Origin of the sequence: Mycolicibacterium thermoresistibile (assembly GCF_900187065.1) — a bacterium.
Lineage (GTDB): Bacteria > Actinomycetota > Actinomycetes > Mycobacteriales > Mycobacteriaceae > Mycobacterium > Mycobacterium thermoresistibile.
On the sequence record NZ_LT906483.1, the window covers coordinates 1 to 115,343 of the forward strand.

Genomic DNA, 115,343 nt, shown 5'->3' on the forward strand with positions numbered 1-115,343 from the left:
TTGACAGCTGACCCCGACGCACCATTCGTGGCCGTCTGGAACAGCGTCGTCGCCGAACTCAACGGTGAACTCGACAGCCCCGACTCCGGTGGTGATCCGAACCGGCAGCCGCTGACGCCGCAGCAGCGCGCCTGGCTGAAGCTCGTCGAACCCCTCGTGATCACCGAGGGGTTCGCGTTACTGTCGGTCCCCACCCCGTTCGTCCAGAACGAGATCGAACGCCATCTGCGTGAACCGATCATCAACGCGCTCAGCCGCCGACTCGGCCAGCGCGTAGAACTCGGGGTGCGCATCGCCACCCCGCCGCCCCAGCCGGCCGACGACCCGCTGGTCGACACCGCGCACCCACAGGTCACCGTCGAACCCCGGGGCGGCTCCCGGGTCGACCCGGACGACGTCGACGAGGACCGCGAAGCCCGGGCCAGCGCGGAGGCCGGGTGGCCCGGCCGCTACTTCGGCGACCGTCCGTCCAGCAGCACCGACGGTGACGCCAACGGCGCCACCCTGAACCGGCGCTACACCTTCGAGACGTTCGTCATCGGCGCGTCGAACCGGTTCGCTCACGCGGCGACGCTGGCGATTGCCGAGGCGCCCGCGCGGGCCTACAACCCGTTGTTCATCTGGGGTGAGTCCGGCCTCGGGAAGACGCATCTGCTGCACGCCGCCGGCAACTACGCGCAGCGGCTGTTCCCGGGGATGCGGGTGAAGTACGTCTCCACCGAGGAGTTCACCAACGACTTCATCAACTCGCTGCGCGACGACCGCAAGGCGTCGTTCAAACGGAGTTACCGCGACATCGACATCCTGCTCATCGACGACATCCAGTTCATCGAGGGCAAGGAAGGCATCCAGGAAGAGTTCTTCCACACCTTCAACACGCTGCACAACGCGAACAAGCAGATCGTCATCTCCTCGGACCGCCCGCCCAAACAGCTGGCCACGCTGGAGGACCGGCTGCGCACCCGGTTCGAGTGGGGGCTGATCACCGATGTGCAGCCGCCGGAGCTGGAGACCCGGATCGCGATCCTGCGCAAGAAGGCGCAGATGGACCGGCTCGACGTGCCAGACGATGTGCTCGAGCTGATCGCCAGCGCGATCGAGCGCAACATCCGCGAGCTGGAGGGCGCGCTGATCCGGGTGACGGCGTTCGCGTCGCTCAACAAGACACCGATCGACCGGTCGCTGGCGGAGATCGTGCTGCGCGATCTCATCTCCGATGCCAGCACGATGCAGATCAGTGCCGCGGCCATCATGGCGGCCACCGCCGAGTACTTCGGCACCACCGTGGAGGAGTTGCGCGGCCCGGGCAAGACCCGCGCGTTGGCGCAGTCCCGCCAGATCGCCATGTATCTGTGCCGCGAGCTCACCGATCTGTCCCTGCCCCGGATCGGGCAGGCCTTCGACCGGGACCACACCACCGTGATGTACGCGGAGAAGAAGATCCGCGCCGAAATGGCCGAACGCCGTGAGGTCTTCGACCACGTGAAGGAACTCACCACCCGCATCCGCCAGCGCGCCAAGCGCTGACATCCGGTCACCGACCACGCCGGACGCGGTCCCCGCCGGCCCTGGCGGCCCGCCGGCTGCCAGCCCTGCCCTTGGGCCGGTGTGCGCCTGTCCGCCCGCCCGCACATCGGGCCCGGTGCGCTGCCGCAACTGGTTCTCCCGGCTCTCCGGTGCCTGCCGGCCGTGCCGTCACCGGGTCGCGGCGGCGCCCGGGCGGCCGGAACGGCCGGAAAACTTTCGTCACACCGGTGCCTTCTGTCACATCCCAAGCTGTGGATAGGCCTGTGTACAACTTGGGATCAACCGCGGGAGAAATGCCCAGCCGATCCACATCGGCGCCGCCGTCCACAACCCCCCACCGGCATGCCCATAGCCCTTCCCCAACTCACACACAAGCCGACACGCCGAACATGCAGCGGAGATTGCGGTTCATCCACAGAATTCACAGCCCCTAATACTGTGGCTCATATATCTACCTGGATTCTCCTCAGAACACAGGCGCTGGGGATGAGTGCTTCCACAGGCCTCCGTGCAGGCCCGATATCCTGCGAAAGCACCGGTTGTCGGCCCGTTCGATTAGCTTTCAGATTCGGACGGAAAGCTCTACGGTGGTTCTGCGATTGCCGTCACCGCCCGGCCCCGCGCGCCGCGCGCAGCCCGGCCGGCTGTGGCCCGGAAGTCGCATTTGAGCGTGTTTGTGATGTTGATCGAAGGGACACGAGAACGTGGCGACGACGACGGTTGGTCTCACCGATCTGAAGGTGCGCCTGGTGCGGGACGACTTCGCCGACGCAGTCGCGTGGGTGGCGCGCAGCCTGCCCAGCCGACCGACCGTACCGGTACTCGCCGGTGTGTTGCTGACCGGTTCCGATGACGGCCTGACCATCTCCAGCTTCGACTACGAGGTGTCCGCCGAGGTTCAGATTCCCGCCGAGATCGCCGCGCCCGGCACCGTTTTGGTCTCCGGGCGGTTGTTGTCCGAGATCACCAGGGCGCTGCCGAACAAACCTGTCGACCTCAGCGTCGAGGGCACCCGGGTGTCCCTCACCTGCGGCAGTGCCCGGTTCTCGCTGCCGACCATGGCCGTCGAGGACTACCCCGCCCTGCCGGAGTTGCCGGCCGAGACCGGTTCGGTGCCCGCCGACCTGTTCGCCGAGGCGATCGGGCAGGTCGCGGTCGCGGCCGGACGGGACGACACGCTGCCCATGCTCACCGGCATTCGGGTCGAAATCTCCGGTGACCGAATGGTTTTGGCGGCCACTGACCGGTTCCGGCTGGCGGTGCGGGAGCTGACCTGGACCACGAAGACACCCGATGTGGAGGCCGCGGTGCTGGTGCCCGCCAAGACCCTCGCCGAGGCCGCCAAGACCGGATTGGACGGCAGCGAGGTCCAGCTCGCATTGGGCGCCGGACCGTCGGTCGGCCAGGACGGCCTGCTCGGGATCCGCAGCGAGGGCAAGCGCAGCACCACCCGGCTGCTGGACGCCGAGTTCCCGAAGTTCCGCCAGCTGCTGCCCACCGAACACACCGCGATGGCCACCATCGGCGTCGGTGAGCTCACCGAGGCGATCAAGCGGGTGGCGTTGGTGGCCGACCGTGGCGCGCAGGTGCGGATGGAGTTCGCCGACGATGTGCTGCACCTGTCGGCCGGCGCCGACGACGTCGGCCGTGCCGAGGAGGATCTCCCGGTGTCGTTCTCGGGTGAGCCGTTGACGATCGCGTTCAACCCGGGTTACCTCACCGACGGGTTGGGAGCGTTGCATTCCGAGCGGGTGACGTTCGGCTTCACCACCCCCAGCAAGCCCGCCGTCCTGCGGCCGGCGACCGAGGCCGACGCGGCCCTCAACGGGAACGGACCCTTCCCGGCGGCGGAGACCGACTACGTCTATCTGCTGATGCCGGTGCGCTTGCCCGGCTGACCGGCCAGACGGCCAGGAATGAGGCGCATATGCAACTCGGGTTGGTCGGCCTGGGCAAGATGGGCTTCAACATGCGCGAACGGCTGCGTGCCGGTGGTCACGAGGTCATCGGTTACGACCCCCGTCCGGAGGTCACCGACGTCCCGTCGCCGGCCGCGCTGACCGACGCCTTGACCGCCCCCCGGGTGGTGTGGGTGATGGTGCCGTCCGGGTCGGTCACCCACGACACCATCGTCGCCCTGGCCGATGTGCTCAGCCCCGGCGATCTGCTGATCGACGGTGGCAACTCCCGCTACACCGAGGATGCGAAACATCAGAAACTGTTGGGCGAGAACGGGATTTCGTTCATCGACGCCGGAGTATCCGGCGGGGTGTGGGGTCTCACCGACGGCTACGGCCTGATGGTCGGGGGCAGCGCCGACGATGTGGCGCGGGCGATGCCGATCTTCGACGCGCTGCGCCCACCGGGTCCCCGGGCCGACGGGTTCGTCCACGCCGGTCCCACCGGCGCCGGGCATTTCGCCAAGATGGTCCACAACGGTGTCGAGTACGCTCTGATGACCGCGTACGCCGAGGGTTACGAACTGCTCAGTGCCGCAGACCTGATCACAGATCCGCAAGCGGTCTACCAGGCCTGGACCAACGGCACCGTGGTGCGGTCCTGGCTGCAGCAGCTGCTGGCCAAGGCGCTCGAGGAGGATCCGGGATTCTCCCGGATCACCGGTTACACCGAGGACTCCGGGGAAGGACGGTGGACCGTCGAGGAGGCGATTCGATTGCGGGTACCGGTACCGAGCATCGCGGCGTCGCTGTTCGCCCGGTTCTTGTCCCGCCAGGATGAGTCACCGACCATGAAAGCCGTCGCGGCCCTGCGTCAGCAGTTCGGCGGCCATGCGGTGAAACGAGTCAGCGAGTCGGGCTAGTGTACGTCCGCCACCTGTCGCTGACCGATTTCCGATCCTGGGCCCGGCTGGATCTGGATCTCTCCCCGGGCCGCACCGTCTTCGTCGGGCCCAACGGGTACGGCAAAACGAACATCGTTGAGGCGCTCTGGTATTCGTCGACCCTCAACTCACACCGGGTGGCCACCGACGCACCGCTGATCCGGTCCGGCGCGGACCGGGCGGTGGTGTCGACCATCGTCGTGAACGACGGGCGCGAGCTGGCCGTCGACCTGGACATCACCACCGGCCGGGCCAACAAGGCCCGGTTGAACCGCTCCCCGGTACGCAGCGCGCGGGAGATCCTCGGCGTTCTGCGCGCGGTGCTGTTCGCGCCGGAGGATCTCGCACTGGTGCGCGGCGAACCCGGGGAAAGGCGGCGCTATCTCGACGAATTGGCGACCACCCGGCGACCGTCGCTGGCGGCGGTCCGCGGCGACTACGACCGGGTGCTGCGGCAGCGAGCCGCGCTGCTGAAGACCGCGGGCACGGCCCGGCACCGCGGTGACCGCAGCGTGCTCGACACCCTGGACGTGTGGGACGGGCACCTGGCCGGCTTCGGCGCCCAGCTCGTCGCGGCCCGTATCGATCTGATCAACCACCTGGCCCCGGAGGTGGAGAAGGCGTATCAGATGCTCGCTCCGTCGTCGCGGCCCGCGGCCATCCGGTACCGCAGTGGTGTGCAGGCCGTCGAGGAAGAGGCCGCGGCCGGCACCGTGAGTGCGGAATTCTTGGAAGCCGCCCTGCTCGACGCCCTGGCCCGGCGCCGCGACGCCGAACTGGATCGCGGGGTCTGCCTGGTCGGGCCCCATCGCGACGACCTCGAACTGCGGCTCGGCGACCAGGTCGCCAAAGGCTTTGCCAGCCATGGTGAATCGTGGTCGATGGCACTGTCGTTGCGGTTGGCGGCCTATGAGTTGTTGCGCAACGAAGGGCCCGGTGGTGACCCGGTGCTGCTGCTCGACGACGTGTTCGCCGAATTGGACACCGCCCGCCGGCAGGCCCTGGCCAATGTCGCGGCATCGGCCGAACAGGTGCTGGTCACCGCGGCGGTCCACGACGACGTGCCGGCGGACTGGGATGCCACCCGCATCGAGATCGACATGCGCGACGCGGACATCGGGCGGATCTCGGAGGTGAGGGAGGTGAGGACGTGACCGCCGAAGCCCCCGGCCCCGGCCCGGCGGATCCCCCTCCCGCCGACACCGACTCCGGGGAGCCCGACTTCGACAGCGCCGGTCCGCCGGCGCATCTGGCCGGACTGCGTGGGATGGACCTGGTGCGGCGCACCCTCGAGGAGGCCCGGGGTGCGGCCCGCCGGCAGGGCAAGGAGGTCGGCCGCGGATTGTCGTCGCCGGCCCGCCCGGCCCGCCGCTCGGGCGCCGGCCGGCGACGGACGTGGTCCGGGCCCGGACCGGACAGCCGCGACCCGCAACCGCTCGCCGCGGCCGCCCGCGACCTGGCCCGCACCCGGGGCTGGACCGGCCGGGTGGCCGAGGCCTCGGTGTTCGGCTGCTGGCCGGAGGTGGTCGGTGAGCAGATCGCCGCACACGCCGCGCCGACCTCACTGCGCGACGGGGTGTTGACCATCTCGGCCGAGTCGACCGCCTGGGCCACCCAACTGCGGATGGTGCAGTCGCAGGTGCTGGCCAAGATCGCCGCCGCGGTCGGCGACGGTGTCGTCACCTCGCTGAAGATCGTGGGCCCGGTCGCACCGTCGTGGCGCAAGGGCCGCTACCACATCCCCGGCCGCGGACCCCGCGACACCTACGGCTGACCGCACGCGCCGACGGGGCGTGTGGACCGGCTCGCGCTCCGTGTCCCGGGTGATGTCCCGGGTGCTCCCGCGGGTGATCGCCTCAAACGCGCGCCAACACCGTGAGCACCCGTTCCGAGGGTGAAGACGCACCCGATGCCGAGAAATTCCCTACACGGCGCAGATAGATGGGTCAAAACGCCGTCACAGAATGGGCCCAGATGCTGCGGAGCGGTAGACTGGTGCCGAGAGACTCGCGGGCGGCGACCAGGCCGTCGGCGTTCACCCCGTCAAGAGAGTAGGGATTCCTCGGCTCGTGGCTGCCCAGAAGAAGAAGAAACAAGAGGATTACGGTGCCCAGTCCATCACCATCCTGGAAGGACTGGAGGCGGTTCGCAAACGCCCCGGCATGTACATCGGCTCCACCGGTGAACGGGGCCTGCATCACCTGATCTGGGAAGTCGTCGACAACGCGGTGGACGAGGCGATGGCCGGCCACGCCACCAAGGTCAGGGTCCGGCTGCTCGCGGACGGCGGTGTCGAGGTCAGCGACGACGGCCGCGGCATCCCGGTGGAGATGCACGAATCCGGTGTCCCCACCGTCGACGTGGTGATGACGCAGCTGCACGCGGGCGGCAAGTTCGACTCCGATGCCTACGCGGTGTCCGGCGGCCTGCACGGGGTGGGCGTGTCGGTGGTGAACGCGTTGTCCACCCGCATGGAGGTGGAGATCTGCCGGGACGGATACCAGTGGTTCCAGACCTATGACAAATCGGTCCCCGGCACCCTCAAACAGGGTGAGAAGACCCGCAAGACCGGCACCGTCGTGCGGTTCTGGCCGGACCCGGACGTGTTCGAGACCACCACCTTCGACTTCGAGACGGTGGCCCGACGGCTGCAGGAACAGGCCTTCTTGAACAAGGGCCTGACCATCGAGCTGATCGACGAACGGGTCACCGCCGAAGAGGTGGTCGACGAGGTCGTCAGCGATGTCGCCGAGGCACCGAAGTCCGCGGAGGAGGAGGCCGCCGCCGCGAACACCCAGAAGGTCAAACACCGCACCTTCTACTACCCCGGCGGCCTGGTCGACTTCGTCAAGCACATCAACCGGACCAAGTCGCCCATCCACCCCAGCATCATCGACTTCTCCGGGAAGGGAACGGGCCACGAGCTCGAAGTAGCGATGCAGTGGAACGCCGGCTACTCCGAGTCGGTGCACACCTTCGCCAACACCATCAACACCCACGAGGGCGGCACCCACGAGGAAGGCTTCCGGGCCGCGTTGACCAGCGTGGTCAACCGGTATGCCAAGGACAAGAAGCTGCTCAAGGACAAGGATCCGAACCTCACCGGCGACGACATCCGCGAGGGTCTGGCCGCGGTCATCTCGGTCAAGGTCAGCGAACCGCAGTTCGAGGGCCAGACCAAGACCAAACTCGGCAACACCGAGGTCAAGTCGTTCGTGCAGAAGACCTGCAACGAACAGCTGAGCCACTGGTTCGAGGCCAACCCGGCCGAAGCCAAGATCATCGTCAACAAGGCGATCTCGTCGGCACAGGCCCGTATCGCGGCCCGTAAGGCGCGGGAGTTGGTGCGGCGCAAGAGCGCGACCGACATCGGCGGCCTGCCGGGCAAGCTGGCGGACTGCCGCTCCACCGACCCCACCGTGTCCGAGCTCTACATCGTGGAGGGCGACTCGGCGGGCGGTTCGGCCAAGAGCGGGCGCGACTCGATGTTCCAGGCGATCCTTCCGTTGCGCGGCAAGATCATCAACGTCGAGAAGGCCCGCATCGACCGGGTGCTGAAGAACACCGAGGTGCAGGCCATCATCACCGCGCTCGGCACCGGCATCCACGACGAGTTCGACATCTCGAAGCTGCGGTACCACAAGATCATCCTGATGGCCGACGCCGACGTCGACGGGCAGCACATCGCCACCCTGCTGTTGACACTGCTGTTCCGGTTCATGAAGCCGCTCATCGAGAACGGCCACGTGTATCTCGCGCAGCCGCCGCTGTACAAGCTGAAATGGCAACGCAGCGAACCGGAGTTCGCCTACTCGGACCGGGAGCGCGACGCGCTGCTGGAGGCCGGGCTGAAGGCCGGCAAGAAGATCAACAAGGACGACGGCATCCAGCGGTACAAGGGTCTGGGTGAGATGGACGCCAAGGAACTGTGGGAGACGACGATGGATCCGTCCACCCGCATTCTGCGGCAGGTCACCCTCGACGACGCGGCCGCCGCCGACGAGTTGTTCTCGATCCTGATGGGCGAGGACGTCGAGGCCCGCCGGAGCTTCATCACCCGAAACGCCAAAGACGTTCGGTTCCTGGACGTTTAGCGGGCCACGTCTCGCCACTGAGTTACGAACGAGGATTTCATGACTGACACCACGCTGCCGCCCGGAGGCGAAGCCGGCGACCGGATCGAACCGGTCGACATCCAGCAGGAGATGCAGCGCAGCTACATCGACTACGCGATGAGCGTGATCGTGGGCCGCGCGCTGCCGGAGGTCCGCGACGGGCTCAAACCGGTGCACCGCCGGGTGCTGTACGCGATGTACGACTCGGGCTTCCGCCCGGATCGCAGCCACGCGAAATCGGCACGCTCCGTTGCCGAGACGATGGGCAACTACCATCCGCACGGCGACGCGTCGATCTACGACACCCTGGTCCGGATGGCCCAGCCGTGGTCGATGCGGTACCCGCTGGTCGACGGTCAGGGCAACTTCGGCTCACCGGGTAACGACCCGCCGGCCGCCATGCGCTACACCGAGGCGCGGCTCACCCCGCTGGCGATGGAGATGCTGCGCGAAATCGACGAGGAGACAGTCGATTTCGTTCCGAACTACGACGGCCGGGTGCAGGAACCGACGGTGTTGCCGAGCCGGTTCCCGAACCTGCTCGCCAACGGGTCCGGGGGCATCGCGGTCGGCATGGCGACCAACATCCCACCGCACAACCTGCGTGAGCTGGCCGAGGCGGTGTACTGGTGCCTGGAGAACTATGAGGCCGACGAGGAGACCACGCTCGCCGCGGTGATGGAGCGGGTCAAGGGACCCGACTTCCCGACGGCCGGGCTGATCGTCGGCAGCCAGGGCATCCACGACGCGTACACGACCGGACGCGGTTCGATCAAGATGCGCGGCGTCGTCGATATCGAGGAGGATTCGCGCGGCCGCACGTCGCTGGTCATCACCGAGCTGCCGTACCAGGTCAACCACGACAATTTCATCGCCTCGATCGCCGAGCAGGTGCGCGACGGCAAGATCGCCGGGATCGCCAACGTCGAGGACCAGTCCAGTGACCGGGTCGGCCTGCGCATGGTCATCGAACTCAAGCGCGACGCGGTCGCCAAGGTGGTGCTGAACAACCTCTACAAGCACACCCAGCTGCAGACCAGCTTCGGGGTGAACATGCTGGCCATCGTCGACGGGGTGCCGCGCACCCTGCGGCTGGACCAGATGATCCGGCTGTACACCGACCACCAGATCGACGTCATCGTCCGGCGGACCCGGTACCGGCTGCGCAAGGCCAATGAACGGGCCCACATCCTGCGCGGCCTGGTCAAGGCGTTGGATGCGCTCGACGAGGTGATCGCGCTGATCCGGGCCTCGGAGACGGTCGACATCGCCCGGGACGGGCTGATGGAGCTCCTCGAGATCGACGAGATCCAGGCGCAGGCCATCCTCGACATGCAGTTGCGCCGGCTGGCCGCCCTGGAACGCCAGCGCATCGTCGACGACCTGGCCAAGATCGAGGCCGAGATCGCCGACCTCGAGGACATCCTGGCCAAACCGGAGCGGCAGCGCGGCATCGTGCGTGACGAGCTCAAGGAGATCGTCGACAAGCACGGCGACGACCGTCGTAGCCGGCTCATCGCCGCCGACGGCGAGGTGTCCGACGAGGATCTGATCGCCCGCGAGGACGTGGTGGTCACGATCACCGAGACCGGGTACGCCAAGCGGACCAAGACCGACCTGTACCGCACCCAGAAGCGCGGCGGCAAGGGTGTGCAGGGCGCGGGCCTCAAACAGGACGACATCGTCAACCACTTCTTCGTGTGCTCGACGCACGACTGGATCCTGTTCTTCACCACGCAGGGGCGGGTGTACCGGGCCAAGGCCTACGACCTTCCGGAGATGTCGCGCACCGCACGCGGTCAGCACGTCGCCAACCTACTGGCCTTCCAGCCCAACGAGCGCATCGCGCAGGTCATCCAGATCCGCAGTTACGAGGACGCGCCGTACCTGGTGCTGGCCACCAGGAACGGACTGGTGAAGAAGTCCCGGCTCAGCGACTTCGACTCCAACCGCTCCGGCGGCATCGTGGCGATCAACCTGCGCGAGGGTGACGAGGTCGTCGGTGCGGTGCTGTGCTCGGCCGAGGACGACCTGCTGCTGGTGTCCGCCAACGGGCAGTCGATCCGCTTCTCGGCGACCGACGAGGCGTTGCGACCGATGGGCCGCGCCACCTCGGGCGTGCAGGGCATGCGGTTCAACGAGGACGACCGGCTGCTCTCGCTCAACGTGGTGCGCCCGGACACCTACCTGCTGGTCGCGACGTCGGGCGGGTACGCCAAGCGCACCCCGATCGAGGAGTACCCGGTGCAGAACCGCGGCGGTAAGGGCGTGCTGACCATCCAGTACGACAGGCGTCGTGGCAATCTGGTCGGGGCGTTGGTGGTCGATGACGAAACCGAGCTGTACGCCATCACCTCCAGCGGCGGGGTCATCCGCACCACCGCACGTCAGATCCGCAAAGCCGGTCGCCAGACGAAGGGCGTTCGCTTGATGAACCTCGCCGAGGGCGACACACTGGTGGCCATCGCCCGCAACGCCGAGGCGGGAGACAGCACCGATGAGGTCAACACCGACCCCGACTCGGTCTGATGAGTGAGGAGCCGTTAGGTGAGTTCTCCGAAGGAACCGGGATATCCGCCTGCGGGTGAACGGACGCCGGGTGTCAACGGCTCCGGGCCGGCCGGTGACCGGACTCCGGGCACCGAGACCCGGGTGACCGAAGTCCCTCAGGGCGCGCATGCGGGCCAGTCCCGCGGCGCCGAACCCGCGGGCGCGGACTCCCGGGCCGGCCATGAGGCCGGCGAGCCGCGGACCTGGCAGCGGGGTCCCGACCGGGGTCCGAGTGGTCCCCGGAGCCCGGAGGGCGCCCCGACGGCGGAGCATCCGCGCGGCGACGGCCCGCGGCCCACGGGCGCGGGAGCCGGTGCGGGCACCGGTGCCGGCGGCGGCGCGGTCGGGGAGGCCCGCGCCAACCGGTTCCCGTCGGCCCCCACCTCCGCCCCGGCATCGCCGGACGCCCGTCCCGACACCCGTCCCGACACCGGGGAGGCCCCGGGCCGTAGCGAGCCCGCGTACACCAGCGAGCTGCCCGATCTGTCCGGTCCGGTGCCGCGTCCACCGCACCGCAAGACCGGTCCGGACCGGCCGGCCGGCGATCCGTCCCTCCGCAACGCGCCGACCACCCGCCTGCAGGTCGGGCACCGGCCGCGCGGGCCGGTGCGGGCCAGCATGCAGATCCGCCGGGTCGACCCGTGGAGCGTGCTGAAGGTGTCGTTGGTGCTCTCGGTGGTGTTGTTCTTCGTGTGGATGATCGCCGTGGCGTTCCTCTACCTGGTGCTCGGCGGCATGGGCGTGTGGAGCAAGCTCAACAGCAATGTGGGCGATCTGCTCACCAGCGCCAGCGGCACGACCGGCGGCGAGCTGGTGTCCAGCGGAACGATCTTCGGGGGTGCCGCGCTGATCGGTCTGGTCAACATCGTGCTGCTCAGCGCGATGGCGACGATCGGGGCGTTCGTCTACAACCTGACCACCGATCTGGTCGGTGGGGTCGAGGTCACCCTCGCCGATCGGGACTGACGGAGCGGTGAGCGATCCGGTTTTGGGTCGGCGCGGCGAGTGCGGTAATCTCGTCGCTCGGCCGCAACTTTTACCGGGCCTATAGCTCAGGCGGTTAGAGCGCTTCGCTGATAACGAAGAGGTCGGAGGTTCGAGTCCTCCTAGGCCCACGGATGCCGGTCCACCCGGCAGACCCGTCGGAAGGTTTCACCGTGAGACTGGTGTTGCTGATCACGGCAGCGGCCGTCGCGGTGCTGTTGTGGCGGTCGCGGCGCGGAGCCGAGGTCTGGCATGTCGCCCCCGATCAGCCGTCCTGACATCGAGGGGCCTTAGCTCAGTTGGTAGAGCGCTGCCTTTGCAAGGCAGAAGTCAGGGGTTCGAATCCCCTAGGCTCCACAACCTCTCCCCCATCCTCTCCGTGAGATCCCTCCGTGCGCGTCCGAGACCGGCCGCGTCCTCCGGATGACGGCCGTTCAGGGTTTCGGCTGCACGTCCACGCTCGGCGGCAGCGGCGACGGCTCCGGCCGCATCGACCGCCGCACGATCGTCACCGTGATCGCCCCGCCGACCAGCGTCACCGCGGCGATCGCGGCGACGATCAGGGGTTTGCGTCGCCGGCGGGCCTTCCGCGCGTCCTGCAGCGCCTGCGGCAGCCCTGAGACCACTTCCTGGGCGGCGGCCAACTCCAGCGCCAGCGCCTGTTGCGCGGCCGCCAGATCCCTGCCCAGCCGATCCGACACCCGGGCCCGCCGATACCGTCGTACGAGCCATGCCGACGACGACCGCGCCGACTGCACACCGATCCCGGCCAGACCGCGGCCCAGTTCCACCGGGCCGACCGCGGTGTACTTCAGTCCCCGCTCGAGCCGCTCCCGCGGCGTCACCCCGATATCCGACTTCGCAGCCCTCACGGCCATCGCATCCCCTCCTCCGCCGGTGTGTGCCCACCCAGCCTGCCATGTCGGTCGGCCGTCCGAGGACCGGTTGACGGGGGTGCCCGTGTGCGGACGCGAACCGGGAATGGCAGACTAGCTCCCCGTGACGAGCCCTATTCAGACAGCCACCGCCACGCTGCACACCAATCGCGGCGACATCAAGATCGCGCTCTTCGGCAACCACGCGCCCAAGACCGTCGCCAACTTCGTCGGCCTGGCGCAGGGCACCCGCGACTACAGCACCCAGAACGCGTCCGGCAGCACCTCCGGCCCGTTCTACGACGGTGCGATCTTCCACCGGGTGATCCAGGGCTTCATGATCCAGGGCGGCGACCCGACCGGCACCGGCCGCGGCGGGCCGGGCTACCAGTTCGAGGACGAGTTCCACCCCGAGCTGCAGTTCGACCGGCCGTACCTGCTGGCGATGGCCAACGCCGGCCCGGGCACCAACGGTTCGCAGTTCTTCATCACCGTCGACCAGACCCCGCACCTGAACCGGCGCCACACCATCTTCGGTGAAGTGGTGGACCCGGAGTCGCAGAAGGTCGTCGACGCGATCGCCGCGACCCCGACCGATCGCAACGACCGGCCGACCGATCCGGTCGTCATCGAGTCGGTCACCATCTCCTGACCACCGGCCCCAGCTGACCGCGCGGCCGTCGCCGGCCCGCGCGGTCGGCCGCGGCTGCTTCAGGTCCGGGCGTATCCGGCCGCGGTGAGCGCGTCCAGCACGGTGAGCGGATCGGTCCCCAGATCCCAGCGGGTGAAGACCAGCAGGCGGTCGTCGTGGGTGTCGATCTCGAGGAGCTTCACCGTGCGGGCCAGCCGGCGGAACTCGGTGATCCGGATCAGCTTGATCGCGCTGCGCGGCACGACCTGCGTCCGCCACCACCCGCGGATGACCAGGCCGGCGTCGGAGATTGCCAGCTTCGGGCGGGCCCGCCAGGAGAGGATTGCAAACGCAATCAATCCGACGGAGGCAAGCCCGATGAGAAGCCGTCCGGGCAGATCTGTGACAGCTGTCACAGCAGTGGTAGCCAAAAATAGCCCGAGTAGGCCAATCACAGCGATGCTGCCGGTCGTTGGCCCCCACTGAGTTTGCTGCATGAGTTATCTACAGCCCTCTACCCGGGCCGATGTGGTTATCCACAGGCGCTATCCCCAATGGGGATGAATCACATCGGTGTGATTGTTCGGTGGCTCGTTGCTGAGAACAGCGACCCTCGACACCCAACATGAATTCATTCCCCGCCGCGACCGGGTCAGCGCCACCGCATGGTGAGCAACAGACCGGTGATCATGAAGGCAAACGCGATCGCGTAGTTCCACGGACCCAGGTCGGCCATCCACATCAGCACCGACGGGGTCTCCCGCCCCGACGCGGCCAACTGGAACACCAACAGCCACAACAGGCCGAACAACATCAGGCTCACGAAAAAGACGACGAACCAGACGCTGGACGGCCCGGCCTTCACCTTCACCGGGGTCCTGCTCACCGGGCCGGCGGTGAAATCGTTCTTCTTACGGACCTTCGACTTGGGCATGAGGTACCTTCACGGACGGTCGGTGCCGCACTGTTGCCGGTGTTGCCGGGCAACCGTTCGATGCGACGATGATGACGTTGATGAATGCATCACGAGCCTAACGTAGGTGCCGCGGCCGGAGGGGAGACGATGGACCAGCAACCCGCCGAGCGGTCCTCCGGGGACGAGGCGGGCCGCACCGACCGGACGGACGGCGCGCAGCGGCGCCGCTCGCCGTGGCGGTACGGGGTGCCGCTGGTCTGCCTCGCCGCCGGTCTGCTGCTGTCCGCCACCCACGCCGTCGCCGGCGGCGACGAGATCCGCCGCAGCGACGCGCCCCGGCTCGTCGACCTGGTCCGGGAGACCCAGGAGTCGGTGGACCGGCTGACCGCCGAACGTGACGCCCTGGCGAACCAGCGGGACAACCGCCACGGGGCGTCTCCCGGCGCGGGTTCGGCGTTGACCGCGATCACCGAACGTTCCGCGCGGCTGGCCGACCCGGCCGGGCTCGACCCGCTGCGCGGCCCCGGCCTGGTGGTCACACTCACCGACGCGCAGCGTGACGCCGAGGGCCGCTTCCCGCGCGACGCCACCCCCGACGATCTGGTCGTGCACCAGCAGGACATCGAAGCCGTCCTCAACGCACTGTGGGCCGGCGGCGCCGAGGGCATCCAGATGCAGGATCAACGGTTGATCGCCACCTCGGCACCTCGCTGCGTCGGCAACACGCTGCTGCTCAACGGCCGCACCTACAGCCCGCCGTATGTCATCACCGCGGTCGGCGACGTGCCGCGGATGCAGGCCGCGCTGGCCGACGCGCCGCTGGTGCGGCTGTACAAGCAGTACGTGGTCCGGTTCGGCCTGGGCTACACCGAGGAACCGCGCGCCGAGGTGGAGATCGTCGGCTATCGGGAGCCGGTGCGGATGCGGTTCGCCACCCCGGCCGGTCCCATCGGTTACTGATTTCGGCGTGCCCGCGGTCGCTGAGCGAGCGTCAGCACGCCGAAATCGCCAGGCGGTAGCCTGATCGGGTGCAGATTCTCGTCGTCGACAACTACGACAGCTTCGTGTTCAACCTCGTGCAGTATCTTGGGCAGCTCGGGGTGGACGCACAGGTGTGGCGTAACGACGACGCGCGGCTGGGCACCGAGGCGGCCATCGCCGACGCGGTGGCGGCCGTCGACGGCGTGCTGCTGAGCCCCGGACCGGGCACCCCGGAACGAGCCGGCGCCTCCATCCCGGTGGTGCGGGCCTGCGCGGCCGCCGGCACCCCCCTGCTCGGCGTGTGCCTGGGACACCAGGCGATCGGGGTGGCGTTCGGGGCGACCGTCGACCGGGCGCCCGAACTGCTGCACGGCAAGACCAGCACCGTGCACCACACCGATGTCGGTGTGCTGCAAGGCCTCCCGGACCCGTTCACCGCGACCCGGTATCACTCGCTGACGATCCTGCCGCAGACCCTGCCGGCCGAACTGGAGGTCACCGCCCGCACCGCCGGCGGGGTGATCATGGGGGTGCGGCACCGCGAACTCCCGATCCACGGCGTGCAGTTCCACCCGGAGTCGATCCTCACCGAGGGCGGTCACCGGATGCTGGCCAACTGGCTGGGCTTCTGCGGGGCCGCGCCGGACGACGCCCTGGTCCGCCGCCTCGAGGACGAGGTGGCCGAGACGGTGCGCGCGGCTACGACGCGAAGTTCAGCGTGATCCGGGCGTCGTAGTTCACCCCGGCACCCGGCGACGGGTTCTGCCGGACCACCGCGTTGGCGCGTTGCCCGCTGTTGGGGATGTCGGCGCCCTTGTCGAGCACACCGGTCCACCCCAGCGCCCGCAGCCGCGGCTCGGCGTCGGTCCAGAACATGCCGATCAGATCGGGCATGACGAACTGATTGCCCTTCGACACCTCGAGTTCGATCACCGAATCCAGCGACACCGTGGTCCCGGCCGGTGGATTGGTGCCGACGACCTGGCCGGCCGGGGCGGTGCTGTCCACCGCCGACTGGGTGAACTTGGTGAAGCCGTACACCGAGAGATTCCGTTCGGCCAGCTCGACGGTCTGCCCGGTGATGTCGGGGACCTCCCGGGTCGCCGGACCGGTGCCCACCACCACGGTGATCTCGTTGGTGATCGCCGCGGTCTGGTTCGCCGGCGGGTTGGTCGCCACCACCTTGCCGCGGAGCTCCGGCGTGGACGGCGACTCCGACTGCCGGAACTTCTCGAACCCGGCCGCCGACAGCCGGCGCACCGCCTCGGCGTAGGTCAGCGACGACACATCGGGGATCTCCCGCTGCTGCGGCCCGGTGGACACGTTCACGGTGATCTCGTCACCGGCCGACACCGAAGTGTCGGCGGGCGGATCGGTGCTGATCACCCGGTCCGGCGGCACCGAGTTGTCCGGCTGCTGCTGGGTGCGGGTCTTGAAACCGCGGTTCTGCAGCGCGGCGATCGCGTCGGCGGACGCCTGACCGCTCACATCGGGCACCTGCACGTTGCGCGGGTTGCCGCCGATCATGTTGATCGCCACCGTGACCACCACGGTCAGCACCGCCAGCACCGCCACCGCGGCCACCCAGCGGCCCACCGACCCGCCCCGGTCGGATCCCGTGTAGCGCGGGATCACCGGGTCGATCACCGCATCGGTCGGCTGGGTGCGGTCGTGAGCCGGCCCCGACGCCAGCAGCGAGGTGCGTTCGGCGTCGGTGAGCACCTTGGGCGCCTCGGGCTGTTCACCGCTGTGCACCCGCACCAGGTCGGCCCGCATCTCCGCGGCGGTCTGGTAGCGGTTGTCTGGGTTCTTGGCCAGCGCCTTGAGCACCACCGCGTCCAGTTCCGGCGACACCGCCGGATTGCGCCGCGACGGCGGCACCGGATCCTCCCGGACGTGCTGGTAGGCCACCGCCACCGGGGAGTCCCCGACGAATGGCGGCTCACCGGTGAGGATCTCGTAGAGCACGCAGCCCAGCGAGTACACATCCGAGCGGGCGTCGACGGTCTCCCCGCGGGCCTGCTCCGGCGACAGGTACTGCGCGGTGCCGATCACCGCCGCGGTCTGGGTGACGCTGTTGCTGTCCGCGATGGCCCGGGCGATGCCGAAGTCCATCACCTTCACCGCGCCGGTCTTGCTGATCATGATGTTCGCCGGTTTGACGTCGCGGTGGATGATGCCGTGCTGGTGGCTGAAGTTCAGCGCCTGACAGGCGTCGGCGATCACCTCGATGGCCCGTTTCGGCTCCATCGGACCGTCGGTGTGCACGATGTCGCGCAGCGTCACCCCGTCGACGTACTCCATGACGATGTAGGGCAACGGCCCGGTGGGGGTCTCGGCCTCCCCGGTGTCGTACACCGCGACGATCGCCGGATGGTTCAGCGCAGCCGCGTTCTGCGCCTCACGGCGGAATCGCAGGTAGAAACTCGGGTCGCGGGCCAGGTCGGCGCGCAGCACCTTGACCGCGACGTCGCGGTGCAGCCGCAGGTCACGGGCGAGGTGGACTTCGGACATGCCGCCGAAGCCGAGTATTTCGCCGAGCTCGTAGCGGTCGGACAGATGCTGGGGCGTCGTCATGGCAGTGTCTGTTCGAGATCTGGTGGTCGGGGCGCGGCGGGATCCGCAGCCCACTCAATTGTGTCCGGTCCGGGCCCGGTTTCCGGTACCGGAGTCTCGTCGGGACCGAACCCGGTGGGCTCGAACCGCGGCAGCGCCCCCGGCGCCGGTTCGGTGACGGTGGTGGTGACCGTCGGCGGCGGCGACTGCTGTTCGCGCCGTTCCTGGGCGTTGAGCACGATGAGGATCGCGATGATGATCGCCAGCGCGCCGAGCACCCCGGCGGCCCACAGCAGCGCGCGCTGACCCGGAGAGAAGGTGCGCCGCGGCGGCGGGCGGTGCTGGGCGGGACGCGGCCGGACACCGGTGGCGGCGGCGCGGACCTGCGCCCCGGACGGGATGGCGGCCGGGGCGGCCCGGTTGATCGACGGCGCCTGGTTGGGGCGCGGCGGGCGGCGGCCGGACCGCACCGCGGCGACGGCGTCGGCGAACTGACCACCGTTGCGGTACCGCATGCCCGGGTTCTTCACCAACGTGATCTCGATCAGCTCCCGCACGTTGGGTGGCAGATCGGCGGGCAGCGGTGGCGGTGTCTCCTTGATGTGCTTCATCGCGACGGTCAACGCGCCGTCCCCGGTGAACGGCCGGCGGCCCGACACCGCCTCGTAGCCGACCACACCGAGCGAGTAGACATCGCTGGCCGCGGTGGCGTCGTGGCCCAGCGCCTGTTCCGGGGCGATGTACTGGGCGGTGCCCATCACCATGCCGGTCTGGGTGACCGGGGCGGCGTCGACCGCCTTGGCGATGCCGAAGTCGGTGAGCTTCACCTGCCCGGTCGGGGTGATCAGGATGTTGCCGGGTTTGACGTCGCGGTGCACCAGCCCGGCGGTGTGCGCGACCTGCAGGGCCCGGCCGGTCTGCTCGAGCATGTCCAGCGCGTGCCGCAGCGACAGCCGCCCGGTGCGTTTGAGCACCGAGTTCAGCGGCTCGCCGTTGACCAGTTCCATCACCAGGTAGGCGGTGCGGCCCGACCCGTCGATGTCGGTCTCGCCGTAGTCGTACACGCTGGCGATGCCGGGATGGTTGAGCATCGCGACGGTGCGGGCTTCGGCACGGAACCGTTCGACGAACTCCGGGTCGTCGGAGAACTCGGCCTTGAGCACCTTGATCGCGACGCGGCGGCCCAGCCGGGAGTCCACACCCTCCCAGACCTGGCCCATGCCGCCGGTGGCGATGAGCCGCTGCAGCCGGTACCGCCCGGACAGCGTCACTCCGACGCGGGCCGTCACGGGACGACCCCGCTTCGATCGGGCCGAGACTGGGACAGCGACCGGGACGTCATGCGTCCTCCCGCAGCGCCGCCGCTATGGTGGCCCGCCCGATCGGGGCGGCGAGGGCGCCACCGGTGGCCGACAATCTGTCACCGCCGTCCTCCACCAGCACTGCCACGGCGACGCGGGGTGCCTGCGCGGGTGCGAACGCGATGTACCACGCATGCGGCGGGGTGTTGCGCGGATCCGGTCCGTGCTCCGCCGTGCCTGTCTTCGAAGCGATCTGCACGCCGGCAATGGCCCCCTTCTGCTGTGTCATTTGCTCGGCGCCGACCATCAAGTCCGTTAGTGTAGCCGCGACCTGGGGTGACACCGCCCGGCGCTCTTCGACCGGGGCCGTGCTGCTGATGTGGGACAGATCAGGTCCGCGAAGACTGTCGACCAGATAGGGCCGCATCATCACGCCGTCATTGGCGATGGTGGCCGCCACCATCGCATTCTGCAAGGGGGTCATCTTCACGTCCCGCTGCCCGATGCTGGACATACCCACCGCGGCGGCGTCCTCGAGCGGGCCCACGCCGGATTCGGCGACCTGCAACGGGATCGGCGGCAGCGGGGTGTCCAGGCCGAAGTTCTCCGCGGCGGCCCGCAGCGCGTCGGCGCCCAGGTCGATGCCCAGTTCGACGAATGCGGTGTTGCAGGACCTCGCGAACGCCTCGCGCAGCGACGCCGTCGGCCCGCCGCCGCAGGGCTGGCCGCCGTAGTTCTGCAGGGTGGCGGTGCTGTCGGGCAGCGGCACCCGCGCCGCGGCGGTTAGCTGGGTCTCCGGGGTCGCGCCGGCCTCCAGCGCCGCGGCCGTGGTGATCACCTTGAACGTCGAGCCCGGCGGGTAGGTCTGGGCGATGGACCGGTTGAGCATCGGCTCGTCCGGATCGTCGCGCAACCGCTGCCAGGCCGCGGTCTGGTCGTCGATGTTGTGGGTGGCCAGCTCGTTGGGGTCGTAGGACGGTGTGGACACCATCGCCAGGATCTTGCCGGTGGACGGTTCGACGGCGACCACCGAACCGGTGCACGGGCCCTCACAGCCCTCCTGCATGGCCTGCCAGGCGGCCTGCTGCACCCGGGTGTTGATGGTGGTGGCGACATTGCCGCCGCGCGGATCGCGGCCGGTGAAGAAGTCGGCCAGCCGGCGGCCGAACAGCCGCTGATCCGAACCGTTGAGCAGCGCGTCCTCGGCCCGCTCCAGGCCGCTGCTGGAGAACCGCAGCGAGTAGAACCCGGTGACCGGCGCGTACATCAGCGGTTCCGGGTAGACCCGCAGGAACCGGAACCGCCCGGGGGTGGACACCGAATAGGCCAGCAGCTCCCCGCCCGCGGTGATCTGACCGCGTTGCCGGGAGTACTCGTCGAGCAGCATGCGCTGGTTCCGCGGATCCGACCGCAGGCTGTCGGCGGTGAACACCTGGGTGAAGGTGGCGTTGGCCAACAGCAGCACGATCAGCGCCATGAACGCGATCGACAGGCGGCGCAGTGAGGTGTTCATACCTTCTCGATCACCTCGGTCTTGGCCGTCGCGATCGGTGTCGGGTTGGTCTTGCGGGTGTCCAGCGGCGACCGCGCGGCGTGTGAGATGCGCAGCAGGATGGCCAGCAGCAGGTAGTTGGCCAGCAGCGACGACCCACCGTAGGACATCCACGGGGTGGTCAGCCCGGTCAGCGGGATCAGCTTGGTCACCCCGCCGACGACGATGAACAGCTGCAGCGCCAGCGTGGACGCCAGCCCGGCGGCCAACAGCTTGCCGAAGCTGTCCCGCACCGCGATCGCGGTGCGCAGGCCGCGGATGATGACGATGGTGTAGAGCATCAGCACCGCGGCCAGCCCGACCAGGCCGAGCTCCTCACCGACGGCGGCGATGATGAAGTCGGTGGACGCCGCCGGCACCGTGCCCGGCTGACCGTTGCCGAGACCGGTGCCGAAGATGCCGCCGGTGGCGAAGCTGAACAGCGACTGCGCCATCTGGTAGCCGCCGCCGTCGAAGTCGGCGAACGGGTCCAGCCAGGTCTGCACCCGCAGCCGCACGTGGTCGAAGATGTGGTAGGCGACGAAGCTGCCGGCGGCGAACAACGCGAGGCCGATGACCACCCAGCTGAGCCGTTCGGTCGCGATGTAGACCAGCACCAGAAACGACGTGTACAGCAGCAGCGAGGTGCCCAGGTCCTTCTCGAACACCATCACCCCGACCGACAGGATCCACGCCGCCAGCAGCGGGGCCAGATCGCGGGGCCGCGGCAGATCCATGCCCAGGAAGTGTTTCCCGGCGCTGGTGAACAGGCTGCGTTTCTCCACCAGCACCGCGGCGAAGAACACCAGCAGCAGGATCTTGGAGAACTCGGCGGGCTGGATGGAGAAGCCCGGGAACTGGATCCAGATCTTGGCGCCGCCCTGCTCGGAGAATCGGCGCGGCAACACCGCCGGTATGGCCAGCAGGATCAGCCCGGTCGCCCCGCACAGGTAGCCGTAGCGGGACAGCAGCCGGTGATCCTTGAGGAACACCACGACCAGCGAGAAACCGATCACCGCGGCGAGCGTCCACAGGGTCTGCTGGGTGGCGCTGGGGCTCTCGACGGCCTGACCGGACAGTTCCCCGGCGGCCAGGTCCAGCCGGTGGATCATCACCAGTCCCAGCCCGTTGAGCAGGGCCACCACCGGCAGCAGCAGCGGATCGGCATAGGGCGCGAAGCGGCGTACCGCCAGATGCGCACCGCCGAACAGCGCCAGATAGGCGGCCCCGTACTGGATCAGATGCCAGCTGACGCCGCGTTCCTGGTTGGCCTCCACCAGCAGCAGGGCCACCATCGTGATCACCGCCGCGAACGCCAGCAGGAGAAGTTCGGCGTTGCGCCGCGTCGGTAACGGAGGGACCACCGTCACCGCTGCCTGGGGCTGCGTGGTCACGGCAGTTCCCGGCAGGTTGTGCCCGGCTCAGGAGGCGGCGGCGGAAGCGCGGTCACGGTCGGGGCCGGTGGCCGCGGCGGCCCCGGGGTCTCGGCGCCGGGTGTCTGGCCTTGAGGTGTCTGGCCGGCGGGCGTCCGGGCCTCCGGCGCCGGGCTGGGCGGCGCGGGCGAGATGGTGCGCGGTGTCTCGGGCGCCGGGTTGCCGCCGGTCTGCGGCGCCCGGGTCGGATCGTTGTGCTGGGTGGGCAGATGCGGTCGGGGTGCCGGGCTGGTTGTCGGCTGCGGCGCGGGGCACGGGGGCAGCACCGAGGTGCGGGCCAGCTCCTCGATCTGACCGATGGCGTCGTCCAGCGAGCCGCCGGGCAGCCCGGCCGACACCTGGGCCCGTTCGGACGGACGCATGTCATCGAGGTGCAGCAGCTTGCAGTTCAGGGTGTCGTCGGTCTGGTCGGGGCTGATGAGCGACAGCTGGTTGCGGGAGCTGATGCAGCCGACCAGATACGGCTCCTGCAGCGAGTAGCCCAGCACCGAACCCTGCACGCCCCGCATGATCGACACCGTGCCGTTGTCGGCGACGACGTAGAAGTTGTTGCGCACGATCTCGCGGGCCACCGCCAGGCTGGCCAGCACCGCCAGCACGATCAGTGTCGCGCCGATGACGATGCGGCGCCGCGACCGGGGTTTGGCGGGGGGTTCCTCGGCCGGCGGCAGGGCGCGTTTGACCTCGTTGCGTTTCGGGTTGAACGCCGAGGCGCGGCCGGCCGAGGTGTCGGGCGGCGCGTTCTGGTCGTCCTCACCGGAGACGGCGCCGGCCAGGATCGGTTGGGTCTGGCCGTATTCGTAGTCGACGACGTCGGCGACCACCACGGTGACGTTGTCCGGCCCGCCGCCGCGCAGCGCCAGCTCGATGAGCCGGTCGGCGGCGTCACCGGGATCGGGCAGCTTGAGCGCCTCCAGGATGGTGTCCTGGCTGACCGGGTCGGACAGCCCGTCCGAGCACAGCAGATAGCGGTCGCCGGCGCGGGCCTCGCGCATGATGAGCGTGGGCTCGACCTCGTGGCCGGTCAGCGCCCGCATGATCAGTGAGCGCTGCGGATGGCTGTGCGCCTCCTCGGCGGTGATGCGGCCCTCGTCCACGAGGGTCTGCACGAAGGTGTCGTCCTTGGTGATCTGGGTCAGCTCACCGTCGCGCAGCAGATAGCCACGGGAGTCGCCGATGTGCACCAGACCGAGCCGGTTCCCGGCGAACAGGATCGCGGTCAGGGTGGTGCCCATGCCCTCGAGTTCCGGGTCGGCCTGGATGTGCTCAGCGATCGCCGCGTTGCCCTCCTTGACGGCGGCCTCGAGTTTGCTGAGCAGGTCGCCGCCGGGTTCGTCGTCATCGAGGGGTGCGAGCGCGGCGATCACCAGCTGGGACGCCACCTCACCGGCGGCGTGGCCACCCATCCCGTCCGCGAGCGCGAGCAGGCGCGCTCCGGCGTAGACGGAGTCTTCGTTGTTCGCGCGCACCAGACCCCGGTCACTGCGCGCCGCATAGCGCAGGACGAGTGTCACGGGCGTAGCTCGATCACCGTCTTGCCGATGCGAACCGGCGTGCCAATCGGGACGCGTACCGCGGTAGTCACCTTCACCCTGTCCAGGTATGTGCCGTTGGTCGATCCTAGGTCTTCCACGTACCACTCTGACCCGCGTGGCGACAGTCGCGCATGGCGAGTCGAGGCGTAGTCGTCGGTGAGCACCAAGGTGGAGTCATCGGCGCGGCCGATCAGCACCGGTTGGCTGCCCAGCGGGATGCGGGTGCCGGCCAGCGCGCCCTCGACCACCACCAGTTGGCGCGCGACGTTGCGGCGTTGCCGGCTGGGCAGCAGCGAACCGCGCAGCGGCAGGCCGCGGCGCATCATCACAGCCCCGGTCGGCGCGTAGATGTCGGTGCGCAGGATCCGCAACACCGACCAGATGAACAGCCACAGCAGCAGCAGGAAGCCGACGCGGGTCAGCTGCAGAACTAACCCCTGCATCTGACGTCCTCTCCGTGCCCGGCCGGTTCTCGGTGCGCCGAAGTCATCGGCTCAGAGATCATCGGCAACGTCACGATACTTGGACAACGATCATCATGAGGGCCAAGCGTGCGGCTTCGCCCCCAATGTCGTGATCGGTGGGTCCTCAGTGCATGCGCACGATGATCTCGGAGTGACCAAGCCGGATCACATCGCCGTCGGCCAATTGCCATTCCTGCACCGGAGCGTTGTTCACGGTGGTGCCGTTGGTCGAATTCAGGTCCGACAGCAACGCGACCTGACCGTCCCAGCGGATCTCCAGATGCCGGCGCGACACCCCGGTGTCGGGCAGCCGGAACTGGGCGTCCTGACCGCGCCCGATCACATTGGCGCCCTCCCGCAGCTGATATGTGCGGCCGCTGCCGTCGTCGAGCTGCAGGGTGACGGTGGTGGGACGTCCGGTGGCCGGCGGCTGCTGGTAGTCCTGCCGACCGTAGCCGGCGTCCTGGCCGTAGCCCGCCCCGGCGTAGTCGTAGTCGCCGCGGCCGGGGTCGCCGTAGCCGGCGCCGTAACCACCGGCATCGCCGTAACCGCCGGCACCGTAGTCACCCTGACCGGGCTGCTGGCCGTAGTCCGGGCGGCCGTAGGGCTGGCCCCCGTAACCCTGGTCGCCGTAACCCTGATCCGGGTAGCCGCCGCCCTGGTCGCCGTAACCCTGATCCGGGTAGCCGCCGCCCTGGTCGGGGTAGCCGCCCTGATCCGGGTGGCCGGGCCGGCCGTAGTCGTCCGGACGGCCGCCGGGCGGGCGACCGTAGTCGTACTCCCCGGCGGGCGGCGCGCCGTAGCCGGGCTGACCACCGGGCGGTCCGTATCCCGGCGGGGGCTGGCGGTAGCCCTGGTCGTACCCGCCGCCGGGCGGCGGTCCGTATCCGGCCGGCGGGCGCTGCTCATACGACGGCGGATAACCGCCCTGGTCCGGGTAGCCACCCTGCTCGGGGTAGCCCCCCTGGTCCGGATAGCCGCCGCGCGGCGGGTAGCCGCCCTGGTCCGGGTAGCCGCCCTGCTGTTCGGGATAGCCGCCCTGCTGTTCGGGATAGCCGCCGCCGGGCTGTTCGGGGTAGCCGCCCCGGGGTGGGTAGCCACCCTGATCGGCCGGCGGGTACTGGCCGCGCGGATCGTCTGGGCGGCCGTAACGGTCGTCGTACTCGTCGTCGGCTGGCCGCCCCGGTCCCTGGCCGCCGCGGTAGCTCGGATTGTCGCTCATCGGTGGTACTCCTGGTTCTGCGGTGTACGCGCGGTCTTGTTGCGCTTGGGCGGGTTCGCCGGTAGTGGTGTCGGGGTTGACCAATCCGCGCGCGCGGAACTGTCCAGTGTGCAGATTGGAAGACTGTTCGAATCTAACGACCACATCACCATATGTTTGCCATCCCTGATCGTGGATGTATCCCTCCAGATGCTTGGCAAAAGTGGTCGACGTACGGTCCGGATCGGCACTGACCTTCCTGTAGTCGGACTCACTGAGGGTAATGACGTAGTCGTTCGGCGCCAAAATCCGGCCGCCGCCGACGTCCCGAGCGCCGGCCTGCGCTTCGCGGCGCAACCGGGCTTCCACCTCCTGGGGGACGATCGAGCCGCCGAAGACCCGCGCAAAGGCGTCGCCGACCGTCGCCTCGAGCTTGCGCTCGATCCGGTCCGCCAAACCCATACCCGATCCGCTCCCGCTCGACATGTAGGGATCCGGTTCTCCAGGATCCGATGATTCTGGTCAGCTTGCTATGCCGCCGCGTGTCGCCTGGCGGCGGTGGTTAACTGCATGGTATCGGGATCACCCGCCACAGTGGCACCAACAGAACTCTGAGAATCGCGTCCGGCCTGGTCAGAGGCATGTATCGGGGAAGACATGGGGGCCTGTTGAAGGCCGGCACGGCGACTCGGTAAGGTTTGAGGTACCGGATGAAGCGGTGATAAGCTCCTCCGGTTGTTGGGGCGAGTGGCGGAATGGCAGACGCGCTGGCTTCAGGTGCCAGTGTCCTTCGGGACGTGGGGGTTCAAGTCCCCCTTCGCCCACACCTGAGCGGTTCTTCGGACCGCACGAGGCCACGGTCTTCTCGGAGGGTCTTCTCGGAGCGAGACCTTCGACGGAGACCGTGGCTTTTTCTGTCGGATTCTGTCGGGTTCTGTCGGGTTCTGTCGCGCGCGTGCGTCGGGGCTTTCGAGTACTTCGACACTCAGCCGGTCAGTTCGTCGACGATGACCTCGGAGTCGTGGGTGTGGTCGCCGGTGTTGCGGCATTCGCCGAGGATCTGGATGTAGCCGCGGTCGGGGTAGTCGGGATTGGCGGCGACGATGGCCATCACCCCGCCCATGTGCAGGACGCGGCCGTGGGGCCGTTTACCCGGCGGCGGACCGTCGATCCAGCCGTCGTCGACCATCGCCGCCACGATCTGCTCCAGGTAGGCCTGCTTGTCCACGTCGGCGGGAAAGGTGAACCCCATCCCGACCCGCCCGCGGAACGGGGGCGCGATCTGATCGGTGCAGGAGGCGAACCGGAACGCCGCCCCGATGAGGTTCAGGCCCGCGGACCGGACGATCCGTTTCGCCGGTTCCACCACCTGGGCGCGGGTCTGTTCGTCGGTCATCTCCGGCCCCTCCAGGCCGGCGGCCGATCCGCCGGAGAACATTGCGCATCCTCCTAGTAGTAGCGCGGCGATCAGGACGGTGCTCAGCAGCCCGGTGCGGTGCCGGCGGTCAGTACTGGTGATTCTGGGTGACATGGTCGCGATCGCCTTCTGGGTCGTTGACGGCAGGGGTTCCGGGGATCCGGGTGTCCCAATCGGGTAGGTCGACTTCGCCGATGAACGGCAGATTCACCGTGTCCGGCAGTCCGATGTGCACCTGGCGCCGGCCCTCGGCGGTGTATCCGTTCTCCGCCAGGGTGGCGCCGTTGCCGTTGGCGATGTCGGTCATCGCGCGGAGCGACTCGCTGCCGACGCCGTAGTAGGCGGAGTGGTGGCCGAAACTCGGCCCGCTGCGCCCCGGCACCTCCGCGTCGAACCGCACCGAGCCGTAACCGTCGCCGGCCGGATCGGTGCCCAGCCCGGCCCGGGAGCCCAGCGGGTGGTCGAGAACGTGGTTGAGGATGTCGGGCACCGCGCCGCCCTGGCCCAGCCAGGTGACCGGGTCGCTCGACGCCGCCCCGACATAGACCTGGCCACCCTCGGGCAGGTTGAAATCCGCGGCGCTTCTCGCCAGATCCGTTCCGGGACTGCCGATCAGCACCGCGTTGTCGGCCTGCATACCGCTGCCCGCGAACGCGTCGGCCACCGTGGTCGAGCCGTAGGAGTGCCCGATCACGGTGACAGTCCGGTCTCCGCCCTCGTGGGTGACGCCGAGCCCGTTGACATCCGCGGCCAGCAGCTCGCCGCCGTCGCGTGCCAGCCACGGAGTCGCGATGCGCGGATCGAGCGGGCTGTCCGGCGCGTCGTAGCCCATCCAGGCGATCACCGACGCCGGCTTGCCGGGCTCACCCAACCGCATCTGGTCGTAGAGGTTGGTGGCGTTGTCGCCCTCCAGCCAGCCCTGGGCGACGCTGCTGCCGGTGCCGGGTACAACCACCGCGGTGTTCTCGGCCTCGTCCGGGTTGCCGATCGCCACCGCCGCCCTGCCCTGGCCGTTGAAGGCCAACGGATCGTAGGCCCACAACATGACGGGCCGGGTCTCCCCGGTGTCTGTCCCACCCATGGCGTCCAGGCCCTTTTGGGTCTGGACCGCGTTGCGGTAGCGGGTGGCGTCGGCGGCCGTCAGACCGTACGCGCCGGGATCGGCCAGCACCTCGTCGGGGGTCACCCCGTGGTGTTCGGTCGCATCCCGGACCCGGTCCAGATCATCCCGCAGGACCGCCTCATTGACCTGATGGCGCACCTCGGCCGGAATCCCGTTGAGATTCCCCAGCTCCGGCGGATGGTCGGCGATGAGCCGGCGCCGCTCCTCCTCGCTGAGCGAATCCCACCACTGTTTGACGTCCTCGGCGGGGGCGTCGGGCGGCGGGGGCCGGCGGGGGTCGCCGAGGGTGCCCGGCGGGCTCTCCGGTACCGGACCCTCCATCACGGCGGTCACGGCCGCCGCGGTCTCGGCGTCGATCTCGGCGAACAGCGCGAGCAGTTTCCTGAGGATCGCGGTCCACGCCGGCGCGAGGACCGCGAGAACCGCCGGAACCGGGGGCGCGGTGACGGTTCCGTCATCGGCGACCCGCCATCCGGCGGCGTCGGCGGCCTGCCCCCGCCAGAACTCCCGCAGGTGCGCGACGGCCCGGCGTTGGGTGGCCAGCACGACGTCCAGCGCCGAGATCTTGCCGCCCAATTCGGCTGCGGCGTCGACCAACTGATCGGGTCGGGAAGATTCCACGACCGATACCGTCATCGACACCCGCGACCTCCTCGGCTCCTTCGATCCTCGCACGGCCAAGGGGTCGGACCGGAACCGAATTTCGTCGCGGGCCGCCGTATCCGAGGGCGCTGGTCGATAGCCGCGGCGCCCGCTGGATCAGCGTGGGTCAGTAGCCGGGGGTGCTGACTTCCTCGAGCGTCTCGGCGGGACCGGACATCGGCGGCGGCGCGGGCATGGTCGGTTGGGCGACCCCGCCGATCGGGCCGGCCGGGTTGTCGACGGTGCCCCCGCACACCGAGCCGTGCACCCCGGGTGGGCAGCCGGGCGAGTTGGGCACCAGGCCCGGCAGGCAGTGTCCGGTGAACACGTCGAGGTCCTCACCGCCCGGGCAGACCGCGAGGGGCATGCCGGGTGCGCCGGTGAGCGCACCGGCCAGTGGCACCGCACCCGCGATCGCGAACGCACTCACTGCAACGATCCGGACTACCGTAGTTCGTAAAGTCGCCACCCGGTCAATCTAGCGCGGAACGCCCCGCTCAGCAGGACATGGGAGCGGCGCCGGTCGTCTCATCCGCGCAGGAACTGCCGCAGCCAGTCGAACCAGGCGTCCATCCCCTCCCCGGTGCGGGCGCTGACCGGCAGGATCCGCGCCGTCGGGTTCACCTCCCGGATGTGGGCGATGTAGCGGTCCACGTCGACGTCCAGGTACGGCACCAGGTCGATCTTGTTGAGCAGGACCACATCCACCGCCCGGAACATCACCGGGTACTTCAGCGGCTTGTCCTCGCCCTCGGCCACCGAGTACACCATCGCCTTGGCGTGCTCGCCGACGTCGAACTCCGCCGGGCAGACCAGATTGCCGACGTTCTCGATCACCACCAGCTCCAGGTGATCGAGGTCGAGGTCCTGCAGGGCGCGGTTGACCATCGGCGCGTCGAGGTGGCACTCGCCGCCGAACCCGTTGTTGGTGTTCAGCAGCGAGATCTGCGCCCCCCGCCCGCCGAGCTTGGCGGCGTCGAGGTCGGTGGCGATGTCTCCCTCGATGATGCCGATCGCGATCTGATTGGCGAGTTCGTCCAGGGTGGCCGCCAGCACGGTCGTCTTGCCGGACCCGGGTGAGCTCATCAGATTCAGCGCGCGGATCCCGTTCTCTTCGAATATCTTCCGGTTGATCGCGGCCCGGCTGTCATTCTCGGCGAAGATCGACTCGAGCACCTCGATCCGCTGGCCGCCGGTCTGATAGCCGCTGTGGTCACCATGGTCGTGCGGGTGCTCGTGTGCATGGTCGCCGTGTTCGTGGCTGTGTACGGTGCCGTCGTCGTGACGGTGGAAACGGCCCACGGTTCTTCACCTTTCCAATCAGACGTCAGGCCACCTCGAGGGAGGTCACCAGGAACTCATTGCCCCGGATCACCTCGACGTCGGGGCTCGAGCAGCGCGGGCAGCATATCGACCAGCGCGACTCTATCTGTGAATCCTCCTCGCACGAGCGGCATTTCACCGCTGCCGGGATGAACTCCAGCTCCAGCTCGGCGTCGGCCAGCTGTTCGTACTCGCGCACCAGCGTCCAGCAGAACTCCAGCGACTCCGGCACCACCTGCCGAAGTGCGCCGATCTGCACCCGGACCACGTTGACGCGCCGCCCCTCGGCGTGGGGTTTGACCACCCCGGCGATCGCCTGACAGAGAGACAACTCGTGCACACCCCCATGCTGCCCGCTCGGCGGGGTTTCCGGGCCGGATTGCGGGCCTACCGGCGCAGCGTCTCCGACGGTGTCTCGCCCCACCGTTTGCGGTACTCCACCGCGAAACTGCCCAGATGCTGGAAGCCCCAGCGCTGTGCCACCGCGGTCACGGTGACCCCGTCGGACGGGATCGCGTCGGTCAGCTCCTCGTGCACCCGCTGCAGCCGCCGTTCCCGCACGAACTCCATCGGCGTCAGCCCCAGCTCGTCGCGGAAATTCTGCTGAATCGACCGCACGCTGACGTGCACGGCCTTGGCCACCGACTCCACCGTGATGCGTTCGGCCAGATGCTCCTCGATGTAGTTCATCGCCGCGCGCACCACCGCCCGGCGCTGACCGGGCTGCGGCGGGGGCCGCAACAGCTCGTCGTAGTAGGTCGACGGCTGCAGCTGCAGCAGACTGCTCATCACCAGCTCCTCCACCGGGCCGATGCCCTGGCCGCGCTGCACCAGCGACCCGGGGTGGAACACCTCGGTGTGGATCAGCTGCACGGCGGTGTGCCAGCGCATCGCCGCCTCGGTGGTCATGTCGAACTCCGGATCGAACTCCAGGGGCCGCCGCAGCCGGCGCCCGAGCAGCCGGGTCAGGTGGGCGGCCATCGCCGCCTCCTCGATGCGGATCACCAGTTGCGGTGAGTCGTGCTCGAACGCGATCCGCAGCGGCCCGCGCGGGCTGGTCACCAGGGACCGCACCGGGGTGATCTGAAACTGCCGGCCGCGGTGGTGCACCTCGGCGGAACCGTTGAGCGGCATGTGCACCGCGAAGTAGGCGCCGAGCCGCGGGATGTCCAGCGCGCACGGGACATGCAGGTCGAGGTAGAGCATGCTGACGTTGCGCAGCCGCACCCCGTGGGCCGTCGCAGCGAACCCCGCCGAGTCGGGTGCGCCGACGGTCAGCGTCAACGGGGCCAGCACCTGCCCGGTCAGCCGGGCCGCCTCGGCCACGTCCTCGGTGTAGAAGATCTCGTTGTCGACGAGCGACGGCGGCACCCCGCGGGACCGGACCTTGCGCCGGACGGGATTGCTGGTGCGGCGCACATCGATGAAGCCGAGCCGGGTCAGTCGCGACATCCCTGCAGCAGAACCCCAGGATTGACGGATGCGTCAGCCAACGGAAAGGGTCTCCTAAGTTAGTTGCTTTGGCGGCGCAAGACCTACTGTCGGCGGCTGCGCGCCAACGAGTGGAAGTCTGCGCAATTCTGACAGCTCGTGCGCGAAAGCGATAGGCAGACACCTCACAGTGCGTTACATATGTGAATTACACCACTATCCGTCGCGGCCTTCTGACGATCGGAGGATGGATGTCAGCAAACGGGCAGGTGGCCACCGTCACGCCGGCCGACGACCTGCGGGCCCGGCTCGACGATCCGGCGGTCGCGGCCGCGCTGAACAACGTGCTCGACCACGCCGAACTGCTCGCCTTCCTGCTCGGCGGGTTGGACGGGATGCTCCGGCGCGGGGACGAGATCACCGAGTCGCTCGCCGGCGCGATCCACGAGATCCGCGACAGCGCGGCGGTCGACACCGTCCCGGGCATCGAGTCGCTCAAGAACGTCGACCTGCAGGCCCTGGCCGACAGCCTCACCACGCTGTCCGGCGCGCTGGTGAAGGCCACCCCGGCCATCAACACGCTGCTGTCCTCCCGCCTGACCGATCCGCAGGCCGTGGACGTGTTGGCGAATCTCGGTGAGGCACTGGTCGACAGCCGGGCGGCCGCCCGCTCCGACCCCGCCCCGACGACACTGCGCGGGTTGTGGCGGATGCGCAAGGACAAGGACGTGCTCCGCGGCCTGGGCTTCATGATGCAGGTCGCCCGCGAGTTCGGAAGGCGCATCGGCTCGGGCTGATCCACCCGCGCGACACCAGCCCCAGCCCAACTCAGCCCACGATTTTTCGCCGGCCACCCACGGCGGCGGCGCCGATCTCTTTGGAGAGGAGTTCAGATGGCTTCGGTTCTCTGGCTGCAGGGAGGTGCCTGTAGTGGCAACACGATGTCCTTCCTCAATGCCGACGAGCCCAACGTCGTCGACCTGATCGTCGACTTCGGGCTCGACATCCTCTGGCACCCCTCGCTGGGCATGGAACTCGGCGACAACGCCCAGAAAGTGTTCTGGGACTGCGTCAACGGGGAACGCCCACTGGACATCTTCGTCTTCGAAGGCACCGTCATCCGGGCCCCGAACGGCTCCGGCCGGATGGACATGTTCGCCGGCCGGCCGATGATGGACTGGGTCACCGACCTCGCCGGCGCCGCGCAGATCGTCGTCGGCATCGGCGACTGCGCGTCGTTCGGCGGAATCCCCGCCATGGCGCCGAACCCGTCGGACTCCACCGGCCTGCAATTCCACAAGCGGGAGAAGGGCGGCTTCCTGGGCGCCGACTTCCGCTCCAAGATGGGCCTGCCCGTCATCAACATCCCCGGCTGTCCGGCACATCCGGACTGGATCACCCAGATCCTGGTGGCGCTGGCCTCCGGCCGGGCCGGCGACATCACGCTCGATGAACTGCACCGGCCGGAGACCTTCTTCAAGACCTTCACCCAGACCGGGTGCACCCGGGTGCAGTTCTTCGAGTACAAGCAGTCGACCATGTCGTTCGGCGAGGGCACCCGAACCGGTTGCCTGTTCTACGAATTCGGCTGCCGCGGGCCGATGACCCATTCGCCGTGCAACCGGATCCTGTGGAACCGGCAGTCCTCCAAGACCCGCGCCGGGATGCCGTGCCTGGGCTGCACCGAACCGGAGTTCCCGCACTTCGACCTCGCCCCGGGCACATTGTTCAAGACCCAGAAGGTCAGCGGCACGATCCCCAAGGAGGTCCCGGAGGGCACCGACCACCTCACCTACATGGCGCACGCCGCCGCCGCGCGGATCGCCGCGCCGCAGTGGTCCAAGGAGGACATGTTCGTGGTCTGACCGCGTTCATCACCGTCAGCCCAATCACCGCACCGGTTCGTCGGAAGGACCAGAAGACAATGACCTCGCTCGATCTGTTCGTCAGCCCCCTGGGCCGGGTGGAGGGTGACCTCGACGTCAGGGTGACCATCGAGGACGGAGTCGTGACCTCGGCCTGGACCGAGGCGGCCATGTTCCGCGGCTTCGAGATCATCCTGCGCGGCAAGGACCCGCAGGCCGGCCTGGTGGTCTGCCCCCGCATCTGCGGCATCTGCGGCGGCAGCCACCTGTACAAGTCCGCCTACGCCCTCGACACCGCGTGGCGGACCCACATGCCGCCCAACGCGACCCTGATCCGCAACATCTGCCAGGCCTGCGAGACCCTGCAGTCCATCCCGCGCTACTTCTACGCGCTGTTCGCGATCGACCTGACCAACAAGAACTACGCGAAGTCCCCGCTGTACGACGAAGCGGTGCGCCGGTTCGCCCCGTACGTGGGCACCAGCTACCAGACCGGGGTGGTGCTGTCGGCCAAACCGGTCGAGGTGTACGCCATCTTCGGCGGTCAGTGGCCGCACTCGAGCTTCATGGTTCCCGGCGGGGTGATGTCCGCGCCCACCCTCGCCGACGTCACCCGGTCGATCGCGATCCTCGAGCACTGGAAGGACAACTGGCTCGAGAAGCAGTGGCTGGGCTGTTCGGTGGAACGCTGGCTGGAGAACAAGACCTGGGACGACGTGCTGGCGTGGGTGGACGAGAACGAGGCCCAGTACAACAGCGACTGCGGCTTCTTCATCCGCTACTGCCTCGACATCGGCCTGGACAAATACGGTCAGGGAGTCGGCAACTACCTGGCCACCGGCACCTACTTCGAACCGTCCCGGTACGAGAACCCGACGATCGAGGGCCGCAACGACGCGCTCATCGGCCGGTCGGGCATCTTCGCCGACGGCAAGTGGTACGAGTTCGACCAGTCCCGGGTCACCGAGGACGTCACCCACTCGTTCTTCCAGGGCGACCGGCCGCTGCACCCGTTCGAGGGGGAGACCATCCCGATCGACCCGGAAGTCGGCCGGGCGCAGGGCAAGTACAGCTGGGCGAAGTCGCCGCGCTACGACATCCCCGAGGTGGGCCGCATCCCGCTGGAAGCCGGCCCGCTGGCCCGCCGGATGGCCGCCGGCGGTCCGAACGCGCTCGAACACCAGGACAATGATCCGCTGTTCGTCGACATCTACAACAAGATCGGGCCGAGTGTGATGGTGCGGCAGTTGGCCCGCATGCACGAGGCGCCCAAGTACTACCAGTGGACCCGGGCGTGGCTCGATCAGCTCGACCTCAAGGAGAGCTTCTACACCAAGCCCGTCGAGCACGCCGAGGGCAGGGGTTTCGGCGCCACCGAGGCGGCCCGCGGCGCGCTGGCCGACTGGATCGTCATCGAGGACAGCAAGATCGCCAACTATCAGGTGATCACCCCGACGGCGTGGAACATCGGCCCGCGCGACGCCTCGGAAACCCTCGGACCGATCGAGAAGGCCCTGGTCGGGGCGCCCGTGGTGGACGCCGAGGACCCGGTCGAACTCGGCCATGTGGCCCGCAGCTTCGATTCCTGCCTGGTCTGCACGGTGCACGCCTACGATGGCAGGTCCGGACGGGAGCTTTCCAAGTTCGTCATCAACGGAATGGTGTGATCCCCACGTCTGCCGAAGCCGACATCGACATCGAACCGCCCGGCTGTGCGGTGCTGGTGGTGGGCTGCGGCAACCTGCTCCGCGGTGACGACGGGGTCGGGCCGATCCTGATCCGCCACCTGTGGGAACGGGGGGTCCCGGACGGCGCCCGCCTCGTCGACGGCGGCACCGCGGGCATGGACGTCGCCTTCCAGATGAAGGGTGCGCAGCGCGTCGTCATCGTCGACGCCGCGCTGACCGGTGCGGCGCCGGGCACGGTGTACCGGGTGCCCGGCGCCGAACTCGCCGAGCTGCCGCCGCTGCAGGGTCTGCACACCCACTCGTTCCGGTGGGACCACTCGATCGCCTTCGCCCGGTGGGCGCTCGGCGACGCCTGCCCGGACGACATCACCGTGTTCCTGATCGAAGCCGGCGGGGTGGAGCTGGGCGCGGAGCTCAGCGCACCGGTCGCCGCGGCGATGGAGGAGGTGATCGAGCTGATCGAGGCGGAGTTCCTGGCCGGGCTGCGTCCACGGCCCGACGGCCGGGCGAAGGTCGAATTCACCGCGGACGGGTATCTACGGCTGGACGCCACCCTGGCGGCCAGCCGGTTCCCGTCCGATGCGGTCGCCGCGGTCCGGCGCGACACCGAACTGTGGGTGCTGCCGCTGCGCGGCCCCCGCAGCGGCGGGTTGCTGCTCAAACAGCGCACCCCGGCCGGGGACCGGGCGGTGCTGGTACGGGAGGTGCTCAACGATGACATCCCGGTGGGGGTGCGCGAGGCGTTCTGGGACGACGGCCGCTCGGCGCTGCGCATCCCGTTGGGGTCACATGTGTGACCGGCATGAGCGACGAGCCGCCCGAGCGCCCGAAAACCGCTCCCCGAGCCCACAGTTCCCGCGACAATGCGCTCGATGTGCACACCGTCGTCAGCGCCGAACGTGGTCAGTGGGTGGTGGAGATCGTGGTGATCTTCGCCGACGGCGTGGTGCGCAAACGGATCAGCACCTACCACACCCGGGCGCAGGCGGAGCTGGCGGCCCGGCTGATCAAACGCGGTGCGGAACGGGAGATATGAGCCATGTCTGAGGTCTTGACCACCCCGTCGGCCCGGCAGACCCGGGTGCGGGCCGTGCGGCCGCAGCCGCTGGGGGCGTTTCCGCTGCCGCTCGGCTACCTGTTGATCCCGGCCGGGCCGGATTGCGAACAGGCGCGTGTCGATCTGCTCGCCGGACGGCTCCCGGCGTGCTGGCCGGCCCGGCTGCGGGCCCATGAACTCGCCCTGGCCGGCGACCGCGACGGGGCGCTGACCGCGCTCACCGAACTGCTCGACGCCGACCCGGGTGACGTGGTCGCCCGCTACAACCGGTTCGTGCTCGACCCGGACAGCGCCGAACCGGCCGAGTTGCGCGCCGCGCTGGGCGAGTTCGGGGTGCTCGTCGATCTGGTGTCGTTCGTCGTCGGCCGCACCGACACCGCACCCGACGCCGCCGGCGCCGATGCCGAACTGGCGGCGGTGGTGCTGGCCGCGCAGGCCAGTGCCGCGCTGGACGGTGGGGATCCCGCTGCCGCGATCGGGTTGCTGGACCGTGCGGCCGAGGCGGCCGCACCGGTGTCGGCCCCGCTGCAGGGGGTGCTGTTGTCCGCGGCCGGTGCCATCTGCCGCGACACGGGCGGCCCGGGCGGGCAGCAGCGGCTGGAACAGGCGGTGCGCTGTCTGACCGACGCCGACGGGCTGCGGGTGGCCCGGGCGGAGGTGCATCTGACGCTGGCCGGGCTGCTGCACGAGCAGGCCGCCGGACGGCCGGAACTGCTGGCGCGGGCCGTCCCCCACTACCACTCGGTGCTGCAGCTGGTGCGGCGCGAGGACGCGCCGGTGCTGTGGGCGACCGCGCACGCCGACCTGGCCGCCGCCTACCTGACGATGCCGATGGTGGAGGCGTCGGGTCAGCTGCGGTTCGGTGTCGCCGCCCAGTCGCTGCGTTCGGCGCTGACCGTGTTCACCCGCGAGGATCACCCGCAACGGTGGGCCGGCACCCAGCTGAACCTGGCCAACTCGCTGATCTACACCCCGTCGAAGCATCACGCCGACAACCTCGTCGAGGCGGTGGAGCTGTACGAGGGGGTGCTGGAGATGCGCGACCGGAACACCGATCCGGTGGGCCGGGCCCGGGTGCTGGCCAACCAGGGCAATGCGCTGGCGCATCTGGGTGTGTTCGACCGGGCCCGGGCCAAGCTCTACGAGGCGCGGTTCCTGTTCGAGGAGGCCGGTGACGAGGAGTCGGTGCGCGCGGTCCGCGGCGTCCTCGACGAGATCTCCCGGCAGCTGGCCGTCAGACGCACCGACACCGAATCCGACTCGAGCCCGTCGTCCGACTGAGAGGAGCGGAGATGTCGACCACCACGGCGGCCGCCTCGCCGGCCGGCGCCGCACCCGACGCCGCCGCGGATGCGGGTGCGCGGGAGTTCGAGGCGCTGGCCGAACGGGTGGACAAGGCGATCGCCGCACTGGCGGAACTGGACGAGCGGTCGCGGAAGGTGGCCGACGAGGTCCGGGCCGCGATCGAGGAGGTGCACCGGGTCGGGCTGACCACGATCGTGCGGCGGATGCGCGCCGACGAGGGCGCCAAACAGGTGCTGTTCGAGCTCGTCGACGACCCGGTGGTGCGCATGCTGCTCAGCCTGCACGGCATCATCCGGCCCGATCCGGTGACCCAGGCGCACCGGGCGCTGGAGGCGGTCCGGCCGCAACTGCACAGCCACGGCGGCGACGTCACCCTGGTCCGGGTCGAGGACGGCGTGGCCCAGGTGCGGCTGGAGGGCGCCTGCAACGGCTGCTCGATGTCGGCGGTGACGTTGCGCGATCTGGTGACGGGCACGCTGACCGAGCAGGTGCCGGCGATCACCCGGGTGGAGGTGCTGCCCAACGAACCCTCCCCCACCCTGATCCCGGTGGAGGCGTTGCGGATCGGCCTCGATCTGCGCGACGACGGATGGGTCGGCGCCGGACCGGCCGCCGACATCGCCGAGGGGACCCTGGCGGTGCGGCAGCTGAGGACGGGCTCCGGTGACCGGGTCGGGGTGATCATCGTCAACGTCGATCAACGGTTCGCGGTGTACCGCAACGAATGCGCGCATGAGGGCCTGCCGTTGGACAACGCGGTGCTGGACACCGCCGACGGCACGCTCACCTGCCCCTGGCACGGGTTCTGCTACGACGCCGCATCCGGTGAATGCCTCAGCGCGCCGGGAGCGCAACTCGAACAGCTGCCGTTGCGGATCGATCGCGGTGAACTCTGGGTGCGGGTCGGGCCATGACCGGCTACACCGTCGTCCGCACCTCCCTTCGGCCCCCGGCCGGCCACCCCGCGCCGCCGACCGCGGATCTCACCGGGGGCTGGACGCCCGAGGTGTGGCTGGGCGCGCCCGCGCCGGGCGGTCTGGCGTTGCCGCCGGCGCACCCGTCGATGGCGTGGATGTACTCGCCGCGGGGGGTGTACCTGGGCGACCGGCACCTGGTGGTGGCCGATTCGGGCAATCACCGGGTGCTGATCTGGCACGGCCTACCCGACCGCGATGAGCAGCCGGCCCACGTCGTGCTCGGTCAGCCCGACGGCGTCAGCGAGGGCCGGGCCGCCGGCGGGCGCGGACCCCAACGCGGCATGCACCTGCCCACCGGGGTGCTGGTGCACGACGGCCGGCTGATCGTCGCCGACGCCTGGCACCACCGGATCCTGGTCTGGGACACGGTGCCGCAGCGCGACGACGTCGCCCCGGATGTGGTTCTGGGACAACCGGATTCCAGCTCGGTCGCGCCGAATCAGGGCGGTGGGTGCACAGCGTCGACGTTCTACTGGCCGTACGGGATCGCGGTCACCGGCTCGACGTTCTGGGTGGCCGACACCGGCAACCGCCGGGTCCTGGGCTGGACCGGCGGCATTCCCGACCCGGGCCGGCCGGCCGACATCGTGCTGGGCCAACCGGACGCCACCCAGCGTGCCGAGAACCGCGGCGGCACCGCGGGTCCGGCGAGTTTCCGCTGGCCGCACGCCCTGACCGGACGCGCCGATCTGCTGCTGGTGGCCGACGCCGGCAACCACCGGGTGCTCGGGTGGTCGCCGCAACCGGCCGGCGACCGGCCGGCCGGCCTGCTGCTCGGTCAGCCGGATTTCGGCACCTGTCAGGAGTGGCCGTACGGGCCGCAGTCGGCGGACCGGTTCCGGTTCCCCTACGCGATCGCCCTCGACGGCACGGACGGGACGGAGCGGCTCGCGGTCGCCGACACCGCCAACAACCGGGTGCTGCTGTGGGATGGGCTGCCCGCCGACGGCCGGGGCGCCGACCATGTGCTGGGCCAACCGGATTTCACCGCCAACGGGGAGAACCGGTGGTCGTCGGTGCAGCGGGACACCATGTGCTGGCCGTACGGCATCTCGTTGCGAGAAGACCGGTTGGCGGTCGCGGATTCCGGCAACAACAGGGTCATCGTCTGGCGGCGGTCGTGATGGAGTCCCCGGTTCCCATGGAGTCGCCGGCGCCGGTGACGGCGGCGGCCCACCCCCGCCCGGCCGGTGAGCGGCGCCGGCGCCTGACCGTCACCGGTGTGGTGCAGGGTGTCGGATTCCGCCCGTTCGTGCACCGGCTGGCCACCGAACTGAACCTGACCGGGTTCGTCGGCAACGACTCCGGATCGGTGTTCATCGAGGTGCAGGGCCCCGCCGGGGCGCTGGATCGGTTCGCCGCGCGGCTGCGCAGCGACGCCCCGCCGCTGGCCACCGTGCGCGAGGTCGTCGCCACCGAGATCCCCACCGTCCCGGCGGACCCGGCCGGCGGGGAGCCGACGGCGCCGGCGGCGTTCCATATCGTCGACAGCCACACCGCCGACGCCGCCGCCACCCCGGTCCCACCCGACGTCGCGATCTGCGACAACTGCGTGGCCGAACTGTTCGACCCCGCCGACCGGCGGTACCGGCACCCGTTCATCACCTGCACCGACTGCGGGCCCCGGTTCACCATCATCAAGGCGCTGCCCTACGACCGGCCGGCCACCACCATGGCCGATTTCCCCATGTGCGACCGGTGCGCCGAGGAGTACCACGACCCCACCGACCGGCGGTTCCACGCCCAGCCGATCTCCTGCCCGGACTGCGGGCCGCGGCTGGGGTTCCGCCGCGGCGACCAGCCGGTGCCCGACACCCACCACACCGACGCGGCGATCAGCGCCGCCCAGGGGGCGCTGGCCGAGGGCGCGGTGGTGGCGGTCAAGGGTATCGGCGGCTACCACCTGGCCTGCCGCGCCGACGACGAGGACGTGGTCAGGGCGCTGCGCAGCCGCAAACACCGCGGCGGCAAACCGTTCGCGGTCATGGTGCGGGATCTCGACACCGCCCGCCGCTACGCCGAGATCGATGACGACGAAGCGGCGGTGCTGACCAGCCGGGCCCGGCCGATCGTGCTGGTCCGGCGGCGGGCCGGGGCGCCGGTCGCCGCGGCGGTGGCGCCGGGCAGCCCGTGGCTGGGGTTGCTGCTGCCCTATTCACCGATCCACCACCTGCTGTTCGCGCCGGTGCCCGGCTCCGACCGGCCCGCACCGGAGGCGTTGGTGATGACCAGCGCCAACCTGTCCGACGAACCGATCTGCTACACCGAGCGGGACGCCGCCGAACGGCTCGGCGCGCTGGCCGACGCGGTGCTCGACCATGACCGGCCCATCCACATCCCGTGTGACGACTCGGTGGTGCGGGTGGTCGACGGGCGGGAGCTGCCGATCCGCCGGTCGCGCGGGTACGCGCCGCTGCCCGTCGACATCGCGGCGGCCACCGACGGGACCGCCGCTCCCCCGGTGCTGGCGGTCGGCGGTGAACTGAAGAACACGTTCTGCCTGACCGACGGCGGGCTGGCGTACTGTTCGGCGCACGTCGGCGACATGGGGAGCTGGGAGACGTTGCGCGCGTTCGAGCGGGCGGTGGGCCAGATGACCCGGCTGCGGCAGCAGCCCGTCCGGCTGGCCGCCGATATGCACCCGGGCTATCTGACCCGGGAGTGGGCCGAACGCCAGGCCGGCGGCCGGCCGCTGGATCTGGTCCAGCACCACCACGCCCACCTGGTCTCGCTGCTCGCCGAACACGGCCGCCTCGGTGAACCCGCGGTCGGCGTCGTGTTCGACGGCACGGGCTACGGCACCGACGGCACCGTGTGGGGCGGTGAGATCCTGGCGGTGGGCGCCCGCAGCCACCGGTTCACCCGGGTCGGCCGGCTGGCGACGGTGCCGCTGCCCGGCGGGGACGCCGCGGTGCGCAATCCGTGCCGGATGGCGCTGGCGCACCTGTGGGCGGCCGGCATCGACTGGGAGCCGGATCTGGCGCCGGTGGCGGCGTCGAGCGAGGCCGAGTTGCGGCTGCTGCGCTCCCAGCTCGACAGCGACGTCGGATGTGTGCCGTGCAGCAGCATGGGCCGGCTGTTCGACGCGGTCGCCTCGCTGCTCGACGTCCGGCACCGCATCGATTACGAAGGGCAGGCCGCCATCGAGTTGGAGGTGCTGGCCACCGACGCCGCCGACGCCGCCGAGCATGACCCCGACACCGGGCTGAGGTTGCCGGTCACCGGCGACGGCGTGCTCGACCCGGCGCCGCTGATGCGGGCGCTGGTGGCCGCGCTGCGGTCCGGAACCGGGCGCCGCGTGACGGTGCCCGCCCTGGCGGCCGCCTTCCACCGGGCGGTGGCCGACGCGGTCGCCGAGGTGGTCGAGCGTGTCGCCGGCCCGGTCCGACTGGTCGGGCTGACCGGCGGGGTCTTCCAGAACGTGCTGCTGCTGCGGGCCTGCCGGGAACGGCTGCGGCAGCGGGGTTTCAGGGTCCTGACGCACCGCACCGTCCCGCCCAACGACGGTGGTCTGGCGTTGGGGCAGGCGGTGGTGTCGGTGCTGACGGCGGCCGACCCACGAACGGACACGGTGGAGGAGGGCTGAGGCATGTGTTTGGGCATCCCGGGGCGGATCGTCGAGATCTGGGATGAGGACAGCGGCGCCCGGATGGCGCGGGTGGCGTTCCCCGGGGAGGAGCGCACCGCGTGTCTGGCGTATCTGCCCGACCTGCAGGTCGGCGACTACACGATCCTGCACGCCGGGTTCGCGTTGACCCGCCTCGACGAGGACCAGGCCGAACTCACCCTGGCGACCATGGCCGAATACGGGGTGTTCGGCGACGGATCGGCGGTGACGGCGTGATCACCACCGCAGTCGACCGGGGCCTCGACGCGGATCTGGCCGCCGATCTGGCCGCGGCCGCCCTGACCCTGGCGCGCCGGTTCTCCGCGGAGGCCACCATGTGGTGCCTGGCACCCGGCTGGGAGCCGCACGCGCAGCACGTCGCGGTGGAGTTCGTGCACCCGGTGATCGTGGGTAAACGGGCGCTGCCCGCGGTCGCGGTGACCGGTGCCGATCCGGTCGGCGCGCTGCGGATGTCGGTGCGGCCCGGCGACATCGTGCTGGCCGTCTGCGGCGCCGACCATCCCGATGTGCGGTCGGCCATGCTGCGTGCCCCGGCCTGGGGCGCCACCACGGTGTGGATCGGCCACGGGGCCCGGCCGCCGGCCGGCGCCGCGGACCACGTGCTGTGGCTGGACGACCCGGACCCGCGCATCCCCGCCACCGGCGGGTTCGTGCTGCTGTACCACCTGCTGTGGGAACTCACCCACGTCTGCTTCGAACATCCGGGGCTGCTGCGGGAACCGGAGTGCACCGACGAGGTGTGCATCACCTGCAGTGACGACGGCTGTCTGGCCGAGGTGATCGACTCCCCCGGCTCCCCCGGCTGCCCGGGCGGCGTCGGCGGGGTCGTGGCCCGCACCGCCGAGGGCACCGTGACGGTCGACACCTCGCTGGTCGGGCCGGTGGACGCCGGTGACCTGTTGCTGGTGCACGCCGGCCTGGCGATCAGCAAGGTCACCGACGACACCCGCGATGCCGTCACCGGTGACGGGGAGGTGGGCCGATGACCGCGTGGGATGTCCCCTCCCCCAGCGCATCCGGCACATCCGGGGACGGGACCGACTTCCTGTACCCGTTCATCGAGTCCCAGGAGTCCGACCCGCAGACCCTGCTGGCCGACCTGGCCGCGTCCGCGCAGGCGAAGGCCGCCGAGAGCGCCGCCCTGCGGCGCACCACGCTGGCCGCCAACGCCGACCTGCTCAACACCGCCGCCGCCGAGATGGCACGCCGGTTCACCGCCGGCGGCCGGCTGTTCACCTTCGGCAACGGCGGCAGTTCGACCGACGCCGCGACGCTGGCGACGTTGTTCGCCGGCCCGCCGACCGGACGGCCGCTGCCGGCCTGGTGCCTGACCGCCGATCAGGCGGTGCTCACCGCACTGGGCAACGACGTCGGGTTCGAGTTGATCTTCGCCCGCCAGCTGATCGCCCGCGCCCGCCACCAGGACATCGCGATCGCGTTGTCCACCAGCGGCAGCTCCGCGGACCTCACCGCGGCGATGCGGGAGGCCCGGCGGCGCGGCCTGTACACCATCGGCCTCGCCGGCTACGACGGCGGCCAATTCGCCGAAAGTCCGGACGTCGACGCGTGTTTCGTGGTCAGGTCACAGAGCGTGCACCGGATCCAGGAAGCCCAGGCGCTGCTCGGATATCAGCTCTGGGCCCTGGTTCAACAGAACGTCCAGGCGCAGCCGGTGCGGCAGAAGGGAGCCCGAGATGGCTGAGGCAGAGGCCCGGGTCATCGAACGGATCGAGTCGTTCCGCCGGCGGCGGCCGCGGCTGCGGGACGAGATCGTCACCCTGGCGCACGGCGCCGGCGGCAAGGCCTCGGCCGCGCTGGTCGACGCGGTGTTCGTGGAGGCGTTCCGCAATCCGCTGCTGGAGTCGCTCGGCGACGGTGCGGTGCTGCCCCTGCCCGACGGGCGGCGGATGGCGATGTCCACCGATTCGTTCGTGGTGCAGCCGCTGCGGTTCCCCGGCGGTTCGATCGGGCACCTCGCGGTGCACGGCACGGTCAACGACCTGGCCATGGCGGGGGCGGTGCCGTCCTGGATCAGCGCGGCGTTCGTGCTCGAGGAGGGTTTCCCGGTCTCCGAGCTGAAGGAGATCGTCGCCGACATGGCGGACGCGGCCGCGGCGGCCGGCGTCCAGATCGTCACCGGCGACACCAAGGTGGTGGCCAGGGGCGCGGCCGACGGGCTGTTCGTCACCACCGCCGGTGTCGGGTTGATCCCGGCCGGCCGTGAACTGTCCGCCGCCGCGGTCCGGCCCGGCGACCGGGTGCTGATCTCCGGGTCGATGGGGGAGCACGGCATGGCGGTGATGCTGGCCCGCGGCGATCTGGCGATCGACGCCGACATCTGCTCGGACACCGCGGCGGTCAGCGGGCTGGTGGAGACGCTGCTGGCCGCCGCGCCGTCGACCCGCTGGCTGCGTGACCCGACCCGCGGCGGGGTCGGAACGGTGTGCAACGAACTGGCCCGCGCCGCCAACGTCGGGGTGGTACTCGACGAGGAGCGGCTGGTGGTGCGGCCCGAGGTCGCCGCGGCCTGCGAGATGCTCGGCATCGACCTGCTCTACGTCGCCAACGAGGGCAAGTTCCTGGCCGTCGTCGCCGCCGAGGAGGTGGACGCCGCGCTGGCCGCGCTGCGCGCGCACCCGTTGGGCGCCGACGCCGCCGAGATCGGCGAGATCACCACCGAACCCGCCGGCACCGTGGTGCTGCGCACCGCCTTCGGCGGCAGCCGCATCGTCGACATGTTGGTGGGGGATCCGCTGCCACGGATCTGCTGAAACGAAACGGAGAGGATGCCCATGTGCCTCGGGATCCCCGGGCGGATCGTCGAGATCACCGACGCCGAGAACGGTTTGGCGAAGGTGGATGTCAGCGGTGTGCAACGCGTGATCAGCGTGCGGCTGTTGGAGCAGCCACCGGAGCCGGACGACTGGGTGCTGGTGCACGTCGGATTCGCGATGGCCAAGATCGACGAGACCGAAGCCCTGCTGACGTTGGCGGCGGTACAGAAGCTCGGCGAGGCCTACGACTCCGAACTCGAAGGTCTCGACTCATCCTCGATCATCTGAAAGCGAGCGGGCAACATGCGATTCGTCGACGAGTTCCGTGATCCGGCCGCGGCCCGGAAGTTGTTGGCCGCCATCGAGGTCCTCGCCGCCGGCGGCGAGGACGGGGCGCCGTTCAAGTTCATGGAGGTGTGCGGCGGGCACACCCACACCATCTACCGGCACGGCATCGAACATCTGCTGCCGCCGACGGTGGAGCTGGTGCACGGCCCGGGCTGCCCGGTGTGCGTCATCCCGATGGGACGCATCGACGACGCGATGTGGCTGGCCGCGCAACCGGACGTGATCTTCACCAGCTTCGGCGACATGATGCGGGTCCCGGGCTCGAACGGGTCACTGCTGGACGCCAAGGCCCGCGGCGCCGACGTGCGGTTCGTCTACTCACCGCTGGACGCGCTGAAGATCGCCGTCGACAATCCGGACAAACGGGTCGTCTACTTCGCGATCGGATTCGAGACCACCGCCCCGTCCACCGCGGTGACCCTGCTACGGGCCACCGAACTGGGGCTGCGCAACTTCAGTGTGTTCTGCAACCACGTCACGATCGTGCCGCCGATCAAGGCCATTCTGGAGTCCCCGGATCTGCGGCTGTCCGGGTTCCTCGGGCCCGGGCACGTGTCCACGGTGGTCGGCATCCGGCCCTACCGGTTCGTCCCCGAGGTGTACCGGAAGCCGTTGGTGGTGGCCGGATTCGAACCGCTCGACATCCTGGCGGCGGTCGCGATGCTGCTGCGCCAGATCCGCGAGGGCCGGTGCGAGGTGGAGAACCAGTACTCCCGCATCGTGGCGCCGCAGGGCAACCCGGCCGCGCTGGGCATGCTGGCCAGGGTGTTCGAGCTGCGACCGCATTTCGAGTGGCGCGGGCTGGGCTTCATCTCGCAGAGCGCGCTGAAGCTGCGCGACGAATTCGCCGACTACGACGCCGAGCGGTTGTTCGACATGCCCGGCGTGCGGGTGGCCGACCCGAAGGCCTGCCAGTGCGGTGAGGTGCTCAAGGGTGTGCTGCGCCCGTGGGAGTGCAAGGTGTTCGGCACCGCGTGCACACCGGAGACCCCGATCGGCACCTGCATGGTGTCCTCGGAGGGCGCCTGCGCGGCGTACTACAACTTCGGCCGGCTGCACCGCGACGCGGCCACGCTCGTGGGGCAGGCCGGGCGGGGGTGACGGCCGTGGGTCCCCCGACCGCCGCGGTCCCGACCGGCGCCGAATCGGACGGTGTGCTGATGTTCGCCCGGTACGCCTACGCGCCGAATCAGCTCGGCTACTGCGGCCCGGTGGAGAGCGCGGCGCTGCGCAGCGGCTCGGAGCAGCGCATCCGGGCGGCGGCCCGCCGGTTCTCCGGCGCCTGGCCGTATCTGCAGGTGCTGGCCCGGCTGACCGGTATCGCCGACCCGCTGGATTCCCGGCTGGTGCGGGCGTACTGGCTGGGTGGCGGGGTGTGCGACCAGCTGGATCCGGCCGAGTTCTACGCCGAACTGCTGGCGGTGATCGGACCGCAGGCCGGCCACTACTGGACGCATCTGACCCCGGAGCTGGCCGCGGAGGCCACCGGCAACCACTGCTTCCACGTGTTCGGGGTCTATCCGTGGTCGCGGCTGCTGGGTCGGGGCATGGACGAACATCCGGTGCATGTGCTGGACAGCTGCCGGATCACCCCGGCCGAGGTGCTGGACCGCGACGGGGATCAGATCGTGGTCCGCAGCCGGCCGCTGCTGTTCGAGGACCGGCGGTTGCGGCTCGGCGAGCCCACCACCCGGACGGTGGCCGTGTCGGTCGACGGGCACAGTGCGCTGCCCGATGTGGCGGCCGGTGACCGGATCGCCCTGCACTGGGACTGGATCTGCGGTCGGCTCGAGCCGGAGCAGATCGCGAGCCTGGACACGTCGACCGAGCGGCAGCTGGAGCTGACCAACCGCCGGCTGGGGGTGGAGCTGTCATGAGGCCACGCATCGTCCAGACCGACGACCAGATCGGCTTCCACTGGGTCACCCCGGCCGGCGCAGCGACCACGCTGCGCGAGCTGGTGGTCGACGATGACGAACCGGATCGGTTGGTGGCCACGCACATCGAGGCGCTCGACGATGCGTTGATCATCGCCGCCGAACGGTTCGGCGAACTCCTCGGTGGCGGCAGGCCGCCGCGGGATCAGCAGGAGCGCGACGGGCTGTCGGAACTGCACCGGGTGTTGGACCTGCTGTGTTTCGACTACGCGGCGGCGCTGGACGCGGCGGGACTGACGGCCGATGTGCGGGCCGGTCAGATCATCGGGACGGCGACGCTGTTCTCGATCTGCGCCCGCCGGCCGTTGGGGCTGCTCGGGCCGGCACCGTTCGACGGGGAGCTCGACGATCCGGCGCTCGGGGTGGTCGCGGGTTTCGGGGAGATGCACCAGGTCGATCCGCGGCGACCGTGGCTCGGCGGCCGCTGGCTGGTGCGCACCGAGTCGGGCCGGCGGTTCCCGTTGACGCTGTCGATGCTGTTGTTCGACAGCTCCGGGGTCAACAAGGACGCGGCCCGCGTCGAGCATCTGGACGCCATCGAGCGGGTATTGACCGCCGCCGACCGTCCGGAGGCCGATCCGCTCGCGGTGGCGTGCGCGTTGGACTGGTTGTTGTACGACTGGCTGATGGCGCACCGGGCCGACCAGGACAGCGCCGAGATCGTCATGCCCAAACGCCACGAATCCGATGCCGGTCTGCTGGTGCGGGCCGCCGCCGCGTCGGTCGCCGCCCGCGCGACCGTCGATCCGGGCCTCGGAGTGCCGGCCCGTCAGTTCGGATAGAACACCGGATAGAGCACCGTGGGGTCCGTCCCGGACCCGGCGGCCGCCGGTGGTGCCGGGGGAACCGACGCCGGCGCGACCTCCGCGGGCGGGGCCGGCTGGAGTGGGTGCGCCTCCCCCGGTGCGCCGGGACCGGACGGGCCGCAGCCGGCCAGGATGCGGGCGATCGCATCGTGTTCGGCCTGCGTCATCCACAGGCCGTACGCGGATTTGATGTCGACGATGCGGCTGACGTAGGTGCAGCGGTAGGACCGGTTGGGTGGCAGCCAGGTCGCCGCATCCCCGTCACCCTTCTGCTGGTTGGCCCACCCGGCGGTGGCCTGCAGGTTCATCGGATCGTTGGCGAAATTGCGCCGTTTCACCTCGTCCCACTGCTGGGCGCCCTTCTGCCAGGCGTCCGATAACGCGACGACGTGGTCGATCTGCACCTCGGCGGAGGTGTCCCGGCCGCGCCGGAACTCGATCGTGGTCCCGGTGTAGGGGTCGTGCAGGGTGCCGGACAGTACCGCGCACCCGTTGGAGCCCGGCCGCAGTTCGATGTCGACCAGGTCGCGGCGCAGGATGTCGTTTCGGGTGTCACAGCCGTTGCGGCCGCCGGGCACGGACACGTCGTCGGTCCACCGCTCGCCGAACTGCCGGCGGTCGTAGCCGGTCTTCGGTGCCCGGCCCTTGATCGGAATGGTCGCCAGCTTCTCCAGCGCCTCGTTGGATTGCTGCTCGATCCGGTGCGGTTCGCCGGTGTCGGCCGGGGCGGGGGCAGGGGGACCGGCAGCCGAGCCGGTGGGTGGCTCCGCGACCGTGGGGAACGACGCACCGGGACCGTCGGCCGCACAACCGACCGCCAACGCGGCCGCGACCACGGCGGCGGCCACCGCGTACCAGCGGCTGCTGGTTTGCTGCATGTTCGCCAGTCTCCTGTTGTCCGTCGACTGTTCAGCCGACCTTCACGTCGAACGAGCCCCAGCGTAGGCGTCAGGTCCGACATGCGCGGGTGCGGTCGCGTCGCACCGTCGCACCGTGTAGGCACATGGATATGGGTGATTACTGGTCGTCAGTGCTGCTGATCGCGGCCCTGTTGTTGCTCAACGCGGTGTTCGCGGGCAGCGAGATCGCGCTGATCTCCCTGCGCGAGGGGCAGCTCCGGCAGCTCGAACGCCGCGGCGGTCGCACCGCCCGGACCCTGGTGCGGTTGGCCCGCGACCCGAACCGTTTCCTGGCGACCATTCAGATCGGCATCACCCTGTCGGGATATCTGGCGTCGGCGGCCGCCGCGGTCACCCTGGCGCAGCCGCTGATCGGGATGCTCGGATTCCTTGGCACCGCCGCGCCCGCGGTGGGCATCGGCCTGGTCACCCTGATCCTGACGTTCATCACGCTGGTGGTCGGTGAGCTGGCTCCCAAGCGGCTGGCCATGCAGCACGCCCAGCGCTGGGCGCTGCTGGTGGCGCGGCCGCTGAACGTGATCGCCGGGTTCTCCCGCCCGGTGGTGTGGCTGCTGAGCAAGGCGACCAACCTGGTGGTGCGGCTGCTCGGCGGCGACCCCGACATCCGCCAACAACCCCTCACCCCGGAGGAGTTGCGGGATCTGGTCGCCGGTCACCGCGGGCTGACCAGCGAACAGCGGATGATCATCAGCGGCGCGTTGGAGATCAACGAACGCACGCTGCGGGAGGTCGTGGTGCCGCGGCTGGCGGTGGTCACCCTGGGGGCCGACATGCCGGTCGTGGAAGCCCGCAGGGTGCTGGCCGAGGCCGGGCATCAACGCGCCCCGGTGGTGCGCAACGCGAGCCTCGACGAGGTGGTCGGGGTGGTTCACCTGCGGGATCTGCTCGGCGACGAGGGCATCACCGCCGACGTCGCGCGTCCGGTGGTGCGGTTTCCGGACTCGCTGCGGGTGTCGGAGGCGTTGCGCCGGTTCAAGGCGGAGCGGGAGCAGTTCGCCGTCGTCCTCGACGAACACGGCGGCGCCGAGGGCATCATCACGCTCGAGGATCTGCTGGAGGAGATCGTCGGCGAGATCTACGACGAGGCCGACAGCGATGTGCAGCAGGTGCAGAACCTCCCCGACGGCAGCGTGGTGTTGCCGGGCACCTTCCCGATCCACGATCTGACCGACATCGGCGTCGATCTCGGTCCGGCCGCCGAGGGTGACTTCACCACGATCGCGGGCCTGGTGCTGGATGCGTTGGGCCGCATCCCGACCGAACCGGGCGACTGCGTCGAACTGCCGGACTGGGCGGTCGAGGTGACCGCGGTGGCCCAGCACACGATCACCGAGGTGCGTCTCATTCCTCGGCGCACCGCGGGCCCGAAAACCGACCAATAGCCACCCGAAAGCGGACCAACAGCCTTCACAGTCTCCGCGAACGTGCATTCCGCGCGGAAAATGGGCGGATGGACCGCAGCAGTTGCACGTTCGGCGCGGCGAGTCGGCAGCACGGGGCCGGCCCCGATCGGCGCGGCGCTGGAACCGGTGCGGCGAGCCGGCCCGATCGCGTGAGCGGCGAGACCGCTTCGTGACCTGACCGGGTCCGAACCGAGGCCGGTTTCCCCTGCGCGGCAGATCGGGACCGTGACCTTGGCTTCCGACACTGAACCCATGCCTGTCGAAGAAACCATGTGGAACCTCCCCGTCACCCGGGATCAGGAACGGCGCGGGCTGGAACCGCTGCGCGCGGTGCTGGCCGAGATGATCGCCAGACGGCTGCCGCCGGGTAAGCGGTTGCGCCGGGTGGTCACCTGGTGCGCCGACGGCGGCGGCCTGTTCCGCCCGCGCGCCTACACCCGGATGTACGCCGTGGCCTACGAAGTGGAATTCGCGCTCTGACGACTGCCCCCACCGCGGCCGGCCGGCAGCCGAACCTGCCAAGATGACCGCGTGGGCAAGAACGAACGGGCGAAGATCGTCATGACCGACGACGAGATCGCCGAATTCATCGAACGCAGTCGCACCGCCACGTTGGCAACGCTGTTGCCGGACGGTCGGCCGCATCTGGTGGCGATGTGGTACGGCGTGATCGACGGCGACATCTGGTTCGAGACCAAGGCCAAGTCGCAGAAGGCGGTCAACCTGCGCCGCAACCCGACCCTCACCGTGTTGATCGAGGACGGGCACACCTACAACACGTTGCGCGGTGTCTCCATCGACGGCACCGCGGAGATCGTCGACGACGATCCCGACATGCTGCTCCGCGTCGGGATCAGCGTGTGGGAGCGCTACACCGGGCCGTACACCGAGGACATGAAGCCCTACGTCGAACAGATGATGAACAAGCGGATCGCGGTGCGGGTCAAGGCCTCCCGGTACCGCAGCTGGGACCACCGCAAACTCGGTCTGCCCGACATGCCGGTGGCCGGCAGCACCGCGAAGTATCTGACCGATGGTGCCTGAACGACCCAAGCAGCTGGACTCGCCGCTGCTGCCGGTGATCTTCCGCTACGCCACCCGCGCGCAGGTGTGGGTGTACCGCAGGACCGGCGGACGGATCGGCGGTAAGTGGCGCATCGGCGCGGGTTTCCGCAAGCCGGTGCCGACGCTGCTGCTCGAACACCGCGGCCGCAGATCCGGCAAGACCTTCGTCGTCCCGTTGCTGTACATGCGCGACGGCGACGACGTCATCGTGGTCGCCTCCCAGGGCGGGCGGCGGGAGAACCCGCAGTGGTACCGCAACCTGGTGGTCGACCCCGATGTGCACATCGAGATCGGCGGGCAGCGGTTGCCGGTGCGGGCGCGCACCGCGACGCCCGAGGAGCGGGCCCGGCTGTGGCCGCGGCTGGTCGAGCTGTACGCCGACTTCGACACGTATCAGAGCTGGACCGACCGCGAGATCCCGGTGGTCATCCTGCAGCCCCGTTAGGCCGAATTCCGCCGAGCTTCTCCACCTCGTCGAGGGTGGGCGCCCGGAAGCCGCCGTGCGCCAGCCCGGTGGCCATCGCGCTGCCGATCGGGCCGCGCCGGTCGAACAGCGTGGCCACCCCGGTGGCGATGCCGGCGTGGCTGTAGTGGGTGACCGCGGACAGGCCGATGTCCGGGCCGTCCGGCAGCCGGCTCAGTGTCAGCGTGTAGTCCGGGTTGATGTAGTACAGCCCGGCGTCGCCGAACTGGGTCAGTGAGCTGGTGATGTCGCCGGCCAGTGCCGCCCGGGTGAACGGGGTCAGGTCCACACCGTCGATCAGCGGGTTCAGCTCTCGCACCCAGCCGTGCTTCGGCCCGACGTACTGCCACGGTGTGAAATCCGGACCGGCGGTGGGGTTGTCGAGGTCCGCCCCGTACAGCCAGAACGCCATTCCTCCGGCGAAGCCGGTGTCGGGGAACCGCGACGGCCGCGGCGGCACGTCGACCGGGGTGCTCCACACCTTGCCGGGTGGATGGTCGCCGGGCCGCAGGAGCAGCGTGCTGGCGCGGGACACCACGGTGTCGTCCTGAACGATTTCGCTGTCCACCAGCCGCAGCCGGCTGCTCGAGCGCACCACGGTGGTGCGCAGCCGCATCGGGGCCAGGGCCACCGGCCGTAACAGGTCGACGGTGAACCGGGTGGGGTGGAAGTCGGCGTCCCAGGCGTCGCGTTCCACGGCGTGGGCCAGCAGTCCGCCGATGAAGGTGCCGCTGAGCTGGTCGCCCCACGGACCCTTGGTGAGCGGTGACGGAATGTACCGGTCACCGTCGATACCGAAGTAGGCGGCTCTCGTTGCTGAGGTGCTCATCGGGGCCGACCCTACCGAGGGCCGGTCCGCCGCCGGATAGCTGGGCTAAGAATCGGCGAGGCGGCGATGCTCCTCGGTCGCGGCGTCGGTGACGTCGGTGTATTCGGGGTGCTTGCCGACGTAGTTCTGCACCATCTGACACACCGGCACGATCCGCAGTCCGGCGTCGCGGGTCTGCCGCAGCGCCTCGCCGATGAGGATGGTGGCCAGACCGCGGCCCTCGAAGGCGCTGTCGACGGTGGTGTGGGTGAAGACGCGTTGGTCGCCGTGGTCGATGAAGTCGGCGCTGCCCACCGACTTGTTCTTGACCGCGATGGTGAACCGGCCGTCACCCGGTGCGACGGTGGTGGGGGCGCCGGTCTTGTCGGTGGTCATGGCGGTTTCTCCTCATGTCTGCTTCGTCATGTCTGCTTCGTCGACGACACACCGCGGCGGTTTGGTGTCAGCAGGTGGCACCGATCCGCCGCAGTGTCACGTTCCAGTGGGGTTTTCGCGGGGCCGCAGCCTGGCGTGCGGCAGCGGCGGGGCCGGCAGCCGGGGGCGCGGTCCGCGGTAGCCGTCGACGGCGCCGAACCGCTCGCTGCGCTCCTCCCACTCCCGGCGGTAGCGGACGATCTCGTCGTGGCTGCGGCCGACGAAGTTCCACCACATCAGGATCTGCTCGGGAAACGGCGGACCCCCGAACAGCATCAGCCGCGCCGGCCGCCCGCCCCGGTTGACGATCGCCAACCGGTGATGGCCGGGCGGCTGGTAGAGCAGCTCGGCGGGCCGAAGCGCGGCGCCGGCGACCGTGACCTCGCCGGTGTCGAGCAGCACCCCGTGTTCGAAGCCGGGGTCGATGTCGAGGGTGAGCCGCCCGTTCGGGTACAGGTCGATCTGGGCGCCGAGCAGCGGGGTGAAGGTGGGAACGGGGGAGCGGGCGCCGGCCAGGTCGCCCAGAAACACCAGCAGCCTCGCGTCGTCGAGTTCGTGCGGCCGCGGGACGAAGTGGATGAAGTCGCGGGCGGTGTCGCGGTCGGAGTCGGGGAGCGCCACCCACAGCTGCACCCCGTGCAGGACCTCGGTCGCGGCGGTGGACACCTCGGAGTGGCAGATCCCGCGTCCGGCGGTCATCAGGTTCAGTTCGCCGGGCCGCACCATGGCGTGCACGCCGCCGCTGTCGCGGTGTTCGATCTCCCCAGCGAACAGCCAGCTGACGGTCTGCAAACCGGTGTGCGGGTGCGGTGCGACGTCCATTCCGGGACCGGTGCGCACATCCTGGGGCCCGTAGTGATCGATGAAGCACCACGCCCCGATCAGGGACCGTTTCCGTTGCGGCAGGGTGCGACGGACCGGCATGGCCCGCGGACCGCCCAGCGGAACCTCCCGCGGCCGTAGCACCGCACCGGTGAACGGCTCGACGCCGCAGGTGACCTCGACGGGGGCGGTCTCGGTGTTGCTCATCCATGCAGGTATACCCCGGAAATGGCGGGCCGATCGGATTAGCATCGACGCCCATGGGTGAAGTGACCGCCGGGCTCACGGCAGCGGACGTGCGGAACACGCGTTTCGAGAAGCCCGGCTGGGGGCGGCGCGGATACCACCCGAAAGCGGTGGATGACTTGTTGATGCTGGTGGCCAGGCGCCTCGACGGGCGTGGTTATCTGTGCGCCGACGATCTGCGCGGCCTGCGATTTCCCAAGGCGCCGTTGTTGCGGCGCGGTTATGACCGCGCTGCGGTCGATGAGTTCCTGGAGCGGATGACGGCCGCCGTCGCGGCTCTGGAGACCAACGGCTGACGACGGAAAAGACGACCACGGTGCCGGCTGACTCCCGGCGAGTGGTCGCTCGCAGCGACGATTCTTACTGTGAGCCCGGGTCAGGTCCGGCACCGTCACCTGCTGCAACGGGGTGCCGGCGCGCGGTATTCCACGGCTGGGCGGGATCGGACGGTGGCAGAACTGGCGGAATCGTGTGGGCCTGGGTATCACTGAACTGACGCCGCCGCAAATGAAGACGGCGTCTCCAGCAAGTCCACGCACCTGATAACTTTCCCTAGCGAGTGACGACTGTGCTAGCCAACCGATTCAGGAGCGAAACTGTGAAGATCACGACCTCTTTCTTCGCCGCGGCGGGTCTGGCCGTCGCCGGTGCCATCGCCGGGGTGGCGACCGCCTCGGCGGAGAGCGCGCCCGATGTGACCACCGCCGAGATCGGTGAGCAGGCGAAGCTGCAGAACGGCGATGTCGTTCAGGGCTGGACCATCACGGATCTCAAGCCCAGCTCCGACGAGATCCCCTACGAGGTGCAGGGCACCCTCTGGGAGGCCACCGCCACCGATGAGGCGATCCAGGGCACTGTCATTCCGATCGTTTCGAATCTGAACGCACGGTCCGCGGACGGCGAGAACTACCGGGTGTTGTTCCAGGTGCCCACGCCGCAGGGGGTCAACCCCGAGGCGCTGGCCGAGGGGGAGAAGACCACCGGCAAGGTGTACTTCGACGTGACCGGCCAGCCGCCGGAGAGCGTGGTGTACAACGACGGCGAGAAGGACCTGGTGGTCTGGGTGAAGCCGGAGGAGTCGACCGGAACCGGCCAGTCGTCGGCGGCGCAGACCAGCACCCGCCCGGCTCCGGCGAGCTCCGGGTCGTCCAGCACGGACGCCGAGTCCGACACCGAATCCGACACCGAATCCGATGCCGCCGATGAGGCGCCCGAGGGCGCCGAGGCGGATGCCGCTGCGGTTCCCGCGGGCAGCTCGGGCACTCCGCTGCCGGCCGGCAGCTCGGGTACCCCGCTGAACGCCGACACCCAGGCGGCGGAGGGCGCACAGGCCACTGCCGAGGACGCCGAGTCCGCCACCACCGAGGGGACCGAGGCCGCCGAGTCCAGCGCCGAGGGCGCCGAGGGTGCCGAGGGTGCCGAGGGTGAGGCCACCCCGTCGACTGGTGGCGTCGCGGCCGCTCCGGTGCCGGCCGGTAGCTCGGGCACCCCGCTGCCGGACGCCGCTGCCCGGCCGGCCGGCCAGGGCACCCCGCTGCCCGACGCCCCGCACGGCCCGGGCGCGCACAACGCGGAGGCGGCCGAGGCTCCGGCCCCGGGTGAGTCGACCGGCGAGGCGGCTCCGACCACCACGCCGGTGCCTGCCCCGGCGTCCTGATCTCACTCAGGAGTGGGTGGTCCACCAGGCATAGAGCTCATCGAGCGTGGGCCCTTGTGGACCGGAATGGACGGCGCTGACCACCAGGTTGGCGTCGTCCGTCCACGCCACCAGCGGCTCGTTCTGCTGAATCCCGCAGAACAGCGTGCCGCTGATCCGGTCCGGGGTGGCGTTGCGGCGCCACGGCCCCGGTGACTGGATGAAATTGGGGCAGTTCACGGTGGCCGACGCGGCGATGATCTCGTCGAACGCCCGTTGCATGGCGGCCTCGTCCCGCGCCAGCGTGTAGGTGGCGGTCGGCGGGCCGCCCGGGTCGGTGTTCTCCCGGCACACCACCTGGGCCAGGGCCCCTTCCGGGGCGGGCACCGGGCCGCAGGCGCCGGCCGAATAACCGGGCGGCAACATCGTCAGCAACCGGTTCTCCGCGGCGGTGTCCCGGGGCGGCGACGTCGTTTCGGCGGTGTCGTCGGCCCGGGCGCCGTCGGCCTGGTCGGTGCCCGACGGGCTCAGCAGCCAGAACGCCAGGCCACCGAGGACGGCGACGGCGGCCACCCCCGCCACCCCGGCGATCAGCCGGCGCCGATTCGGTTGTGCGCCGCCCGCGGACGGGGTGGTGATCCGGGGCGACACCGGGGGCGGCGGGCCGGCCGGCGGATAGCCGCCGTGCGGCTGTGGCGCCCCGGTCCACTGCAGGTTCTGGCCGGGGCTGACCCCGACGGGCGGCACGACGGAGGGTGACACGCCGAACTGGGGTTGCGGGCGGGGCGGCGGCATCGGGGGCGGCGCTTCCCGCACGGCGTCGGGTGGGGGTGCGGCCTCCCGCACCGCCTCCGCTGCGGCGCGGGCGAACTCCCGGGCGGTCTGGAACCGCTGGGCGGGGTCTTTGGCCAACGCCTTGGCGACCACCCAGTCCAGCTGCGGCGACGACCACGGCACGAACTCGGAGAGCTTCGGCGGCTCCTGGTGCAGGTGTGCCAGCATGATCGCGGCCGGGCCTTCGGCGTCGTGAAAGGGTTTGCGCCCGCTGAGCATCCGGAACAGCGTGCAGCCCAGCGAGTACAGATCGGCCCGGCCGTCGATGGCCCCGCCGGCGATCACCTCCGGCGCCGCGTACGCCAGGGTCGCGATCAGCGAGTTGTCCATCGCGGCGTTGCCGTCGTCGAGGGCGCGGGCCACCCCGAAGTCGCTGAGCAGCACCTTCTCGTCGTCGCCGGGATCGTCGGACAGCAGGAAGTTGGCGGGTTTCACGTCGTGGTGCACGACGTTGCGCTGGTGGGCGTAGTCCAGCGCCTTGGCGACCTCGCTGACGATGTGGGTGGCGCGCCACGGGGTCATGGTCTCGGCCCGCAACGCGGCCTCGGCGTCGGTTCCGGGCACGTACTGCATGGCGATCCACAGCTGGCCCTCTTCGGTTTCCCCGCGGGCGTAGATCGACACGATGTTGGGGTGGTCGAGCACCGACGCCACATCGGCTTCCTTGATGAAGCGTTCCCGGAAGCCGGGATCCTGGGACAGCTCGGTGCTGAGCACCTTGAGGGCATCGTGCCGCGGCAGCGTGGGATTCTTGGCCAGGTAGACGGTCCCCATTCCACCGGTGCCCAGAATGCCCTCGATGCGGTAGCCCGCCACCATGGATCCGACCGGAAGCATGGTTAAAGCATCGCGCACGCCGTCATCGTGGGCAGCGCGGGTCTGGAAATCGATGCACAGGGTGTCGGTCCGCACCGCACACCGTCCGCTGACCGCTGCCGCCGGGTGAGGTTTCAGCAAAACGTTCAGCAAAACGTTCAGCAAAACGTTCAGCAAAACGTTCAGCAAAACGAGGTGTTGCCCCGCCGCAGCCGACCCCTCGTGAACAGCTACGGAAGGGCAACGGCGTCAGGCGGATTCCTGGTAGACGCGGCGGGTCCGGCGCACCGGGTAACCGTTGCGTTCGGCCAGTGTCCGCAGCTGCCGCAGGGCGAAGGTGCGGCCCCGGCCGGACTCCGGGATGACGATTCCGGCCCACAGGCCCTCGGCCCGCGGTGATTCGCAGGCCTCCCGCGCGCACAGCCAGCGGCGCGGGCAGGCCCGGCAGATCGCCTTGGCCTCGTCGTCCGGCATGGTCGTCCACCGCTCGGGATCGCTGGTGCACGCGCCCAGTGGCGTTTCGTCGAACATGAACACGCTCATTGAGTCGGCTCCCCTCGGTCCGTGCGCTGCCACTGCAACGCGTTGCGGGCAATGTATAGCACCAAACCGTAGCAGTGCAACAGTTAGGGGGAAGGTTCTTCCCTAGCGAAGGGCTCGACTGCCACTGAACTGTAGCGCTGAAGCGGAATAACTCCCCTGAGCCATAGCGTTAATCCGGTGCAGTAACAACCAACGCGACGGCGCCGACTTCCATGCTGCGGTTTCACCCGTCCACAAGCTGTAGCGGTGAAACACCTCGAAGCTAGAATCGCCGTAGCAGAAGAACACTTCCCGCAGTACAAGCATCGACCAGAAAGCGCAGTCCATGACCGATGTCGATCTGACCGCATCCCCGGTCAGCGAGGTCGATCCGGGACTGGCGCGGGCCGGCGCCGCCGCAGCCGCGCGCCGCCGCGAACTCAACATCAGTCAACGCCGGCTCGCCGCCGAGGGGATCATCAACGCCGGAGCGCTCATCGCGTTCGAGAAGGGCCGCAGCTGGCCCCGCGAACGCACTCGCGCCAAGCTCGAACAGGTGCTGCGCTGGCCTCCCGGCACGATCGCCCGGCTCCGCGCGGGCGAGGACGTCGGCCCTGCCGGCGGGCCGGCGACCGGTGCCCAGGAGCCGTCGGCGACCCGCACCGATCAGGCCGACTACCGGCCGAACGCCCCGGGGTCCGATCACGGCGGGTCCGATGACGAGGTGCCGTTGGTCGCGCAGGCCGTGCTGGCGGCGGTCAACACCCTCGACGACGCGTCGGAGGCGCTGCCGGACGTCGACCATCCGGAGTTCACCCCCCGGCTGACGAAGATCCTGGCCGATCTGCGCCAACTCGAGGCGGTGGCCGCCCGGGCGGCCCGCATCAGCCGGGTGTCGCCGCGGGTGATCAAGGCGCTCAGCGCGGTGCGCCGCAGCATCGACGAACTCACACTGCGGGGCGCCCGCGCCCCGCAGGCCACGCTCGGCCAGCGGCTCTACGCGGCGCGGCGCGGCGCCAACCTCACCATCGAGGAGACCGCGCAGGCCGCCGGGGTCCCCGCCGAGGTGATCATCGCCGCCGAGGCGGACGAGCCGGTGGCGGCGACGGCCGCCGGGGCGATCGAGACGCTGATCGCCGAACTCGACCAGCCCTGACGGGTCAGAGCACCGCGCGTTCGCGGACGCGGTCGTCCTGGGTCGGATAGAACTCGGCCAGCGCGGCGGCGATCTCGATGAACCGCCGTCGGGTCTGCCGCGACATCTCGCTGGTCCCGTTGATCACCCCGCCGGGCCGCAGGTGCCCGTCGAACGGCACCTCGATCACCCGCTGGCCCTGGCTGGCGAACTGCTGCGCCAGGATCGAACGGGTCCGCTTGTCGGCGTGCCCGTCGGAGTCGTTGAGCACGATCACGGTGTGGCGGAGCAGATCGGTCAGCCCGCGGGCGTTGAGCCAGTCCAGCGTCTGTCCGGCCGCGGCGGCTCCGTCCACCCACGGTGAGGACACCACGATCAGCGCGTCGAGGTCCTTGAGCACCTCCTGGGTGACCGGCGAGTCCATGGTGGAACTGCAGTCCACGATCGAGACGGTGAAGTGGCGGTCCAACCGCGAGGTGGCCTCCCGGTAGATCGCCGCGTCGAGGACCCGCCGCCGCGCCGGCGAGGTCTCCCCGGCCAGCACGAACAGGCCGGCCGCATTGTTGCCGACCCGGTTGCGCACATCGGCGAAGGTCTCGAGCTGTTGATCGGAGGCGAGTTCCCAGTACGAACTCTGCGCCTTCGGGTCCACCCGGCTGCCGAGCTTGCCGAACGCGGTGTCGGCGTCGATGGCCACCACCCGGTCGTCCTGCCGCAGTTCGGCGAACACCGAGCCGACGCTGGCCGACACCGTGGTCTTCCCGACGCCGCCCTTGCCCATCACCCCGACCTTGAAGTGACCCCGCAGCGGGCCTTTGATCTTGGCTTCGAGTTCGGCCTCGCGGATCTCGTCCGACGACCGGCCGGGATTGATCCACCCGAACGAGGCCCGGTACAGCAGCCGGCGCCAACCGCGGCTCGGCGGGATCCGCCGGGGCGGCATCAGATCCGCGGGCCGGATCCGGTCGGCGTACGACGTCGGGCCCGCCTGCGGACCGGGTGGGTAACCGCCCGACCATCCCGGACCGGTCGGTGGCTGGCCGGGCGCCGGACCGCCGGGTGGGGGACCGGGCTGGTTCGGCCATCCGGGCTGCGGCGGCCACGGAGCGTGTTCCGCGGGCGGCGCCGAGCGGGGGTCGCGGCCGGGTGCCTGGCCCTGCGGCTGGCCGGGGCGGGGAGCTCCGGGACCGTAGGGGGATTGACGATCGCGGAAGAGCCCGGGTATCGGGTCGACCGGCCGGGTCACGTCGGTCGCCGACGGGTCCGGGATCCGGTTCGGTCCGGTGGGTGCGGACTGGGGGTCGGTGGAGTTGTCGGCGCCGCCCGGCGGCGGATAGTCCACCGGCGGGCGGGACGGCACCGGGGCTTTCGGGGGCGGTGCCGGCTCGGCACTGGCCTGCGGCTCGTAGTTGCGCTCCTCCGGGCCGGTCCAGCCCAGTTCGCGCCGCAGGGAGTCGTCGCGATCGGTCACTGCATCTCCCTTTCGCATCTCGCCCGGCATCGCCCAGAACGGGTGACGCCGGTGCCTCCAGTATCAACCACACGTGAAACGCGGACTGCTGACGGCGCTGGGCAGCCGATCAGCAAACCGGAATCGGGCGACATCCCCCGTCGCCACCGGCACCGGCACCGCATTTGCGGCGCACCTGTGCCGTCAGTGGCAGGGACGTCCCACTGAAGAAGTTCCAGGCCGCGGTCCGACGGGGGAGTGCGCCGTGCCACATCCCCCGACCGAGGTGTATCTTCGCTGTGAGCGTGCGACGAGGTGTTCCACATGCGATATATCGCCTCACTGTGAATAGCTGAAATGTGACGACCACCGCGGATGGTCTTGGCGAATTCATGTATTCCGGTGGTCGGAATCCTTGGTACGCTCCTTTGCGGTGACGGGGCCTCCGGGACGGAACGGGTCGACGGTTGCGACGCGCGCCGCGAAGCAACCGCAAAGTCCTCGCAAGCGGTCGGCCGGTTCGGGGGAACGCTCGCCGCGTCCGCGCGCCGCGACAAGGGAACAACTGGAGGGGAACGTTCATGGTCGGCGAACACCGCGCCACGTCGGCACCGTTCGGCTCGCGCAACGCGATCGGGTGAGACGATGTCGGTCCCGCAGTCGCTCAATCCGAACGCCTCGCACATCGATGATGTGGTCGGGGTGGAGGTCACCATCGACGGCATCCTGGTCATCGCCGACCGCCTGCATCTCACCGACTTCCCGCCGGCCCTCGGAATCCGGCCCAACATCCCGCAGGAGGACATCCGGGAACGGGTGTGGGCGCAGGTCGCACGCGATCTCGCCGCCCAGGAGGTGCTGGACGCCCACGGCAGACCGCACCCGGAGGTCGCGGCCATGGTCGACGCGCTGAGCCGGCCGGACCGCACCCTCGACGGCCGGTGGTGGCGCCGCGACGTCGGGGAGAAGATGATCCGCTTCGTGGTGTGCCGGAAAGGCGACCGCCACGTCATCGCCGCCCGCGACGGCGATCTGCTGGTGCTGCAGCGGATCGCCCCACAGGTCGGGCTGGCGGGCATGGTGACGGCGATGCTCGGTCCCGCCGCCCCGGCCGACGTGGAACCGTTGACCGGGCTGGCCAGCAAACTGTCGGAGTGCCGCACCGCAAGCGAATTGGCGCAATACGGCATCGACCAGGCCTCGGCCCGCACCTACTCGGAGATCATTGCCGACCCGGCCGGCTGGGTGGAGATCACCGCGGCCGAACGCCACCCCGGCGGAACCACCACCTACACCGACGTCGCCGCCGGTGTGCTCGATTCCCGGCAGGGCCGGATCGTGTCGCTGCCCCGTCGGGTGAACGGCGAACTCTACGGCAGCTTCCTGCCCGGCACCCAGGAGAACCTGCAACGTTCGCTGGAGGCGCTGGTCGGGTTCCTGCCCGCCGGCAACTGGTTCGAGCACACCGATGCTGACACAGCGTATTCCGATGGGACGCAATGGAACTGAGGCATCAAACTGGGGCGCTGTCCAGATCGAGCGATGACAAGGTGACCACGATGACACGAAATGATCTCCGGGCGGAGATCGTCGCGACGATGTCGTTCTCCGACCAGGCCGGCCCGCGCCGCGACCGGATCGGCCGGCGCGCATGAGTGATCACCTGGCCAGTCTGTTCGGCAGCGCGGTGGGCATGCTGCCCAGCGCCCCGGAGCGGTCGCTGGAGCTGTTCACCGAGATCACCAACTACGACGAGTCGGCGTGCGACGCCTGGGTGGGCCGCATCCGGTGCGGGGACACCGACCGGGTGACGTTGTTCCGGGCCTGGTATTCGCGCACCAACTTCGGTCAGCTGGCCGGCGCCGCCGAGATCTCGATGAACAGCGTCAACGCCCGCATCCCGATCGGCGGGCTGTTCGGTGACATCACCTATCCGATCAACTCGCCGTTGGCGATCACCATGGGTTTCGCGGTCAACGAGGCCGCGGAGGGCAATTACGCCGACGCGATGGAGGCGCTGGAGGAGGTGCAGGCCAACGGGGCCGAGCACCTGGTGGCCTGGGTCAAGGCGGTGATCTACGCGGCCGCCGAACGGTGGACCGACGTGATCGACGAGGTCCGCGGCGCCTCCGGCTGGCCGGACAAGGTGCTGGCCGCCGCCGGCGGGGTCGCCCACGGGGTCGCGGCCGCCAACCTCGGTCTGTTCACCGAGGCCGAACGCCGGCTCACCGAGTCGAATGCGTCGCCGGCCGGTCAGGCGTGCGCCCCGGCGATCGCCTGGTATCTGGCGATGACGCGGCGCAGCCAGGGCAACGAGGACGCCGCCGTGGCCCTGCTGGAGTGGCTGCAGGCCACCCATCCGGAGCCCAAAGTCGCTGCGGCGCTGAGGGATCCGAACTACCGGTTGGAGACCACCACCCCGGAGAAGATCGCGTCGCGCACCGATCCGTGGGATCCGTCCAGCGTGGTCGCCGACACCTCCGGGCGGGAGAAGCTGCTCGCCGAGGCACAGGCCGAACTGGACCGTCAGATCGGATTGGGCCGGGTCAAGCAGCAGATCGAGGCGTATCGGGCCGCCACCCAGATGGCCAAGCTGCGGGCCGCCCGCGGGATGAAGGTCGCCCAGACCTCCAAGCACATGATCTTCGCCGGGCCGCCGGGCACCGGCAAGACCACCATCGCCCGGGTGGTGGCGAACATCCTGGCCGGGCTCGGCGTCATCAGCGAGCCGAAGCTGGTCGAGACGTCGCGGAAGGATTTCGTCGCCGAGTACGAGGGTCAGTCGGCGGTCAAGACGGCCCGCACCATCGACCGCGCGCTCGGTGGGGTGCTGTTCATCGACGAGGCGTACACCCTGGTGCAGGAGCGCGACGGCCGCGCCGACCCGTTCGGCACCGAGGCGCTGGACACGCTGCTGGCCCGGATGGAGAACGACCGGGACCGGCTGGTGGTGATCATCGCCGGCTACAGCGCCGACATCGACCGGCTGCTGGAGGCCAACGACGGTCTGCGGTCCCGGTTCGCCACCCGCATCGAGTTCGACTCGTACAGCCCGGATGAGATCGTCGAGATCGCGACGGTGCTCGCCGCCGGCAATGACTCGTCCCTCAGCGACGAGGCGGCAAAGCGGGTGCTGGATGCGGCGACGCTGCTCAGCCAGCGCACCCTGAACGGTAAGCCGGCGCTGGACATCGCCGGGAACGGCCGCTACGCGCGGCAACTGGTGGAGGCCGGGGAGCAGAACCGCGACATGCGGTTGTCCCGGTTGCCGGACATCGAGAGCCTGGGCGTCGAGCAGCTCAGCGAGATCAGCGGCGACGACATGGCCGCGGCCATCGCCGATGTACACGCGCGGCTGAACATCAGCGAGTAGGCGATGGCGGGATTCCGACTCACGACCAAGGTCCAGGTCAGCGGCTGGCGGTTTCTGCTGCGCCGTGTCGAGCACGCGATCGTGCGTCGGGACACCCGGATGTTCGACGACCCGCTGCAGTTCTACAGCCGGGCGGTGCAGGCCGGCATCGTCATCTCGGTGTTGATCTGCCTGGGCGCGGTGCTGCTGGCCTACTTCAAGCCGCTCGGGAAACGCGGCGGTGACACCCTGCTGGTGGACCGCACCACCAATCAGCTCTATGTGACGCTGCCCGGCAGTGATCAGCTGCGGCCGGTGTACAACCTGACCTCGGCCCGGCTGGTGCTGGCCAACAACGCCACCCCGTCGGCGGTGAAATCCGAAGAGCTGGACCGGATGCCCAAGGGCCAGCCGATCGGCATCCCGGGCGCGCCGTACGCCACCCCGCTGGCCGCGCCGCAGTCGACGTGGACGTTGTGCGACACCGTCACCAGACCGGAGAGTGTGAGCCCGACGTTGCGGACGTCGGTGCTGGTGCTGCCGTTGGCCACCGACACCGCGGTCGGACCGATGAACCCGAACCAGGGCATGCTGGTGACCTATCAGGGCAAGCCGTGGCTGGTCACCGATCGGGGCCGGCATTCGATCGATCTGGCCGACCGGGCGGTCACCTCGGCCGTCGGCATCCCGGTGACGGCGCGGGCCACCCCGATCTCCACGGGCCTGTTCAACGCGCTGCCCAACGCCGGGCCCTGGCAGGTGCCCGATGTGCCGGCCGCGGGCGCGCCGAATACCGTTGGGCTGCCGGAGCATCTGGTTATCGGCTCGGTGTTCAAGACCGTCACCGACTCCGAACAGCACTATGTGGTGTTGCCGGACGGGGTGGCCCGGGTCAACAACACCACCGCGGCCGCATTGCGGGCCCGCAACTCCTACGGGCTGGTGATGCCGCCGACCATCGAGTCCAGCGTGGTGGCGCGCATCCCGGAGCACGTGTTCGTCTCACCGCTGCCGGACCGTCCGCTGGACATGCTGTTGCGCGAGGAGACCCCGACACTGTGCTGGTCCTGGCAGCGCGAACCCGGTGACCAGGCGCCCGAGACGACGGTGATTGCCGGCCGGCGGTTGCCGATCGCCCCGTCGGCGATGAACCGCGGTATCGACCAGATCGGTGGTGACGCCACGGTGTATCTGGCCGGCGGCCAGTACATCCGGTTGCAGTCGCCGGATCCGCGGTACGGCGAGAGCCTGTACTACATCGACCCGCAGGGCGTGCGGTACGGCCTACCCGACGAGGACACCGCCGGCTACCTCGGCCTGCACGGTCCGGCGACCGCGCCCTGGCAGGTGGTCAGCCTGCTGGTGGACGGACCGGTGCTGTCCAAGGCGGCGGCGCTGGTGGAACACGATGTGCTGCCCGGAAATCCCCATCCCCGCAAGATCGCCGACGGCGCCGCGGCGGCGCCGGGTCCCGGAGGCGGCTGATGACGACCCGTAAGTTCACCCCGACCATCAAACGCGGGCCGCGGCTGACGCCCGGCGAGATCAACGTCACCCCACCGGAAGACCTCGGCGTCGAGATCCCGCCGTCGGGTGTGCAGAAGGCTCTGCCGTGGGTGATGGGCGGCTGCATGCTCGGCATGATCGCGATCATGGTGTTCACCGGCATCCGGAACCTGTCGCCGTACATGCTGATGATGCCGCTGATGATGGTGATGGCCACGGTCGGTTTCATGGCCGGCGGCGGGCCGGGCGGCAAGCGGGTGCCGGAGATCAACGCCGACCGCAAGGAGTATCTGCGGTATCTGGCCGGGCTGCGCAACCGGGTCACCTCGTCGGCGGCCGCCCAGGTGACGTTCTTCGCCTACCACGCACCGCATCCCGACGATCTGCTGTCGATCGTCGGCACCCACCGGCAGTGGTCACGGCAGACCAACGCCGACTTCTACGCCGCGGTGCGGATCGGGATCGGCTCCGAACCGGCGGTGGACCGGTTGCTCAAACCGTCGGTGGGGGCGGAGCTGGTCGGCCCGCAGGGCGCACCGCAACCGCACCTGGAACCGGTAAGCCACATGTGGGTGACGAAGTTCCTGCGCACCCACGGTCTGATCCACGACTGCCCGAAACTCGTTCAGCTGCGGACCTTTCCGACCATCGCGATCGGTGGCGACCCGGAGGGCGCGGCGCGGCTGCTGACCGCGATGATCTGCCATCTGGCGGTGTTCCATCCGCCGGACCTGCTGCAGATCCGGGTGTTGACCGACAACCCGGAGGATCCGGAGTGGTCCTGGATCAAGTGGCTGCCGCACGTGCAGCACCCGACCGACACCGACGCGGCCGGTCCCACCCGGATGGTGTTCACCCGCCCGGACGGGCTCAGCGATCTGGCCGCCCGCGGCCCGCACACCGCCGACTCCGCGCCGTCCGGCCCGTACGTGGTGGTGGTCGATCTGACCGGTGGGAAGGCCGGATTCCCGGTGGACGGCCGCGCCGGGGTCACCGTGCTCACCCTGGGTAACCACCGCGGCTCCAACTACCGCATCCGGGTGGCGGCCGACGGCACCGCCGACGACCGGCTGCCCGGGCAGTCGTTCCGGCTGGTCACCTCGGTGGCCGACCGGATGACCCCGGAGCAGGCCGGCCATGTCGCCCGTAAGCTCGCGGGCTGGTCGATCACCGGCACGATCATCGACAAGAACGTGCGGGTGCAGAAGAAGGTGGCCACCGAGTGGCATCAGCTGGTCGGCGCGCAGTCGGTCGAGGAGGTCACCCCGGCGCGCTGGCGGATGTTCGCCGACACCGACCGGGACCGGTTGAGGATCCCGTTCGGTCATGAACTCAAGACCGGCGAGATCATGTACCTCGACATCAAGGAGGGCGCCGAGTTCGGCGCCGGTCCGCACGGCATGCTGATCGGCACCACCGGTTCGGGCAAGTCGGAGTTCCTGCGCACCCTGATCCTGTCGCTGGCGGCGACGCATCACCCGGATCAGGTGAACCTGCTGCTGACCGACTTCAAGGGCGGTTCGACCTTCCTGGGCATGGAGAAGCTGCCGCACACCGCGGCGGTGGTCACCAACATGGAGGAAGAGGCCGAACTGGTCAGCCGGATGGGCGAGGTGCTCACCGGCGAGCTGGACCGGCGGCAGTCGATTCTGCGTCAGGCCGGTATGCAGGTCGGCGCCGCCGGTGCGCTGTCCGGTGTCGCCGAGTACGAGAAGTACCGCGAACGGGGGGCCGATCTCCCGCCGCTGCCGACGCTTTTCGTCGTGGTCGACGAGTTCGCCGAGCTGCTGCAGAACCATCCGGACTTCATCAATCTGTTCGACCGGATCTGCCGGGTGGGCCGCTCGCTGCGGGTGCATCTGCTGCTGGCCACCCAGTCGTTGAACACCGGCGGGGTGCGCATCGACAAGCTGGAACCGAACCTCACCTACCGCATCGCGTTGCGCACCACCAGCTCCACCGAGTCCAAGGCCGTGATCGGGACGCCGGAGGCGCAGTACATCACCAACAAGGAGAGCGGCGTGGGCTTCCTGCGGGTCGGGATGGAGGATCCGGTGAAGTTCCGCACCGTCTACACCGGCAATCCGTACGTCCCCCACTCGTCGGCCTCCGAGAACGGTGAGGCCAGACCCCGGGTGCCGGAGCGGCAGCGGGTCCGGATCCGCGAGTTCACGTGCGCACCGATTCCCGAGGCGATGGTGAACTGATGAGCGTCACGTCCAATCAGCGGGTGCTGCGCGAGGTCGTTCTCGACCAGTTGTCGACGGGCGAGAACCGGGCCTACCGGATGTGGTTGCCGCCGTTGGCCGAACCGACCCCGGTCGACGAGCTGATCGCCCGCGACCCGAACCGCCGCCCGCTGTGGTTCGGTCTGGGCGTCATGGACGAGCCCCGCCGGCACCGCCAGGAGGTGTGGGGTATCGACGTGTCCGGGGCGGGTGGCAACATCGCGATCGGAGGCGCCCCGCAGACCGGCAAGTCGACGTTCCTGCAGACCATGATCCTGTCGGCGTCGGCCACCCACACGCCGCGGCAGGTGCAGTTCTACTGCGTCGACCTCGGCGGCGGCGGGCTGATGTACCTCGAGGATCTGCCGCATGTCGGAGGCGTCGCCACCCGTTCGGAGCCGGACCGGGTGAACAGGGTCATCGCCGAGGTGAAAGCGGTTCTGCGGCAACGCGAAGCGATCTTCAAGCAGCTGCGCGTAGGCTCGATGGAGCAGTACCGGCAGATGCGGGAGGACCCGAACAACCCGGCGTCCAAGGATCCGTTCGGCGACCTGTTCCTGGTCATCGACGGCTGGCCCGCGTTCGTGTCGGAGTTCCCGGATCTGGAGCCGGTGGTCCAGGATCTGGCCGGTCAGGGTCTGGCGTTCGGGGTGCACACCGTCATCTCCACCCCGCGGTGGACCGAGTTGAAGTCACGGGTGCGCGACTATCTGGGCACCAAGGTCGAGTTCCGGCTGGGTGACGTCAACGAAACCCAGATCGACCGGATCACCCGGGAGATCCCGGCGGACCGGCCCGGCCGCGCGATCTCGATGGAGAAGCACCATCTGATGATGGGGGTGCCCCGGCTCGACGGGGTGCACAGCGCCGACGACCTGGTCACCGCGATCACCGCCGCGGTGGAGCGGATCGCCTCGCGGCACACCGAGGTGGCACCACGGGTGCGGGTGCTGCCCGAGCGTATCCACCTCAACCAGCTGGATCCGAATCCGCCTGGGCCGGAATCGGATTACCGCACACGCTGGACCATCCCGCTGGGGGTTCGCGAGGCGGACCTGTCGGTGGCCTACAACCAGATGTACATCACCCCGCACCAGATCATCTTCGGGGCGCCGAAATCGGGCAAGACCCGTATCGCGCATGCGTTGGCGCAGGCGATCTGCGCGCGCAACAGCCCCGATCAGGTGCGATTCATGCTGGCCGACTTCCGGTCCGGGTTGCTCGATGCGGTGCCGGAGAGCCATCTGCTCGCCGCCGGGGCGGTGAACCGCAACAACACCGTGCTCGAGGAGTCGATCAAGGCGTTGGCGGCCAATCTCAAGAAGCGGCTGCCGCCACCGGATCTGACGACCGCGCAATTACGGTCGCGGTCCTGGTGGAGCGGCCCGGATGTGGTGCTGCTGGTCGATGACTGGCACATGATCGTCGCGGCCAGCGGAATGATGTCGCCGATGACGCCGCTGGCCCCGTTGTTGCCGGCGTCGGCCGACATCGGCCTGCACATCATCGTGACCTGTCAGATGAGTCAGGCCCACAAGGCGACCATGGACAAGTTCGTCGGCGCCGCGTTCGGCGCGGGATCCCCGACGATGTTCCTGTCCGGCGAGAAGAACGATTTCCCGTCCCGCGACATCATCGTCAAGAAAAGGCCGCCTGGCCAGGCATTCCTGGTCACGCCGGATGCGAAGGAGGTCATCCAGGCCGCGTATGTGGAGGCCCCGGAAGAAGAAGTGTGACGACCACCCCGCAATGGCGGTTAGTATCTACCCAGACTCTTTCAGCAACGGTCGCTGAGAGGCGTCAGCAAACAATTCGGGGGAGCCGGTATTGACGCCCAGGCAAGCGTCATTTCGTACCGGTACATATCGATGTCCAGTCAATTCGACCCATCAAGGAGCCAGGCGCAAATGCAACCTATGACTCATGATTCGGGCGCTGTGGGAATCGGCTCCCAGGTCATCGCAAACGGAACCCGCGGCCTGGCCGTCGGCACCGCCGCCTCCGCCGAGGTGACCGCGTTGGTGCCGGCCGGCGCCGATGAGGTGTCCGCGCAGGCGGCGGCCGCGTTCGCGAAAGAGGGGATGGAAGCGCTCGCGCTGAACACCTTCGCGCAGGAGGAGTTGGCCCGGGCCGGTGCCGCGGTGGTTCAGATCGCCGGCATCTACGACGCCGTCGACGCCGCGAACGCCGGCACCCTGGCCTGACCCGCACGGTAGAGAACCGCCCACGACGTTCCAGGAGCTCCGTCGATGTTCTGGCATGCGATGCCCCCCGAGGTGAACACCTCGCGGTTGATGGCAGGTGCCGGCACAGCGCCGATGCTGCAGGCCGCCGCCGGGTGGGAGGCGTTCGCGATCTCCCTGGAGACGCAGGCGGACGAACTGGCCGGCAGCCTCGCCGCACTGGCGGGGGCCTGGACCGGTGGCGCCAGTGAACGCGCGATCGCGGCGATCACCCCGATGATCGTGTGGCTGCGGACGGTGTCGGCGCAGGCGCACAAGCGCAGCGCGCAGGCGCTGGCGCAGGCCGCGGCCTACTCCACCGCGATGGCGACCACGCCGCCGCTGGCGGAGATCGAGCAGAACCACATCACCCGTGCGGTGTTGCATGCCACCAATTTCCTCGGCATCAACACGGTTCCCATCGGCATCAACGAGATGGACTACTTCGTGCGGATGTGGAATCAGGCGGCCGGCGCGATGGACGTCTATCAGGCGGAGACGGCGATGAACATCCTGTTCGAGCCGATCATGCCGATGAAGCCGATCGTGATCCCGGGCGTCGGGGAGGCCGCGGTCGCGGGGGCGCTGGGCAAGGCGGCGGCGATGGCGCCGGCTGCGGCGGCACGTGACCTGGTGTTCGCGAAGGTCAGTGCGCAGGCGACGGTGGAGTCGGCTGCCCTGCAGGCGGGCCGGGCGGTGGCGCAGGGCAACATGGCCGCCCAGCGGGCCGAGGGAACGGTGCAGAAGACCGAGAACCTGGCCCACCAGAGCGCCACCCGGTCCGAGCCGCAGCAGTTGCAGCAGGGTGTCCAGATGGGCATGCAGATGGGCAGCCAGCTCGGGTCGACGCTGGCACAGCTGCCGCAGCAGGCCGGCCAGATGATCAGCCAGCCCATGCAGCAGTTGACCGCACCGCTGCAGCAGGTGTCGTCGGTGTTCGGGCAGATGGGCGGGATGGGCAGTGGCGACAGCGCGCAGATCGGGTTGATCGGCGCCAGCCCGTTCTCCAACCATCCGCTGGCCGGTGGATCGGGCCCGGCCACCGGCGCGGGTCTGGTGCGGGCGGCGTCGTTGCCGGGCCTCGGCGGAACGTCGCCCACCACCTCGCTGATCTCGAACCTGCTCGGGCACCAGAACCCGACGGCGGCGCCCGCTCCGACCGGGGCGGTGGCCGGTGGCGCGGGGACCGGGCCGGCGCCGATCGGCGGTGGGGGTATGGGCGCGCCGATGGCGGCGATGGGCCAGAACCAGAAGAGCGGCGGCTCCAAGTCCGGGCTGAAGGCGCCCGCCCCGCTCGTCCAGGACCTGAGCGAAGACGAGGGTGACGACTGGTAGTCGTCCCGACCAGACTTTCCGGCCACCCGGCCGGTGAGACTCGCCCCCGTGGTGAGGACAAAGGAAGAAGAGAAAGAGAATCCAGCATGGCACAGATGAATACCGATGCCGCTGTCCTCGCCAAGGAGGCAGCGAACTTCGAACGGATCTCCGGTGAGCTCAAGGGCGTGATGGGGCAGGTCGACGCCACCGCGAGCGCGCTGGCCGCGCAGATGGTCGGTGCGGCGGGCACTGCCGCCCAGCAGGCGCTGCTCCGTTTCCAGGAGGCCGCACAGCGTCAGGTGCAGGAGCTGAACGACATTTCGGCCAACATCCACACCTCGGGTGTGCAGTACAGCGCCACCGACGACGATCAGGCCGCCGCGCTGGCGCAGGCGATGAACCTCTGACCATCACGACTCAACCGAACGGAGTAATCAATGTCGCAACAGGTTTGGAATTTCGCCGGTATCGAGGGCGGCGCGGGTGAGATCCACGCCGCCGTGGGCACCACCGCCGGGCTGCTCGATGAGGGCAAGGCGTCGCTCGCAGCGCTGGCCTCGGCGTGGGGCGGCTCGGGTTCGGAGGCCTACCAGGCCGTGCAGATGCGCTGGGACAGCGTGTCGGCCGAGTTGAACGCGGCCCTGCAGAATCTGGCCCAGACCATCAGCGAGGCCGGTGCCAACATGGCGCAGACCGAAGCCGGCGTCACCGGGATGTTCGCCTAACACGACGAAGCACGCAGGTGGGCGGAGCGGCCGCGCCCCCGGGAGGCGGCCGATTCGCCCACCATCGTGCGTGCGTCATGTCACCACTATCGAGAGGTACTCATGTCGGCCGACTATGACCGGCTCTTCCAGTCGGCGGAATCGGATCAGCCAGAGGATCGCACGGTTCACGTGGATCGGGACGCCATTCTGTCCAAGGCTGTGGGAGCGACTCCGACCGCGGGGGGAGCCGGGCGCGACGACGCCAAGGCGCCGCCGATGCCCGTCGCACCGCCCCAGACCCAGTCCGTGCCGGCACCCGCACCGGGGCAGAGCGAGATCACCACGCAGATCCCGGTCACCGACCCCGGCGCCGCACCGCCGCCGCCGGCGAATCCGTTGTTGCGCACTCCCCAGGCGGCGGCGAACACCGCCGGCGCCCAGCAGGAGCAGCAGCGCCCGGCCGTCGTCCAGCGGCAGCGCCCGGCCGCCGCACCGGCCCCCGCGCCGTCGCACCACTTCGCCGACGCCCAGCCGGAGATGAACCCCACCTGGCAACCGGGGCAGCCGATGGGCACCCAGCCGATGGCCAGTCAGCCGACGGCACCGAACGCCGCGGCGATCGGGGACCACCGTGCGATCGACGCGCTGTCGCATGTGGGTGTCAAATCCGCGGTCAAGATGCCGTCGCAGCGGGGCTGGCGCCATGTGCTCTATCTGCTCACCCGGATCAATCTGGGGTTGTCGCCGGACGAGCTGTACGAGCTGGATCTGCACAACCGGATCCGGCGTAACGCCCGGGACTCGTATCAGATCGGGATCTTCGGTCTGAAGGGCGGCGTCGGTAAGACGGCGATCACCATCGCGTTGGGTTCGGCGCTCAGTTCGATTCGCGGCGACCGGATCCTGGCGATCGACGCCGATCCGGACGGCGGCAATCTGGCCGATCGTTCCGGCCGGCAGTCCGCGGCGACGATCTCGGATCTGCTCGCCGACAAGGAGTTGTCGCGCTACAACGACATCCGCGCGTACACCAGCATGAACGCCGCCAACCTGGAGGTGTTGTCGTCCGAGGAGTACAGCTCGGCGCGCCGCGACTTCAACGATGAGGACTGGAAGAACGCCACCGACATCGTGTCGCGGTACTACAACCTGGTGCTCGCCGACTGCGGGACGGGCCTGTTCCACCCGGCCACCCGCGGGGTGTTGTCCACCGTGTCGGGCATGGTGATCGTGGCCAGCGCGTCGATCGACGGTGCCCGGCAGGCCGCGGTCACCATGGACTGGTTGCGGCAGAACGGCTATCAGGATCTGCTGAGCCGGGCGTGTGTCGTGATCAACCACGTGGTGCCGGGTAAGCCGAACATCGACGTGGAGGATCTGGTGCAGCAGTTCGAGCGCCACGTCTCGCCCGGACGTGTCATCGTGCTGCCATGGGACAAGCACGTCGCCGCGGGCACCGAGATCAAATTCGAGCTGTTGGGCAAGAAGTTCCAGCGGCGGATCGTCGAGCTCGCCGCGGCCTTGTCTGACGACTTCGACCGCCTCGAACGACGTTGACCGCCACCGCATCAGCCTCCGCACCCGGGGCCGCGGCAACCGCCTCCGGCACCGGCGCCACTCCGGCGCGTCCGGCGACCACGCGGGTCACCATCCTGACCGGTCGGCGGATGACCGACTTGGTGTTGCCGGCGGCGGCGCCGATCGAGAGCTACATCGACGAGACGGTGTCGGTGCTGGCCGAGTTGCTCGAGGACACCCCGTCCGATGTGTTGGCCGGCTTCGACTTCAAGGCGCAGGGGGTGTGGGCGTTCGCCCGGCCCGGCGCGCCGCCGCTGAAGTCCGACGAGTCGCTGGACGACGCCGGGGTGGTCGACGGCTCGTTGCTGACGTTGGTGTCGGTGAGCCGCACCGAACGGTACCGGCCGCTGGTCGAGGACGTGATCGACGCGATCGCGGTGCTCGACGAGTCACCGGAGTTCGACCGTTCGGCGCTGAACCGCTACATCGCGGTGGCGATCCCGATCGTGTCGCTGATCGTCACCATCGTCGGTCTGCTGTCGTGGGCCAACAGCGGACAGAGTTGGTGGTGGGCGCTGGGTCTGGGGCTACTGGGCCTGGGTGTTCTCGGCGGCAGCATGCTGGCCAAGAGCCGCTACGACAACATCGACATGACCGAGAGCCTCTTGGTCGGTTCGATGCCGTTGTTGGCCGGTGCGGCGGCGTTGGCGGTGCCGTTGCCGCGCGGGGTGACCTCGCTGGGGGCTCCGCAGCTGGCCGCCGTGGGTGCGGTGATCCTGTTGATCACGCTGGCCAGCCGGGGCGGTCCGCGCAGGCGTGCGGAGCTGGCGTCGTTCATCGCCGTCACCGCGCTGGCGGTCACTGCCGCGGCGGTGGCCTACGGGTACGGCTGGGAGTACTGGGTCCCGGTCGGCGCCATCGCATTCGGTCTGATCGTGGTGACCAACGCGGCGAAGCTGACTGTGGCGGTGGCGCGGATCGCGTTGCCGCCGATTCCCGCGCCCGGTGAGACCGTCACCAACGACGACCTGCTCGACCCGGTGATCACCCCAGACGGATCCGATGAGGAAACGTCGACGTGGCAGGCGATCATCGCGTCGGTGCCCGAGTCGGCGCAGCGGCTGCAGGAGCGTTCCACGCTGGCCAAGCAGTTGCTGATCGGGTTCCTCACCGCGGGTGCGGTGGTGCTGTCCGCCGGGGCGATCGCGGTGGTGGTGCAGGGCCACTTCTTCGTCCACAGCCTGATCGTGGCCGGGTTGGTCACGATGATCTGTGCGTTCCGGTCGCGGCTGTATGCCGAACGGTGGTGCGCCTGGGCGTTGTTGGCCGCATGCACCGCGATTCCCACCGGGGTGATGGTCAAGCTGTGCATGTGGTACCCGGAGCGGGCGGCGGTGGTGTTGGGCATCTACGTGGCGGCGGTGCTGGTGGCCGTGATCGCCGTCGGTGCAACGCACGGGGTGCGCCGCATGTCGCCGGTCACCAAGCGGATATTGGAATTGGTCGACGGCGCCGCCATCGCTGCGACGATCCCGATGCTGCTGTGGATCGGCAGCGTGTTCGACATTTTGCGCAACATCCGATTCTGAGGAGGGCACCGGTGGCTGGTGAGGTCTTGAAGGTCAGTCCCAGTGACCTCGAAAGCGCGGCAACCGCATTCGATCAGTCGGCCGGCGCCTTGGGGGCGTTGGAGGCCGATGCGCCGCTGGGTGACGGCGCTGCGGCGGTAGCGCAGCTGGCGACCGGTGCGGCCTGCCGCACCGCGCAGAGTGAGGTGGCGGCCGCCGTCACCGCCCTGGCCGACGACCTCGCACGGTACGGCTCGAATCTGCGGACCGCCGTCGCGCGCTATTCGGGCACCGATCAGGCCGCCGCCGGCGCGATCGCGAAGGCCGGGGTCTGACGACCCTCAGTTCGCCGCGCGTAGCTCCTCGGTGATCGACTGCGGCACCGTGCCCTCCGCTTTGAGTTGGTCGGTGAGATTGCGGCAGTCGCCCCGCACCTCGATGAGCCCATGGCCGGGCATGTCAGGGTGCGGGTCGACGAACGCCATCATCTGTCCCCGGTGCACCACGTTGCCGTAGGGCTGCAGTCCGGGCGGCGGACCGGGGCTCCAGCCGTCCGCGATCATCAATCGGGTCAACTCTTCGATGTAGGCGTCCGGATCGACGTCGGGTGGAAACGCGAAGCGCACACCGGCGACCCCGCGGAAGGGCGGTTCGGTCTGGTCGTTGCAGCTGTCGAACCGAAACGAGCCCGTCACGTCCTGCAGGCCCGCCGTCCGCACGATCCGTTTGACGGGCTCGACGACCTGGGCGCGGGTCTCCTCGTCGGATAGTTCGGGGCCGTCGAGCTGATCCGAGGTATTCGAGAACATCCAGCACCCTCCTAGGAAAAGCGGTGCGACGACCAGCGCGACCAGGGTCGGCAGTCGCCGGCGGTCAGTAGTTGTGGTCTGAGGTGATGGACTCTTGCGCACGGTCACCTTCCGGATCGTTGTAAGCGGGAGTGCCGGGAATGCGGATTTCCCAGTCTGGCAGGTCGATCCGCCCGAAGGGCGTGTTCAGCCCGTCGGGCAGCCCGATATGGGCCTGCTTGCGGCCCTCGGCGATCATGCCGTTGTCGGCGAGCTTGGCGGCGTCACCGGTGGCGATGTCGGTGATCGCCCGCAGCGACTCGCTACCGGGGGTGTAGTAACTCGAATGGTCGCCGAAGCTGGGGCCGGTGCGTCCCGGCACCTCGGCGGTGAAGCGCATCCCGCCGTAGCTGTCTCCGGCCGGATCGGTGCCCAGCCCGGCCGCCGGGCCGAGGGGGAAGCCGAGCTGGCTGTTGATCAGATCAGGCGCGATACCGCCTTGTCCCAGCCAGGTGACCGGATCGCTGGACGCGGCACCGACGTAGACATTGCCGCCCTCGGGCAGGTTGAAATCGGCGGCGCTGCGGGCCAGATCGGTTCCGGGGCTGCCGATCAGCACCGCGTTGTCGGCCTGCATACCGCTGCCGGCGAACGCGTTGGCCACCGTCGTGGACCCGTAGGAATGGCCGATGACCGTGACGTTGGACGGACCCCCCTCGTGGGTGGCGGCCAACCCGTTGACGTCGGCGGCCAGCAGATCGCCCCCGTGGCGGGCCAGCCATGGGGTGGCGATACGCCGATCGATCGGGCTGTCGGGGGCGTCGTACCCCATCCAGGCGATCACCGAGGTCGTCTCGTCCGGGTCGGCCTTGCGCATCTGGTCGTACAGGTCGACGGCGTTGGAACTCTCCAACCAGCCCTGCTCGACGCTGCTTCCGGTACCGGGCACCACCACCGCGGTGTTCTGCGCCTTGTCGGGGTCGCCGATCGCCAGCGCTGCCTTGCCCTGACCGTCGAAGGCGAGCGGCTCGTAGGCCCAGAGCAGCACCGGCCGGTTCCGGATGTCCTCATCGCGCGCCTGCGCCAGACCTTTGCGGGTTTGTTCGGCGTTGTGGTAGCGCGCCGCGTCGGTGGCGGACAACCCGTAGGCCGCGGGGTTTTCGAGCACCTGATCCACCGATACGCCGTGTTCTTCGGCGGCGTCGCGCACCCGGTCGAGGTCGTCGTTCATCACCTTCTCGTTGACCTCGCCGCGGACCTCGGCCGGAATGCCGTTGAGGTTGCCCAGCTCCGGCGGATGCGCCGCGATGAGGCCGTCACGTTCGGCCTGGCTCAGCGAGTCCCACCATTCCTTGACGTCGTCGGGATCGGTGTCGCCGGCCGGCAGTTGGCGCGCATCCCCGAGGGTGCCCGGAGGGGTGGCCGGAACCGGTCCACTGGCGGCTTCTCGCACCGCCGCAGCGGTTTGGGTGTCGATCTCGGTGAACACCGCGAGCAGCTTCTTGATGACCGCGGTCCACGCCGGCGCGAACAGTTTGAGGATGGGCGGCACGGGTGGCGCGGTGGCGGTCCCGTCGTCGGCGATGCGCCATCCGGTGCTGCGCAGCATGCCGACGAGGCGCAGTAGCCGATCACGGGTCGATGTGAGTTGGGCGCCGCCCGAAGCCAGCGCCTGCTGCATGGCCGACAGCCGGGCGCGCAGCGCCTCCTGGTTGTCGAGGTTGCGTTCGGCCCGCGCGAGCGCCGCGCTCGCCGCCTGACCTTCCCACGCTTCCCGCAGGTGGGCCACCGCGCGGCGCTGCTCGGCCAGGGTGGTGTCCAGCTGCGTGATCTTGTCGTTCAGCGTGCCGGCGGCCTGGAGCAGCCCCGCTGGGTTGGCAGCCTCGACCGTGGACACGCTGACCGACACCCGACCTCCTGCAGTTTGCTGCTCTGAGTATCACACGCCGGCGGGAGGGGTCCGTGCACCAAATCTGATCTTGTGAATCTCGTGTATCTAGCGTTGCTACGCTCCGGTAGCATTTGCAGGACAATTTACGAAAGGGGCGGTTCGTGTACGCCAGGTCTGCTGAGTTGGGCTCTGATGCGCGGGCGTCAGGCGGATAGCTCGCAGCTCGGCCGTCCTGCGTTGGTTTGGTTGGGGGATACACGATGACTTCGCCGTACGATCCGGATGCGGAGTGGGACGGAGAGTCCGGAGGTGTCGGCGATTCGGGCGATGACCTTGCTGCGGCACTGGACTTCTCCGCACCGGGTGAGGACGACGCCGATGTCGACGACTTGTACGTCGCCGAACCCGAACCGGAGGAGCCGGCAGAGGGATACGTCGATCCCTACGAGCAGGCGGAGGAGCCCGAGGATCTCGGGCCGCTGTTCTCGGTGACCAATCCGCCCGGGACGCTGACGGTCACCGCTTTTCTCGATGGCGGCATCCAGAGTGTCGAGATCTCACCGAGCGTGACCGGCATGACCGAATCCGAACTGGCACAGGAGCTTTTGGCGATCGCCAAGGTCGCCGCGATGAAGGCCCGCGCCGGTCAGTACGAATTCCTGTTGGAGGCCACCCCTCAGGAAGCGGGGGAGCGGGAGTTCCTCGGAGAGTTCCTTCAGCATGGGGTGGGCCTGCCGACTCCGGAGCAGGCGGCCCAGGTCGAGGCCGAGTTCGTCCAGCGGTATCTGCGCGATGATGTCTGAGCTGCTAACAGCGAGGTAAATAATGGAGAGCCGTGGGCCGCACCCCGCAGTTTCTTTGCGCGCAGCCTCCGAGTTTCGTGCTCAAGTTCGTGCAGAAACCGTTGCTACTGCTCGGGTAACATTCCCAGATGATGTTGTAGGGCGTGCCACTCTCAGCGTGAGACTCGGTTGCCCGGAGCGCACGGATTACTCGTATAGGAGATGAGGGATGGCTGTACCTAATGGGTGCGGATCAGTAATCCCATCGCCGGTAAAGGCCAGGTGGGGAAAGCTGGTCACCGAGCCGCCGGCCGGTGAGCACTGCTTGAACCTGGAGTGGTTGTCGATTCCTAGGGTTAGATCGTGCCCCGGCTGGTTGGTGAGGTCGCCTGTAGCGCTGATGGGGTGTCGTGCCGCCGAGCACTGATCCATTAGGTCGCCGCCGGGTGCCCTTCGGCTCGAACGGGTTCGACCCGACATCGAGCAGGGAGAGGCGAGATGACGCTATTCGTTGGAGACGACTGGGCTGAAGACCACCACGACATTCATCTGATGGATGCCGAGGGGGCCAAGCTGGCCTCGCGGCGGCTCCCCGAGGGACTTGCCGGGATCGGCGGGTTCCACGACCTGGTGGCGGCCCACGCCGAGGAACCCGCCCAAGTGGTGATCGGCATCGAAACCGACCGCGGCCTGTGGGTAGAAGCGCTGGCCGCCGCGGGCTACCAGGTGTTCGCGATCAACCCCCTGGCGGTGGCCCGCTACCGCGACCGCCACCAGGTTTCAGGAGCCAAGTCCGACGCCGGTGACGCCAAGGTACTGGCTGACCTGGTGCGCACCGACCGGCACAACCACCGCCCGATCGCCGGAGATACCCCGCAAGTGGAGGCCATCAAGGTGTTGGCCCGCGCGCACCAGAGTCTGATCTGGGCTCGTACCCGGCACACCAACACGCTGCGCAGCGCCTTGCGGGAGTACTACCCCGCGGCGTTGGAAGCTTTCGACGATCTGGCCGACCGTGACGCCCTGGCCATCCTCGGCCGCGCTCCCACCCCGACCGATGCTACTGGGCTGAGCCTGCCCAAGATTCGGTCCGCTCTCAAGACCGCTGGGCGACAACGTAACCTCGACGCACGGGCACTGCAGATCCAGACCGCGCTGCGCACCGAGCAGCTCACCGCCCCGGCCTCAGTGACCGCCGCATTCGGGGCGACCACCCGCGCCACCGTCGGCATCATCACCGAGCTGAACCGTCAGATCGACAACCTCGACGCCGAACTGACCTCCCATTTTGAGATGCACCCGGACGCCGACATCTACCGCTCCCTGCCAGGACTTGGTGTCATCCTCGGCGCCCGGGTGCTCGGTGAGTTCGGGGACGACCCGAACCGCTACACCAGCGCCAAGTCTCGCAAAAATTACGCCGGAACATCACCACTGACCATCGCATCCGGCAAGAAACGCGCCGTGCTGGCCCGCCACGTCCGCAACCGCCGCCTCTACGACGCGATCGACCAGTGGGCTTTCTGCGCGCTGACCAACAGCCCAGGCGCCCGCGCGTTCTACGACCAACGCCGCGCCGCCGACGACCTTCATCACCAAGCCCTCCGCGCCCTGGGCAACCGGCTGGTCGGCATCCTCCACGGCTGCCTGCGCCACCACACCCGCTACGACGAACACACCGCCTGGGCACACCGCCAAACCACCGCCGACACCCAAGCAGCTTGACAACTTACGGCCCTGGGATGTCTAACCTCCGGATCCATGATGAGGGAGCGCTGCGCTGGGACCCGGCGGAAGTGGACGTACCGGGAGTACCTGCCATTGCCCCGAGCGACGACCCGATGAGTGTCATGGTCGCAGCTGTGATGCCCGAAATCCCGACCGAAGTAGCCGAGAAGGTGGCGGCGACACGAGCACGGGAAGAGAAGTTTGCCGCAGACTTGGCGTCAGCCAGACGGGCTTATCGGACAACAGACGATGCCGGTCAGCAGGACATCGAAGCAGCCGGCGAATCGATAGCGCCCAACGGTGCCGGTGTAGGTGCGTCGAACGCACTACCGGCCAGCGCCACTGGCCAATTCGGACAACTCGGACAACTGCTCGGATTGCCGATGGAGATGGTTGGCGGGGCACTCGCCGCACCGCAAGCTGCGATTCAAGGGGTGCAGGGGGCGGCTGACCAGGTTTCACAGCTAGCAGCGTCGATGGCCGAAAGCCTCGGCGGTGCCGACATGAGTTCCAGTTCCACGCCTTCTGAGCTGGGCAATCCGCCTGAGTTAGAGGCCGAGCCTGCTGAGGAGGCAAGACCGGAACAGGCGACCGGGGTGGACCACGAGCGATATCCGGAAGCGACGGCCGAAGCAGGAAACGGAGACGGTAAGGAATCTCTTCAAAGCGCAGACTCAATGCCGCATGACCTGACCGTGGACTCCGCACCGAGGATTAACCTGTGACCGAATTTCGCACCGTGCGTACGGGAGTGTGCCAATGACACAACCGCCGCCACCTGGGGGCCCGTATCAACCCCAGCCGCCGTGGACACCGCCGCCAGGTCAGCCATGGCCGCCGCCCGGCCCGCCGCCGAAGCGAGGAAATGGCTGGAAATGGGCGCTGGGCGTCGTAGCGCTGCTAGCGGTAGTGGGTGTGACAGTCGCGGCGACTGTGTTCGTGGTCGGCAGGGACGGCGAGGTAGAGCCGACATCCCGTACACCGGATGATGGCAGCGCCGTGTCCGATGTCGCGAGCGCAAACGATACTGGCCCGGTAACTATCATTACCGATGAGCCCACTTGTGCGCCACTGCGCCCCATTCTGAATTCTTTATCCGACGCCCAGAAGAACGGTTGGGACAAGCGAGATTCCGCGATCCCATCCACGGCGTGGACTCCAGAGATGCGCGAGCAGTATGAAGCGGTTGGAGCGGTGATGCGCGAAGCTGCCGACCAATTCGTAGCTTTAGCTCGAATTACGCCACATCGGGTAGTGCGCGAACTGTACGAGCAAGTCATTGCTTACCTGCGAGCATATGCCGATGCAATTCCCGACTACACCGCGCCTGACGACAACCTCATTAGAGTGGCGACATCTGCAGCTGGTGCCGTATCGAGCATCTGTTCATCGATCGATTATGGCGCTGCAGCTGCGCGTGCCCATTTCATAGAGCCTTTATCAGCGCCAAGTCGGCTCGCTCTTGTCGACGACTTGGAGAATCCGGAGCGGTTCCTCACCGAGCCGAATAGGGTATGCGGCGATTGGGCAGACGCGGTCTCTGGGTTTCAACGCGATGCCGCAGCGTGGGGCGCTACCTCGCCCGATATACCGGTTGGAGAATGGTCGACGGAGCAGAAAGCTCTTAATGACGAGGTAATACCGGTAATGAAGAGGTTCGCTAATCAATTGTTGACCCTAGGTGAGCGCAGCGGCAACCCAATTGTGCAAGATTTCGCGGATTTATCGGCGCAGTACCGGTTCGCTTATGTGGAGGCGATACCGACATATATGCCTGCCGATAAGTATCTCGCGAACACGTCCATGCTCTTGAGCGGCGTCGTTAACGCAGCTTGTAAGGCTTTCGGTAACTAAGCGATGGAATTCTCGGATCTGCCCATAAAGTCTTCGCAGGTGGTGCGCGATGGCTATTGAGCGCGACGACAGCGAGTACGGTGGTCAGACGGTTGCCGGGCCGGCGTGGGTTAATGTAGACGAAGACCTTTTAGCAGAGGCGAAGGATCAGTTCAGGGCTTTGGAGCGCGATCTGCGCAATAGTGTCGTGCCGTCTACCGGACGACAGATGATGAGACTTTCAGATTCCTGGGATGGTGCAGGTTCTGAGGCTGCAGTTGGTGAAGCAAGTGCAATAGGTGATGAGCATGAAGCAAATGTGGATGTGGCAAAGGAGACCGCGCGCAAGCTTGAACAGATGGAAGGTGCGGTCGCTCGAACTAAGAATCGAGTGAACTTCGTCGCCAAGTTTGTTCAGGTGTTGTGTGAAGAGATCAAAAAAGAGTCCGTCCCGGAGAATGCGGAAGACACACGTGAACGGCGCATCGCAGACCTCATAGAAAAAGGTTACAAAGAAAACCTCGATATTGTATCGAGTAATACGCGGAAGTTAGCAGGAACTCTGGGCATACCTTCTGAGACTCCTGGAGCAAACGGGGAAATGCCAACCCTGCCGAGCGAAGACACCGGATCCGACAGCTCAGAACAGAGGCTGGGTGACACACTAAGCGGATTCGATGCCCTGATGAACCCGACCATAACACCTCCGACCGATAGCAATGGCCCCCGAGAATCGAAACAAAGCGTACGTGACACGCTGAGCGAATTCGGCGCGGTTGAGCCGTCTCCCGCGCTACCGCCGCAGGGGGACGCCGAGGTACCCGGGCTGGGGGGCCAGCCGCTGGCTGATACGACGGACCGTTTCCACGGATCGCCACCCGCGGTCACTCCCCCCAAACCGGGGCCGGCCGGTCACATCCCACCCGTCCGTGCACCTGCTCCATCACCGACAGGGGTCGTCCCAGAGGTTCCGTCATCCGTAAGCGGTGGCGGCTCCGGTCCGGTCGGCTCTCCTGGGAGCTCGTTGACCGCCGCGTCGTCCAGCGCTGCTACGTCAGGCACGTCGATATCGCCCCGGACTAGCTCTTCCACGTTCGACCCGTCGACTGCGCAGGCCGCTGAGGCCGCGCAGGCCGGCGCAGGTAATCCTGCCGCCACTCCGCCGCCACCGACGCCGTTGGACGCAGCTGTTCGAGCGGCCAGTGCTGCGCAAGTGCCGATGGCCGCGCCGATTCAGCCGCTGGAGGCACCCGCGGCGGCTCAACCACCGCCGGCGAGTCCAGCCGCAGCGGCAGCACCCGCACCCCCGAACACACCGCCGACTGGCGGTGCGGCTGGACCGGTCGGCTCGGGTGGCGCTGCGCCCGCTGCACCGATGCCGGGCGCCGGCGGTGGAACCGGCGGCGGGCCAATGCCGTTGGGGCCGGCGCCAACTCCGCCGCCGGCCGCACCCGTCCCTCCCGCAGCACCCGCTCCAGGACCGGTGGCTCCGCCTGCGGCGGCCACCGGTGCGTCGGGTGTCGCGGCCGCCCCGGTGCCGGTGACCGCCACGCGGGCGCAGCGTGACGCGGTCGCCGGTGCGGCGACTGCGGGTGCGCTGCGGCGTCTGCAGGGTGGAAATGATCCGTTGCGGTTGGCCCGCCAGATCGCGGCAGCGTTGAACGCACCGCCGTCCATCCCGGAAGTGCAATGGGGCTTTTTGTGGGCCACCGGGGTGACTGTCGACGGCACGATCGTGGTGGCCAACAGCTACGGTCTGGCCTACATCCCCGACGGGGTCAACCTGCCCGAACAGGTGAAGATGGCGACCGCCGACGAGTCGATTCTCGCGGCAGAGCGCGCGAAGTGGGTGTCGTACCCATTCTTGGCCCTGCAGGGCTGGGCCCAACACAGCGGCACCCGGTTGCAGGCGGTCATCGGCACTGACGAGCAACTGCAGGGGCTCGACCCGGGTGCACGCAAGGTTGTTGTCGACGAGGCCGACATTCCGCAGAACGGCACCATGCAGGGTCGCAGCCGGCTGGAAGTCATTGCGCCCGAACCGGCGGCGCGACTGGCGGCCATGAGTGAGGCCAATTTGCCCGATCTCCTGCCGCCGCCGGTAGACGCCACTGTGCCCGAAGACAGGTCGAGCACGTTGTGGTTCGACATGATCAAACCGCTCATGCGGTCTGGAAAGGGCCGAGAAGCCGACCACCTCACGGCATTGGTCGCCTACGCCGATCACCGCCAGGAGCTGGCTCTGCACCGCGCCCACACCGCCGCAGAACCACACATTCTCCGCGATGCGATCGCAGACTGGGTGTACTGGCAACACCTGAGCGTGCTCACCACCGATGCTTTAACGGAATTCGCCACCACCTGACGATGGGGCGATGTGCCGGCGTGGGGCGGCGGAGGGGTTTTGCGACCACGACGGCCGCTACCACATGGGGAATTTGAATGGCACGACATGTTGAATCGGGAGGCAGCAGCCCGACGATCGAACATCTGCCGGGCGACATCGTCCGGATGCACACGGTGGCAGATCGCCAGCTGGTTCACCGGATGGCCTTCGCCGCGTTCGCGAGCACACGCTGGCTGTGGTGGAGCCTGGGCATCGTATTGATTGCTGGCCCAGCGGTTATCGCCTGGATCGGCGGCGCAGATGCAGAACAGCTGTCTGTCGGCGACCTGCTTTTCTACCTGATCTTCGGTGTCGTGTTCTTCATCGTGTTCGCTGCCGGGGTGTTGTATCGGAGCGGTCCCGACTACTGGCGGCTCTATAAATTGCCCATCGGCAACACGATCTACGTCGACGTCGCGCCGGAATGGATCGGCGTGGGCTGGAGTGACAGGTACACCGCGCTGGCTCGGCGGCACATTGAGCGAGTCAGTGTGCACAAATCGGTCTTGGTCATCGTCGGATGTGGATACAAAATCTTGGCTCCATGCGAATTGATACCGATCGACACTGCGAACTTGCTGCAATCAGAAACCAAGAGACGAGATTCAACCGATAGCACTGCGCCCCCACGCGCCGCACCGCCACAGAGACCACCGTTTTCCACCGACCCGCCGGAAGCGACAGAGAACCAGGCGATTCGAACGCATGCGACCGCCGACCATACTTTGGCGAATCGGCTAGCAGTATCGGTGCGGCAGTCATCGGCAATACGAAAAGTTGCCCTTCTCCTGTTGATTCTGGGAGTAGTCGGAGGGATTGGGTTATTCCTTGATGATGAGCGGCCTTTGGACTCGATGTTCCTGGCGTTGCTCGCCACCTGCGCTGCCGGCTACGGCATCATCGGTTACCACATGCTTCTTGGCGCGGCAGCGCATCTGCGCAGGGTGGTTCCGGAGGGCACGGCGCTCACCGCGGAGTTTGGACCGGACTGGATCGGCATACGCTTGGGCGGATACTACGAGGCGTTCGGTGCCGCTCGAATCATCAAGATGGAGCGGGTCGACTCAGCGCTTATCGCGACAATCCAAGGTCCGGCCGACGGGGTCGCCCCGCGAAGGTCAGCAGAAGGCCTGGTGATACCGACCGAACTGACCCCGACAGATGTCGTCGAGGGTTTGTTGCAGCGGTACGGCTGACCGAGCATCGCCGGTGAGGGACACAAAAGGCGCGGGGACTACCACATGACGGTCGAAACTCGTGCAGATCGAGGCCCACCTGACGATCGTCTTCGCGGCCATGGCGGTCTCGCACTGGATCGAGCACCGAACAGGTTGGAGCATCAAGAAGTTCGTGCGCACCGCACGCCGCTACCGCACCGTGCAGATCCGCGCCGGCCAACAAATCCTGACCGCCGCCGACCCATTACCCGACGACCTCAGCGACGCGCTCACCAACATCCACAGCCGCGATGCGCACTAAATTGGCCCAACTCGGGTCATAGGGCGTGTCGTTGCATGGGGAGGCCCTCGGTCTTCCGAAGTCTGAAAGTTGCGAAGCATTCAGGCTGAGGAAGGGGACCGAGGGCCGTGTTTGACGGTACGACATTGTTGTTTGGGCTGTCAGGAGTACGGGTGAAGCGTGTCGAGCGACTCCCCGATGGGGCGCGAGTGGTGCACGTGGTCACCGTCGACGAAGCCGCCGCGGCATGCCCGCAATGCGGGGTGGTGTCGCGCTCGGTCAAGGAGTTTGTGACGACCTCACCGAAGGACATTCCCTATGGTGATGGCGACATCGTGGTGCGCTGGCACAAGACCCGCTGGCGTTGCCGCGAGGACTACTGCCCCAGATCCTCATTCACTGAGGCCATCGCCCAGATCCCGTCACGGGCACGCACTACCGCGCGGCTGCGCACTGCGATCGGGCAGGCAATCGGCGATGCCGGCCGGGCGGTGTCCGAGGTCGCCGACGCCCATGATGTGTCGTGGCCGACCGCGCACCGCGCGTTCGTCGCCCACGCCGAGACACTGCTGCGCGAGCCCGAACCGGTCAAGGTGCTCGGCATCGACAAACCCGCCGCGGCAAGCCGTCGTGGGTCCAAGGCGTCGATGGCCGATGGGTGCGTATCGACCCGTGGGACACCGGATTCGTCGACTTGTCCGGGAATCAAGGCCTATTGGGACAACGCGAGGGCCGCACCAGCGCCGCGGTCATCGACTGGCTCAACGAACGCACCCCGCAATTCCGGGAGGCGGTGCAGTTCGTGGCGATCGACCCGGCCGCGGTGTACGCCGCGGCGATCCGCACACCCGGGTTGTTGCCCAACGCCACGATCGTGGTCGACCACTTTCATCTGGTCAAGCTTGGCAACGAGGCGCTGACCAAGGTGCGCCGCCGGGTGACCTGGGACCTGCGTGATCGCCGCGGCCGCAAAGCCGACCCGGAATGGGCCAACCGCCGCCGGCTACTACGAGGACGAGAACGACTGTCAGACAAAGCTTTCGCGAAGATGTGGAACGCCATCGTCGACGCCGACGACAGCGGCCAGATCTTGTCAGCGTGGATCGCCAAGGAAGAACTGCGCACCTTGCTGTCCACTGTGCGCCTCGGCGGTGACCCGCATCTGACGCGGCATCGGCTGCACCGCTTCCTGTCTTGGTGTATCGACTCGAAAATCCCCGAGTTACTGGCTCTGGCCAGCACCGTCGACACCTGGTGGCCCGAAATCAACGCCTTCCTCGTCACCGGCATCACCAACGCCCGCACCGAGGGCTACAACCGGCTCGTCAAGCAGGTCAAACGCGCCGCCTGCGGCTTCCGCAACCCCACCAACTCCGCCCGCCGGATACGATTCCACTGCACCCGCAAACAGCGGGCCGCAACCCGGACTTGCAGCTGATTGCCCGCTCAAAGTCGAAGAGCCAGATAAATACCTCGCGAGCGTCTCAAGCGCAATTGCCGGTGTCGTTCACGCGGCCTGCCGCGTGGTGCGGAGTTAAACAACATGACAGATCCGCTGCGCTAACAACGCCGACTGCGAGTTGGTCGGACTTAGCGGGCTCTTCCCGAATGAGGGTCTGCGACCGGTTGGCTGCAGGCCGGGGAAGGTGTCATGCCGGCGAGCTGAGGTCGGGAGTTAATGGGAGACGGTGCGGGTTTCTGGCGAGCTTTATCGGCACTACCGAGTGCCCGGTGAAGGAGGTCCCTTTGGCAGCGCGTGGCGGGCGTGAATGAACATGAAACTGGCGGAGGACGACCCTATGATCTGCCCTTTGAAGGGGTAGACAGGAGCAGGCAGATGAGCGGTCCGACACCACCTCCGCCCAATGGACCCTTCTCTCCGATTCCGCCAGGAGGCTATCCGGTCCAAGGACAACCGTGGCCGCAACATCCAGTACCCCAGCAATATGGCGAACCATGGCAAACGGGTCCGCCGCCGAAGCGGAGTAACGGTTGGAAATGGGGACTTGGCGCCGTCGCGCTGTTGGCCGTCGTCGGAATTACAGCTGCGGTGACGTTGTCGGTGGCCGGAAGCGGATCGGATGGCAATGCGCTTACCTCTGAATCAACGTCGCCCGACCCCGCGACGGCTGACATCGCCAGCGCTGACGACGACGGACCAGTCACGGTGATTACTGAAGACCCCACGTGTGCGGCTCAAGGGCCTATTCATCAGACGCTTGCTGGGCATGAGGGGAAGGGGTGGGCCGACAGAGACCCTGCTGTTCCGGCGACAGAGTGGACACCTGATATTCGCGCCCAGCACGAATCCGTTGCGCAAGCGATGCGAGATGCGGCCGATCAGATGGTGCCGCTGGCGAAACTCACGCCGCACAGGGTCATGCGTGAACTCTATGAACAGTTCATCGCGTATTCGCGCGCCTACGCGGATAGTGTCCCCACCTATACGCCGAAAGACAATAATCTTGCAAGGGTTTCCGTGGCTGCGGGGGACGCGATTACGAATATCTGTGGCGCTGTAACTGCCGGTTCGGCATCGGCGCGGGCTCCGCTGGTCTCGCCACTTCCTGCTCCGACGAGCTTGGACAGCGGACCTGCTCAAGAGAATCCGAAGCGGTTCTTACCGGAAGTGAACGCAGTATGCGATGAGTGGGTCACCGTCCTCGATCGGTTTCGGCGTGACACGAGGGCATGGGCTGAAATACCTGCAAACATCCCGGCAAGCGAATGGACGCTAGCCCGGATTTTTCGTGGAATGTTGCCCTTGATGGCGTGTAGATAAGCGAAAGTGCCTGTCCTGTAAGGAATAATCGGACTTGTCTAAGGTTCGGATCGTTCCCACGGAAAGGCACCTCGCAGGTGAAGAATATCGCGGTCGCACCACGGGTGAAAGTCTCAGCCGACGGCCACGGCGTCGTGTCGCACGCCGGGATGGGCATGGTGCGTGAACTCGCCGACCGCACGGGCCTATCAACGCAGGTCACCGTAGCTTTGGCCGACACCTACCGGGGCCCGTGGGTTTACGCCCCCGGTGATGTCTTCGCTGATCTGGCCGCCGCGGTCGCCGACGGGGCGGACTGCATCGACGGGGTCGGCCAGCTGTGCGGCGATCGTGAGCATGTGTTCGGTGCCGCGGCGTCGACGACGACGATGTGGCGGCTGGTCGATGAGCGCATCGACGCCGCCCACCTGCCCGCGGTGCGGGCCGCGCGGGCCGCCGCGCGAGCGGCGGCCTGGGACGCCGCAGCGGCCCCCGCTGATCAGGACTGGTTGCACATCGACCTCGATGCGACCCTGGTCATCGATCACTCCGACAACAAAGCCGGCGCCACGCCGACCTGGAAGAAGACGTTCGGCCACCATCCGCTGCTGGCGTTTTTGGACCGCCCGGAGATCGCCGGTGGGGAAGCTCTGGGCGGGCTGTTGCGCACCAGCAACGCCGGTGCCAACACCGCCAGCGATCACATCATTGTCCTGGAGCAGGCCCTGGCCGCGCTGCCCCCAGCGTGGCAGCCCGACCCCGATCAACCCGGCGACCCCGATAAGCCGAAGGTGTTGGTGCGCTGCGACACCGCCGGGGCCACCCATAAGTTCGCCGAGGCCTGCCGCACTGCCGGGGTGGGGTTCTCGTTCGGCTACCCCGTCGACGTTCGCGTCCAGGACGCCGTGGACACCCTCAACCTCGGTTCATGCTGGTATCCGGCCATCGACACCCGCGGCGGAATCCGCGACGGGGCCTGGGTCGCCGAGGCCACCGACCTGGTCAACCTCGAGAGCTGGCCGCCCGGCACCCGACTGATCCTGCGCAAGGAGCGCCCCCATCCGGGTGCACAGTTACGGTTCACCGACGCCGACGGGATGCGCGTCACCGCGTTCATCACCGACACACCCCACGGCGTGGTGCCCGGGCAAGTCGCCGGCCTGGAGCTACGTCATCGCCAGCACGCCCGCGTCGAAGACCGCATCCGCGAACTCAAAGCCACCGGCCTGCGCAACCTGCCGTGTCACTCGTTTTGGGCCAACGCCGCCTGGCTGGAAATCGTGCTGGCCGCCGCCGACCTGGTCACCTGGACCAGACTCATCGGCTTCCGCAACCAGCCCGGGCTGGCCCGCGCCGAGATCAACACTTTCCGCTACCGCGTCCTGCACGTCGCCGCCCGCATCACCCGCGGCGCCCGCCAACTACGGCTACGCATCGACACCACCTGGCGATGGGCCGCAGCGATCGTCACCGCCTGGCAACACCTGCGCACCGCCTTCGGATAACCGCCAGCCCCCTTGACCACCGATCACGAAAGAACCACAGGCCCTGGGAAAGCCCGCCCCACCCGGCGACACGGGACGACCGATCATGCCCTCATACCAAAAAAACCGCCCCAGCAACACAACCAGCGTTCAAAGCAACTCCGCGTCAACTCGATGCAAAATCGAGGCTAGCAGCCGGTATATCGATGGCTCACCATTGTTCCGCATCCGTTCGGCGAGGCGACTGGTCGTCGTCGAGCCCGCGCGGCCGCCGCCGGTGAGACCCAACATCGAGGAGCGGTCGATCGAAGGTGCCCCGGTGCACGCGTTGGTCCGCCTCGCCGAGGAAGTGCGAGCTGATCGGCAACATGGGACTGCACGCCCGACGGGCCACTCTGGCACGGTTGAACTCGGTTTCCGGCCAGGTCTCGATCATTGAGCATTTCGGGGGTCGGGCCGGACTAATCGCGAGTGGACTCGCAGTCGCTACAGGAGCACCGGCGTTCGCCGATAGCGACACGTCGGGCTACGTGAGGGGTCCTGGATCGCGGCCGGGCTGATCGACCACGACGGCGATCCGTGCAACATGATCGATGGACTTTGCCACGGACAGTCCCCGAACGCGCGCGCTGCGATCCAGACCGGCATGCACGTCTGCAGTGAGGTCAAGCAGGGCAATTCACGCGACTCCGTCGTGTATCAACTCAGCCATGGCGAGGCCCTGATGCCGTCGTCCTATGCCGCGCCGATCACTCTACGACGCCGCCACCGCCTATTTGTGCTGACCGAGGGAATAGGCGCTGACGCCTCCCTGGTGTCGCAGGATCCATGTGAGGCAGTGGCGTTCGCGTGAGTAATAGCTGCCGATGCGCAGAATGGGGCGATGCGACACCGAGTAAAGCTGCACGGCGGTCGGTTCCAGCGTCAACCACCGAGTCCAGCTATGGCACCTCGGTAGAGGTGAACGACGCGGCCAAGTGGTTCACCCAGAAAGTACCGGTGGCAGATCTGGTCAATGGGTGCGACATCGCTCGCGGCGTGCCGACCATCCTCAGATTGACCGGTCGATGCTCTCGCCGCTCGTCTCGTCTTGCTGTTCATAGACGTTCGCCGCACTATGCAGATTGAGGGCGATGTCTTCGAGCCGAGTCGCGCGAGCCGTGTCAGAAAGCTCCCAAGAGTCGCGCAACCGTTCGAAAGCTGCCAGAGCAGTGCCTTTCCAGCCCATTTGGCATCCGGCCATTGCCACCATGTTCGCACTTAGCTTAGCAATTGCTTCGGCGCTGGCAACGTCGAGCCGCGCTGCCTGAAGGCGCAGTTGAGACGGATCGACTTTGAGAGGCTGTGGCATCAAAATACCTTCCGATGTGACTGTCGAGGTTAACTATACTGAGCGAATGTTTGCGCGCAGCGCACGAATTTCCCGCGGTATTGAGTACCGCGCACAAGGGGCCAGATCATGGCGTTGACGTTTGAAGACGTCGAGGACTGGACGCGCAAGACGAGCACGCTGGAGACGCTGCAGGACGAACTTAATCAGCGCACCACCACGCTGGCGGGATTGCAGGAACAGCTGGCCGGGATCCGGCGACTCGACGGGTGGGAAGGCAGCGCCTCGCGTGCTGCTCGACAGTCCTTCGATCCAGTTGACGATGACATCGCCAACGCTGCGGCTGCGGTCGGTGCGGTGCGAACTCAGGTCGGGGAAACGATCGCCGAGCTGACTGAGTTACGTACTGCTATTAGCGAAGCCAAGCAGTACGCGAGCGCGAACGGTTACGCCATTCAGTTCAACGGGCGCGTCATCGACTTGTGGGATCTCGACGACAGAGCCAACGCGACTCCTGCTGAACTTGAGCAGCACAAGGCCGCTGAGGCAGAGCTCCAGACGATGGTCAGTGAAATTGTTGAACGCGGGAACGAGATCGAAGCCGAGTCTGCGCGGGTCTTGTGGGCTGCTAACTCCGGGGAGATCAGCGCCGACGGCCTAACCGACGTCGAACAAGCCACTAATGCGGGTGCACGTTTCGCGCTGGAACCCGGCGCAGAACCACAAGAAGTGGAGAACTGGTGGAACACACTCTCCCCCGAGCAGCAGGAATGGATGATCGACAACCGCCCCGATTGGGTCCGGAACGTCGACGGCATCCCCACGGAAGTCCGCGACGAGTCAAACCGAATTTGGCTTCCTCAGGAACGCGCACGTCTGGAAGACGAGTTGAGACAAGAACTTGCCGCGAACCCGAACCCGAACCGGCCACCGTTTGGGATGCCCGCGCGGGCGCTGGAGCGAAAAATCAATGATCTCCGGAAGATTGAGCAAGTGCTTGACCAGAAAGATACTTACCTTATTGGCCTGGATACCTCGGGCGACGCGACTAAAGCAATTCTCGCTGTCGGCAACCCCGATGAAGCGGACCACGTGGCAGTTACTGTGCCAGGAATGGGGTCTCAGGACGATGCGGGTAGCACCATCGAGGGGATGACGCGCGAGGGAACGCTAATGCAAGCCGAAGCCCAAACACAGCTTGAGCGGGCGGGTAGGGGTGACGAGACCGTGGCGACTGTGGCGTGGATGAACTATGACACTCCGCCCGGCCTGCTAGAGGGGGCAGGTAGTGATGCTCGAGCCACGGGAGCCGCGCCGGTGTTGTCGAACTATTTGGAGTCGATCGACGTCACTAGTACCGGTACAGAAGAGCCCCACTTGACCCTGGTCGGTCACTCCTATGGCTCACTGGCCGCCGGGCTTTCGTTGCAGGAGGGTGCAAGCGACGTGGTCGATGACTATGTCGCCTACGGCTCCCCAGGCTTCTACGCCATGGACGAATCCCAACTGGGGATGCAGCAGGGACATGTGTTCGTCATGCAGGCCCCCGACGATCCAATCCGGCTTGTGGCGGAGACCCCGTGGTTTGGTGGTGACCCTGCCGACGGTTCCTTTGTGCAGCTTTCGACGACCGCCGGTACCACCCCCGACGGCGTCTACCGGGAAGGTGCCAGCGGCCACTCTGAATATCCTCGACCGTTTAATGCTGACGGCACGGACAGACTACGAGTGACCGGTTACAACACCGCCGCGGTCATCGCTGGATTATCAGAAACGGCCGTGCGCAAATGACATCGAGCTCGTCACCCCACGGCAAGCGATCGGGACGGCTGTGGTGGACCCTCGGAATTGCCGTCGCCGTGCTCCTCGTCGTGTTATCGGCCGTCGTCGTCTGGCTTTCAAACGCTCTCCAACCCCCGCAGGAGGAACCCGTGACCGCCGAAGAAGTGACCGCGTTGGAAGAACGGCTCCGGTCCAAGGACTCGGCCGAGGACACTCTCACCCATTACGAAGCGCTGCTCGCTCAAACGGCAGACCAGGTAGCCGCTCTGGTGCCCGGCCTCACCTGGCGATGGAACCGCGAGGACACCACCATCTCTTGCGCTGGGCCGCTGGCCGACACCCGTGGTGTTCAAGTGCTGACCCGCCACGCGCTTTTCGACGGCCCCATTCCCGATGAAGCATGGCCACACGCATTCGCCATCGTGCGGAGTCAAGCCGCCACCTTGGGGGCGACTGACGTATTCACCTATAAGGATGGGCCTGGCGACCATGACGTGGCGATCTCCGGAGACGACGGGGTAGAGATCCGGTTCGGCACACGGATTGCGGCAACCTTGTCAGCGCGCAGTGACTGCCGCCTGAAACAAGCAGACCTCGAGTCGGTGAGCCGCGAGTCTCGATGAGGCACGGCTTAGCCTCGATCTTTCACCTGCTGCTTGATTGAGGTTGTTTGTGGTTGCAGGTGTGGGGTTGTGGTGGTGGGCAGCGTGGGGTTCCGGCGTTGCGGTTCTCGCCGGTGCTCCTGGGTCCTTGGTCGTCGTGACTGGGCTGGGTGTTCAGGTGGGTTGTAGTGCGGTGAAGCCGGTTTCGATGAGGTCACTCCAGGGCCAGCCGCGGGGCAGCCGTAAGAGGCGGCGCCGCCCGGAGGTGATGATGCGCCCGGCCACGCCAGCAGTCGCAGGCGTAGCCGTTTGGGTTCCCAGCGCCGGGCCGGATGGGTGCCGAAGGCCAGGAGTTGGGTCCAGGCCAGCAGGTCAGCGGCCAGCAGCGTGATCTCCAGCCAGATCTGATTCTGGGCGAAGCCGTGGAACGGCAGGTTGGTCAGGCCGGTGTCTTTGAGGTTGCGGATGCGGTCCTCAGCGCGGGCGCGTTGACGGTGACGGACTTCCAGATCGGGGATCGACCAGCCGCGGGTGTTGGTGGCAAAGCAGGTGATCCGCCAGCCGTTGTCGTCGGTGAGCCGCAGCTGGGCGCCGGGGTGAGGCCGCTCTCGACGGGCGATGACCCGCATCCCGGCCGGCCAGCCGCGCAGCGTGTCGGGCAGATACCGGGTCAACTCGGCGACCTGGGCACCGTCGCGTGGTGCACCATCGGAGTCGAGGGCGGCCCGCCAGGCCTGCCGCGGCACCCGGCTCAGGGCCTCGACGATCGGAGGCATGCCGTAGAACCCGACCGAATACTGCAGGCCCAGGTCGGTGATGTGATGCAGGAAGTCTTTGACCCCGCCACCGGTGTCGGTGCGCACCACCACGTTCTCACGCTCGTGTTCGGGCAGCTGGGCCAGCGCGGCATCCAGGACGCTGATGTGGTCGGCGGCGCTGTTGGCCCCAGCACAGCCCGGCCGCAGCAGCCCGGCCAGCGCCTCTCCGGATCCTGCGATGCCGTGATCGCAGAACGCCAGCATCGGATGAAACCCGAACCCGGACTTGAACGTCGGTGCCGCACCCTGCTTGTCGCTGTGGGCGGTGACCAGGGTGGCGTCCAGATCGATGATCACCTGAGTGCCCACCCCGGGCAGCGGCCGCTGCCGGCGCCACACCCGCTCACGTGCTGTGGCCCGTGCGGCGCGGATCGCGGTGATCGCGGCATCGACGTCGCCGGCCAGGGTGGCGATCAATCGTGACACGCTGGCATCAGAGGCCACCGGCCCGAACACCTCGGGCTGGGCCCGTACGACCGCGACATCGGCGGCGCAGTCTCCACCGAGGGCGACCGCGGTCACCAGATCCAGCAGCACCTTGGCGGGGTCGTGCACCGATCGTGAGGTCCGCCACGGCGCCAACGCCGCTGACATGGCCTTATCCAGTCCCGAACAGGACAGTGTCCGGGCCAACAGCACCCCGCCAGCCGACGAGACCAGCGACTCGCGACCCGAATCCACCACCAGAGAACAAACCGCGCTACGCTTCACCTACGGAGTGCCTTCCCACTTGGCGAACTTTGACCCTCAGCAAGTCAATCTTCTCAAGCAGGACAGGCACTTCCGTGCATTACAGGCCCGCGTCACAGACCATTTCGTGAAACGTCGAGGTTAGCCGTCGTGACGGCTGGCATATTGACGCTTCCAGGCGACGCTCTACGGGTGCTGGCTGAGACGTTCGAGTAGGGCTAAGAGTAATGCCGGAGCGGCGTAATTCAATCATGAGTCGAGAGGTTTGGATGGCCCTGCGCTGCTGTAACCGGCAGAGGCAGTGGAGGCACCTATAGCAAATGGCATAGAGTGCCTTACCATGGCCAGGCCTCGAAATGTCTGAGTTGCTAACGATTTTGATAGCTTGAGAGGAGGAATTGTCAAGACCTGTGGATCGGGGTGTTTCAGGCGACCTCCGTTCCGGCTTGCTGATCGCCGTCTGAGGGCGGGGTTGGTGGGGTGATCTCGGTGGGGCGTTCGAGCAGTTTGCCCTTGTGGAAGACCGCGCCGGCGCGCACCAGGGCGACCAGGTGTGGTGCGTTGACGGCGCGCCAGCGGGCCGCGGCGGCGTCGATGAGCTTGTAGGCCATGGCCAGACCAGCTGCTCGTGACCCCGGACCTTTGGTGACTTTGGTGCGCAAACGCACTGTGGCGAAGGTGCTTTCGATCGGATTCGTGGTGCGTAGGTGGATCCAGTGCTCGGCGGGATAGCGGTAGAATTCCAGCAGGGTGTCCAGATCGTCGGTGATCTTGGCGACCGCCTTGGGATATTTGGCGCCGAAGTCGACCTCGAAGGCTTTGACCGCGACCTGGGCTTTGTCGATATCCTCGGCGTTGTAGATCTCTTTGAGCGCTGCCAACGCCGACGGGTGTGCTGATTTCGGCAGCGCGGCAAGGACATTGGCTTGCTTGTGAAACCAGCACCGCTGCTCACGGGCGGCCGGGAACACTTCGCGCACCGCGTTCCAAAACCCCAAGGCGCCATCGCCGACCGCGAGCACTGGGGCGGTCATGCCGCGTCGTTTACAGTCGCGCAGCAGATCAGCCCGAGGAATTGTCAATACCTGTGGATCGGGGTGTTTCAGGCGACCTCCGTTCCGGTGTGCTGATCGTCGCCTGAGGGCGGTGTTGGTGGGGTGATTTCGGTGGGTCGTTCGAGCAGTTTGCCTTTATGGAAGACCGCGCCGGCGCGGACCAGGGCGACCAGGTGTGGGGCGTTGACGGCGCGCCAGCGGGCCGCGGCGGCGTCGATGAGCTTGTAGGCCATCGCTAGTCCGGCCGCTCGTGATCCGGGCCCCTTGGTGACCTTGGTCCTCAAACGCACTGTGGCAAAGGTGGATTCGATCGGATTCGTCGTTCGCAGATGAATCCAATGTTCGGCCGGATACTTGTAGAATTCCAGCAGCACATCGAGGTCGTCGGTGATCTTAGCGACCGCCTTGGGATACTTCGCGCCGAAGTCGGCCTCGAAGGCCTTGACCGCGATCTGGGCCTTGTCGATATCCTCGGCGTTATAGATCTCCTTGATCGCCGCCAGCGCCGACTGGTGCGCTGATGTCGGCAGTGCGGCAAGAACATTGGCCTGCTTATGAAACCAGCAGCGCTGCTCTTTGGTGGCCGGGAAAACTTCGCGGACTGCTTTCCAGAACCCGAGTGCACCGTCACCGATCGCGAGTACGGGGGCGGTCATGCCGCGCCGTTTGCAGTCGCGCAGCAGATCGGCCCACGACTCGGCCGATTCACGGTAGCCGTCGGTGATCGCCACGAGCTCCTTGCGGCCGTCAGCGCGCATACCGAGCATCACCAGCAAGCAGAGTTTCTCCTGGTCCAGCCGCACCTTGAGGTGAATGCCGTCGACCCACAGATACACGTAATCAGTGGCCGAGAGGTCGCGACGACCGAACGCGGCGGCCTCGTCTTGCCACTGCGACGTGAGCCGGGTGATCGTGCTGGCCGACAACCCGGCACCGGAGCCGAGGAACTGCTCGAGGGCAGGGGTGAAATCGTTGCTCGACAGGCCGTGCAGGTACAGCAGCGGCAGTACCTCGGACATCTGCGGGGACTTGCGCGCCCAGGCCGGCAGGATCGCCGAGGAGAACCGCTTGCGTTCACCGGTGTCGGGGTCGACACGTTTGTCGTTGACCCGCGGGGCCCTCACCTGCACCGCGCCGGCTGCGGTCAGCACCTCGCGCGGCTGGTGGTAGCCGTTGCGGACCACCAACCGGTGACCGTTCTCGTCGAGTTGATCGGCGAACTGCGCCACGTAGGCGGCGACCTCGGCCTGCAACGCCGCGGCCAGCATCTGCCGGGCCCCGTCGCGGACAATCTCATCCAACAACGACCGACCAGCACCACTGTCGGTGTTGTCGTTGGCCTCCGCGCCGTCGTGAACTACCGTGAGCATGGGCGTACCTTCCCAACCAGCGCGCCAACGCCGGTCTTGATCGAATACCTGATTCCGTGAAGATCATCCTCGGGAAGGTGCGCCCATCTTCACGCCCCCACACCGAGGCTCATCCACAGGTTCTGATCATTCCTCGATCAGCCCACGACTCGGTCGATTCCCGGTAGCCGTCGGTGATCGCCACCAGCTCTTTGCGGCCGTCAGCGCGCACGCCCAGCATCACCAGCAAACAGAGTTTTTCCTGGTCCAGGCGGACCTTGAGGTGGATACCGTCGACCCACAGGTAGACGTAGTCGGTGCCGGACAGGTCCCGGGCCGCAAACGCGCGGGCCTCGTCCTGCCACTGCGCCGTGAGCCGGGTGATCGTGGTGGCCGACAACCCCGCACCCGAACCCAGGAACTGCTCCAATGCCGGGGTGAAGTCGCTGGTGGACAGCCCGTGCAGGTACAGCAGCGGCAGCACTTCGCTCATCTGCGGAGACTTGCGCGCCCAGGCCGGCAGGATCGCCGAGGAGAACCGTTTGCGTTCGCCGGTGTCGGGGTCGACACGTTTGTCGTTGACTCGCGGCGCTTTGACCTGCACCGCACCGGCTGCGGTCAGCACCTCGCGGGGCTGGTGGTAGCCGTTGCGCACCACCAGGCGGTGGCCGTTCTCATCGAGCTGGTCGGCGTACTGGGCCACGTAGGCGGCGACCTCGGCCTGCAACGCGGCGGCCAGCATCTGTCGCGCCCCGTCGCGGACGATCTCATCCAACAACGAGCGACCGGGAGTGTCGCTGTCGTTGGCGTCCTCGGCGTCGTGAACTACGGTGAGCATGGGCGTACCTTCCCGAACCAGCGCGCCAACGCCGGCTCATGATCGGACCTACTGACATTCAGATCATCCTCGGGAAGGTGCGCCCACTTTCACGCCCCCACCCCGAGGCTCATCCACAGGTTCTGATCATTGCTCCTCAACTGGGGTAAGACCCGAGTTGGGCCAATTTAGCCTCGATTTTGCATCGAGTTGACGCGGAGTTGCTTTGAACGCTGGTTGTGTTGCTGGGGCGGTTTTTTTGGTATGAGGGCATGATCGGTCGTCCCGTGTCGCCGGGTGGGGCGGGCTTTCCCAGGGCCTGTGGTTCTTTCGTGATCGGTGGTCAAGGGGGCTGGCGGTTATCCGAAGGCGGTGCGCAGGTGTTGCCAGGCGGTGACGATCGCTGCGGCCCATCGCCAGGTGGCGTCGATGCGTAGCCGTAGTTGGCGGGCGCCGCGGGTGATGCGGGCGGCGACGTGCAGGACGCGGTAGCGGAAAGTGTTGATCTCGGCGCGGGCCAGCCCGGGCTGGTTGCGGAAGCCGATGAGTCTGGTCCAGGTGACCAGGTCGGCGGCGGCCAGCACGATTTCCAGCCAGGCGGCGTTGGCCCAAAACGAGTGACACGGCAGGTTGCGCAGGCCGGTGGCTTTGAGTTCGCGGATGCGGTCTTCGACGCGGGCGTGCTGGCGATGACGTAGCTCCAGGCCGGCGACTTGCCCGGGCACCACGCCGTGGGGTGTGTCGGTGATGAACGCGGTGACGCGCATCCCGTCGGCGTCGGTGAACCGTAACTGTGCACCCGGATGGGGGCGCTCCTTGCGCAGGATCAGTCGGGTGCCGGGCGGCCAGCTCTCGAGGTTGACCAGGTCGGTGGCCTCGGCGACCCAGGCCCCGTCGCGGATTCCGCCGCGGGTGTCGATGGCCGGATACCAGCATGAACCGAGGTTGAGGGTGTCCACGGCGTCCTGGACGCGAACGTCGACGGGGTAGCCGAACGAGAACCCCACCCCGGCAGTGCGGCAGGCCTCGGCGAACTTATGGGTGGCCCCGGCGGTGTCGCAGCGCACCAACACCTTCGGCTTATCGGGGTCGCCGGGTTGATCGGGGTCGGGCTGCCACGCTGGGGGCAGCGCGGCCAGGGCCTGCTCCAGGACAATGATGTGATCGCTGGCGGTGTTGGCACCGGCGTTGCTGGTGCGCAACAGCCCGCCCAGAGCTTCCCCACCGGCGATCTCCGGGCGGTCCAAAAACGCCAGCAGCGGATGGTGGCCGAACGTCTTCTTCCAGGTCGGCGTGGCGCCGGCTTTGTTGTCGGAGTGATCGATGACCAGGGTCGCATCGAGGTCGATGTGCAACCAGTCCTGATCAGCGGGGGCCGCTGCGGCGTCCCAGGCCGCCGCTCGCGCGGCGGCCCGCGCGGCCCGCACCGCGGGCAGGTGGGCGGCGTCGATGCGCTCATCGACCAGCCGCCACATCGTCGTCGTCGACGCCGCGGCACCGAACACATGCTCACGATCGCCGCACAGCTGGCCGACCCCGTCGATGCAGTCCGCCCCGTCGGCGACCGCGGCGGCCAGATCAGCGAAGACATCACCGGGGGCGTAAACCCACGGGCCCCGGTAGGTGTCGGCCAAAGCTACGGTGACCTGCGTTGATAGGCCCGTGCGGTCGGCGAGTTCACGCACCATGCCCATCCCGGCGTGCGACACGACGCCGTGGCCGTCGGCTGAGACTTTCACCCGTGGTGCGACCGCGATATTCTTCACCTGCGAGGTGCCTTTCCGTGGGAACGATCCGAACCTTAGACAAGTCCGATTATTCCTTACAGGACAGGCACTTTCGCTTATCTACACGCCATCAAGGGCAACATTCCACGAAAAATCCGGGCTAAATTGGCCCAACTCGGGTTTCAACACCTGCTGTGGTCTACGTCAGCGGGCGTCCTACCTGGGGCGGCGAGCTCGAGCGGGCGGGGCGTGATCTTGTTGACACCCGGTGTTCGGCGTTGCTGAGGTCCGGTAGCATCGGCTGGACAATTCACGAGTCGGGCGGTTCGCGTACCCCGGGTGTGCAGGGCCTTCGGATGCGCGGGCGTCAGCCGGTTGGCCTGCCGCAGCGTCGCCCTGCGCTGACTTCGTTGGGGGATACGCGATGATGTCGCCGTGCGATCCGGACGACGAGTGGGACGGTGATGACGCGCCCGCGGTCGACTTCGGGGATTACGGCGCCCCGGAGGACACGGGTGTGGCGGGTGATGACCTGGCCGCCGCGCTCGATTTTTCAGCGCCGGTTGCGGACGACGCCGTCGACGGTCCGTTGTTCGTCTCCGCCCCGGAACCCGAACCCGACTCGGGTTATGTCGAACCCGGCGAGCCGCAAGAGCACGCCGAAGATCTCGGACCGCTGTTCTCGGTGACCAATTCACCGGGGACACTGACGGTCACCGCCTATCTCGACGGCGGTATCCAGAGTGTCGAGATCTCCCCGAGCCTGACCGGTATGACCGAAGCCGAACTGGCGCGGGAACTGTTGGCGATGGCCAAGGTCGCATCGGTGAAAGCCCGTGCCGGCCAATACGAATTCCTTTTGGAGACGACGCCCGAGGTGGCGGGGGAGCGCGAGTTCCTCGGCGAGTTCCTGCAGCACGGGGTCGGATTGCCGACGCCGGCCCAGGCAGCCCAGGTCGAGGCCGAGTTCGTGCAGCGGTATCTGCGAGACGATGGCTGAGTTCCGCATCCGGTGAGGTGAATCAATGAACTATCCGCCGCCCAGCGGTCATCCCGGTTCGGGACAGCCGTGGCCACCGCAGGGACCGTGGCAGCCGGAAGGCCAGTGGTATGCACCACCGCCCAAGGGTGGGGCCGGATGGAAGTGGGTGCTGGGTGCGGTGGCCCTGCTGGCGATTGTTGGTGTGACCGTCGTCGTGACGGTTGCTGTGATCGGAGAGGACGAAGAAAGCGGTGCACCATCTGCATCGTCGCCGAGGACGAGCAGTGAGCCCACGTCCGATGTGGCTAGTGCGAACGACACTGGGCCGGTCGCAATCATCACCGAGGAGCCGACCTGTGCGCCGGTGCGGCCGATCCTGATTGTATTTTCGGACGCACAGCAGAACGGCTGGGATCGGCGAGACGCGTCAATCCCCGCGTCGGGATGGACACACGAGGTGCGGGTTCAATACGAGGAGGTCGGAGACGCGATGCGTGAGACCGCCGACCGCCTGGTTCCGATGGTCAAACTCACGCCCCACCGTGTAGTCCGAGAACTGTATGAGCAGATGATCGCGTACTTGCGTGCGTACGCCCAGGCGATTCCGCGGTACAGGCCGGCAGATGACTTCTTGGCCAGATCAGGAAATGCCGCCGCGGATGCGATTTCCAACATCTGCAAATCGATCGAGTATGGTGCTGCGGCGGCGCGTGCCCGAATGGTGACGCCGTTGGCTGCTCCGGAGGTACTTGCGCCGGTTGGCGATATCGCAAATCCACAACGTCTCCTGACCGAGATCGATCCGGTGTGTGCCGAATGGGCCGATGCTGTGTCCGAGTTTCAACGCGATGCGGCAGCGTGGGGGACAACATCCCCTGATATTCCGGCCAGCCAGTGGTCGTCGGAACAGAGGGCCCTCAACGATCAGGTTATGCCGGTGATGCAGACGTTCGCAGATCGGCTCGTTGCCCTAGGGCAACGCACTTCGAACCCCACGTTACGTGACTTCGCGGAGCTGTCAGCGCTTTATCGCTCAGCCTACATAGAGGCAATTCCGACCTACATGCCTGCCGACCAATATCTGACGGCAGCATCAATCCGCATAGCGGGTGTTGTGAATGCCGCCTGCAAGGCACTGACCAATAACTAACTAGTACCCGTACGGGCACAGGAGGGACTGCTCGCTTTGGAATGCAGCATAACCAAACCGGACGCGGGACCCATCCCATGGCTTGAGGAAATCCCATGATTCGTAATCCAGTTCATCGTGCGGCGGTTCTCCGATGAATCAACCTTGTCCTCACCAGGATGACCAGTATCATCCGTCAGCCGTCGTTGGGCCGTCCACGCCGCCAGTGCAACAATTGCACCATCAATTGCCGCCGGGGAGTTGGCCACCGTCAACACCGAAAGAAGGGAAGGCGTGGAAATGGTTACTTGGCGGCGTGGCAGTCTTGGCGGTTATTGGTGTCACGGTTGCCGTAACGGTAGCAGTGGTAGGTGAAGGTAAAGGTAGTGACAGCCCTCCTGCAGCTTCGATCTCCGAAACCGACAGCGCGGGTTCGGATATTGCCAGTGCCAACGACACGGGCGCGATCACAATCATCACCGAAGAACCAACCTGTGCACCCTTAGCGCCCATAATGACTGCGCTCGCAGATGCTCAGAAGAACGGTTGGACAGAACGTGACCCCTCAATCCCCGCGCATGCTTGGCCTACGGAAGTAAGGCGTCAATATGAATCCGTTGGCGTGGCGATGCGGAAGGCAGCCGACCAGTTGGTGCCGTTAGCCCGTGCCACACCTCATCGAGTGATCCGAGAGCTCTACGAACAATCGATTGCATATTTGCGTGCATATGCCGACTCTATACCCACCTACAGCCCTCGCGATAACAGTCTTATTCGTGCAGCGAGTTCTGCCGCGAACGCAATCACGAATATTTGTTCCGCAATAGACTACGGAGCAGCTGCAGCGCGGGCACCGTTGGTCAAACCGCTGCCAGCGCCGAGCCAGCTCCCACCCGTTGGTGACTTGGAGAATCCCCAGCGGTTTCTGACGAGACCGAACCCTGTCTGCAGAGAATGGGCGGATGCTATAGCGGGATTTCAACGTGACGCTGCAGCATGGGGAAATACTTCCCCGAACATCCCGGTGGGGCAGTGGTCGGCGGAGCAACGTGCGGTCAATGACGAAGTGATACCGGTGATGAAACGGTTCGCTAACCAAGCGATAGCGCTGGGAAAGCGTAGCGACAATACGGTATTGCAAGATTTCGCCGCATTAACCGCTGTATACCGTCTCGCGTATGTTGAGGCGGTACCGACTTACATGCCAGATGACAAGTACCTGATAAACGCTTCGGTTCTAGCAAGCGGCGTAGTGGAAATGGCATGCGAGGCAGTCGAGGGGTGAAACGACATGCTTGTCAAGGTGGTTCGCTACTGATTCGTCTTGAAATGGTTTGGTGGTTGATCGCGACGGCGGCGAGTACGGTGGCGATACGGTCACGGGCTCAGCTTGGGTGAACGTGAACGAAGACGTCATCGCGGATGCGAAAGATAAGTTCAAAACATGCCACCGCAGGGACCGTGGTAGCCGGAGGGCCAGTCGACAGGCACCTCCGCTCAAGCGGGGAAACGGCTGGATTGATCGACGAAGTGTGCCAGGCAGTGCAAGCATGTGGCTTCGAGCCTAAAAGCGGACCGGCTTGCGTCATGCCCTGAGGTTCCCCAGGAAAAGTGGACACGGTTAGCTTGGTTTCTGACGTGTCTGTGTGGCGATCTCGAACCTGAGTTTGGACACCTCGGCAGATTCTCGGAGTTGATACTCGTTTGACCTGCGGTGTTTGTCTTTCGGGTGGGTGTTTTGGGGTACTAACCGGGTAGGTTCGTGCGGTGGCGTACGTGCGGAAAGTGCGCACTGCCTCGGGCGCGGTGGCGGTGCAGGTGGCCCGCAAAGACCGGGGTCGAGTGGTGATCCTGGCTCATCTGGGATCAGCGCATACCGATGCTGAGCTGGGCATTCTGCTCGAGCAAGCGAGGGAAATGGTGGTCGGCGGCCAGGCGGCGCTGGATTTCGAGGTGGCTGCCCGCGCCCAATCGATGGCCGATGTGGCCGATTTCCGTGCGCAGGCGTTGATCCCCGAGCGAGCCACACCGGCGGTCGCGGCGCCGGTGGTGCCGCCCGGGCGTACCGTCGGGGCCAGCTCGCGGCTGCTCTACGACGTCCTGGGCCACGTCTATGACTGGCTCGGCTTCGATGCCGTCGGCGACGCGGTGTTCCGCGATTTGGTGATCTCCCGGATCGTGGAGCCAACCAGCAAGCTCGACGCCTCACGAGTGCTGGCAGATCTTGGGGCTCGGTTGGTGTCCTACAAGACCATCGACCGCCATGCCCGCAAGATCCACTCCAGCGGTCACCGCGACACGATCGCCGAGAAGTGCTTCGCCTACGCTTCGGACTGCGGTGGACTGTCGCTGATTTTGTACGACGTGACCACCCTGTATTTCGAAGCGGAATCCGAGGATTCGCTGCGCAAGGTCGGCTATTCCAAAGAGCGCCGAGTCGACCCTCAAATTGTGGTCGGACTGCTGGTCGACCGGACCGGATTTCCCTTGGAGATCGGCTGTTTCGAGGGCAACACCGCTGAGACCACCACGATCGTGCCGATCATCACCAGCTTTCTGGCCCGCCACCATCTGCAGGGCACACCGATGGTGGTGGCCGCCGACGCAGGCATGCTCTCGCAGACCAACCTCGCCGCGGTGGATGAGGTGAACCTGTCGTTCATCGTCGGCTCGCGGGTCACCAAGGCTCCCGGCGATCTGGAATCCCACTTCCATTGGAACGGCGATCTTTTCACCGACGGCCAGGTCATCGACACCGTGACTCCCCGGCACGGCAACACCCGCGTCAACGACACCAAATTGCGTACCGAACCGGTCTGGAACCCCGACCGCGATACCGGGGCGTGGCGGGCGATCTGGGCGTATTCGGCCAAACGGGCCCGCCGCGACCAGAAGACTCTGGCCGCCCAGGAAGCCCGGGCCCGGGCGATCATCTCCGGCGAGAAGAAGGCCAAGACAGCACGATTCGTCACGACCCGCGGCGATGAACGCACTCTCGACGAAGCCAGCCTGGCCCGTGCCCAATCCCTGGTCGGGCTCAAGGGCTACGTGACCAACGTCCCGGCATCGGTGATGCCCGCTGGCGAGGTCATCGCGAAGTATCACGACCTGTGGCACGTCGAGAAGTCGTTTCGGATGTCCAAAACCGACCTTGATGCCCGGCCCATGTTCAACCGCATGCGCGATGCCATCGAAGCGCATCTGACCATCGTGTTCGCCGCGCTGGCCGTCTCCCACGCCATCCAATCGCGCACCGGACTATCCATCGCCAAAGTCGTCAAGACACTGCGGCCGCTGCGCTCGGCGACCATCAACATCAACGGCGCCACGCAGACCTTCCCACCAGAGATCCCCGACACCGAGCGCAAAATCCTCACCGACCTCGGCTTCAAACCTGGGTACTAAGCAAAATGTCCAAACTCAGGTCGAAGTCGATGGGTGAGATCATCCCCAATGAACTGTGTCGCCTTTCATGGTTGTAAAATCTGATGTAATTGTCAAGTCCCGCAGTGAGATTCGCGTACGTTGTGAACGCATGGCGTTTGTAATACTCGTGCTTAACCGTCGACCAGAGCGATTCGGAGCCGGCGTTGTCCCAGCAAATCCCGGTCGCCCCCATGGAGCGGAGCAAGCCATGCCGGGTGCAGGCCTGGGCCATGTCGTAGCTGGTGAACTGACTGCCGCGATCTGAATGCATGACGGTGCCGGCGACGTGGCCGGCGCGGGTGAAGACCGCCGCATCGACGGCGGCCTCGACCAGTTCGGTGCGCATGTGATCGGCCAGCGACCACCCCAGCACCCGCCGAGAATGCTCATCGCGGATCGCACACAGATACGCATCCCCTTCGCCGCAGGTCAGATAGGTGATATCGGAAGTCCATACCGCGTCAAGGCGGCCCTGATCAAAGGCTCGACCGACCCGGTCCGGCGGAAAGGATGCCGTCGGGTCGACCTGGGTGGTCTTGACCTTGAACGTGCGAGGGCTGATGCCCTCGATACCCATCTCGGCCATGATCTTGGCGACCGTGTTCTCCGAGACTCCGACACCCTCGGCATGCAGGTCGGCAGTGATGCGTGGCGACCCATACGTGCGACCAGAGGCCTGCCAATGCGCGAGGATCTTCACCTCCAGATCGCGGCGCCATTGCTGCCGTGGCGAGAGCTCGACGCGGCGTTGCCGTGCTGCCCACGCGTAATACCCGGATCGCGACACACCGAGCAACTCGGCCAGCTTCGACACGTCGTGGTGGGCGCACTCCGCGGCAATGAGCTCGAACCGGCTCACCGGTGTTGCTGTGCCGCAAAGTACGCCGACACTTTTTTCAGGAACGTGATGTCACGGTCCTTCTCGGCGACCTCGGCGCGTAGCCGCACCAACTCGGCGCGCTCGGTCGCAGTCAGATCCCCGTCAGGGGGCACCCTGCGCGCGTCAGCGGCGGCGCCGTCCCGAATCCTTTCGCCAGCAACCCATTTACGCAACAGGTTCTCGTGCACATTCAACTCGCGAGCGACCTCGACGACCGAGCGGCCACCATCAATCACCCGCCGAGCAGCCTCCACCTTGAACTCCGACGTAAACGACCGGCGAGTCCGAGACATCCCGACATCCTTCCAGCAGGGGCCCGTGCCCCGCTATCTCAGGTGTCCACTCAAACTGGGGAGGCTCACCCGATCTGTTGTCGGGGAGTGACTGGGTTCGGTCAGAGGTGGCTGTCGGGGCCGTGTTGCGCACCAACGGTGGCCGACGAATTTGTGTTCTGACCGACGTTGCTGGTCGGGTAGCATTCGCAGAAAGCTGGCGGGTCCTTGGCGTGCGCGTGGAGGCCCCCGCGTCAGCACATCTTGCACAACTGACGAGGGGAATCAGGGATGGCGACTGTACCCAACCTCAGGGTCAATGAGGAAGCACTGCATTGGGACCCAGCGGAAGTCACCGCGCCTTCGGTCCCTGCAATGGCGGGCGGCGAGGACCCGATGAGTCAGTTGGTGTCGGAAGTGATGCCCGAAGTGGCTGCCAAGGTCGCGCAAATGGTTGCCGACACTCGTGCGCGGGAAGTCGAGTTCGCCGCGAACATCGAAGCGGCCAAACGGGCTTACCGGGGCACCGACGCGGATGCTGAGCAAGATCTGCGAGCTGCCGAGCAGCAGATCCATTCCCCGGACGTAACGAGCGGAGGTTCAACTGCGGGGTCGAGGGCCTCGAGTTTCCGCGCGCAGTCAAGTGCCTTCGGTCAACTCCTCAGCGCACCAATGCAGATAATTGGTGCCGCGGCCTCGATGCCTCAGGGTGTGATGCACGGTGTCCAGGATGTTGGCGGCCAGGTGGGTCAGCTAGCTGGAAGCGTGGCCGAGAACATCACCGGCGCTGGCGAAACTGACGTCATCGACGGTGGCTCGGCGGATACCGCTTCAGAGCAGTCAGACCTAAACGGTGAGACAATGACGCGAGAGTCGACATCGGATGAAGAACTCTCAGAGCGTCACCCCAGCCGGCTAGCCGGTCCGCGCACATGAGCGAAGCACCGGTTCAGCCGCAGTCGATCGATAAGTCACCGGAGAATGCCCTGTGAACGACAGTCGTAAGTCCTGGGTGGGAGCAGGTAAATGAGCGGCCCCATACCACCACCTCCACCGCCACCTCCGAACGGACCTTTCCCGCCGTCGCCGAACGAGTACCCGCCTGCAGGCCAGCCATGGCCGCAACGGCAACCGACCGAGCCTTATGGCCAATGGCCGCCGGTCCCCCCACACAAGCCACGCAACGGTTGGAAGTGGGGACTTGCGGCTGTAGCGGTGGTGGCTGTGATCGGCGTGAGTGTGGCGGTCACCGTTTGGGCGACAGGGAGAAAGGATGCCGGTGACAAACCTGGCGACCTACCTAACCATTCGAGCACCTTTGCGGGTGCAATTAAGAGCGCTACCGACACAGGCCCAGTCACCGTCATCACTGAGGATCCCACGTGCGACCCTCAGCGGCCGATCCTGAATATGCGGGCGGCGCAGCAGGAAAACGGGTGGGATAAACGCGACCCCTCAATTCCTGCAGAAGCGTGGACGAGCGAGATGCGGGCGCAGTATGAAGCGGTCGGAGAATCGATGCGGGTATCAGCTGATCAGCTCGTACCGATCGCGAAGATGACACCTCATCGTGTAATGCGGGAGCTTTATGAGCAACTGATTGCTTACTCCCGGGCCTACGCCGATAGTATTCCGAATTACACAGAAGAAGATGACAATCTCGCGCGAGCAGCTATTGCAACTGCGAGTGTTATTGCAAACATATGCAGCGCAATAGAATATGGATCGGCAGGTGCTCGGGGACCCCTAGTCCCGCCATTAAGTCCTCCACAAGATGTTGCACCTGTTGCCGATCCCGGGAACCCGGAGCGGTTTCTTCCGGCGGAAAACCAGGTATGCAGAGAGTGGGAGGACACATGGAAGCAGTTCCACGAGGAAAGCCGAGAGTGGGCAACGACTGATCCGAGCCTTTCTGCAAGCGAATGGGGCCCAGAACAGAAAGCGATCAACGACGATGTAGCGTCGATTATGACGGCCTTAGCCGACAAACTTCAAGAAATGGGAGAGCGCAGTGGAAACCCCGTCTTGAGAGATTTCGCAAATTTATCGGCGCAGTACCGCAGAGCGTACGTTCAAGCGTTGCCTACATACACTCCCGAAGATCGGTTCCTTGCGACGACTTCACTTCGTTTAGGCGGCATAGTTAGCGCCGCCTGCCGAGCAGTTGCTGGATAGCAAGTGAAGAATCCAATACACCAAGAGGTGATTGGGCGAAATATTGTTCCTCCACCTATACAACCCGATGATAGCCCATTCGGAGGCCAGACGGTCGTCAGTGCTGGCTGGGTTCACTTAAACGAAAATATAGTGGCCAGTACTGCGGCGGCTTTTAAAGATTTTGCGAACAATCTTCGAAGTAATGTCGTGCCTGGGCTTCGTGCTCAGCGTGATAATTTGCAAGAAAATTGGCCGGGGATAGCATCGCAAGCCGCACTTAGCGTGGCAGACGAAATTATCCAGGGGCACTTGGCTAACGCAGACGAGGCAGATGCTGCTGCAGAAAAACTTTCGACGATCGAACGGGTAGTCGCTGAAACGAAACAACTACTCAATCAGGAGGCCCAGGCAGTAGAGGATAGCTGTCGACAAGAGGGGGCAGATACACTGAAAGAGGTGGCAGAGGGCCTCGACAATAACATTCGAACAATTGATGAAAGGACAGCAGAACTTCGGGCACTGCTAGGTCTGCCACCGCTGAATAGTGGTAGGCGTCCCACAAGAGAAGAAACCGGGTACGAAAAGCCTAGATTTCTACGTGACGAAAATGCAGTAGGCTCGAATCCAGAAGGAGGGCAAGAAACCGACCAATTCCCGAGCACGGAGACTCGTCAGCCAGAGCGGCAGACTCCGCCTCCTCCCCGGCGGGATGATGTAGATATCGAGCTGCCTTCCGACCAGAGCCAAGCTCCTACAACCGGCCCCCAGCTGAGCGCTCCTGCAAAGGCCCACGAGACCGAGGCTACGCCAGCCAACGAAGCGCCCCCACTCGTCCTTCCTGGACCAGCACCCATTCGGCCAGAAAGTCCCGCGGGAGGTGGCTCGCCATCTGTATCTCCGCCGATTCGCCCATCCGCTTCAGCCCCGTCTGGTAGCCTTTCGCCGGCAGGCACACCCTCTTTGGGCGGCACGTCCGGTTCGGCGGGAAGTTCATCGTCGGGTAGTTCATCTGGCGGTAGTTCGACGTGGAGTCCGCTCAGTTCCGGTTCGGAGAGCACGGCTTCATCGGACCAGCCGGCCGCCGCTCGTACGGGCGCGCAACCCGGCGTAGGTAATCCGGCTGCGGGCATTCCGCCGCAGACGCCGTTGGATGCTGCGGTGAGGGCGGCGAGTGCGGCCCAGGTTCCGTTGACACCGATTCAACCGTTGGAGCCGCCGGCGCCGGCCCAGGCGCCACCGACGAATCCCGCTGCCGCCGCACCGGCGACACCGAACACTCTGCCGCCTGGTGCGGCCGCCGGACCTGTTGGCGCTGGCGCGGGCCCCGCACCGGCCGCACCGATGACCGGCACGGGCGGTGGGATGGGCGGCAGCAGCCCAATGCCGTTGGGGCCGGCGCCGACTCCGCCGCCGGCAGCTCCCGTGCCGCCACCCGCTCCGCCGCCAGCGCCGACCGCTCCGCCCGCGGCAGCAGCATCAGGTGGTGCGGCGGTCGCCCCGGTCCCGGTGACAAACACCCGCGCTCAGCGCGACGCCATCGCCGGCGCCGCCAAGGCCGGCGCGTTGCGCCGCATGCAGGGTGGGCACGATCCGTTGCGGCTGGCCCGGCAGATCGCCGCCGCGCTCAACGCTCCGCCGTCCATCCCCCCGGTGCAGTGGAACTTCATGTGGGCCACCGGGGTGACCGCCGACGGCGGCATTGTGGTTGCCAACAGTTATGGCTTGGCGTTCATCCCGGACGGGGTGAATCTGCCCGAGCAGGTGAAGATGGTGACTGCCGACGAATCGGTCCCGCCGACCGAGCGGGCCAGGTGGGCGTCATACCCCTACCTGGCATTGCAAGGATGGGCACAGCACACCGGCGCCACGTTGCAGGCGGTTATCGGCACCGACGAACAACTCCGTGGAATCGACCCCGGTGCGCGCAAGGTGCTCATCGACGAGGCCGACATTCCACAAAACGGGACCATGCAGGGCCGCAGCCGGCTGGAAGTGATCTCGCCGGAAGCGGCCGCGCGCCTGGCGGCGATGAGTGACGCCACCTTGCCCGACCTGCTTCCTCCGTCGCCGGTGGATGACACCCCGCCCGAGGACCGGTCCAAGAAGTTGTGGTTCGACATGATCAAACCGCTGATGCGTTCGGGCTCGGGCCGCGAAGCCGACCACCTCAAGGGGTTTGTCGCCTATGCCGATCACCGTCAGGAGTTGGCCCTGCACCGCGCCCATACGGCCTCGGACGCACAGGTCTTGCGGGAGGCGATCGCAGACTGGGTGTACTGGCAGCACGTGAGCGTGTTGACCACCGATGCGCTGGCCGAGTTCGCCACCGCCACCTGACCTAGAGGATGAGTCGACCGAGAGCGGTCCGGTCGGCGACATGGGTGGAAACGTAGCCGACCGCAACACTCAGAAGGGACCGTATGCCGGACGGAACGGACGCCGATCACAACACACCCGACATCGAATATCTGCCGGGTGGAGCGGTCCGGATGCGCACGGTTTCAGATCGGGAACTCGCTCACCGGATGGCAGTTGCCGAATACGCGGCCATGCCCTGGGCGTGGGTCGTCTTCGGCATTGTCCTCATCCTCATGCCCCCGTTGATCATTGTCACCGAGATGGAGCCAGAAGCGCCCTTCTTTACCACCGAACTCCTCGGCGGCCTGGTCGTCGGTGTCCTGGTATTCGCTTTCGTCGTGGTAGGGGCGATATACCGGGCTAATCCCGACTACTGGCGGTTCGGCAGATTGCCGGTAGGAACCACGGTCTATTGCGACGTCACACCGGACTGGATCGGAATCGGTTGGGCCGATCGGTACACCGCGTTGGCCCGTTCGCAGGTCGACCGCGTCAGAGAACACAGGTCAATCCTGGTGATCATCGCACGTGGACAGAAGATCCTCGTCCCGCGGGAACTGATGCCGGCAGACGCTGCGAAGGATGTGAAATCCGGGTCGACGCGGCGTGATCGGTTTGGTGCCACGGCGGTGCACGTCAACACACCTCCTCCGAGACCCCCTCTGGCGACAGGCCTGAGTTCCGACCGGGACCAGGTGATCCGAACCCACGCGACTGCCGATCGCACGCTGGCGGACCGACTCGCCAGGGCCGCGCGACGGTCTTCGGCGGTGCGAAAGGTGGCGCGGCTTCTGATGATTTTTCCGGTGGCCGCCGTCGTCGCGCTGTTCCTCGATGACGAGCGATCTCTCTGTTCTTCGATGTTCCTGCCGTTGATGATGATGGGGATCGCAGGCTACGGCCTCCTCGGCTATTACGCGTTCTATGGTGCGCGAGCACATCTGCGCAGGTTGGTTCCGGAGGAATCGCCGTTGTCGGCTGAATTCGGGCCAACCTGGGTCAGCGTGCAATTGGGCGGCTACTTCGAAGCCGTCGGCGCTCCTCGTATCACCAAGATGGAGCCAAGCGATTCTGCAGTGGTGATGACGATCCAGGGGCCGATCGGGCGTCTCGACCCCCGGCTCTCCTCGGAAGGTCTGCTGATACCAACGGAACTGCTACCCCACTCTGTCGAGGATCTGCTGAATCGCTACGTCTGACAGACTTGTCCGGCGTTGGATCCTCGTCGGGATGAGCGCCCATGTAGCTACTGGAGAGGAGCCACTGCCGGCATTCTCCAGCGGCTGTGGTTCGTGTGACCGCTACCGGCTACTCCAAAGCCATCATGATCAGCGTGTCATTGCCATCCGCGATATCGCGTGATCCCGGCGAAATTGGTGCATCAGCACCCACACGCACGTTGTTACCCGAGTTGGGCCAATTTAGTGCGCATCGCGGCTGTGGATGTTGGTGAGCGCGTCGCTTACCGCAGTGGGCAGCAATAATTTGTCGTCTGCCATGAGCTTGGGACCAGTGTGACCTGATTTTTGCCAGGAGGATGGGACCACCTGGATTGCCAGTTATGGGACCACCGGCGCGTCGCGTCGGTGGTCTCTTCGTTTGTTCGTTCGATCGTCGTGACAGCTCTAGTCACGGAGGCAGCGGGCATGGCTTTTCGGGAGGTCAATGTGAACGAGATCAGGGAAGTACTGCGGTTGTGGCTGGGGGTGGCCGGGTTACCGGCGCCAGGCCTGCGCACGATCGCCGCGCATTGCGGCCTGGACCGCAAAACGGTGCGCCGCTATGTGCAGGCCGCGCATGCTGCCGGTCTGCGCCGAGACGACGACGCCAGCGTGATCGATGACGGGTTGATCGGGGCGGTCGCCGAGGCGGTGCGCCCGGTGCGCCCGCATGGTCATGGTGCGGCGTGGGAACAGTTGTTGGCGTTCGAGGGACAGATCAGGGCGTGGGTGGCCGGCGACGGTGAACAGCGGCCGTTGACGATCACCAAGATCCACACGTTGCTGGCCCGGCAGGGGTGTGTGGTGCCGTATCGAACGTTGCACCGATTCGCCAGTGAGCGTTGTGGTTTCGGCCGCAAGGGCACCACGGTACGGGTTGCTGATGGTGATCCCGGCGTGGAGTGCCAGATCGATTTCGGCTACCTGGGAATGCTCACCGACGCCACGGACGGTCGGCGCCGCAAGGTGCATGCGTTGATCTTCACCGCCGTCTACTCCCGGCACATGTTCGTCTGGCTGACGTACTCGCAGACCCTGGCGGCGGTGATCGCCGGATGTCAGGCGGCGTGGGCGTTTTTCGGTGGGGTGTTCGCAGTGCTGATCCCCGACAATTTGAAACCGGTGATCGCTTCTGCTGATGCGCTCAACCCGCAGTTCACCCGTGGGTGGCTGGACTACGCCGGTCATGGCGGATTCCTCACCGACCCGGCCAGGGTGCGGTCCCCGAAGGATAAGCCGCGGGTGGAACGCGTGGTGCAGTATGTGCGCCGAAACTTCTGGGACGGTGAAACATTCAGCAGTCTCGACGAAGCTCAGCACGTCGCGACCGTGTGGTGTGAGCGCACCGCCGGGACCCGCATCCACGGCACCACCTGCGCGCGTCCGCTGGAGGTGTTCACCGCCGAAGAACAGCCGCTACTGCTGGCGATGCCGGGGGTCTATGACGTGCCGGTGTTCAAAGCGGTCAAGGTGCACCGTGATTTCCACGCCGAGGTCGCCAAAGCGCTGTACTCGCTGCCCGAGTGTTGGATCGGCACCACGTTGGACGTGCGTGCCGATGGGGAGTTGGTGAAGTTCTATCACCGCGGCACGCGGGGGTGTCAGATGGTCTGTGTAAGTCCTGACGGAAGGATCTCAGGGCATGGCGACAGGCAAGGACGCGGATTTGGCATTGGGTGAGGTGGGGTCCACCGTGGAGATGGCCGAGGCGCTTCGGGTGTCGGGCGTGGTGGACGATTTGCTGGCTCAGGTCGATTCCGGCGAGGTTGCGTTGACCGGTGAGGGGGGCTTGCTGCCCGGGCTGATCAAGCTGGCTCTGGAGCGTGGGCTGGCTGCGGAGCTGACCGATCATCTGGGCTATGAGAAGGGCGACCCGGTGGGGCGGGCGCTGCCCAATGCCCGCAATGGCACTTCGGCGAAGACGGTGCAGACCGAGGCCGGCCCGGTGCCGTTGGATGTGCCGCGTGATCGTGACGGCTCGTTCACTCCGCGGCTGGTGCCCAAGGGCGCCCGTCGCCTCGGCGGGCTCGATGACATGATCATTTCGCTGTACGCCGGTGGAATAACCCTGCGTGACATACAGTTTCACCTTGCGTCGACGATCGGGACCGACGTTTCGCACGAGACGATCTCCAAGATCGTCGACGAGATCTTGCGAGGAGGTCCTGGCCTGGCAGCGCCGGCCGCTGGACCCGATCTACCCGGTGATATACCTCGACGCGATCGTCGTCAAGGTCAAAGACGGCGGCCACACCCGCAACAAGGCCGCTCACATCGCCGTGGGCGTCGATATGGCCGGGATCAAGCACGTCCTGGGCATCTGGGTCCAGCAGAACGAAGGAGCGGCGTTTTGGGCCTCGGTGTGTGCCGATCTGGCCAACCGCGGCATCCGCGACGTGCTGATCGTATGCTGCGACGGGTTGACCGGCTTCCCCGAGGCGATCGCGGCCACCTGGTCGCAGGCCGCCGTTCAGACCTGTGTGGTGCATCTGATCCGCAACGCGCTGCGGTTCGTGCCCTACAGCGACCGCAAGGCCGTGGCCGCAGCACTCAGACCGATCTACACCGCGGCCAACGCCGAAGCGGCCCGTGCCGAACTCGACGCGTTCACCGCATCGGAGTTAGGCAAGAAAAATCCCACGGTGACACGGGTTTTCGATCGATCGTGGGAACAGTTCACGCCGTTTTTGGCGTTTCCGCCCGAGTTGCGCCGGGTGATCTACACGACCAACTCGATCGAATCGCTGAACTACCAGTTACGCAAGGTCACCAAGACCCGCGGCCAGTTCCCCAACGATGCCGCCGTGGTGAAACTGCTGTGGCTGGCCATCTGCAACATCGAGGATAAACGCGCCGCCGAACGGGCCAAGGAACGCAGCCAAAAACGTTGCCGAACAGCTCC

The 115,343-nt window shown here is 67.5% G+C and carries 96 protein-coding genes, 3 tRNA genes and 7 pseudogenes (1 of these 106 running past the window's edge); 73 read left to right on the forward strand and 33 right to left on the reverse strand.

The genetic code is table 11. The features are described 5' to 3' along the window. The 10 genes from dnaA to CKW28_RS00050 all read left to right on the forward strand — a co-directional run bounded on the left by dnaA (window position 1) and on the right by CKW28_RS00050 (window position 12,375). Window positions 1-1,527: a chromosomal replication initiator protein DnaA gene (gene dnaA / locus CKW28_RS00005; RefSeq protein WP_003925638.1), complete on the forward strand. Its 1,527-nt coding sequence runs from the start codon at window positions 1-3 to the stop codon at window positions 1,525-1,527. Between the two features lie 704 nt (window positions 1,528-2,231). Continuing rightward, the gene (dnaN, locus tag CKW28_RS00010) at window positions 2,232-3,425 is read left to right on the forward strand and encodes a DNA polymerase III subunit beta (RefSeq protein WP_003925639.1); all 1,194 of its coding nucleotides are present in this window, start codon (window positions 2,232-2,234) and stop codon (window positions 3,423-3,425) included. Between the two features lie 29 nt (window positions 3,426-3,454). After that, window positions 3,455-4,348 (forward strand): phosphogluconate dehydrogenase (NAD(+)-dependent, decarboxylating), encoded by an 894-nt coding sequence (gene gnd / locus CKW28_RS00015; protein ID WP_003925640.1) that lies wholly within the window; start codon window positions 3,455-3,457, stop codon window positions 4,346-4,348. Continuing rightward, complete coding sequence (gene recF / locus CKW28_RS00020) at window positions 4,348-5,523, forward strand: DNA replication/repair protein RecF (protein WP_003925641.1); 1,176 nt, start codon at window positions 4,348-4,350, stop codon at window positions 5,521-5,523. Before gnd ends, recF begins: the two co-directional genes overlap by 1 nt. After that, window positions 5,520-6,143 carry a DUF721 family protein gene (locus CKW28_RS00025; RefSeq protein ID WP_003925642.1) on the forward strand — a complete coding sequence of 208 codons (624 nt, stop codon included), beginning with the start codon at window positions 5,520-5,522 and terminating at the stop codon, window positions 6,141-6,143. The genes recF and CKW28_RS00025 overlap by 4 nt, the downstream gene beginning before the upstream one ends. A 295-nt stretch (window positions 6,144-6,438) precedes the next feature. Next, window positions 6,439-8,463 carry a DNA topoisomerase (ATP-hydrolyzing) subunit B gene (gene gyrB / locus CKW28_RS00030; protein ID WP_003925643.1) on the forward strand — a complete coding sequence of 675 codons (2,025 nt, stop codon included), beginning with the start codon at window positions 6,439-6,441 and terminating at the stop codon, window positions 8,461-8,463. A 39-nt stretch (window positions 8,464-8,502) separates the two neighbouring features. Beyond that, a complete protein-coding gene (gyrA, locus tag CKW28_RS00035; RefSeq protein WP_003925644.1) occupies window positions 8,503-11,013 on the forward strand; it encodes a DNA gyrase subunit A in 2,511 nt (836 codons plus the stop codon). 18 nt (window positions 11,014-11,031) lie between these two features. After that, window positions 11,032-12,000 (forward strand): DUF3566 domain-containing protein, encoded by a 969-nt coding sequence (locus tag CKW28_RS00040; protein WP_003925645.1) that lies wholly within the window; start codon window positions 11,032-11,034, stop codon window positions 11,998-12,000. Between the two features lie 75 nt (window positions 12,001-12,075). After that, window positions 12,076-12,149 (forward strand) — tRNA-Ile (locus tag CKW28_RS00045). 153 nt (window positions 12,150-12,302) lie between these two features. After that, window positions 12,303-12,375: transfer RNA gene (locus tag CKW28_RS00050), tRNA-Ala, on the forward strand. Between the two features lie 77 nt (window positions 12,376-12,452). On the opposite strand, the gene cwsA is transcribed toward CKW28_RS00050, so the two are convergent. Then, entirely contained in the window at window positions 12,453-12,896 is a 444-nt protein-coding gene (gene cwsA, locus CKW28_RS00055) for a cell wall synthesis protein CwsA (RefSeq protein WP_040546986.1), read from the reverse strand. A 121-nt stretch (window positions 12,897-13,017) separates the two neighbouring features. Between cwsA and CKW28_RS00060 the strand changes: the two genes are divergently transcribed. Continuing rightward, window positions 13,018-13,545 (forward strand): peptidylprolyl isomerase, encoded by a 528-nt coding sequence (locus CKW28_RS00060; RefSeq protein WP_003925648.1) that lies wholly within the window; start codon window positions 13,018-13,020, stop codon window positions 13,543-13,545. A gap of 59 nt (window positions 13,546-13,604) precedes the next feature. On the opposite strand, the gene CKW28_RS00065 is transcribed toward CKW28_RS00060, so the two are convergent. Beyond that, entirely contained in the window at window positions 13,605-14,021 is a 417-nt protein-coding gene (locus tag CKW28_RS00065; protein ID WP_040546988.1) for a PH domain-containing protein, read from the reverse strand. A 155-nt stretch (window positions 14,022-14,176) separates the two neighbouring features. Further along, window positions 14,177-14,458, reverse strand: a complete 282-nt coding sequence (crgA, locus tag CKW28_RS00070) for a cell division protein CrgA (RefSeq protein ID WP_003925650.1) — start codon at window positions 14,456-14,458, stop codon at window positions 14,177-14,179. Between the two features lie 129 nt (window positions 14,459-14,587). Here crgA and CKW28_RS00075 point away from each other — a divergent pair, with 129 nt between their 5' ends. Then, a complete protein-coding gene (locus CKW28_RS00075; RefSeq protein ID WP_003925651.1) occupies window positions 14,588-15,400 on the forward strand; it encodes a DUF881 domain-containing protein in 813 nt (270 codons plus the stop codon). Between the two features lie 68 nt (window positions 15,401-15,468). After that, window positions 15,469-16,143, forward strand: a complete 675-nt coding sequence (locus CKW28_RS00080; protein ID WP_003925652.1) for an aminodeoxychorismate/anthranilate synthase component II — start codon at window positions 15,469-15,471, stop codon at window positions 16,141-16,143. Here the strand turns inward: CKW28_RS00080 and pknB are convergent. The 7 genes from pknB to CKW28_RS00115 form a co-directional block, all read right to left on the reverse strand. Next, a complete protein-coding gene (gene pknB, locus CKW28_RS00085; protein ID WP_003925653.1) occupies window positions 16,121-17,998 on the reverse strand; it encodes a Stk1 family PASTA domain-containing Ser/Thr kinase in 1,878 nt (625 codons plus the stop codon). The two genes, CKW28_RS00080 and pknB, sit on opposite strands and share 23 nt — an antisense overlap. Then, a complete protein-coding gene (locus CKW28_RS00090) occupies window positions 17,995-19,266 on the reverse strand; it encodes a serine/threonine-protein kinase (protein ID WP_003925654.1) in 1,272 nt (423 codons plus the stop codon). The genes pknB and CKW28_RS00090 overlap by 4 nt, the downstream gene beginning before the upstream one ends. Window positions 19,267-19,315: 49 nt before the next feature. Then, window positions 19,316-20,791: a D,D-transpeptidase PbpA gene (gene pbpA / locus CKW28_RS00095; RefSeq protein WP_003925655.1), complete on the reverse strand. Its 1,476-nt coding sequence runs from the start codon at window positions 20,789-20,791 to the stop codon at window positions 19,316-19,318. After that, complete coding sequence (locus CKW28_RS00100) at window positions 20,788-22,203, reverse strand: peptidoglycan glycosyltransferase RodA (protein ID WP_040546990.1); 1,416 nt, start codon at window positions 22,201-22,203, stop codon at window positions 20,788-20,790. The genes pbpA and CKW28_RS00100 overlap by 4 nt, the downstream gene beginning before the upstream one ends. After that, the gene (locus tag CKW28_RS00105) at window positions 22,200-23,756 is read right to left on the reverse strand and encodes a PP2C family protein-serine/threonine phosphatase (RefSeq protein ID WP_003925657.1); all 1,557 of its coding nucleotides are present in this window, start codon (window positions 23,754-23,756) and stop codon (window positions 22,200-22,202) included. Before CKW28_RS00105 ends, CKW28_RS00100 begins: the two co-directional genes overlap by 4 nt. Further along, complete coding sequence (locus tag CKW28_RS00110; RefSeq protein WP_003925658.1) at window positions 23,753-24,220, reverse strand: FHA domain-containing protein FhaB/FipA; 468 nt, start codon at window positions 24,218-24,220, stop codon at window positions 23,753-23,755. Before CKW28_RS00110 ends, CKW28_RS00105 begins: the two co-directional genes overlap by 4 nt. 145 nt (window positions 24,221-24,365) lie before the next feature. Continuing rightward, window positions 24,366-25,904: an FHA domain-containing protein gene (locus tag CKW28_RS00115; protein WP_095176395.1), complete on the reverse strand. Its 1,539-nt coding sequence runs from the start codon at window positions 25,902-25,904 to the stop codon at window positions 24,366-24,368. Between the two features lie 279 nt (window positions 25,905-26,183). Between CKW28_RS00115 and CKW28_RS00120 the strand changes: the two genes are divergently transcribed. After that, a tRNA-Leu gene (locus tag CKW28_RS00120) sits at window positions 26,184-26,266 on the forward strand. A 161-nt stretch (window positions 26,267-26,427) separates the two neighbouring features. On the opposite strand, the gene CKW28_RS00125 is transcribed toward CKW28_RS00120, so the two are convergent. The 6 genes from CKW28_RS00125 to CKW28_RS00150 all read right to left on the reverse strand — a co-directional run bounded on the left by CKW28_RS00125 (window position 26,428) and on the right by CKW28_RS00150 (window position 31,399). Continuing rightward, a complete protein-coding gene (locus CKW28_RS00125) occupies window positions 26,428-26,973 on the reverse strand; it encodes a lipoprotein LppJ family protein (RefSeq protein ID WP_040546992.1) in 546 nt (181 codons plus the stop codon). Next, complete coding sequence (locus tag CKW28_RS00130) at window positions 26,948-28,618, reverse strand: alpha/beta hydrolase (RefSeq protein ID WP_234784942.1); 1,671 nt, start codon at window positions 28,616-28,618, stop codon at window positions 26,948-26,950. Before CKW28_RS00130 ends, CKW28_RS00125 begins: the two co-directional genes overlap by 26 nt. A gap of 133 nt (window positions 28,619-28,751) precedes the next feature. Beyond that, window positions 28,752-29,054 carry a hypothetical protein gene (locus tag CKW28_RS00135; RefSeq protein ID WP_003925662.1) on the reverse strand — a complete coding sequence of 101 codons (303 nt, stop codon included), beginning with the start codon at window positions 29,052-29,054 and terminating at the stop codon, window positions 28,752-28,754. A gap of 98 nt (window positions 29,055-29,152) precedes the next feature. Beyond that, window positions 29,153-29,926 carry a hydrogenase nickel incorporation protein HypB gene (gene hypB, locus CKW28_RS00140; RefSeq protein WP_003925663.1) on the reverse strand — a complete coding sequence of 258 codons (774 nt, stop codon included), beginning with the start codon at window positions 29,924-29,926 and terminating at the stop codon, window positions 29,153-29,155. A 25-nt stretch (window positions 29,927-29,951) separates the two neighbouring features. Next, window positions 29,952-30,287 (reverse strand): hydrogenase maturation nickel metallochaperone HypA, encoded by a 336-nt coding sequence (locus tag CKW28_RS00145; RefSeq protein WP_003925664.1) that lies wholly within the window; start codon window positions 30,285-30,287, stop codon window positions 29,952-29,954. A 47-nt stretch (window positions 30,288-30,334) separates the two neighbouring features. Then, a complete protein-coding gene (locus CKW28_RS00150; protein WP_003925665.1) occupies window positions 30,335-31,399 on the reverse strand; it encodes an AraC family transcriptional regulator in 1,065 nt (354 codons plus the stop codon). Window positions 31,400-31,629: 230 nt separating this feature from the next. Between CKW28_RS00150 and CKW28_RS00155 the strand changes: the two genes are divergently transcribed. The 17 genes from CKW28_RS00155 (at window position 31,630) to CKW28_RS00235 (ending at window position 47,739) form a co-directional block, all read left to right on the forward strand. Next, window positions 31,630-32,175 (forward strand): DUF1641 domain-containing protein, encoded by a 546-nt coding sequence (locus CKW28_RS00155; RefSeq protein ID WP_040546998.1) that lies wholly within the window; start codon window positions 31,630-31,632, stop codon window positions 32,173-32,175. 96 nt (window positions 32,176-32,271) lie between these two features. Continuing rightward, the gene (locus tag CKW28_RS00160) at window positions 32,272-33,243 is read left to right on the forward strand and encodes an NADH-quinone oxidoreductase subunit B family protein (protein WP_003925667.1); all 972 of its coding nucleotides are present in this window, start codon (window positions 32,272-32,274) and stop codon (window positions 33,241-33,243) included. Window positions 33,244-33,302: 59 nt separating this feature from the next. Continuing rightward, window positions 33,303-34,910, forward strand: a complete 1,608-nt coding sequence (locus CKW28_RS00165; protein WP_003925668.1) for a nickel-dependent hydrogenase large subunit — start codon at window positions 33,303-33,305, stop codon at window positions 34,908-34,910. Then, window positions 34,907-35,728 carry a hydrogenase maturation protease gene (locus tag CKW28_RS00170; protein WP_003925669.1) on the forward strand — a complete coding sequence of 274 codons (822 nt, stop codon included), beginning with the start codon at window positions 34,907-34,909 and terminating at the stop codon, window positions 35,726-35,728. Before CKW28_RS00165 ends, CKW28_RS00170 begins: the two co-directional genes overlap by 4 nt. 5 nt (window positions 35,729-35,733) lie before the next feature. After that, window positions 35,734-35,967, forward strand: coding sequence for a hypothetical protein (locus CKW28_RS00175; RefSeq protein WP_040547467.1), 234 nt, complete (start codon window positions 35,734-35,736; stop codon window positions 35,965-35,967). A gap of 3 nt (window positions 35,968-35,970) precedes the next feature. Next, complete coding sequence (locus tag CKW28_RS00180) at window positions 35,971-37,269, forward strand: hypothetical protein (RefSeq protein WP_003925671.1); 1,299 nt, start codon at window positions 35,971-35,973, stop codon at window positions 37,267-37,269. 11 nt (window positions 37,270-37,280) lie between these two features. Further along, window positions 37,281-38,207, forward strand: coding sequence for a NifU family protein (locus tag CKW28_RS00185; protein ID WP_003925672.1), 927 nt, complete (start codon window positions 37,281-37,283; stop codon window positions 38,205-38,207). Then, a complete protein-coding gene (locus CKW28_RS00190; RefSeq protein ID WP_003925673.1) occupies window positions 38,204-39,394 on the forward strand; it encodes an NHL repeat-containing protein in 1,191 nt (396 codons plus the stop codon). Before CKW28_RS00185 ends, CKW28_RS00190 begins: the two co-directional genes overlap by 4 nt. Window positions 39,395-39,411: 17 nt before the next feature. Further along, window positions 39,412-41,856, forward strand: coding sequence for a carbamoyltransferase HypF (gene hypF / locus CKW28_RS00195; protein WP_003925674.1), 2,445 nt, complete (start codon window positions 39,412-39,414; stop codon window positions 41,854-41,856). Window positions 41,857-41,859: 3 nt separating this feature from the next. Beyond that, window positions 41,860-42,114 (forward strand): HypC/HybG/HupF family hydrogenase formation chaperone, encoded by a 255-nt coding sequence (locus CKW28_RS00200; protein WP_003925675.1) that lies wholly within the window; start codon window positions 41,860-41,862, stop codon window positions 42,112-42,114. Beyond that, window positions 42,111-42,884: a hypothetical protein gene (locus CKW28_RS00205; protein WP_003925676.1), complete on the forward strand. Its 774-nt coding sequence runs from the start codon at window positions 42,111-42,113 to the stop codon at window positions 42,882-42,884. Before CKW28_RS00200 ends, CKW28_RS00205 begins: the two co-directional genes overlap by 4 nt. Beyond that, window positions 42,881-43,600, forward strand: coding sequence for a D-sedoheptulose-7-phosphate isomerase (locus tag CKW28_RS00210; protein WP_003925677.1), 720 nt, complete (start codon window positions 42,881-42,883; stop codon window positions 43,598-43,600). The genes CKW28_RS00205 and CKW28_RS00210 overlap by 4 nt, the downstream gene beginning before the upstream one ends. After that, window positions 43,593-44,669: a hydrogenase expression/formation protein HypE gene (gene hypE / locus CKW28_RS00215; RefSeq protein ID WP_003925678.1), complete on the forward strand. Its 1,077-nt coding sequence runs from the start codon at window positions 43,593-43,595 to the stop codon at window positions 44,667-44,669. Before CKW28_RS00210 ends, hypE begins: the two co-directional genes overlap by 8 nt. A 21-nt stretch (window positions 44,670-44,690) precedes the next feature. Then, entirely contained in the window at window positions 44,691-44,960 is a 270-nt protein-coding gene (locus tag CKW28_RS00220; RefSeq protein ID WP_003925679.1) for a HypC/HybG/HupF family hydrogenase formation chaperone, read from the forward strand. A gap of 15 nt (window positions 44,961-44,975) precedes the next feature. Then, window positions 44,976-46,121, forward strand: coding sequence for a hydrogenase formation protein HypD (gene hypD, locus CKW28_RS00225; protein ID WP_003925680.1), 1,146 nt, complete (start codon window positions 44,976-44,978; stop codon window positions 46,119-46,121). Window positions 46,122-46,180: 59 nt separating this feature from the next. After that, window positions 46,181-46,897, forward strand: a complete 717-nt coding sequence (locus CKW28_RS00230) for a DUF6390 family protein (RefSeq protein ID WP_050812028.1) — start codon at window positions 46,181-46,183, stop codon at window positions 46,895-46,897. After that, window positions 46,894-47,739 (forward strand): hypothetical protein, encoded by an 846-nt coding sequence (locus CKW28_RS00235; RefSeq protein WP_003925682.1) that lies wholly within the window; start codon window positions 46,894-46,896, stop codon window positions 47,737-47,739. Before CKW28_RS00230 ends, CKW28_RS00235 begins: the two co-directional genes overlap by 4 nt. Here CKW28_RS00235 and CKW28_RS00240 read toward each other — a convergent pair. Then, window positions 47,727-48,641 (reverse strand): HNH endonuclease family protein, encoded by a 915-nt coding sequence (locus CKW28_RS00240; protein ID WP_003925683.1) that lies wholly within the window; start codon window positions 48,639-48,641, stop codon window positions 47,727-47,729. The genes CKW28_RS00235 and CKW28_RS00240 overlap by 13 nt on opposite strands. 131 nt (window positions 48,642-48,772) lie before the next feature. On the opposite strand from CKW28_RS00240, the gene CKW28_RS00245 reads away from it, so the two are divergent. From CKW28_RS00245 to CKW28_RS00260, 4 genes are all read left to right on the forward strand, one after another. After that, a complete protein-coding gene (locus tag CKW28_RS00245; protein ID WP_040547000.1) occupies window positions 48,773-50,065 on the forward strand; it encodes a hemolysin family protein in 1,293 nt (430 codons plus the stop codon). Window positions 50,066-50,338: 273 nt separating this feature from the next. After that, entirely contained in the window at window positions 50,339-50,566 is a 228-nt protein-coding gene (locus CKW28_RS00250; protein ID WP_234784941.1) for a hypothetical protein, read from the forward strand. A 51-nt stretch (window positions 50,567-50,617) separates the two neighbouring features. Next, a complete protein-coding gene (locus CKW28_RS00255) occupies window positions 50,618-51,130 on the forward strand; it encodes a pyridoxamine 5'-phosphate oxidase family protein (RefSeq protein ID WP_003925686.1) in 513 nt (170 codons plus the stop codon). Beyond that, entirely contained in the window at window positions 51,120-51,596 is a 477-nt protein-coding gene (locus tag CKW28_RS00260) for a nitroreductase family deazaflavin-dependent oxidoreductase (RefSeq protein ID WP_003925687.1), read from the forward strand. The genes CKW28_RS00255 and CKW28_RS00260 overlap by 11 nt, the downstream gene beginning before the upstream one ends. Here CKW28_RS00260 and CKW28_RS00265 read toward each other — a convergent pair. From CKW28_RS00265 to CKW28_RS00275, 3 genes are all read right to left on the reverse strand, one after another. Continuing rightward, window positions 51,577-52,443: an acyl-CoA thioesterase domain-containing protein gene (locus CKW28_RS00265; protein WP_003925688.1), complete on the reverse strand. Its 867-nt coding sequence runs from the start codon at window positions 52,441-52,443 to the stop codon at window positions 51,577-51,579. The genes CKW28_RS00260 and CKW28_RS00265 overlap by 20 nt on opposite strands. A gap of 45 nt (window positions 52,444-52,488) precedes the next feature. After that, entirely contained in the window at window positions 52,489-52,818 is a 330-nt protein-coding gene (locus CKW28_RS00270; RefSeq protein WP_003925689.1) for a GNAT family N-acetyltransferase, read from the reverse strand. A gap of 96 nt (window positions 52,819-52,914) precedes the next feature. Then, entirely contained in the window at window positions 52,915-53,886 is a 972-nt protein-coding gene (locus tag CKW28_RS00275; protein WP_003925690.1) for a pirin family protein, read from the reverse strand. A 53-nt stretch (window positions 53,887-53,939) separates the two neighbouring features. Here CKW28_RS00275 and CKW28_RS00280 point away from each other — a divergent pair, with 53 nt between their 5' ends. Together CKW28_RS00280 and CKW28_RS00285 are read left to right on the forward strand one after the other, a co-directional pair. Beyond that, window positions 53,940-54,221 carry a DivIVA domain-containing protein gene (locus CKW28_RS00280; protein WP_003925691.1) on the forward strand — a complete coding sequence of 94 codons (282 nt, stop codon included), beginning with the start codon at window positions 53,940-53,942 and terminating at the stop codon, window positions 54,219-54,221. Between the two features lie 302 nt (window positions 54,222-54,523). Beyond that, window positions 54,524-55,582, forward strand: coding sequence for a DUF1942 domain-containing protein (locus CKW28_RS00285; RefSeq protein ID WP_061252242.1), 1,059 nt, complete (start codon window positions 54,524-54,526; stop codon window positions 55,580-55,582). Window positions 55,583-55,588: 6 nt separating this feature from the next. Here the strand turns inward: CKW28_RS00285 and CKW28_RS00290 are convergent, their stop codons facing one another. Both CKW28_RS00290 and CKW28_RS00295 read right to left on the reverse strand, forming a co-directional pair. Continuing rightward, window positions 55,589-57,307: a serine/threonine-protein kinase gene (locus CKW28_RS00290; protein ID WP_234784940.1), complete on the reverse strand. Its 1,719-nt coding sequence runs from the start codon at window positions 57,305-57,307 to the stop codon at window positions 55,589-55,591. Window positions 57,308-57,460: 153 nt separating this feature from the next. Continuing rightward, the gene (locus CKW28_RS00295; RefSeq protein ID WP_003925694.1) at window positions 57,461-57,754 is read right to left on the reverse strand and encodes a WhiB family transcriptional regulator; all 294 of its coding nucleotides are present in this window, start codon (window positions 57,752-57,754) and stop codon (window positions 57,461-57,463) included. Window positions 57,755-58,079: 325 nt separating this feature from the next. Between CKW28_RS00295 and CKW28_RS00300 the strand changes: the two genes are divergently transcribed. After that, the gene (locus CKW28_RS00300; RefSeq protein ID WP_003925695.1) at window positions 58,080-58,889 is read left to right on the forward strand and encodes a hypothetical protein; all 810 of its coding nucleotides are present in this window, start codon (window positions 58,080-58,082) and stop codon (window positions 58,887-58,889) included. Between the two features lie 4 nt (window positions 58,890-58,893). On the opposite strand, the gene CKW28_RS00305 is transcribed toward CKW28_RS00300, so the two are convergent. After that, a complete protein-coding gene (locus CKW28_RS00305; RefSeq protein ID WP_003925696.1) occupies window positions 58,894-60,339 on the reverse strand; it encodes a MinD/ParA family ATP-binding protein in 1,446 nt (481 codons plus the stop codon). Between the two features lie 624 nt (window positions 60,340-60,963). Here CKW28_RS00305 and CKW28_RS00310 point away from each other — a divergent pair. The 12 genes from CKW28_RS00310 (at window position 60,964) to CKW28_RS00365 (ending at window position 75,071) form a co-directional block, all read left to right on the forward strand. Further along, window positions 60,964-61,827, forward strand: coding sequence for an ESX secretion-associated protein EspG (locus CKW28_RS00310; RefSeq protein WP_003925697.1), 864 nt, complete (start codon window positions 60,964-60,966; stop codon window positions 61,825-61,827). 142 nt (window positions 61,828-61,969) lie between these two features. Then, the gene (gene eccA / locus CKW28_RS00315; RefSeq protein WP_003925699.1) at window positions 61,970-63,691 is read left to right on the forward strand and encodes a type VII secretion AAA-ATPase EccA; all 1,722 of its coding nucleotides are present in this window, start codon (window positions 61,970-61,972) and stop codon (window positions 63,689-63,691) included. Between the two features lie 3 nt (window positions 63,692-63,694). Further along, a complete protein-coding gene (eccB, locus tag CKW28_RS00320) occupies window positions 63,695-65,155 on the forward strand; it encodes a type VII secretion protein EccB (RefSeq protein ID WP_003925700.1) in 1,461 nt (486 codons plus the stop codon). Beyond that, the gene (gene eccCa / locus CKW28_RS00325; protein WP_003925701.1) at window positions 65,155-67,383 is read left to right on the forward strand and encodes a type VII secretion protein EccCa; all 2,229 of its coding nucleotides are present in this window, start codon (window positions 65,155-65,157) and stop codon (window positions 67,381-67,383) included. The genes eccB and eccCa overlap by 1 nt, the downstream gene beginning before the upstream one ends. Next, entirely contained in the window at window positions 67,383-69,140 is a 1,758-nt protein-coding gene (gene eccCb, locus CKW28_RS00330; RefSeq protein ID WP_003925702.1) for a type VII secretion protein EccCb, read from the forward strand. The genes eccCa and eccCb overlap by 1 nt, the downstream gene beginning before the upstream one ends. 171 nt (window positions 69,141-69,311) lie before the next feature. After that, window positions 69,312-69,608, forward strand: coding sequence for a PE family protein (locus CKW28_RS00335; RefSeq protein ID WP_040547004.1), 297 nt, complete (start codon window positions 69,312-69,314; stop codon window positions 69,606-69,608). Window positions 69,609-69,653: 45 nt separating this feature from the next. Next, a complete protein-coding gene (locus tag CKW28_RS00340; protein WP_040547006.1) occupies window positions 69,654-70,961 on the forward strand; it encodes a PPE family protein in 1,308 nt (435 codons plus the stop codon). Window positions 70,962-71,047: 86 nt separating this feature from the next. Continuing rightward, window positions 71,048-71,350, forward strand: coding sequence for a WXG100 family type VII secretion target (locus CKW28_RS00345; protein WP_003925705.1), 303 nt, complete (start codon window positions 71,048-71,050; stop codon window positions 71,348-71,350). Between the two features lie 30 nt (window positions 71,351-71,380). Beyond that, window positions 71,381-71,668, forward strand: a complete 288-nt coding sequence (locus tag CKW28_RS00350; RefSeq protein ID WP_003925706.1) for a WXG100 family type VII secretion target — start codon at window positions 71,381-71,383, stop codon at window positions 71,666-71,668. A gap of 102 nt (window positions 71,669-71,770) precedes the next feature. Then, on the forward strand, window positions 71,771-73,207 hold the full coding sequence (locus tag CKW28_RS00355) for a MinD/ParA family ATP-binding protein (protein WP_003925707.1): 1,437 nt from the start codon (window positions 71,771-71,773) through the stop codon (window positions 73,205-73,207). After that, a complete protein-coding gene (gene eccD / locus CKW28_RS00360; protein ID WP_003925708.1) occupies window positions 73,204-74,757 on the forward strand; it encodes a type VII secretion integral membrane protein EccD in 1,554 nt (517 codons plus the stop codon). Before CKW28_RS00355 ends, eccD begins: the two co-directional genes overlap by 4 nt. Before the next feature lie 11 nt (window positions 74,758-74,768). After that, on the forward strand, window positions 74,769-75,071 hold the full coding sequence (locus CKW28_RS00365; RefSeq protein WP_003925709.1) for a DUF6317 family protein: 303 nt from the start codon (window positions 74,769-74,771) through the stop codon (window positions 75,069-75,071). Between the two features lie 6 nt (window positions 75,072-75,077). Here the strand turns inward: CKW28_RS00365 and CKW28_RS00370 are convergent, their stop codons facing one another. Both CKW28_RS00370 and CKW28_RS00375 read right to left on the reverse strand, forming a co-directional pair. Further along, window positions 75,078-75,545 carry a lipoprotein LppJ family protein gene (locus CKW28_RS00370; RefSeq protein WP_003925710.1) on the reverse strand — a complete coding sequence of 156 codons (468 nt, stop codon included), beginning with the start codon at window positions 75,543-75,545 and terminating at the stop codon, window positions 75,078-75,080. 64 nt (window positions 75,546-75,609) lie between these two features. Beyond that, window positions 75,610-77,433, reverse strand: coding sequence for an alpha/beta hydrolase (locus CKW28_RS00375; RefSeq protein WP_003925711.1), 1,824 nt, complete (start codon window positions 77,431-77,433; stop codon window positions 75,610-75,612). Window positions 77,434-77,675: 242 nt separating this feature from the next. Here CKW28_RS00375 and CKW28_RS00380 point away from each other — a divergent pair, with 242 nt between their 5' ends. The 11 genes and pseudogenes from CKW28_RS00380 to CKW28_RS00410 all read left to right on the forward strand — a co-directional run bounded on the left by CKW28_RS00380 (window position 77,676) and on the right by CKW28_RS00410 (window position 89,868). Beyond that, window positions 77,676-78,218 carry a hypothetical protein gene (locus CKW28_RS00380; RefSeq protein ID WP_003925712.1) on the forward strand — a complete coding sequence of 181 codons (543 nt, stop codon included), beginning with the start codon at window positions 77,676-77,678 and terminating at the stop codon, window positions 78,216-78,218. 477 nt (window positions 78,219-78,695) lie between these two features. Then, window positions 78,696-79,922 (forward strand): IS110 family RNA-guided transposase, encoded by a 1,227-nt coding sequence (locus CKW28_RS00385; RefSeq protein ID WP_040547010.1) that lies wholly within the window; start codon window positions 78,696-78,698, stop codon window positions 79,920-79,922. A gap of 17 nt (window positions 79,923-79,939) precedes the next feature. Beyond that, window positions 79,940-80,650: a hypothetical protein gene (locus tag CKW28_RS23470; protein ID WP_131588041.1), complete on the forward strand. Its 711-nt coding sequence runs from the start codon at window positions 79,940-79,942 to the stop codon at window positions 80,648-80,650. Between the two features lie 190 nt (window positions 80,651-80,840). Continuing rightward, complete coding sequence (locus CKW28_RS23475) at window positions 80,841-81,779, forward strand: ESX-1 system-associated protein (protein ID WP_131588042.1); 939 nt, start codon at window positions 80,841-80,843, stop codon at window positions 81,777-81,779. Between the two features lie 1,513 nt (window positions 81,780-83,292). After that, on the forward strand, window positions 83,293-84,123 hold the full coding sequence (locus tag CKW28_RS00390; RefSeq protein ID WP_234784939.1) for an EspK C-terminal domain-containing protein: 831 nt from the start codon (window positions 83,293-83,295) through the stop codon (window positions 84,121-84,123). Between the two features lie 77 nt (window positions 84,124-84,200). Further along, window positions 84,201-85,340, forward strand: a complete 1,140-nt coding sequence (locus CKW28_RS00395; RefSeq protein WP_131588043.1) for a hypothetical protein — start codon at window positions 84,201-84,203, stop codon at window positions 85,338-85,340. A 67-nt stretch (window positions 85,341-85,407) separates the two neighbouring features. Next, window positions 85,408-85,623: pseudogene (locus CKW28_RS00400) on the forward strand (IS1634 family transposase); the annotation flags it as partial. 269 nt (window positions 85,624-85,892) lie between these two features. Further along, window positions 85,893-86,099, forward strand: a pseudogene (locus CKW28_RS23985) (ISL3 family transposase); the annotation flags it as partial. A gap of 161 nt (window positions 86,100-86,260) precedes the next feature. Further along, the gene (locus CKW28_RS23990) at window positions 86,261-87,040 is read left to right on the forward strand and encodes an ISL3 family transposase (RefSeq protein ID WP_003925024.1); all 780 of its coding nucleotides are present in this window, start codon (window positions 86,261-86,263) and stop codon (window positions 87,038-87,040) included. Window positions 87,041-87,625: 585 nt separating this feature from the next. Then, entirely contained in the window at window positions 87,626-88,384 is a 759-nt protein-coding gene (locus tag CKW28_RS23480) for an ESX-1 system-associated protein (RefSeq protein WP_131807465.1), read from the forward strand. Window positions 88,385-88,461: 77 nt separating this feature from the next. Next, window positions 88,462-89,868 (forward strand): IS1380 family transposase, encoded by a 1,407-nt coding sequence (locus tag CKW28_RS00410; RefSeq protein ID WP_095176397.1) that lies wholly within the window; start codon window positions 88,462-88,464, stop codon window positions 89,866-89,868. 1,030 nt (window positions 89,869-90,898) lie between these two features. Here CKW28_RS00410 and CKW28_RS00420 read toward each other — a convergent pair. After that, window positions 90,899-91,198, reverse strand: a complete 300-nt coding sequence (locus CKW28_RS00420; RefSeq protein ID WP_081475407.1) for a WXG100 family type VII secretion target — start codon at window positions 91,196-91,198, stop codon at window positions 90,899-90,901. Between the two features lie 108 nt (window positions 91,199-91,306). On the opposite strand from CKW28_RS00420, the gene CKW28_RS00425 reads away from it, so the two are divergent. Together CKW28_RS00425 and CKW28_RS00430 are read left to right on the forward strand one after the other, a co-directional pair. Beyond that, window positions 91,307-92,968 (forward strand): alpha/beta hydrolase, encoded by a 1,662-nt coding sequence (locus CKW28_RS00425; protein ID WP_003923665.1) that lies wholly within the window; start codon window positions 91,307-91,309, stop codon window positions 92,966-92,968. A gap of 140 nt (window positions 92,969-93,108) precedes the next feature. Continuing rightward, on the forward strand, window positions 93,109-93,582 hold the full coding sequence (locus tag CKW28_RS00430; protein ID WP_157997563.1) for an LppA family lipoprotein: 474 nt from the start codon (window positions 93,109-93,111) through the stop codon (window positions 93,580-93,582). Window positions 93,583-93,735: 153 nt separating this feature from the next. Here CKW28_RS00430 and CKW28_RS00435 read toward each other — a convergent pair. The 5 genes and pseudogenes from CKW28_RS00435 to CKW28_RS00455 form a co-directional block, all read right to left on the reverse strand. Further along, window positions 93,736-95,090, reverse strand: a pseudogene (locus tag CKW28_RS00435) (IS1380 family transposase). Between the two features lie 404 nt (window positions 95,091-95,494). After that, window positions 95,495-96,136, reverse strand: a pseudogene (locus CKW28_RS00440) (IS256 family transposase); the annotation flags it as partial. A gap of 35 nt (window positions 96,137-96,171) precedes the next feature. After that, window positions 96,172-97,494, reverse strand: a complete 1,323-nt coding sequence (locus tag CKW28_RS00445) for an IS256 family transposase (RefSeq protein ID WP_003923522.1) — start codon at window positions 97,492-97,494, stop codon at window positions 96,172-96,174. Between the two features lie 115 nt (window positions 97,495-97,609). Beyond that, a pseudogene (locus CKW28_RS00450) lies at window positions 97,610-98,311 on the reverse strand (transposase); the annotation flags it as partial. A 338-nt stretch (window positions 98,312-98,649) separates the two neighbouring features. Next, the gene (locus CKW28_RS00455; protein ID WP_095176399.1) at window positions 98,650-100,056 is read right to left on the reverse strand and encodes an IS1380 family transposase; all 1,407 of its coding nucleotides are present in this window, start codon (window positions 100,054-100,056) and stop codon (window positions 98,650-98,652) included. A gap of 385 nt (window positions 100,057-100,441) precedes the next feature. Between CKW28_RS00455 and CKW28_RS00460 the strand changes: the two genes are divergently transcribed. The 4 genes from CKW28_RS00460 to CKW28_RS00470 all read left to right on the forward strand — a co-directional run bounded on the left by CKW28_RS00460 (window position 100,442) and on the right by CKW28_RS00470 (window position 105,533). Beyond that, complete coding sequence (locus CKW28_RS00460; protein ID WP_003925023.1) at window positions 100,442-101,017, forward strand: hypothetical protein; 576 nt, start codon at window positions 100,442-100,444, stop codon at window positions 101,015-101,017. Between the two features lie 25 nt (window positions 101,018-101,042). Then, window positions 101,043-102,149, forward strand: coding sequence for an ESX-1 system-associated protein (locus CKW28_RS00465; protein WP_131588021.1), 1,107 nt, complete (start codon window positions 101,043-101,045; stop codon window positions 102,147-102,149). A 205-nt stretch (window positions 102,150-102,354) separates the two neighbouring features. Next, window positions 102,355-103,413 carry an ESX-1 system-associated protein gene (locus CKW28_RS23485; protein WP_157997564.1) on the forward strand — a complete coding sequence of 353 codons (1,059 nt, stop codon included), beginning with the start codon at window positions 102,355-102,357 and terminating at the stop codon, window positions 103,411-103,413. Window positions 103,414-103,895: 482 nt separating this feature from the next. Beyond that, window positions 103,896-105,533: an IS1634 family transposase gene (locus tag CKW28_RS00470; protein ID WP_095176403.1), complete on the forward strand. Its 1,638-nt coding sequence runs from the start codon at window positions 103,896-103,898 to the stop codon at window positions 105,531-105,533. On the opposite strand, the gene CKW28_RS00475 is transcribed toward CKW28_RS00470, so the two are convergent. Together CKW28_RS00475 and CKW28_RS00480 are read right to left on the reverse strand one after the other, a co-directional pair. Continuing rightward, window positions 105,517-106,413, reverse strand: a complete 897-nt coding sequence (locus tag CKW28_RS00475; RefSeq protein WP_095176406.1) for an IS3 family transposase — start codon at window positions 106,411-106,413, stop codon at window positions 105,517-105,519. The two genes, CKW28_RS00470 and CKW28_RS00475, sit on opposite strands and share 17 nt — an antisense overlap. Further along, window positions 106,410-106,727, reverse strand: a complete 318-nt coding sequence (locus CKW28_RS00480; protein ID WP_003924871.1) for a transposase — start codon at window positions 106,725-106,727, stop codon at window positions 106,410-106,412. The genes CKW28_RS00475 and CKW28_RS00480 overlap by 4 nt, the downstream gene beginning before the upstream one ends. Window positions 106,728-106,997: 270 nt before the next feature. Between CKW28_RS00480 and CKW28_RS00485 the strand changes: the two genes are divergently transcribed. The 6 genes and pseudogenes from CKW28_RS00485 to CKW28_RS00515 all read left to right on the forward strand — a co-directional run. Then, window positions 106,998-107,642 (forward strand): hypothetical protein, encoded by a 645-nt coding sequence (locus CKW28_RS00485; RefSeq protein WP_131588018.1) that lies wholly within the window; start codon window positions 106,998-107,000, stop codon window positions 107,640-107,642. Window positions 107,643-107,924: 282 nt separating this feature from the next. Beyond that, on the forward strand, window positions 107,925-108,881 hold the full coding sequence (locus CKW28_RS00490) for an ESX-1 system-associated protein (RefSeq protein WP_234785017.1): 957 nt from the start codon (window positions 107,925-107,927) through the stop codon (window positions 108,879-108,881). A gap of 1,488 nt (window positions 108,882-110,369) precedes the next feature. Next, window positions 110,370-111,200: an EspK C-terminal domain-containing protein gene (locus CKW28_RS00500; RefSeq protein WP_003924868.1), complete on the forward strand. Its 831-nt coding sequence runs from the start codon at window positions 110,370-110,372 to the stop codon at window positions 111,198-111,200. Between the two features lie 83 nt (window positions 111,201-111,283). After that, complete coding sequence (locus CKW28_RS00505) at window positions 111,284-112,420, forward strand: hypothetical protein (RefSeq protein ID WP_131588017.1); 1,137 nt, start codon at window positions 111,284-111,286, stop codon at window positions 112,418-112,420. A gap of 447 nt (window positions 112,421-112,867) precedes the next feature. Then, a pseudogene (gene istA, locus CKW28_RS00510) lies at window positions 112,868-114,091 on the forward strand (IS21 family transposase); the annotation flags it as partial. Beyond that, window positions 114,084-115,343, forward strand: a pseudogene (locus tag CKW28_RS00515) (IS256 family transposase); it runs 97 nt beyond the window's last position. The pseudogenes istA and CKW28_RS00515, both read left to right, overlap by 8 nt.

Bases quoted from the DNA above. Each gene is read 5' to 3' on its own strand.
- gnd (WP_003925640.1), top strand. From the start codon at position 3,455: ATGCAACTCGGGTTGGTCGGCCTGGGCAAGATGGGCTTCAACATGCGC.
- gyrA (WP_003925644.1), top strand. From the start codon at position 8,503: ATGACTGACACCACGCTGCCGCCCGGAGGCGAAGCCGGCGACCGGATC.
- cwsA (WP_040546986.1), bottom strand. From the start codon at position 12,896: ATGGCCGTGAGGGCTGCGAAGTCGGATATCGGGGTGACGCCGCGGGAG.
- CKW28_RS00065 (WP_040546988.1), bottom strand. From the start codon at position 14,021: ATGCAGCAAACTCAGTGGGGGCCAACGACCGGCAGCATCGCTGTGATT.
- crgA (WP_003925650.1), bottom strand. From the start codon at position 14,458: ATGCCCAAGTCGAAGGTCCGTAAGAAGAACGATTTCACCGCCGGCCCG.
- CKW28_RS00075 (WP_003925651.1), top strand. From the start codon at position 14,588: ATGGACCAGCAACCCGCCGAGCGGTCCTCCGGGGACGAGGCGGGCCGC.
- pknB (WP_003925653.1), bottom strand. From the start codon at position 17,998: ATGACGACGCCCCAGCATCTGTCCGACCGCTACGAGCTCGGCGAAATA.
- pbpA (WP_003925655.1), bottom strand. From the start codon at position 20,791: ATGAACACCTCACTGCGCCGCCTGTCGATCGCGTTCATGGCGCTGATC.
- CKW28_RS00110 (WP_003925658.1), bottom strand. From the start codon at position 24,220: ATGCAGGGGTTAGTTCTGCAGCTGACCCGCGTCGGCTTCCTGCTGCTG.
- CKW28_RS00115 (WP_095176395.1), bottom strand. From the start codon at position 25,904: ATGGGTTTGGCGGACCGGATCGAGCGCAAGCTCGAGGCGACGGTCGGC.
- CKW28_RS00125 (WP_040546992.1), bottom strand. From the start codon at position 26,973: ATGTCACCCAGAATCACCAGTACTGACCGCCGGCACCGCACCGGGCTG.
- CKW28_RS00130 (WP_234784942.1), bottom strand. From the start codon at position 28,618: ATGACGGTATCGGTCGTGGAATCTTCCCGACCCGATCAGTTGGTCGAC.
- CKW28_RS00150 (WP_003925665.1), bottom strand. From the start codon at position 31,399: ATGTCGCGACTGACCCGGCTCGGCTTCATCGATGTGCGCCGCACCAGC.
- CKW28_RS00155 (WP_040546998.1), top strand. From the start codon at position 31,630: ATGTCAGCAAACGGGCAGGTGGCCACCGTCACGCCGGCCGACGACCTG.
- CKW28_RS00160 (WP_003925667.1), top strand. From the start codon at position 32,272: ATGGCTTCGGTTCTCTGGCTGCAGGGAGGTGCCTGTAGTGGCAACACG.
- CKW28_RS00165 (WP_003925668.1), top strand. From the start codon at position 33,303: ATGACCTCGCTCGATCTGTTCGTCAGCCCCCTGGGCCGGGTGGAGGGT.
- CKW28_RS00175 (WP_040547467.1), top strand. From the start codon at position 35,734: ATGAGCGACGAGCCGCCCGAGCGCCCGAAAACCGCTCCCCGAGCCCAC.
- CKW28_RS00180 (WP_003925671.1), top strand. From the start codon at position 35,971: ATGTCTGAGGTCTTGACCACCCCGTCGGCCCGGCAGACCCGGGTGCGG.
- CKW28_RS00185 (WP_003925672.1), top strand. From the start codon at position 37,281: ATGTCGACCACCACGGCGGCCGCCTCGCCGGCCGGCGCCGCACCCGAC.
- CKW28_RS00190 (WP_003925673.1), top strand. From the start codon at position 38,204: ATGACCGGCTACACCGTCGTCCGCACCTCCCTTCGGCCCCCGGCCGGC.
- hypF (WP_003925674.1), top strand. From the start codon at position 39,412: ATGGAGTCGCCGGCGCCGGTGACGGCGGCGGCCCACCCCCGCCCGGCC.
- CKW28_RS00200 (WP_003925675.1), top strand. From the start codon at position 41,860: ATGTGTTTGGGCATCCCGGGGCGGATCGTCGAGATCTGGGATGAGGAC.
- CKW28_RS00210 (WP_003925677.1), top strand. From the start codon at position 42,881: ATGACCGCGTGGGATGTCCCCTCCCCCAGCGCATCCGGCACATCCGGG.
- hypE (WP_003925678.1), top strand. From the start codon at position 43,593: ATGGCTGAGGCAGAGGCCCGGGTCATCGAACGGATCGAGTCGTTCCGC.
- CKW28_RS00220 (WP_003925679.1), top strand. From the start codon at position 44,691: ATGTGCCTCGGGATCCCCGGGCGGATCGTCGAGATCACCGACGCCGAG.
- hypD (WP_003925680.1), top strand. From the start codon at position 44,976: ATGCGATTCGTCGACGAGTTCCGTGATCCGGCCGCGGCCCGGAAGTTG.
- CKW28_RS00230 (WP_050812028.1), top strand. From the start codon at position 46,181: ATGTTCGCCCGGTACGCCTACGCGCCGAATCAGCTCGGCTACTGCGGC.
- CKW28_RS00235 (WP_003925682.1), top strand. From the start codon at position 46,894: ATGAGGCCACGCATCGTCCAGACCGACGACCAGATCGGCTTCCACTGG.
- CKW28_RS00240 (WP_003925683.1), bottom strand. From the start codon at position 48,641: ATGCAGCAAACCAGCAGCCGCTGGTACGCGGTGGCCGCCGCCGTGGTC.
- CKW28_RS00245 (WP_040547000.1), top strand. From the start codon at position 48,773: ATGGGTGATTACTGGTCGTCAGTGCTGCTGATCGCGGCCCTGTTGTTG.
- CKW28_RS00250 (WP_234784941.1), top strand. From the start codon at position 50,339: ATGCCTGTCGAAGAAACCATGTGGAACCTCCCCGTCACCCGGGATCAG.
- CKW28_RS00260 (WP_003925687.1), top strand. From the start codon at position 51,120: ATGGTGCCTGAACGACCCAAGCAGCTGGACTCGCCGCTGCTGCCGGTG.
- CKW28_RS00265 (WP_003925688.1), bottom strand. From the start codon at position 52,443: ATGAGCACCTCAGCAACGAGAGCCGCCTACTTCGGTATCGACGGTGAC.
- CKW28_RS00270 (WP_003925689.1), bottom strand. From the start codon at position 52,818: ATGACCACCGACAAGACCGGCGCCCCCACCACCGTCGCACCGGGTGAC.
- CKW28_RS00275 (WP_003925690.1), bottom strand. From the start codon at position 53,886: ATGAGCAACACCGAGACCGCCCCCGTCGAGGTCACCTGCGGCGTCGAG.
- CKW28_RS00280 (WP_003925691.1), top strand. From the start codon at position 53,940: ATGGGTGAAGTGACCGCCGGGCTCACGGCAGCGGACGTGCGGAACACG.
- CKW28_RS00295 (WP_003925694.1), bottom strand. From the start codon at position 57,754: ATGAGCGTGTTCATGTTCGACGAAACGCCACTGGGCGCGTGCACCAGC.
- CKW28_RS00300 (WP_003925695.1), top strand. From the start codon at position 58,080: ATGACCGATGTCGATCTGACCGCATCCCCGGTCAGCGAGGTCGATCCG.
- CKW28_RS00310 (WP_003925697.1), top strand. From the start codon at position 60,964: ATGTCGGTCCCGCAGTCGCTCAATCCGAACGCCTCGCACATCGATGAT.
- eccA (WP_003925699.1), top strand. From the start codon at position 61,970: ATGAGTGATCACCTGGCCAGTCTGTTCGGCAGCGCGGTGGGCATGCTG.
- eccB (WP_003925700.1), top strand. From the start codon at position 63,695: ATGGCGGGATTCCGACTCACGACCAAGGTCCAGGTCAGCGGCTGGCGG.
- eccCa (WP_003925701.1), top strand. From the start codon at position 65,155: ATGACGACCCGTAAGTTCACCCCGACCATCAAACGCGGGCCGCGGCTG.
- eccCb (WP_003925702.1), top strand. From the start codon at position 67,383: ATGAGCGTCACGTCCAATCAGCGGGTGCTGCGCGAGGTCGTTCTCGAC.
- CKW28_RS00335 (WP_040547004.1), top strand. From the start codon at position 69,312: ATGCAACCTATGACTCATGATTCGGGCGCTGTGGGAATCGGCTCCCAG.
- CKW28_RS00340 (WP_040547006.1), top strand. From the start codon at position 69,654: ATGTTCTGGCATGCGATGCCCCCCGAGGTGAACACCTCGCGGTTGATG.
- CKW28_RS00345 (WP_003925705.1), top strand. From the start codon at position 71,048: ATGGCACAGATGAATACCGATGCCGCTGTCCTCGCCAAGGAGGCAGCG.
- CKW28_RS00350 (WP_003925706.1), top strand. From the start codon at position 71,381: ATGTCGCAACAGGTTTGGAATTTCGCCGGTATCGAGGGCGGCGCGGGT.
- CKW28_RS00355 (WP_003925707.1), top strand. From the start codon at position 71,771: ATGTCGGCCGACTATGACCGGCTCTTCCAGTCGGCGGAATCGGATCAG.
- CKW28_RS00370 (WP_003925710.1), bottom strand. From the start codon at position 75,545: ATGTTCTCGAATACCTCGGATCAGCTCGACGGCCCCGAACTATCCGAC.
- CKW28_RS00380 (WP_003925712.1), top strand. From the start codon at position 77,676: ATGACTTCGCCGTACGATCCGGATGCGGAGTGGGACGGAGAGTCCGGA.
- CKW28_RS00385 (WP_040547010.1), top strand. From the start codon at position 78,696: ATGACGCTATTCGTTGGAGACGACTGGGCTGAAGACCACCACGACATT.
- CKW28_RS23470 (WP_131588041.1), top strand. From the start codon at position 79,940: ATGTCTAACCTCCGGATCCATGATGAGGGAGCGCTGCGCTGGGACCCG.
- CKW28_RS00395 (WP_131588043.1), top strand. From the start codon at position 84,201: ATGGCACGACATGTTGAATCGGGAGGCAGCAGCCCGACGATCGAACAT.
- CKW28_RS00420 (WP_081475407.1), bottom strand. From the start codon at position 91,198: ATGCCACAGCCTCTCAAAGTCGATCCGTCTCAACTGCGCCTTCAGGCA.
- CKW28_RS00425 (WP_003923665.1), top strand. From the start codon at position 91,307: ATGGCGTTGACGTTTGAAGACGTCGAGGACTGGACGCGCAAGACGAGC.
- CKW28_RS00445 (WP_003923522.1), bottom strand. From the start codon at position 97,494: ATGCTCACGGTAGTTCACGACGGCGCGGAGGCCAACGACAACACCGAC.
- CKW28_RS00460 (WP_003925023.1), top strand. From the start codon at position 100,442: ATGATGTCGCCGTGCGATCCGGACGACGAGTGGGACGGTGATGACGCG.
- CKW28_RS00465 (WP_131588021.1), top strand. From the start codon at position 101,043: ATGAACTATCCGCCGCCCAGCGGTCATCCCGGTTCGGGACAGCCGTGG.
- CKW28_RS00480 (WP_003924871.1), bottom strand. From the start codon at position 106,727: ATGTCTCGGACTCGCCGGTCGTTTACGTCGGAGTTCAAGGTGGAGGCT.
- CKW28_RS00485 (WP_131588018.1), top strand. From the start codon at position 106,998: ATGGCGACTGTACCCAACCTCAGGGTCAATGAGGAAGCACTGCATTGG.
- CKW28_RS00505 (WP_131588017.1), top strand. From the start codon at position 111,284: ATGCCGGACGGAACGGACGCCGATCACAACACACCCGACATCGAATAT.